The following is a 115,343-nucleotide window of genomic DNA, read 5'->3' as shown; positions in this document are numbered from 1 at the left end:
GGTTTCCTTGACTGGTCGACTGGCGAAAAAGATCACGCCAGCGAACTGAACTGGACCACACAATATAAGTGGAATCTAGGCAAACACATTTCACCAGACACTCGCCTTTATTTAGGTGTTGAGCATTCAGTTTGGAATAACAAATTTGGTATGAAAAACCGTGACGAAAACAACGTCAGCGCTTTGATTAAATACCATTTCTAATCTGATTAGAATGTTAAAAAAACAGCAAGGATTCCCTTGCTGTTTTTGTTTGCATCACCGAATATAAATGCGAGTTGATCTTTTATTCGACCAATGTTGCATCTGTTGTTTTTCCTGATTTGATGACCTTCGCCCATGTCTGTAAATATTGCACTTGCCGCTTCTGCCCTAGCCGCACATTTCCACATTCGTTTTGCCACGATGGATGACCTCGAACAAATCCTCGCGATCTATAATACAGAGATCCTGAATGGCACAGCGAATTGGAATGATCAGGCGGTTTCCTTAACAGATTATCAGCAACGTTTTCACGGCATGCAGCAACAACAATTTCCCATGATCGTGGTTGAAGACCTAAATAGCCATCAAGTGGCAGGCTATGCCTATTACACTGCATTTCGGACCATCAGCGGCTATCGCCAAAGCATTGAACATTCTGTTTTTGTTGACCCAAGCTACGCTCGCCAAGGACTGGGTAAAGCGCTGATGCAACAGCTCATTCATCTGGCCAAACAGCAAAACATGCATATCATGGTAGCTGCGATTGATAGTGAAAATAAGGGCTCGATTGTGTTACATGAACAGCTTGGCTTTATTCAAACTGGTTATATGCCACAAGTGGGTCAAAAGTTTGGCACATGGCGGGATTTGGTCTGGATGCAACTGCAACTCACAGAATCTCAATAAAAACCTTACTGTTACCCTACTGTCCTACGACTAAATTGTGGCTTAGAATGAAAGCAATACTTGATTTCAAAAATAGCCAAAATGATTAAAACATCTCAACTCGGTCTGTGTATTTCCGTTGCAATCGCTTCAAGCGCGAGCTTTGCCGAAGTTTCTTTTGAACAAGAATTGCAACAAGGTTGTGCCAAAGTAAAGCAATATGCGCAGGCAGGTAAAAAGTTTTACGATCAAAAACAATATCTCAAAGCTGCCAAGCAATTTGAAAACCAAGCCGCATGGGCACATTTCTGTCAGGCCAATGCAGATGAAAGCGGGATTCAGGTCAGTGACAGAGACATCGAAATTGCCAACAATAATGTCGGCTTGAGTTATGCCAAATTGGGCAAACCACAATGGGCCAGAGTCTGGTTTCTCAGAGATAAAGACTCGAAAACCAGTCAATACAACTTAAAACAGCTCCCTAAACCCAAATTATCTTCGGATCTACAAGGGACTTATGTCCGCGCCAATGGTTTTGGGCAATGGGATTATCTCAAAGTCAGTAAAAAACAGAATAAATATGCGATTGCATTTGATGGCTATTACTTCGGGCTGCGCGGCTTGATCTATGGCCCGAATATGGGGCAATTCGAAACGACCATGCCACTCAAGTCAAAGCAAGCCAGCTATCGCTATGAGGACTGTCAAATCAAACTTCAATTCGCCAATGATGCAAAGCTTGGACAAAAAATTGAAGTTGAACAAAACAGTGGTGAGTCCTCATGTGGCTTTGGACACAATGTCTATGCTGGCGGCACGTTTTATAAGGTTGAAGGTTAACAAACCATCAAAAGTCAGCCTCAAATATGATACTCGGAAATGTCATCTACAACCTGCGTGGTATTCGCAAGAGACTGTTTTTGCAATATCATTTGATGTATTGAAAGAAGCGAACAGGTTTTGTAGATGACAATGCCTTTGCCTACTTTGGGCGAAACCAAAGTAGGGCGAACCGCAGGTTTATCCTAAGATTAGATATAAAACAATAAGATTCCACAATGATCACTGTTTAATCAGGCCGTAGGTGGAAAATCTCTTTCGAGTGTTTTAAATCGCCACCAACTCTCGAATTCCCTTCTCAGGCATCTCCTCCCCACGCCCTTGTGCAATCACCTGCCCACGCGCCATCACGGTATACGCATCCGCCAACTCTTCGGCAAAATCATAAAACTGCTCCACCAAAATAATCGCCATTTCACCTTGATCAGCCAACTTACGGATCACCCGCCCAATATCTTTAATAATTGAAGGCTGAATCCCTTCGGTCGGTTCATCCAGAATTAATACGCTTGGCTCTGAGGCCAACGCTCGAGCAATCGCAAGCTGCTGTTGCTGACCACCGGATAAATCTCCGCCACGGCGATGTTTCATTTCATCCAGTACAGGAAAAATTTCGTAAAGATGACTCGGTACTTTCCGTGTTTTCGCACCCGAAAATTTTGCCATACCAATTAAAATATTTTCTTCTACCGTTAAAGTCGAAAAGATATCGCGACCTTGCGGCACATAGGCCAAACCTGCTCGCACCCGTTGCTCAGGGGACATTTTGGCGATGTCTTTGCCATCTAACAGGATTTGTCCAGACTTAATCGGCAGAATGCCCATCAGGCATTTCAGCAAGGTGGTTTTGCCCACGCCATTGCGCCCCAAGACCACACTACATTCACCCACAGGTGCGTTAAAAGACACATCACGCAGAATATGACTGCCACCATAGAATTGATTGATTTGTTTCACTTCTAGCATGTGTCTCTCCTAGCGTCCTAAATATTTTTCAATCACATCTTCATTGGCCTGAACTTCTGCCAATGTGCCCTCGGCCAAGATTGCCCCTTGTGCCAGTACCGTGACTTTTTCACTAATGGTGTCAATAAAGCTCATGTCATGTTCAACCACCACAAGGGTGTGATTTTTTTTCAGTTCCAGACACAGTTCAGCGGTGCGTTCAGTTTCAGCATCGGTCATCCCTGCAACAGGCTCATCCAGTAAAATTAATTTTGGTCGTTGCATCAGTAACATACCAATTTCCAACCACTGTTTTTGCCCATGTGACAGCAGACCCGCGGGCTTGTGTACGAACTCCTTTAAACGAATCTGTTCCAAACTTTCATCCAAAGCCAGTTGCGCTTCTGGGTCTAAACGAGAAAAGAAGCTTTTCTTCACCCGTTTATCTCGAGGTGCTGCCAACAGTAGATTTTCCATGACAGTAAAATTTTCAAATACTGTTGGTTTTTGGAATTTTCGACCGATGCCTGCTTCGGCAATTTGCTCGGTACTCATTTTGGCAAGATCATAGTTTTGCCCAAAAAATGCCGTGCCTGTGGTTGGACGGGTTTTACCAGTAATCACATCCATCAGTGTGGTTTTTCCTGCCCCATTCGGTCCAATAATGCAACGCAACTCACCCTCGGCAATGTACAGCGACAGATCATTGAGCGCCCGAAATGAATCAAACCAGACACTGACTTTTTCCAGATACAAGGCAATGCCATGGCTAAAATCCGCACCTTGTGGCTTGGCACGACCATAGCCCTCGCCCAGTTGACCGCCATGTTGAGCTGAGTCTATTAATACATCACTCATTTAATCACGCTCCTTTTTAAAACGATCAAATAAACCAATCACACCCTTAGGTAAGAACAAGGTCACCACAATGAACAGCGCCCCCAAGATCAATAACCACGCTTCTGGCGCAGCCACAGTGAAGTAGGTTTTTACTGCATTGATTAAACCTGCCCCTAAAATCGGGCCAATCAAAGTGCCACGTCCACCCGCAGCCACCCACACCGCCATTTCGATTGAGTTGACGGGGTTCATTTCACTTGGATTGATGATGCCCGCCTGTGGTACATATAACGCCCCAGCGATACCGGCGATCACCGCCGATAATACCCATGCTGACAGCTTGTACCACAACGTGCGATAACCGAGATATTGCAAGCGATTTTCACTGTCACGAATTGCGCCCAAGACCCGTCCATAAGGACGATTCATCAGTTGGCGTAGACCAAGGAAGCACAACATCAACATCAACGCAGTCACAAAGCATAGCGTTGCGCGCATTGGTGCAGAGGTAATATCAAAACCCAAAATTGTTTTAAAGCCTGTAAAACCATTATTGCCCCCAAAGCCTGTTTCATTGCGAAAGAACAGCAGCGCTGCGGCAAAGGTCATGGCTTGGGTAATAATCGAGAAATACACGCCTTTGATTTTGGAGCGAAAGGCAAAAAAGCCAAAGATAAATGCGATCAAACCTGGTACAAGAATGACTAGAGCCAAGGCCCAAGCGATATGCTCAGTCCCGATCCAATACCAAGGCAACTCGGTCCAACTGAGGAAGCGCATAAAATCAGGCAGACCGTCACCTGCGGATTGACGCATCAAGTACATGCCAAAGGCATAACCGCCCAAAGCAAAATACAAACCATGTCCTAAGCTCAGAATGCCGGCATAACCCCAGACCAAATCCAATGCCAAAGCCACCAAGGCCAAACACATGATTTTGCCAATCAAGGTAATCCAGTAAGCAGACAGATAAAAGGCCGAATCAGGCGACAACAGATGCAACCACGGCAACAGCAACAGCACACCGAAACAAACTGCAATCGCCACGGCGCTATACGGTTTGTCGGCAAATAAAGAAGTGATTTTCATTGGCTTACTCCACAAAACGGCCTTTGATGGCAAACAAACCTTGTGGACGCTTTTGGATAAACAAAATCACAAGAACCAAGAGAATAATTTTTGCGAGCACTGCCCCTAAGCCAATCTCTAAAACTGTACCGCTAATCCCCAGTCCGAGTGCTGCCAATACCGCACCCCACACTTGACCGACACCACCAACAACAACCACAAGGAAGGCATCAATAATGTAGTTTTGACCGAGATCTGGGCCAACATTACCCACCTGCGCCAAAGCACAACCTGCCAAACCTGCCAAGCCTGAACCCAGTCCAAAGGCCATCATGTCAATCCTTGCAGAACGGATGCCCACAGCACGTGCCATTTGACGGTTTTGCGTCACGGCTCGAACGAATAAACCAAAACGGGTTTTATTGAGTAAAAACAGCAACAGTAATAGCACTGCAACAGTAAAGCCAATAATGGCGATACGGTTATACGGCAGCATCAGGCTCGGTGTGAGCGCAATTCCGCCACTCAGCCATGCCACGTTAGAAACTTCGACATTTTGCGCACCGAACACCATACGCACCAATTGCATCAGGATCAGACTCACCCCAAAGGTCGCAAGTAAAGTCTCCAATTGACGGCCATACAGCGGACGGATCACGGTGCGTTCAATCAACATGCCCATCAAGGCACTGACCAGAAAAGCCGCAGGAATTGCCGCCAATAGATACCAGTCCACCAGCCCAGCAAAATGGGTTTTAAAAAAGCTTTGAATCACATAGGTGGTATAGGCACCGATCATGATCAGCTCACCATGTGCCATGTTAATCACCCCAAGCAGACCATAGGTAATGGCTAAGCCGAGTGCCGCAAGCAGCAAAATGCTGGCCGTACTCAGACCTGAAAAGACATGGCCTGACCACTCACTGATTTGTAATCGGGTTTTAATTTTATTGTGTGCATCCTGCAACGCTGCCTTCAATGCAGGATTGCTTTGCGGTTGTTCTAAAGTTTGATTGATTAAGGCGAATACGTCAGGACGATTTGAATCAGCCAAGACCTTTACTGCTTCAAGCTTGGTAAACGCATCAGCACTGTTAAAATCCAAACGGGCTTTGAGCTGTGCTAAACGTGCTTTGACCTGATCATTTTTTTCATTCAGATAAAGCTGCTTCACCATCGTTACATCGAGTTCAGCCAAATTATTTTCTAAAATATCCACCGCAGCTAAACGTTGTGAAGCATCTGTAGAATTCAGTTTGGCCTTGGCTTGACCAAAATTCAGCGCCTTGCGTAAGGTATTCACCAAAGTCACTTGGGATAAATCCGCAGGCCATTGTTCCAGCGCCTGCTGCTCAGGATAACTGAACAGCTTGTCATCATTTTTTAACAGATAAGTATTGCCTGCGCTATCGGTATACAGCTCATTTTGATCAATATAGGCGACCAGTTGATCCAGTTGTTCAATACTGGCAGGCCATTGATTGAGCATGGCACGACGCGTCGCAAAATCGGACTTCACAAAGGTCTGAATGGCATCTTGAGAAGCTGTAGACGTCACGGTTGTTGCGGATGTGGCTTCTGCCCATGCTGGACTAAAAATCATCTGTGCCATGATGCAGAGCAGTGCCAAAACATAGTGTTTCGCCATAGAACTCCCCTTATGATTAACGGTTTTAAATAGATCAAAAAAATCAGAATAAAAATACCTGCTGCCAATACAGCACAGCAGGCGGAAAAACTTTATTTCGGGATATACGGACTCCAAGGCTCCGCCTTGATGGTTTGCGGTGTTTTATAGACCACATCGAATTGACCATCGCCACGAATCTGTCCAATCATTACGGGTTTATGTAGATGGTGATTGGTTTCATCCATTTTTAAGGTATAGCCCGATGGTGCGGCAAAGGTCTGACCTGCCATTGCATCACGGACTTTGTCGACCTCTGTCGTGCCTGCTTTTTCAACCGCTTGCTTCCACATATTGATACCGACATAGGTCGCTTCCATCGGATCGTTGGTCACCACTTTGTCTGCATTTGGAAGTTTGTATTCCACTGCATATTGTTTGAATTTATTCACAAACTCAGTGTTCTTCGGATTTTTCACCGACATGAAATAATTCCATGACGCTAAATGACCCACCAATGGTTTGGTATCGATCCCACGTAATTCTTCCTCACCCACCGAGAAGGCCATCACAGGAATATCCGATGCTTTAATGCCTTGATTGCCTAGTTCACGATAGAACGGCACATTGGAGTCGCCATTAATAGTCGAAATTACCGCAGTCTTTTTACCCGCAGAGAACTTCTTAATATTGGAAACAATAGTTTGATAATTGCTGTGACCAAATGGGGTGTACTCTTCCATGATGTCGGCATCCGCCACACCCTTGGACTTCAAGAAGGCACGTAAGATTTTATTGGTGGTTCGTGGATAGACATAATCGGTACCGAGTAATACAAAACGTTCTGCTTTACCGCCTTCATCCCCCATCAAGTATTCTACCGCTGGAATCGCTTGTTGATTTGGCGCTGCACCGGTGTAGAAGATATTTTTAGATTGTTCTTGGCCTTCATATTGCACTGGATAGAACAACAAGCCATTCAGTTCTTCGACCACAGGTAGAACTGATTTACGCGAAACGGATGTCCAACAACCAAAAATGACTGCGACCTTATCTTGAGTAATCAACTGACGGGCTTTTTCTGCAAACAATGGCCAATCCGATGCAGGGTCAACAATCACAGGTTCTAATTTTTTACCCAGTACCCCACCATTGGCATTGATCTCATTAATGGCCATCAAGGCAGTGTCTTTCAGCGACGTTTCTGAAATCGCCATGGTGCCCGAAAGTGAATGTAGAATCCCGACCTTAATGGTATCGCCGCTGGCTGCGGGCGCAGTTTTGGCTTCTGTTTGGGTTTGTTCTGTTTTTTCTGCTGGTTTTGAACAGCCAACCAGACCGACCCCCATCATGGCTGTCATCAGGATTGACATCGACATCAATTTGTTTTGCATCTTTCTCTCCACCCATCAATATTGTGATTTTTACTGGGTGGAGTTATTCAATTTCTGTGCCAACACAGCAAGCCATTGTTTTTAATTAACTTAAATAAAAATGAAGCCTTAATTCTTTCATCTTGTATACAACATTGCATACAAAAAATACGCAGCGACCTAAAATGATGCAAATTTGTTCAGCTCGGACATTAAAAGTTCAGCTAAAGAAAAAGCCAAGCTGATGCTTGGCTTTAATCCAACAATGAGACAAAGGGCTTAAACAGTAATATCCGCTAAATTACCCTTTTGTTCTAACCAGTGCTTACGGTCAGCTGAACGCTTTTTCGCCAGCAATTTATCCAATAAACCTGCGGTTAAATGTGCATCATCCAAATCCAACTGCACCAATCGACGCGTATTCGGATCCATGGTGGTTTCACGCAATTGACTGGCATTCATCTCACCCAACCCTTTAAATCGAGTGATCTGCGGATTCTTGTTGCCTTTGACTTTTTTCAGGATGCTTTCAAGCTCATCATCATCCAAGGCGTAGTACACCTCTTTACCAATATCGATACGATAGAGTGGTGGCATTGCTACGAACAGATGACCTTCCTCAACCAAAGTCGGGAAATGTTTGACGAATAAAGCGCATAATAAAGTGGCGATATGCAGACCATCTGAGTCCGCATCGGCAAGGATACAGATCTTGCCATAACGTAATTCAGACAGATCATCACTGCCCGGATCAACGCCAATGGCGATAGCAATATCATGCACTTCTTGAGAGGCTAAGACCTCGTCCGAAGAGACTTCCCACGTATTCAGGATTTTTCCGCGAATCGGCATAATCGCTTGGAAATTCTTGTCGCGTGCCTGTTTGGCACTGCCGCCTGCAGAATCCCCTTCGACAATAAACAACTCACTGTCTTCACGGGTTAAACCAACACAATCGGCCAATTTACCTGGTAAGGCTGGGCCCGCTACAATCTTTTTACGTTCAACTTTTTTCGCAGCTTTGAGACGACGCCCTGCTTTGGCAATCGCCATTTCAGCCAGTTGTGTCGCAATCTCCGCATGTTGATTCAGCCATAAAGCAAACGCATCTTTGGCAATATTCAGCACAATATTAGAGGCTTCGCGACTGGATAAACGTTCTTTGGTTTGGCCTGAAAATTGTGGCTCTTGGAATTTCAGCGATAGAATAAAATTTACCCCATCCCAAACATCTTCCGCAGAGAGCTTCATATTACGCGGCAACAAATTGCGTAATTCACAAAACTCACGCAAAGCCTCCGTCACACCTGAGCGTAGACCATTGACATGGGTTCCGCCTTGCGCGGTGGGAATCAAGTTGACATAGCTTTCCTGAATCTGCTCGCCGCCTTCCACATTCCAACAAATCGCAAATTCACAGGCTGCGCGGTCTGCTTGTCCACTACTGACAAAAGCGGGATCTGGCAAGATGTCCCGATCTTGCAGTTCATCCATTAAATAGTCGACCAGACCATTTTCAAACTGCCATTCGATCTTTTCGTTATTGATTTTATCGTCATAAATGATTTTTAAGCCCGCAGCTAAAACCGCCTTGGCTTTTAAATTATGCTTCAATGCCTTCAAGGCAAATTTGGGACTATCAAAATATTTAGTTTCTGGCCAGAACCGTACTGTTGTGCCTGTCGCACGCTTAGCGACCTTACCTTCTAAAACCGACAAAGGGGCAACGGGTTCACCTTGTTCAAAGGCCATTTGATACAAATTACCTTGACGCTGTACCGCAACTTCAACACGGGTCGATAAAGCATTGACCACCGAAATCCCGACCCCATGCAAACCACCAGAGAACTGATAATTATCGGTGCTGAATTTACCGCCAGCATGCAGTTTGGTCAGAATAATCTCGATACCACTTTGCCCATATTCAGGATGGATATCGACTGGCATACCACGACCATTATCTTCAACCGACAATGAGCCATCTTCATAGACCGTGACACAAATCTGGTTGGCATGACCCGCAAGTGCTTCATCGACTGCATTATCAATCACCTCTTGCGCCAAATGGTTTGGACGTGAGGTATCGGTATACATGCCTGGTCGACGACGAACAGGATCTAAACCAGAAAGAACTTCAAGGGATTGGGCCGTGTATTGTGTCACTTGGTCTGACTTCCTTATTGGATCGCTGCCGATAAAAATTCGAGAATTAAAGGTAATTTTTCTTCAAAATCATCCATTGCATGATTACCATTAGCGTCGGTTAAAATCAATGATGATGGATGAACTGCACTATAATAACGTTGAGCTTGCTGATAATCCAAGACTTCATCGCCTTGTTGCAATAGCACCAGAATTTTATCAGCATGCGCCAGTTTCGTGTCATCAATCGATTGTAATTGCTGCAATTGATCGGCATCAAGTGTCCATGATGCAGTGACTTTGAGCGGGATTTGCTCAATCCCGAATAAATCTTCGAATAACTGCCATGGTTGCATAGCTGGATTAATCAGTACAGCAGGATAACCATATTTTGCGACAAGGTATGTCGCATAAAAGCCGCCCAGACTGCTTCCAACTAAAACCACTTTATCGTTTGGTAAATTTTCGATAAGCTGTGACAGCTGTTGCAGCACTCGATTGGGTGATTGATTTAAATCAGGTAAATGCACCTGTATCGTCTCGTACTGTGCACAATATTGTTGCAGTTGTTGCCCTTTTATCGACATCGGACTACTGCGAAAACCATGTAGATAGATAATTTGCATACGCACCAAAATAGGCAATGGCTTGACATAAAGTGAAATAAATCACATTATTTTGATTAATTGTTAATCAAATAACAATATAAATTACATTTAAGCTCGATATTGTCTGACACAAAAAACGATACTGTACTCCGTTCATCAGTATTCTAAAAAAATTACGTATGAAAGACATAAGATGTAAGAGTTTGTTGTAGTTTATCTAAATAATATTCAGAAAAATCACTTCAAACCTTCGGTATATATCAAGGATGGGGAAATTAATATGCCAAGTTTAACGCCTCTGCATGAAACCTATTGTAAGTGGGATCGTACCCCCCCAAGTCAGGCAGATGTTTTGGAGGGTTTGGCACAGCTGGTCAGTACCAGTCTCAGTGGCGTACACGAACTGATTCAAGTGGTACAAACCGAAGTGTTAAGGACAACGCTCGGTTTAAGTGCACAAAAAGCCAAACAATTACAAAAACACCCACAACTGCAAAAATTTTATCAGTTCTCTTATGTGGCACTGCAAAAATATGGCAGTCATTTTCTAGCGCCTAATTTACGTCGCATTATTGAAAAATTTCCAGTCTTGCATGACAAGCCCTTAACCCCAACCCTGCATTTTTTAGTAGGTGCACTGAATGGAATTTTTGGTGATTTCTTTTTAAAGCAACACAATCCAATGGCTTTGCCGATGGTGCTTTATGATCACTATGGTTCTTTACAGCAAGGCGAGTTAACTGGACGTGTGGTGATTCTTGCACATGGTTTGTGTATGAACCATTTGACTTGGTCTAATCATCGTTATGGCGGGATTGGTGAACGCTTACTTGCACAACGTGATAACAACACCATGTTGTATCTCAACTACAATACTGGACGTCGAATTTCCGCCAATGGCCGTAGTTTTGCCAATACCCTAGAGGATTTGGTGCAGCGTAATCCACGTATCACCAGTATTGACCTGATTGGCCACAGTATGGGCGGCTTGGTTTCACGTAGTGCCCTGTTTTATGGCAAACAGAATCTGTATCAATGGGTGCATATGGTCGAGAATTTGGTCTGTATCGGTTCGCCTCACCATGGTGCAGTGCTCGAACGCTTTGGTTTTGTCTTGCAGGACAAACTCGGTGGCTTCCCGTTTATCAACTTGCTTGGTCAGTTGGTAAATGTGCGTAGTAACGGCATACTCGATCTGCGCTATGGCAGTGTTCGTGATGATGACTGGGAACACAATGACGCCCGCATTGGCTTTGCCGATGACAATCGTAAACCCGCTCCGCTACCATCCCATATCAATACTTTCTTGATTGCAGGAACATTAGAGTTTGAGAAGTTACGGAATAAAGCGCTGTCTGTGATTGGGGATTATCTGGTCAGTGTGAAAAGTGCTTTGGGTGAACACCAAAATCCACGTTTCCAACTGAAATTACCTGATACGCATAAAGCGGTTTTCTATGGACTGAATCACTTTGAAATTCAATATCACTCCAGTGTCGCAGAGCAAATTACGCGTTGGTTATATCCTGATGCGGGTGAAAAAGTTGAGGCAGGTGTGCAAACCCATATGATCAATGTCCCTCAGAACTATACCTTTGATGATTTAGAAGGCATTGTTGAGACCTAAACCATAAAAGCTCAGTTAGATTTTAGCTGAGCTTTTTCGGTCAAAAGCTGTAATAGGCTCAATCTGGTTAGGATTAGCTTTACTTTACAAATTCACCTTGGTCATTTAATTTTAGTTTTAGATCTTTTCCATCTTCTTTATATAAAATTTCATACTTCTGATTAATAAAAATATTTTTTGATGCATCTAAGGTAATGCTTTTAACCAAGCCAAACTTGTTCACTGTTGTCAGATTTATTTCTGGATTTCCAGCTTCACTTGAAGAAGGAGATGCAATTAATAAAATACCCGTGCTTGTTTCAGGGAAAACAACGGAATCTCCATAGCTTGGGTTGATAAAGTTATAAACGTTAATCAGACGACTGCTATCAATCAAATTGATTGAGCCACAGTTCATTCTTTGTGCCGATAAAATACAGTTAAGATGTGCATTTGAGTTATAAGGAAGTGAAGTGATCAGGAAACCATCATCATTTTTTAACTTTTTTGGAATTGAAGAGACTTTTTTTGTTTGGCTTTGATCGAAAATTTCATGTTTTATTTCTGGAGCATTTCTACAGGAACAAGCCAAGAGACTTAGGCTGACCAAGCCTAGAATGTAGGTATATTTTCTGTAGGATGAAGTCATAATAAATTCCTTTAAAATTAACCACAACGACCATAATATTCACTGAATTTAATCTTTTTCTTGGTTAAGCAATTTACCTGCTTCGGTATGTAATCATCAGGTGTTTCAGCTTTAGGGTAAATTAAATAGTTATAATAATTTATTCATCATACACATTTCAAAAAATTGACTTTAAAAAAATACGATAGATACATAGTTTCATCCTTACAATTTCTATTGCCCCACTAGATGCCCTAAATCAACTCCTGCACTGTTGCTCCAGATATCGAACAAACTGCACTCTAATTTTAACAAGAATGAAGAAGGTCTTTATGACATTCTTTATCATTTTATATTTATAAATTATATTTTCTTAAAATAAACTTTACTTTCATCTGAACATTCATTATAAAAAATTCCAGAAAATTGTTTTTTTACCATTTCATTTTTCATATAAGCCTTACAATCTAAAAGTATCGTACCATCCTTTTTTTTCGTAAATTTAATTTCTTGTTTTTGATAGTATGGATTTTTGTCATAATTATCATTCAAAAAATAAATACCTTTCTTATGGTTTCTGGATTGTACTTGGTTTGAATTATCACCCATTAATAAAAAATCGACTCCTCCCATAGTCAAAAACACTTTATTTATACCTAAAATTAAACTCTCATCATTCTCAGACAAAATATGAGAATTTGCCCACCCCATTAAAACATCTTCATTATAAATATTTTTATAATAGAGAACATACCCATCCTTATTCTTTTTTAAATAAAATTCATCATTCGGAGGATCAAAACTTTCAAAAAAAAATTGATCCTTATTACTTCTCGCCTTATTAAATTGACATTTACCAGTTATATTACAAATTTTGAATGAATAAAAATTATCATTAAAATTCATAAATGAATTCAAAGATGCTGAAGATTTAACCACTTTAACATTTTCTTCTATTTTATTAATTTCCTTAGAAAAAACACAATTAGATACTAATAGACCAATAAAAAACATCATTACTGTTTTCAAAAAATTCATTTCAAATTTCCTATCATTCTAAATCAATCACTTTTAATTTATTTTAGAAAACACCCCAGCTCAGCTAGGATGCATCGACTCAACATTAAGTTATTCTTACTTTAAACTTCTCTTCAATAGCTTTCCATTTTCATCTTTATACTTAATCACTCCTAAGCTATCAATTGAGTAATAATCACCTATTTTTTCAACTTTCAAATTTGGCTTAATTTTTATCAAATAAAATTCTGATTTAGCCTCTTCATCTGTATCTACATACTTTTCAGCTATAGAGTAAACTATATCATTACCCTTAGATATAAATCTAAAATTATCGACATTAAGATCTTTTATTCTACTGTCTGACAAAAAACTCACTTCAACTGGGAGTTCTTTTAAAATTTTCGTTGATTGATAAGAATAATCTTTTATATCAATTATCTTCCTGCATTCTTTTTCAGATTTATTTTCTCTACATTCTGAATAAAAATTTGATGATATAGGATATTTAATTACTCTAACATTTCCCTCTGTTTTATTAATTTCCTTAGAAAAACCATAAATTGACACCACTAAACCAATAGAAAACATCATTACTTTTTTCAAAAAACTCATTTCAAATTCCCTATTAATGATTTTAAAATTTATTAAAAAATATAAACAAAACACCCCAAAACTATTAAGTTATACCAATACAAAATAAAATTACTCTTGTTTTAAATTTCTCTTTAATAATTTTCCATTTTTATCCTTATAACTTATTACTCCTGAGCTATCAATTGAGTAATAATCACCCATTTTCTCTACATTTAGTATAGGTTTTATTTTTATTAAATAAAATTCAGAGCTGGACTCTTCCTCTGTATCTATATATTTTTCAGCAATAGAGTAGAAGCTGTCTTTAAATTCTGGTAGAAATCTAAATGTATCTGCATTTAATGAATTTACTCTTGAGTCATTTAACAAGTCTACTAAGCTTGGTGATATTTTTTGTAATTCAGATAAGGCATATGCACGATTATTAGTCTTTTCAAGTTGTTCACATTTTTTAATTGAATTTTTCTCAGCACATTTAGAAAAATAATCCGAAGAAATTGGAAGCTTTATTTTATTTACCAAAAATTTAGAACTAAGATTTTCCTGTTTTTGCACCTGCCTCCCCAAATCAACTCTGGATTTAAAATCAAAACTCCCATTATTATATATATAGCAAGTTCTCACAGCGGCATATGAGTTTCGATACTGATTAAAATTTCCATTTAGGCAAAATAAATTTTTATCCGATGAAAATTCTATAGGTTTAATATTTGACACCACACTCAATGATGCTGGAAATGTATAAACTTTTTTACTTTCCAAATCTATGACTGCCAAATATAAATCATTTCTTTCTTTAAAATTTATTAAAAATTTATTTTTATCAAAATTTGATTTTTTACTTTTTAAAATATTACTATAGTTTCTTAATCTCTCACTGGTACAAAAATCAACCTCATCATAATCAATCGAACAGCCTTTCACATCAATTTCACTAATATCCTTTGCTGCAAATGTGTTAGTTGAATACCCTAGAATTGATAAAATTACAAATATATTTAAGCTAATAGAAGTTTTTTTCATTATTACTATGTCCACTACAGTTCATTTTGACTCATCAATTCAAGGCTTAGTTATTAAAACCATTATTTTTTAAAGATTAAATAGAATCACCTAAAAATTTATAACTATACAAGAATAAAGTTATCGTTTCATATAATTTACCTTGTCAACCACACAAATTAAATTGGTATAATGAAACATAGAATCAGCTGAATACAGACCTTTACACGTTATTTGTGCGGGCTTGTGATATTCAATATTATATTTCACATCTAAATAATTCAACTGAATTTCTTTTATCTTTTTATAATCTTCACCCTCTTCTTTCAAATAAAAATCTTTAGCAGTTGCCAATAAAACAACATCATAGGAATGTGCTTTATTTTCTTCATCTATGATTTTTTTATTTAGTATATGACCTGTTAAGATTATAAAATTATCACTCGCATATGTCTGTGATAAAAATATGATGTTCGCTACTATGGCAAAAAACAAAGCGTTTATTTTTAGGTTAATCATCACAGCACTCTACTTTTACTAATTTACCGCCCTCATCCCACTCTATCCAATTTAACACCCTTTTTATAAGTACTATCATAGATAAAAATTTGAGAAATGGGTCACATCGTTTTTTAAGGTCAGCTTTATAGGGTTAATGCACCATCGATGCCCATAGCTGGCCTCAGTCACAATGCCCGTGGTGCGAAACAGCTGCTCTGAATCGGTGACCTGATCAACCGTAACCTGAACCCCAATAAACTGTTTGAGGGGAATCTGGGCATTGGCCGACAGGCAGATGAGTTCATCAGCGTCCAAACCCACATTGAGTTGATGCTGACCTTGTATGCGTTGTAAAAAACTTGATTATTCAGCAGTTTATTAGAAAATTGTACGTGGATGGCACGTTTCTGTGCATTTAGCCCTATTTTTTCTAATACATTAAATATATTAAAAAGCATTTTTTATAATCGGATTGTGCTGGGATTTGGCTGAACTTTACAAAAAACAGAACGATCTGTCCATAAAAATAGTCTTTAAACAACAAAATGGCACATCGGGTTTAGTTATTCCCAATAACTAAACCCGAAACATGCATTCATATTTCGGGTTTTAAAATCATTTATAACAATGGTTTACTTATTTTTGTGTAACGCTATAGTTTCTAAATAGCTGCCATAAGCAGATCAATAAAATCAAACTAAAATAGACCAGAGACCAAACGGGTAGCGATTGACCGAGGAAGGTCCAATCTATCGCGGCGCATTCACCTGAACCCGAAAGTACTTCTTGCAGTACGGTTTTCATTGGCAAGGCATCCACCAGATAGTTTAAGCCGGGTCCACAGCTCGGGACCTGATCTGGCGGTAAACTTTGCAACCAAACATGACGCGCCGCAACACCAACCGACCAACCAATCGATAAAGTGGCCAAGAAGGCATAAAAACGTTTAAATCCGCTTGAAACTGGATTATGAATAAATGCCACAAGCGCAATTATACCCATTCCAATTAAGCCAAGGCGTTGGAAAATACAGAGTGGACAAGGATCCAAACCTTGCACATGTTCTAAATACAACGCAAATGAGATACCAATGATGCTGGTCAGTACCAAAACAGCGCTGACTAGGCGGTAATTCCAACGCATGGGAAATCCTCTAAAATATTAGCGATATTGTGCAAGATATTGTTCAAAACTCATGTCGTTATCTTGTTCAAGTTGCGCCTGTTTTTGCAACGATGTTTGCGCCAATTGTTCAAAATAGTGTTTGCGTTCTTCACTGAGTGGATGCTGGTCATAATGATCAACATGTTGCTGTGCCATGACACTCCCAAAATTCCATGTACCGCCATGCTGCAAGGTGTCTGCAATCACGTGCGCCGAAGGGGTATTTTCGACATGGTCTAGGCGTTGCTGCATCACTTGGATCGCATCTTGATACAGCTGGGTGCCATCCATTTGATCTAGTAGCTTGGCACAGGCTTGAATCGCATTTAAATGGCTTTGCGCCCACTCTTTTAACGAGATCGAACGATCTCCCTCTTCGATCTTGGCATCTGCTGCACGACCACGATTCACCACTTCCGTTTGGTTACGATCAATCTGTTCTTGTTCTTCAGCAAATAGATCTGGACTATCTTTGAGTAAGCAGTACAAAGCTAAACTTTCAAGGAAGCCTGCCGAAATTTCATCAATCCCAATCGCGCTATACGGATTCACATCCACTGCACGTAATTCGACATAGCCGACACCACGATTTTTTAAGGCTTGTGAAGGCGTTTCACCCGCTTGTGGTACCTGTTTAGGGCGCACCAGACTGTAGTATTCATTTTCAATCTGTAATACATGATCATTGATCTGAATCGGCTCACCCTGCTCATCGTTGAGGCCCAGTGCCGTAAACTCTGGATAGGGGGTATGCACGGCTTTTTGTAAGCCATCCAGATAATCATGCAAGTCGTTATAATGAATGCCAAGCTCTTTTTGTGCTGAGTTTTGATAGCCCAAACGCCCCATTCGTAAAGCGGTTGCTTCAGGTAAATAGAGCGTACCCTTCACTAAGGGTTGTAAATGGTGCTGACGACCGGTCAGGAAGCAACGACACACTGATGGACTTGCGCCCAACATATACATCACCAAAGGAATCAGACGAATAAAATTACGGATCAAACCAAAATAACGATGGCTACGATAATCTTGCAGACTGAGCTGTTTTAATTGTGGGTTGCTTTCATGCTGCTGCAAAACCGCAAACAGTTGTTCTGGAAAGGATAAATTATAGTGTACCCCTGAAATGGTCTGCATACGGCGACCATAACGCACCCCTAAACCGCGGCGATACAGGGTTTTAAAGCGGCCAATATTGGAACTGCCATATTGCGCCAGTTTAATATTTTCTTCGTTATCATCCAGCATGCAAGGCATCGACAAAGGCCAAAGTTTTTCACCCTCTTCGAGCTGCTGGTGCACCACACTATGGATATCACTTAACTCAGTTAAGGCTGCCGCAATGGTACTTTGTGGCGTGGTGATAAACTCCATCAACGCTTCTGAATAATCAGTGGTGATATGTGGATGTGTCAGTGCCGAACCTAACGCAATGGGGTGATTTTGTTGTGATAAAAATCCATTGCTTTGCATGCGTAGGCTTTCACGCTCAATCCCACGTAACATCCCCTTTAATAGCGAGGCATCTACCCAAGTTGGTATCACAGAGGAAGTAAGGCTGGGTTGATTCATATTCTATGCTCGCTTATTCAAGATCAGCCGACCACATACATGGTAACGACGTCGTCGATGCTACAGACATGTTCAACATGCCAATCCCTTCGACTCAGCCAATTATAACGACAATTACAATCTAGTCATCTGATTTAGTTTGGCAATTTTTATCACAATCTTGTTACATAAGACACGCAAAAATTGTGATTTTATTGAAAAATAAATCTTCCAATGGATACTCGACCATGCAAGCGCAAGACATTCTTAATTTTTGGTTTGACCCCGAGCATCGTTCACTTTGGTTTGCCAAAAGTGATGATTTTGATGCAAAAATTCGTACGTCCTTTGCAGAGATTCATCATCAGGCCGCTCAAGCGGAGCTGTGGTCTTGGCGTCAAACGCCTGAAGGCCGTTTGGCTGAGATTATTGTCCTCGATCAGTTCTCACGAAATTTATATCGAGATCAGGCACAGGCCTTTGCCTACGACAGCTTGGCACTGACCCTGTCTCAAGAAGCAATTAGCTTGCAGCTGGATGCACAACTCAGTCCTGAGCAACGTTCCTTTCTTTATATGCCGTTTATGCATAGCGAATCCAAGCTCATACATGAATTTGCCCTAAAATTGTTTCAACGCTTAGGCAATGAAATTAATTTAAACTTTGAGAAAAAGCATAAAGTGATCATTGATCGTTTTGGACGTTATCCGCATCGCAATGCAATTTTAGGGCGTAGCTCAAGCCCTGAAGAACTGGAATTTTTAACTCAACCGAATAGTAGTTTTTAAGTCGATCTCCCCCGACACTGTACATAGGAATGGCATATGAAAAGCTTATTAATATGCACCCCGCTCCTTGTCGCACTGACATTTGCAGGATGTGCAACGGTTCCCTCCAAACCCAGAACCTTTGATCAACTGGGTCAATTCACCGCTTATCCGTTAAATAACAAAACTTACCGCGTTGGTTTCCAAGCGGATAATAATTTGAGTTATGGTACGGCTGAGGAAATTACCTTGCTCAAAGCAGCGCAAACCACGGTCAAAAATGGTTTCCGTTATTTTAGTGTGGTGGATGATCCAAGTAATGCCCGTCATAAAACACCGCGCCAAGCCGTGATTTATCCGACACCGTCCTATTACCCTTATGGTTATTATCGTCGCCATCCTGCCTTTTGGCCGGATCCCTTCTACGATACCCCACAAGTGGTCAATATTGATCCGATTCAAGTGTCGTATACTATCGAGTGCTTTAAGACACAGCAGCAATCACCAGATGCCTTTGATGCACAGCTGATTTTGCAATCCTTGGGGCCTAAATATGGCTTGAGTCCAACAGGAGAGGTGTTGCAGCCCCCTGCACCACCTCAAAACAAGAAATGAAATTAAAAGGGTGACTCAATGAGTTCAGTCGAAGAAATCCACGTCCCAAGCTTACAACGAAGTAAATACTTCGCCACCATGGCCCTGATTATTGCAGTGGTGTCATGGGTCGCTTTAATGGTCGCGGCGCATTTTCTGCCTGAATATAAATGGCTCATCCATATTTTCATGCTTGGTGCAGAAGCCGGTGTGGTCGGTGGCTTAGCCGATTGGTATGCAGTGACGGTGTTATTCCGTAATCCTTTCGGCAGAATGCCCTTACCCAAACTGTTGCGAGATCATACCGAGATTATCCCGCGCAATAAGGCCCGTATTGCCGAGTCAATGGGGCGCTTTGTACAGGAAAATTTCCTTTCTCCACAGATCGTCGAACGTAGCCTACAAAATGCCGATATCAGTTTGGCTGTGGGTCAATGGCTGGCTAATCCAAAGAACAACCAGCACGTGGTGCAAATGATTCAGCACACGGTGCCGAGAATCTTTGAGTTTGTCAGCCAAGATCAAATTGCACATTTTGTTCAAAATAATAGTGTGCAATGGGTCAGAAGTACCAAGGTCAATAAATTGGCCAGTGAAATGCTGCGTGCCGTACTGGAAAATGATTTTCATCAAGATGTGTTGCAGCGCGGTCTCGATCTGGCGCATGAATGGATGGTGTCTCATCCTGAAGAAGCACGTGATTTATCACGTAAATTATTCCAAGAATTAGGCGTTTGGAAGTTAGCCAAAGGTGCAAGCTGGATCGGTATTGATGTACAGCAACGCACCATTGACTCACTCATTGAAAAAGTTGAATCGATGCTGGCCAATCCTGATCATCCTTGGCGTCAAGATATTGAAGCCACCACGCATAACTTGATGCTGGAACTGGCAGAACCCGACAGTGAAGCCAGCCAACGTTTAAATCGTGGTAAAGATGCCCTGCTTGATAGTCCACAAGTATTGAACTTTATCAGTGGTGCTGTGGCGATTTTATGTGATGCGATTAAAACTGATTTAATGCAGCAAGATTCAGGCATTGCCACCAATTTACAAGCCGCTATTCAACAGTTGGGAGAGAGCCTGATTCAAAATGAAAAAGTGCGTCAGGTACTGAATGAAAAGATGATCGGCTTGGCCACCAATTTCAGTGAGCAATATAGCGACAAGATCATTCGTTACATCAGTGAGCGTATACATGAATGGGATTCTCGTGAAATGATCGCCAAAATTGAAAGTGAAGTTGGCGGTGATTTGCATATGATCCGCGTCAATGGTGTGATTGTCGGTGCCTTTATTGGTTTAGCACTCGGCGTGATTCGTGCCATTGTTGAAAATGTTTTGTAAATAAATCAAATCCTAAAATCCTCTAGCTAAATTTAAATCAGGATTAGCTATCGTGACGGCGGCATGGATGCCGCCCGTAGTGCTGCGGCCTCAAGGATGGGCCGTCAGCACTACAAAGGATTTTTGTTACTTTTCATCCTTGAAAAGTAAAACATGCCTATGCAAATTACATATAATTTCTCACAGCATACGAGGCTGTGCAGAGTCATCGTAAAAAAGAAATTAGAGATTAAAAAGGACATCCGATGTTGCAACTTCAGTCAAAACTCCCAAGCCAAGGCGTTACCATCTTTAGTGTCATGACTGAACTCGCACAACGACTCAATGCCCTGAACCTGTCCCAAGGCTTCCCCGATTTCCCTGCGCCACCAGCTCTGCTCGAAGCACTGAGCCAAGCAACACTTTCAGGCTATAACCAATATCCTGCGGGTGACGGGGTACTGGCCTTAAGACAACATCTGGCGACACAATTCTTAGCACGTGATCAGTTGCAACTTGATCCAGTCACTGAAATCACCATCACCCCAGGTGCAACCATTGCGATTTTCTGTGCCATTCAAGCCTGTATCCATGCAGGTGATGAAGTGATTATTTTCGACCCAAGCTATGACAGCTATGCCCCTGCGGTTCAGTTGGCAGGTGGAAAATCAATACATATCCATTTAGATGCACCCAGCTTTCAGGTGAATTGGCAAAAGGTCAAAGACAGTATTAATGCCAACACCCGTATGATCATTGTCAACACCCCACATAATCCAACAGGGGCAATCTGGTCCGAACAGGATTGGCGACAGTTAATTGAGCTGATTCAAGATAAAAATATCGTGGTGCTCTCCGATGAAGTCTATGAACATCTGATTTTTGATGGGCAAAAACACCATAGCGCTCTGCAATTCCCTGAATTACGTGAACGCAGTTTTGTGATTGGTTCTTTCGGCAAAACTTACCATGTCACAGGCTGGAAAACTGGCTATTGTGTTGCTGCGCCACAACTTATGCGTCTGTTTCGCCAGATTTATCAATTTGCCAATTTCTGTGGCACCACCCCATGCCAGATTGCACTGGCCAACTACATGCAGCAGCATCCTGAACATATTCAGGAGCTACCTGACTTTTATCAGGCAAAACGTGATTTATTCAATGTCCAAATTCAAGATTCACGTTTCGACTTCATCCCATCTCAAGGCACCTATTTCCAAAATCTGGATTACAGCAACATTCGCCCTGATCTTAATGATATCGAAATGTGCCAATTCCTTGCGGAGCAACATAAAATTGTGGCCATTCCAATTTCGGTATTTTATCAGCAGGCACCTGAATCATTACGCTTGATTCGCTTCTGCTTTGCCAAAACCGATCAAACACTGCAACGCGCAGGTGAAATCCTCGTACAATGTTGATCAACAAAAAGAAACTGAACCCTCATCTTCAACACAATTGATCATGTTATGTTGACAAAAATACCATCGTTTCAGGATGAAGCGTGAAGGAAATTGAATGACACCACGCCAACCCTTGGTGATGCAACCGAACCTCTGGAAAACCTTTTTTGTGTTTCTGGTGCCGCTGATTGCCACCAATATTTTACAAAACCTATCAGGAACCATTAATACCATCTTTGTCGGTCAAATGATGGGCGTGAATGCGATTGCTGCAGTCTCGGTATTCTTCCCGATCCTGTTCTTTTTACTGGCCTTTGTGATTGGAATTTCTGCAGGCTCCACGGTGCTGATTGGGCAGGCATGGGGTGCGCAGAATCTAGAAAAAGTTCGTGCCGTGATTGGCTCCACGGTCTATATGACCTTGATTGGCGGTAGCATTATTGCGGTTTTAGGTCTGATCTTCGCCAAACATATTTTGGAGTTACTGGGTACCGATCCCAAAGTGATGCACCTGTCCTTGCCTTATGTGCAATGGATGTTGGTGGGCAGCCCCTTACTGTTCGTCTATATTATTTATACCTCGATCTTGCGGGGTGTCGGTGATAGTGTGACGCCACTGATTGCCCTGAGCCTGACCAGCTTGATTGGTTTGGGGGTGACCCCCGTTTTACTGAAAGGTTATTTTGGTTTCCCTGCTTTGGGGATTGTTGCCCCTGCGATTGCCACCATTATCGGTTATGCCGCTGTGCTAATTTTCTTAGCAATTTATCTGAACTATAAAAATCATCCGCTGAAAATTGATGGTCTATTGCTGCAACATATTCGTCATGATGCAGAGCTGAGTAAATTAATTTTAAAACTCGGCATACCGACTGGGATTCAGATGGTCACCACCTCCTTAGCGGGTCTGGTGATTATTGGCTTGATTAACCATTATGGTGCACATGCCACCGCAGCTTATGGCGCAGTCAATCAGGTACTGAACTACATCCAATTTCCGGCCTTGTCGATTTCAATTGCCGCTTCGATTTTTGCCGCACAAGCAATTGGTGCAGGTAAGCCTGATTTATTGGCCAAGGTCACCCGTACCGCTTTAGGCATGAATTTCTTATTCACGGGTAGTTTGATTGCCTTGGCTTATTTGTTCTCAAAATACTTGATGGCGCTGTTTATTACCGATCACAGTGTGATTGAGCTGGGTCAACAACTGCTATTCATTGTGCTGTGGTCAATTTTATTCTTCGGTGCCAGTGCCATTTTTGCCTCAATCATGCGGGCCAGTGGTGCAGTCAACATTCCGATGATGATTAATATTTTGACCATTGTTCTGATCGAAGTCCCGTGTGCCTATTGGTTTAGCTCACTTTGGGGCTTAACCGGGATTTGGATTGCTTACGCGCTGTCTTTTGTCTGCCTATGCCTGTTCCAAGCGTTCTATTATCAATTCTTTTGGAAAAAGACCAAGATTAAAGTACTGATCTAAAGCATCTTTCTTACTGATATAAAAAAGCCATTCACAAGAATGGCCTTTTTCATGCTAACAACTTACATCATCTTAGTTGCAAACGCTGCAATACGTTGATAACCCGTTGGGAATAAACGTTGGAACGAATCTACAATACGCGCATCGGTACCAATCAATAAACGGCGTTTATCTTTCAATACTGCATTTAGAATCTGACGTGCTGCTTCTTCTGGTGGAGTACGCAAGAACTTGTCGAATTGCTTGATCGATTTGTTCGGGTCCATGCCCAAGCTCTTCAAACTGTCATTCATTTTCGCTGCTTTGGCGATATTGGTACGAATCCCGCCTGGATGTACGCAGAGAGAGCTGACACCGCCCTTCTCAATATCCAACTCCTGACGTAATGATTCAGTGAAGCCACGTACCGCAAATTTGGTAGCGTTATACGCTGATTGCGTTGGTTGCGAGGTTAAACCAAAGATACTGGAGATGTTGATGATATGACCATCTTTGCTTTGTTTGATGAATGGCAGGAATTCTTTGGTGCCATAAACCACACCCCAGAAATTAATGCCGACAATCCATTCTAAATCTTCATAGCTCGCACCTTCGACGGTTGAACCGAGTGCTACGCCTGCGTTGTTGAAGATCATGTTGACCGAACCATGATCTTGCACGGTTTCTTGTGCCCACTGTTTCACCGCATCGCGATTTGAAACATCGAGTACTTTGGTGGTCACTGTTACTGGATACTGCTTCACTAATTCTACAGTCTGTGCCAAGCCCTTTTCATTGATATCACTCAATGACAAATGACAGCCTTGTTTCGCCAACAAAACGGCCAATTGTTGTCCAATCCCAGAACCTGCACCGGTGATCGCTGCGACTTTATTTTTAAAATTTTTCATTGCCTATCCTTTGTACTGCGAATGATACGCACATATTCGCTTAGCTCATGTGCTGTTTAACCTATAACCAATATAATTTTGACAATACGTGTTGTCAATATAGTACACTCTGGCTTTAAGACAAATGGCAATAACCAACACCCGACATGTCATAATAGGCCTATTTACATTTATGACCGAAGATGTTTAAAAGAGACAAGGCATATTTTCAAAATTTGGTTATGCTAGTCAGCACAACAGGGTTGAAATGCAACTATTAGACACACGATTTAAAGACTTTTTAGGAAACGGTTTTCTCAATGGCAACTCAAGATCAAGCGACACGCAAGAAAAATAATACCGAAGTGAAAGAACGACAATTCAAAGGTCTCTCTTTAACTGAGCGCAAAGAAGCACGTCGTGAAAAATTGATTGAAGCAGGTATTGCAACCTACGGCACACAAGGCTTTTTTTCGGTCACAGTCAAAGATGTCTGTAATGAAGCCAAGCTCACTGAACGCTATTTTTATGAATCTTTTAAAAAAAGCGAAGAACTGTTTCAAACCGTGTTCTTAAAAATGATTGAGAAAATGCAAACCTGTTTAACTCAGGCTGTCCTGATGGCGGCACCTGAACCCAAGAATATGGTGACCGCAGGTTTGTCGGCGTTATTGAGTGCGATTAAAGACGATCCACGTATGGCACGGATTATTTATATTGATGCCATGCTAGTGCAAGACCTGCATAATCAAGCCACCATTCAAGAAACGCTAACTCAGTTCGATCGCATCATTCAAGGCTTTGTGATGATTACCATGCCGAATGCACCGCAAAGCACTGAAGAAGTTTCGCTCATGGCGACGGGCTTAAATGGCTATGTGACTCATATTATTATTCGTTGGGTCTCTGAAGGCTTTAAACAGCCTTTGGAAGATGTTCTGTCAGCATGCTGTGCTGTCTTTTTGTCTTTTATCGAAACCACCTCGCAAAAAAATTAAAATCGTTTTACAGTTTTGTGACACACAAAGCTGTTAAACTACAGTCTAGTTAAGCAAATGAATTCATTTGCTTTCTTGCTAGGCAAATTGTCATCAATCCGTCACGACTCTGCCCCATGCTTGTCACAATTTATTGCTAAATTCGACTTTATTAATTCTTTTGCAATGATATTGTCATAATTAATCTTTGTAATAAGCCTGTCATAACAACAAAACGGTTAAACCGTTACAGATTTTAAGGGTATTGCGCTGTGAAAGATGACTATATTTTAATTGTCGATGATGAGCTACCGATCCGCGAAATGATCCATACCTCATTGGATATGGCAGGCTTCCAATGTTTACAAGCTGAGGATGCTAAACAAGCGCATCAGATCATCGTTGATCAGCGTCCTGCGCTTATTTTGCTGGATTGGATGCTACCGGGTGGTGTGAGTGGTGTAGATTTATGTCGCCGCCTCAAACGTGATGAAAACTTGGCCGAGATTCCAGTGATCATGCTGACTGCCCGTGGCGAAGAAGACCATAAAGTACAAGGTCTAGATGCGGGTGCTGATGATTACATGACCAAACCGTTCTCGACGCGTGAACTGGTATCTCGTATCAAAGCAGTACTGCGTCGTGCCAATGCACTGAGCGGTGAAAAAGTCATTGACGCCAATGGTTTGTTACTTGATCCTGTCAGCCAGCGTGTCAGCTTTGGCAATAGTATTTTAGATATGGGGCCAACCGAATATCGTTTATTGGCCTTCTTCATGACCCATCCTGAGCGTGCCTATACCCGTGCTCAACTCTTAGATCAAGTCTGGGGTGGCAATGTCTATATTGAAGACCGTACCATTGATGTGCATATCCGTCGTTTACGCAAAGTGTTAGAGCCTTTTGGTGTCGACCGTTTTGTACAAACCGTTCGTGGCACAGGTTACCGTTTTTCGACACGAGCAGATTTAGCAGTAGGTTAAAAATCCTTTATGTATGAGCCTTACCCCGTCCCTGAACTGGCACGTGAACACCAACGTTTTCGCTACAGCAGTTTATGGACCTTTGCAAAACAAGATTTAAGACTGTTACTTTTTTTCTTATTGATTGCAAGCTTAGTCGGATTCGGGGTGGGTTACTTCTGGAGCTGTATTTTTATTGCCTTCGTGCTATTTTTTTTCCTACAGCTACGCTCGCTTTATCTGGTCAATGAATGGATTTCCAATCGCCCTTATGATGTCCCTCCCAATCTCAACGGGATTTGGGGCGCTTTGCTGTTCAATGTTTACCGTGCACAACGTCAAGAACGGATTGTTCAAGCGGAGATGGTCGGTTTAATTGATCGGGCACAATCCTCTTTGGTGGCATTGGCCGAAGCAGTGGTTTTAATTGATGATCAACATCAAATCGAATGGTGGAATCCTGCCGCTGAAAAACTATTGGGTATCAGTCCTCTAGACCGTGGTCGCAATTTATTGTCGATTCTGCGCCAACCCAATTTTATTGAATATTTCAACCATAGCGATCAATCTCCTGATGGTATCCGTTTACAGGCACAGATGGATGAAGAACGTTATGTACAAGTCAAACTGACCCGTTTTGGTGGAGAAAGCCGTCTGTTGGTCGCTTATGACACCACACGAGTACATAATCTGGAACAGATGCGTAAAGACTTTGTCGATAATATTTCACATGAGTTACGCACACCCTTGACGGTGCTTAGTGGCTATATCGAAACCTTTACCGATCAAGATGATATTACTCCGCGCTGGAAGCGGGCTTTTACCCAGATGCAATCTCAGACCAAGCGCATGAATGCTCTGGTGAATGACCTATTGTTGTTATCTAATTTAGAAAATAATAAAAAAGTCGCGAAAAATCAGATTATTGATATGGCCAATCTGATGAACCAGATCTTTGATGATGCACGTGCCTACAATCTCGATTATGGCCATACCTTAAATCTGGATATTGATAGCCATTGCGATCTGATCGGTTCTGATATTGAAATTGCCAGTGCATTCAGTAACTTAATTACCAACGCCATTAAATACACGCCTGCAGGCGGCATCATTACCATTGGTTGGCACGAAGATGGTGACCATGCCTACTTTACTGTACAAGATAATGGGATCGGGATTAATCCCAAACATTTACCCCGTTTAACAGAACGTTTCTACCGTGTCGATAGCGCACGTAGCCGTCAGACAGGCGGAACCGGACTTGGTCTGGCCATCGTGAAACACGTGTTGATGCAACACGGCGCACACTTGGAAATTACCTCTAAAGAAAATGAAGGTTCGACCTTTACTGCGGTGTTCCCGAAAGAACGCTTATACCGCATGATTTAAACATGCTAGGGAACTACCAAGTTCCCTAAAACATGCTGTGATCATCCTACTAAAACAATATAATAAATCGTTGTTTCATTTCATTATTTATATTTTTCGACGTATTCCTCATGCTCAATACCTCTTTTATTCGTGCTTGTATTCTCTTACTTGGGCTCAATACGCCTTTGGCGATTCACGCTGCTCCGACAGATCCATTGATTGGGACGTGGAAAGTCGTGGATGAGCGTACAGGTTCCTATCTCTCTGATATCGTAATTCGTAGACATTCAGCCACTGAACAATACAGTGCCGTGATTGTCAAAATGTATCCTTCTGCCAAGGAAGCAGCACCAACCTTATGTACAGCCTGTACGGGCACGTTAAAAAACCAGCAGATGATCGGCATGGAAGTGCTAACTGGTCTAAAGATGTTGAGTCAAAATGAGGAATTTGGACAAGGCGTTTGGCTCAATCCGTACGATGGACAGAAATACAACCTGTATGCGCGTTTAAGCAAAACAGGCAAAATGCTGAGCATCAATGCCAAAAATCCAGCCAATAACAGTTTCCGTAACATGACTTGGATTCGACTTTAATCACTCAATTTTTATGTTAAAAATTAATTGATAAATCATATAAAAAGAGTGCATTTTATGCACTCTTTTTATGAATTCAGCCATAGAACTGTAGACTAAGAGCTGGCTTTGGCACTCAACGTTTTCGGCTCAAGCAAATGGCTAGGCAAGCCAAAAATATGATCAAAAAAGTAATTATAAACAAAGGTATAACATGGAATCAGCACCATCAAACTGAAATCCAGCAAGAAGGCTTTCACCAAACTGATCTGCATCCACCAGGCAATGAGCGGAATCAAAATCATCACCAAAACAATTTGAAAGCCAATCGCATGCGCCACACGTCTCCACACTGTGCGCTTTTTGGAGATCTGCTTCTTTTCCCACAGCTCAAATACATAGTTATAAAAGAAATTCACCGTCACTGCGATCACGGCAATCAAGATCGACAATGGCCCTGTATGGCTGATGGTGGTACCCGACAGTACGGCCAACACCATTGCACAGATAAAAAAGCTAAAAACTTCATAGAAAAACACATAGGTGACTCTTCTCTTGGTTCCTTGCATGACCACACCTTAAAATCAATAATGGGTGGATTTTACGCTTTAAATTTGATAAAAAAAGTCAATCGTTATCAGGCTGAATGACAAGTGAATCGCCATGAAACTAAATCGTGAACAGCTTGAACTGATCCTTGAAATTATGGATCGTGGTAATTTTTCCGCTGCAGCGCGCGCCCTAAATCGTGTGCCTTCAGCGGTCAGTATGGCGATTGCCAATCTTGAAGCAGAATTGAATTTAAAATTATTTGAACGCAGTAAAAATCACCTCACTGCTACCGAAGTCGCACTTTCAATCGAACCGCATGCCCGATTAATTCTGACTAAATTACGTCAGCTCGACCTGCATCTGACTGAACTTTCAACTGGACTAGAGACCAGTCTCTGCATTGGCATTGCTGCGGATGTGAATCAAAAGTTTTTATTGGCGGGGATTGAACAACTGATTCAACGTTATCCCTTATTAAATATTGATATGGTCAGCGCACCACAACAGGAGCTCAAAACACGACTGCATAATAACGAAATTGATCTGTATATTGCCTATAGTTCATCACAACTCGATAATAATGAACGCTTTCGTTTATTGGGCATGGAACAATTTGTTGCGGCAGTTTCCCCCAAAGATGCACAACAGCTCAAAGCGCAGAATAAAAATGAACTCACCATGCTGTCTGAACTCAGACAAATTATTGTAGCCAGCAAACATTATCCATTACCTGACAGTCGAGTACTGGTCTCAGATTCATGCTGGTATAGCGATAATTTATCTATAGCCATTGATATGGTGGAACAAGGGCTCGGTTGGGGTAATTTTCCGCTTTCCGTAGTGCAAACGCATTTTGCCAAACAACGTCTGGTACGCTTAGCTTTTCTCGATACCACTAATGGACTGGATATGCCAATTCATGCGATTTGGCCAGCTTATAAGCCACTGAGCAAATCCATGCAACTCTTGATTGAACTGTGGGAAAAACAAATCCATCGCGCATAAAAAAAGCCCGACATCCGAGTCGGGCTTTTTCGTATTCCTTTCACTAGATACAACTCCTGTCATATCTCACATCCTGATGCACAAACTTATCATTCTTGTTTTATGTTTTGGAACTTCCTGTTCCTGATGAGTTCATATTAGGTAATTCAGCTGAGGCTGAAAATGGGACATTGCCCTTAATCGGTGTAAGAAAAAGCGTACATGACTTATGTTTAAAAATCTAACAAGAAATATCTAAACCATTCATAAAGAATCTATCTTATTTTAAATCAATGGCTTTTGTCGTTTTCTTAATACGGTCTAAATAAGCATTGAATTTAAATTTTTTAATCAATGTTCCTTCGCATCACAGCGCTTCGCTTAAATAAGCGTATTGCAAAAACTAAATTTATCTATATTTTTAGAATAAATCTAAAGTTTTGGAACAGTATATGAATATTTTCCCTTTTCCATTTCAAGTGACTAACTGGGATAAAATAGAAACAGTAGAATACCGCGGAGAAACTGGAAATGCCTATTGGAAAACACAATACTTTGGTGAAGAAGAAAATAGAATTAGAGTAAGAATTGTAGAATACTCAGCTAATTACTTAGCTGACCATTGGTGCGAAAAAGGACATATTCTATTTTGTTTAGAAGGTGAACTTGAAAGCAGATTAAAAGATGGAAGGACGTTTATTTTAACGCAGGGCATGAGCTATCAGGTTGGTGATCATGCCGAACCGCACCAATCCTTCAGTTTAAATGGAGCGAAATTACTCATTGTTGATTAAATTAACATTATCTGGCGAATCTAAAATACATAAGATTCAATCTTAAACCTCAGGTTTAGTAATACACCTATTCACTGCAATCTGTTGGTTATAAAACAGCAAGCCAACGCACTCAGCCACTTGTTAGATTTGCAATAAAAAAGCCCGACATCCAAGTCGGGCTTTTTCGTATTCCTTTCACTAGATACAACTCCTGTCATATCTCACGTCCTGATGCACAAACTTATCATTCTTGTTTTATGTTTTGGAACTTCCTGTTCCTGATGAGTTGATATTAGGCAATTCCACTAAGGCTGAAAATGGGACATTGCCCCTAATCGCTGTAAGAAAAAGCGTACACTGCCGAGCTTTCTCACCCTTTAAAAAGTCAGTAAATATATGGAACGGAACACGGAGAACGTATCAATCTCCTAATAAATCAATCGACTGCCCTTTCGTCATCACACCCATATACTGATCATAGCTTTGTGCCAGTAGACAAATCACTACAGCAGCAATTAAAGTCAAAATCTTATTTCTCATTGTCATCGTCAGCGACCTGAATCAAGGATCTATAAAAAAGGTATAAGATTTCTTCCATCTAATCTAATATAGAAAAAATAAGCACTGATCTAATTTTGAGATATGTGGACCTTCAAACAATTTAATTATCTAATCACGATTGTTGAAACTGGGGGCTTTATTGCTGCCTCGGAGAAGCTGTTTATTGCTCAATCGGCCCTAAGCAGACAAATTAAAAATTTAGAAGAAGAAATCGGTTTTGAAATTTTTGATCGATCTGAGAAGAAAATTAGACTCACACCTGCAGGTGAAGCCCTGTATAAAAGTTTAAAAACCAATATTGATCATTTAAAAAGTTCCATTGTCAGCGCCCAAAGTATCAGCCGTGGTGAAGGTCGAATCATTAAAATTGCCCATTCCAGTAGTATCGTATTAGATCAAAACAAGCTGGAAATTTTTGAACAGCTCTGTGATACCCATCATATTGATATCGAGATGAATACTTTATCCTCTGAGTTACAACTCGAATATTTATTGAATGGGACGATTGATCTGGGCTTTATTCGGCCCCCGATTTATCATAATTTGAATGATGTCAATTCGATCAGTTTATATACCGCTCCTTTATACGTCGCTGCGCATATTTCAGATCCATTTTTAAGTGAAAAAGAAAGTATCTCGATCCGTGAGTTGGAACCCTTGGATTTTGTTTCTGTGCCACATAAAGCCCGTGGTGGCTTGAGCTATTTGGCCGCCAATTTATGTTTGGTTAATGGTTTTAGTCCAAAAAGAACCAGAATCTACTCAAGGAAAAGGTCTCAATTGGAACTGGTCGCCAATGGTTTTGGCGTGTGTATTGTGCCCGAAGAATTTAAAGTGATTTTGCCAAGCAATGTCAGACTGATTCCGATTCAGGATGAGAACACGCTCAGCGAAGTGAAACTCATCTGGAAAAAGGATGAAGACTCGATCATTGACCGTTGTGCAGCCTCGATTCATGCCTATTACAGTGCCAAGTAAATCAACTAAACAACTGACTGTGTTTCAACTCAAATGAAAAAAGCCCGACATCCGAGTCGGGCTTTTCCGTATTCCTTTCACTAGATACAACTCCTGTCATATCTCACGTCCTGATGCACAAACTTATCATTCTTGTTTTATGTTTTGGAACTTCCTGTTCCTGATGAGTTGATATTAGGCAATTCCACTGAGGCTGAAAATGGGACATTGCCCTGAATTGATGTAAGCAAAAACGTACATGGTTTTTTAGTTCATCAATTAAATGAAAATTTCACCTTCTAGATATAAGCGACATTCGCCTGAAATTTCAATTCGGTCATTTTCAAGTAACTTGCAATACAGTACGCCCCCTCGTTTTGAAGCTTGATAAGCAACAATATTTTCTTTGTTGATGAATGGCTGCCAAAGCGGTATCAGTGACGTATGTAATGAACCCGTAACAGGATCTTCATCAATTCCCATTGAGGGCGTAAAGTAACGGGAGACAAGGTCAAACTGAGCAAAGCCTTCATCTATAGCATCATTTAATGTGGTAATCGCGACACGTCGCCCACCAAGTTTTTTTATCAGATCAAAATTCGGTTGTTCATTTAAAACGGTTTGGGTATTTGGATAGATCACGATATAGGCCTGTGGATTGATATACACTTCAGTGATTTCTTGAGACAGACTGTCTTTTAAGGCTTGGGGAATCACCTCTAATCGATGAGGAATCTGTACAGGAAAATTCATTTTGATTCGGCCCTTTTCACTGCGAGTAATAAAAAACTCGCCCAAGTTCGCCACATGAAAAACTAACGATTCAATTTCAGGTTGATTTTTAAAAATAATAAAACTGGTCGCTAGCGTGCCATAACCACAAAACTGCACTTCTTTGACGGGTGAAAACCACTTAATTTCATAATTTTGATCATCAATTTTTCTGGCAAAACTGGTCTCTGACAAATTGTTTTCTAATGCAATGTTTTGCATTACATGCTGATCTAACCACTGTTCTAATAACACAACCGCAGCAGGGTTTCCTTTAAATACCTGATCACTAAATGCATCGACTTGGTAAATTTTCATGATTTCTAGCAGCAATAATTTTTAGATAAGATACTCAACTCATGCACCCAATAATGTTTGTTTTTGATGAATAAAATGCGTTACTGCTTCACTTTAACCCCTTAAAAAATCAAAATCTAATTTTGATAAAACCAGACTAATCTTATTTAAACCAAACGGTATCATCTCATTTTAAGCTTTAATTAAAAAAGATATCAGTAATGTCTCTTTCTATACTTATCAGTATGTTTGTTTTCTCATTCACCATGTCCGTTTCACCTGGACCAATTAACATTACCATTCTCTCATCCAGCTTAATGCATGGATTTAGAAAAACACTGCCTTTTATTTCAGGTGCAAGCTTTGGCTTTAGCTTACTGCTCATATTTTTAGGTTTTGGGATATCTAAAACCATCATGCATTACCCTACATTTTTTATGATCATTGAGGTTTTAGGTAGCTTATTTATTTTCTATCTCGGTCAAAAAATTATCTTTTCAAAAGCAGAAGTTGAAATATCAAACAATATCGCTACTGCTAAATTTATGGATGGATTTCTCTTACAATGGCTCAATCCCAAAGCATGGATTGCCTGCCTCTCTGGTATCTCATTATTTTCTTCACCAGTGAGTTATCATCCCTTGATTCTATTTATCCTCATCTATTTCTTTACTTGCTATATCTGTTTAATCCTTTGGGGCATTTCGGGGCATCATCTCGCCAAAATATTAACCAACTCACACCAGCTCAAAATCCTGAATATTTTAATGGGCGGGTCTTTAATCATTCTATCCATTTATATGCTGATCAAACTCTTTTGGCATTAAATAATTGATACAACCGCTCAAGCAAGGCATAGGCAATCCCATTCATTGGAATATTAGCAGGCCAAACTGCATAAACACGTAACGGCTCTAGTATCCAAGCGGGTAAAACTTTTACGACTTTCCCCTGTTCAAGATCGGCTTGGATTAAATCATCAGGAGGTGCTGCCAGCCCTGCATTTAATTTTACCAGTTCATATGAGGCTTCAACATTATTCACATAAATATAAGGCTGATATGAAATTTCTATTTCTTCTCCTGTATGTTTATGCCGCAATATTCTCTTATTTTTTCTCATACTCAAACCAATCCATTTCATCTGGATCAGATCTTTAGGATGAGTAATAACGTGCTGCTGATTTAAAAACTCAGGGGTTGCAACGATACTTCGGGCTAAAGGAAATAGATAGCGAGCTTTAAATGAACTATCTGTAAGCTCGCCAATTCGAACAGCAATATCCACATTCTCAGCGATCAAATCTGTCCGGCTATCATCACAAGTAATATGTACAGTTAAGTCCTGATACACCTCACAAAATGTTGTGATACATTGCATTAACTCACTATGGATAAAAACCGCAGGAATCGAAATATGCAATTGTGTCTTTCTCAGAATAGAACGTTGCTTAAAATCTGAAATACCTGATTCATAGGTTGCCAACATAACTTGGGCGGTATCTAAAAGTTTTTGCCCATCGTGAGTTAAGGTCATTTTCCGCGTATTTCGATAAAATAAGGCACACTCTAAATTCTTTTCCAATTTGGCCAAATGCAGACTAACCGTTGCGGTAGATAAGCCTAATGCTTTGGCCCCTTTTGAAATTGAACCAAACTCAGCAATTTTCGCAAAAATAATTAAATATCTGATATCTTCAATCATACGTTTCAATCTACAGCAGATAAATGCATAAACAGGAGCAAAATTAATCAGATATCGTCATGTTTCTTTTATAACGCATATAAAAATTGAAACTGGATAATGCTGCTGAAAAAATACAATACAGCATAAAAACAGTCATATTGATCAGTGGTCGATCCAGAAAGTAGTTACTGAATATGGTTGCGAAAGTTAAAATTCCTAAAAATTCAAAAAATGAAAATTGTGGTATTAAAAATTTCATCATTATTTGCCTTTATTTTAAATTATCTGAGATTATTTCAAGTACTACAAAATATATAAGATTTAAACTATAAATAAAAAGCCCCAATTTTGGAGCTTTTTAAAAATTACATCTAAATTAAACCGAATGACCTAAACGCTCACCCATCACCACCGTCGAATTGGCTTTAAACTGTTCTTCCCAAACCATTTTATCTTTTTCAAATAAAACCACAGCGGTTGAACCTAGGTAGAAACGACCTAACTCTGCACCTTTATCCAATTTCATTTGATGATGTTGCAATTCAACTTTGCCAGAGGGTTTCACTTTGCCTGTGGCAACCGTTTCAATCCCAGCCACAATCATTGCACCAACCAAAACCACCGCCATACGACCCAGCTCGGTATCAAACAAACAGACCATACGTTCATTCCGTGCAAACAAGCCTGGTACATTTTCAGCAGTGGTTTGGTTAACTGAGAACAACTCACCCGGAATATACAAGGTTTCCGTCAATGTGCCCGCCAAAGGCATATGGACGCGGTGATAATCTTTTGGCGATAAATACACGGTCGCAAATTGACCATCCTGAAAAGGTTTTGCCAGTTGTGGATCACCAATCAATTTCTCAACAGAAAAGCTTTGACCTTTGGCTTGAAAAATATCACCCGCTTCAATTTTACCGAGCTGTGAAATCGCACCATCGGCTGGACAAACAATGCTATCCGCTTGTTCATCAATACCACGAACACCCTCTTTTAACGCACGGGTAAAAAATTCATTAAATGACTTATATTGCAGTGCATTGCTTTGCGCCGCAATGCTCATATCAATGCCATATTTTGCTTTGAAGGCCTGAATCACAGCAGTTTTTACCAAGACATTTTCACTTGCGGCAACCTTACCAACCACACGACTCAGTTGATGTTGTGGCACAAGATTCTGTGCTTTGATAAAGAGTTGTTTTTTTAAATCTGCTGTAAAACTCAAGACGGTGACTCCCCTGAAATAATAGGACTATCGAGGCGATTGCCCCATTCACTCCACGCACCATCGTAAGCTCTCACTTGCCAATTGAGCAACCTTGCCAAAATATACGCCAAGCCAGAACGGTGATGAGACTGACAGTACACCACCACAGGTTGTTGTAAATTAAAGCCTAATTGTTCTAAACGTTGTTGTGTGCGTTCAAGCGGGTGTAATTTTAGATGATTTTCACGGTTTAGGGCAGTACTCCATTCAAAATGCAGTGCATTTGGGATGTGACCGCCGCGTCGCGCAGCGAGGCGTAAGCCTGTATATTCCTCGTTAGTACGGCAATCCCAGAGCTGAATATTGTCTTGTTCGACTTGTTGTAACAATTCATGATATTCAATCCGATGCTGCTGTACCGTATCTAAATCAATCTGGAACAGATCAGCAACGGGTTGGACTGGATCAACTTCAGCTGTGGTCGGTAAACCTGCGCCCAACCAGCCGTGAATGCCGCCATTAATCAAACTGGTGCGGTTAAAACCCAAGCAATGTAAATTCCAGATTAAACGTCCAGCCCACGCCCCGCCTTCATCGTCATAAACCACGACATGATGCTGAGGTGAAATATTTAACTTCTCAATTAAGGCCTGTAAACCTGCTAACTCAGGCAATACCCCATTGGCTTGTTCTTGTTGTGCAACCAAGTATTTAGGTTGTAAATGAATTGCATGGGGAATATGCAATTGTTCATATACCGAAGCTCGGCTTAAATCGACAATACGAATCAACTCGCTGCCCAAATACGGCACCAGTTGTTCAGGCTCAATCAGTAAACCCAGTTTAAAATCTACGTCAGTCATGGTTATGCTGTTTTATCATCCGCATTAGGGGTGATATTAACATAGCCGACTTTTTATCTTTGTCTGATTTTTTGCATTCATTTAGCAGAAAAGTAGATATAGTAAAAAGCCCAGCGATTATGGATTAAAAGTATAAAATTTGCTGACAATTGCGAAAGTTAAACCATATAAACCTGTCGAGAAAATTTACTGGTGCGGAGGCGGCATGGACGCCGCCCGTTGAACTGCGGCATCAAGGATGTGCCGTCAGTTCAACAAAAGATTTTTGTTACTTTTGATCTTTCAAAAGTAAAGAGTGCCTATATATCTCATAACGTTGAGCAATTCCACGGCCGTACCAGATTTGAGTGTGAAAGAATAGTTAGGCTTCTTCAATCTCAAACACCTGACGCAAATACGCCAAGAAGGTATCATTATCCGTCATAGTCTTCCCTGGACTATCCGAAATCTTCGCCACCGACTGACGATTACACTCCACCAGTTTCAAAACAATATTCAATGGCTTCTGCCCCATATCATTGGTCAAATTAGTACCAATCCCAAAACTCACTTGGAAACGATCTTTAAAATACTGATGCAATGACCATGCTTTTTCTAAATTTAAACCATCACTAAAGGTCAACATCTTGGTCTTGGTATCAATCTTGAGTTTGCGATAATGTGCATAAGCCTTATCGCCCCATTCATATGGATCACCACTGTCGTGGCGTAAACCATCAAACAGCTTGGCAAAATACAAATCAAAATCACGCAGGAAAGCATCCATTCCCACCACATCGGTCAAGGCAATACCCAAATCACCACGATATTCTTGTACCCATGCTTCCAATGCGGCTTTTTGGAAATTACGTAACCGCACATCAAGCGCCTGAAAAGCCTGCAAGAATTCATGTGCCATGGTACCAATCGGGCTAATCCCCAATTGTTTGGCCAACAATACATTACTGGTACCGCGGAATACTTTGGGTGCCACAGCCTGAAAGGCTTGCACCACATGTTTCTGCCATTCAAAACTATAACGACGGCGTGTGCCAAAATCAGACACTAAGAACGGTGGCTCTTTATCTTGTTGTTCTTGGGCATAATGCTGTAATTGCAGCAATTTCTGTTGCAGGCGGCGTTCACCCTCAAGCAATACCTCATCGCTACGAATACGACGGAAATACAATTCATTGACGATAGCTAAGACAAAAATCTCAAACATCATCGCCTGAACCATAGGCCCTTCAATTCGGATATCTAAACGCCCAGCCTCATCAATACTGGCTTGGATAAAACGACGTTTCAGTTGGAACAGTTCCAGATAATCAACAAAATCACTTTTAATAAAACGCAATGAACGCAGGTACTGTAATTCATCTTCTGCAAAACGCAGTTCACACAGCAAATCCAGCTGCTGATTCAAGTCATCCAAAATATCTACTAAAGGATAAACCGTATCTTCTAAATTGCGGCAACGAAATAAATACACACTATGCGTTTGCGGAAACTGATGCAACACCACCTGTAACATGGTGAATTTATATAAGTCGGTATCCAGTAAAGATTGAATAATTGGTGTAGACATGACTGAATTAGGATCTATTCTATTTCAAGCATTAAAGCATACTTTTATCCAGAAATGAGACTGTCTACGACGATGGATATTTTTCTCAAAATCATCTGATTGAACGTCTTTTAAAATTCAATAGCTTAGGGAAATAGCAAAGCTTAGTTCGAGAGTTCAGCCTGAATCTGTTTTAAGCGTTGCTGTTGTCCGAATTGAATTGCAAACTGTTCAGCGCTGAGTTGACCCATTTTTGCGGCATTAACATCACAATCGACCTGACGCAATTGTTTGGCAATGCTCCATTCCGCTTTGACAATCGCCCCCATTAAGGCCGTATGTCCACGTTTGTCTCGGAGACAACGATTGGCGCCTTGTTTAATCAAAACATCAACCGCTTCTTTTTGCCCATAATAGCTCGCCATCATCAGTGCGCTATAACCAGAGTGATCCTGCACATCGATCGGAAAACCATGCTTTAAAAACTCTTGTAAAACCTCAATATTGCCAACTTTTGCTGCTGAAAAGAACAGCTCAATCACTTCATCTGAACCGTTCACTGCGGTCGAAACTGTGTTCGCATAACTTGAGACGCATAAACTACCGCAGAATAGACCGATTGCACATAATGTAGCTCGTAAATGAATCATCACAATATCCTAAAATTAAATCAGGAATGCCTGTAACACTCGCCCTAGGTGCAGGAAAGGCTATTGAGGTTACAGGACTTTCTGGGGGTAACATTCAGGCACCTGTTACCACATGCTAAAACGACTTATTCGTCTTTCAATTGCGCTGCTTTCGCTTGAGCATTTTTAAGATTGACACCCACAGCCTTGGCAAGACGTGTTCCATAATCAGCATCGGCTTTATAGAAATAAGACACCATGATGGTCTTGGTTTCTACATCTTTGACTTGTCCAAGGTCTGCAGCAAGATTACGAATCAAGTCATTCTTTTCGATTGCAGAATAACTGCGATATAACTCACCTGCCTGTTTAAATGGCTGCTCTTTTTGAATCGCATGCTGCATCACTGTTCCTTGTAAAGGTGTAGCAACTGCACGTGCAATCTCAGTTGAAGGCTTCGGTTCAATCGTACTTGGCTCATAATTGACATGTGACTCAGTTTGTCCCATGTTCATAAAACCTTCTTGGTTGTTGTTATTCACCGCAACCCGAGGACGATTCACTGGAATCTGTTGATGATTGGCACCTAAACGATATAACTGGGTATCTGAATAAGAGAAGATACGACCTTGTAATAAACGGTCTTCTGACGGTTCAATACCTGGAATCAAGTTGCCTGGTGCAAAAGCCGATTGTTCCGTTTCCTGAAAGAAATTCTTCGGCATACGATTCAACGTCAAGGTTCCGACTTTGACTTCAGGCACCGCATCACTTGGCCAAATTTTAGTTGCATCTAATGGATTGAAATCAAATTTATCTAAGTCTTTTGGATCAAGTACCTGAATGTACAAATCCCATTTTGGATAATTACCTGCATTCACATTTTTATACATATCATTGGTTAAATGATTCCAGTCACGACCTTGAACTTCACGTACCTGATCAAGATTCAAGCCTTTCACGCCTTGTTTAGAACGCCAGTTGAACTTAACGTACTTATATTCGCCTTTGTCGTTATAGAGTTTAAAAGCATGCACGCCAAAGCCATCTAGCGTGCGGTAGCTTTCTGGTGTGCCTAAATTTGAATAGACATAGGTCAACATATTGATTGACCAAGGCTGGCTTTTTAAGAAGTCAAAAATACGATTCGGATCTTGGACATTGCTGACTGGATCAGGCTTCATGGCATGGACAAAATCAGGGAACTTGATCGCATCACGAATAAAGAATACCGGCAGATTATTGCCGACCAAATCCCAATTGCCTTGCTGCGTATAGAATTTCACGGCAAAACCATGCGGATCACGTGCGGTTTCAGGCGAACCCTTCGGATGGATGACGGTTGAGAAGCGGACAAAAACAGGGGTGGTTGTACCTGCCTTAAACATCGATGCGACAGTTAAATCAGACAAATCTTTTGTTGCGACAAAATCACCATAGACGCCTGTACCACGTGCATGCACCACACGCTCGGGAATACGTTCACGGCCAAAACGTTGTAATTTTTGAATCAGCTGGACATCTTGCAACAAGGTTGCGCCATTGGCACCCGCGGTCATGGAGTTTTGATTGTCACCTACAGGTGCACCATTGTCTTTGGTTAAAGGGGCTGCATACGCAGTGCTCAGCGTTGCTGCCATTATTGTGAATAAAAATGTTCGCTTAAACATACTGTTAAATCCAAAATCTAAATACCTTTCCTGCACGGGGACTATACAAAGATTTAGACAATAGATAAAAAAGATAATTTTAATAAAATAAATCGAAAAATAAGATCAAAGACAATCTAGTGCCTTGATGAGGTCATGCTGAACAAGCAAATCTGTTAGACTGCTGCCCTGATTCAATACCGATCTTCATTTTTATGCGCGCATTAATTCAACGTGTCCTCGAAGCCAAAGTTGTGGTTGAAGGGCAAACCACAGGCGAGATTCAACACGGCTTATTGGTGTTTTTAGGTCTAGGTAAAGACGATACTTTAGAAAAAGGCCAAAAGCTGATTGATAAAATCTTGAAGTATCGTATTTTTGATGATGAACAAGGTAAAATGGGCTGGAATGTCAGCCAAGCCAATGGTGGACTGCTACTCGTCTCTCAATTTACGCTGATGGCGCAAACACAAAAAGGCTTAAGACCAGATTTTGGCCCTGCCATGCCACCTGCAGCAGCCAAAGACCTATATGAGCAATTGGTCAAGTACGCACAACAACAATTTAACCATGTCCAAACTGGGATTTTTGCCGCAGATATGAAAGTGCATCTGATCAATGACGGTCCAGTGACTTTTAACCTAGAAGTCGAATAAATCGTGGCAATAAAAAACTCCCCAGTGGGGAGTTTTTTATGTCAGCGCATTTATTTGCCTGTTTTTTCTTTAATAAAGGCACGTGCTTGACGAATTTTTTCTTTGACTGGTTTTGGCACTTTTGGTGGAATCAATTTCGCTGCTTGGTTAAACCACACCAATAAGCTAAAGTCACCTTCCATTTTGATGCTACCATCTTGCATACCCGTCATAAATGCGGTTGGGTCACCTTTCAACAAAGTTTTAACGCCTTGCTCGCTTGATGCAAATTGTAAAATAAAGTCTGCTTTTTCTGGGCTACCTGCAACCGTATCAATCTTGCCACGATTCACAAGAATCTGACGAGCAAAGCCTAAATCTGTACCAATCTGAATACGGAATTCACGGTCATGTACCAATTCAATAAACTTTGGGCTGGTACGTGCCAATTGCTTCATACGCAACGCCAAACCTGCCACTAATAAATCCAGCGGATCAGTGCTTACATCAACGATAGGTAACTTAACCACAGGTAAAGAAGAAAGCTTCATGACAATTATGCCTACAGTATTATGATGAAAATTAAGACAACCGTATCCTAGCACAGTTGTAGAGCGGTCTGTAAAAGCTTTGTTGCAAAAAATTAGTACAAAAAAGGCATGCTGAGCATGCCTTTGATGTTGTTCGAATTATTATAATTTATCTGCTAGAACATTGTTGCTGGTCATCCTTATAAACAGGTGTATGTTCAATATACTGGCGATTTGCCAGCTGTTTTTGTGCTTGTTTGTCTTCACGTAAAAGAATAAATGTAACCGTCATCATCGCGAGGCTCAAGGCGGTTAGGTAGCTATAAGCAACGGACATCTCGAACATGGTTTGCACACCAAAGCGCACCACTTCTAATAGTCCCCAGCACAGCATACCTGCCAACATAAAACCTAACCAACGACGATAAGGAGAAAAGAAAACAGCAATAACTGCGACAGCGATTAAGCCAAATCCAACCAACATGGTGAAATTCGCTGCTTCCATAGAAACCTCCGTCTTAAAAAGGGTGATCTGTATCGTGTTCAGACCTCTATCTTGTTCTGTAATCTCTAACAGTACTTCGTGTTGCATTAACGTCTTTATGCATTATGGAGCGTTTTTTTTAGAAAAAAAGAGCCTGAAATTAACCTTACGACACAAGCTGTCGCAATATGCTTTTGTCATTACATTTTTAAAACAGAGAAAAGTCCTGAATGTCCATATAGCATCAATTGCCGCGTGTCATTACAAAAAACTATGCCTCTTTTTTGCTGCAAAAAAACTTTTTTCGGAATTTTTTTATCGTTGTTTTTCTATACATTTAGACATAATTATGACGGATAAATGACGTACAAAAATTGAATAGGGCCGCTGAAAAAGCGACCCTATTTTGAAGCATTTTAGCGTCAGCTTAGGCACGATTTAAATCTTTGTCATGCATACCTAATAAGTACAATACGCCATCCAAACCAACACTCGATATGGCTTGATTGGCATTTTGACGAACCAAAGGTTTAGCACGGAATGCAACCCCTAGACCTGCAATTGAAAGCATCGGTAAGTCATTGGCACCATCACCCACGGCCATCGCCTGCTCTAGCGAGATCCCCATTTTTTCTGCCAGTTGACGTAGCAGTTCAGCTTTACGGGCACCATCCACAATTGCACCTTTGACCTCACCAGTAACCACACCATTTTCGACATCTAAAATGTTGGCATGTACTTCATCAATCCCAAGTTTTGCTTGTAAGTACTCAGCAAAGTACTGGAAACCACCTGATAAAATTGCGGTTTTATAACCCAATGCTTTCAGTGTTGAAATGAGACGCTCCGCCCCTTCAGTTACAGTCAAGCGCTCCGCAATCTTTGGCAACACCGAAGCATCTAAACCTTTTAATAACGCCACACGGGCACGGAAGCTTTGTTGGAAATCAAGCTCTCCCAGCATCGCACGCTCAGTAATTTCAGCCACTTGTGCACCGACGCCTGCTTCTAATGCCAGTTCATCAATGACTTCTTGCTCGATCAAAGTCGAATCCATATCAAAGCACACCAAACGGCGATTACGGCGATAGGCATTGTCTTCTTGCACAGCAACATCAATATTCAGTTCACCAGATAAACTGAGGCAAGCTGCACGCATCGCCTGTGCATCCAGCATCTGTCCACTTAAACCAAACTGGACACAGGCACGGCGTGGAAATGGGCTTTCCGCATCAAGTTCTAGACGCCCTGATAAACGGGTAACTGTTTCAATATTAAAGCCCTGACTCGACACAATTTTTGTCACTGCTTGCAGGTGTGCAGCCGTCAGTTCTGGCGCAAGTGCGGTCACGATATAACGTGTTCGACCGCCTTCACTCACCCATTGATCATATTCTGCGTTGGAGATTGGTTTAAATCGCACAGTTAAGCCAATATCATGTGCTAAAATCAGAATCTCTTTCATTGCTAATGCTGTTGCGGTCTCATTATCCGATGCAACAACGATCCCAAGGGTCAGTTGATTATGGATAACCGCCTGACCGACATCGAGAATTTGCAAAGAATGTACGGATAGTACCTGCATTAATCGAGTAAACTGATTCGGTTGATCTGGTCCTAGAAAGGATATAAGAATGATTTCTCGCATGAATTGACTCGTGGTTGAGCGACAACTATTGTAAGAATCATAACATAACCCATGAATCTATTTGCCTTGGAAGTTTAACTTGAATGCGCCTCGCCAAGGGCTATTTGCTAGCCTACTGATCGTAAGTTTTGCATTGCATACCTTTTTATTGGTGATTGCAACGACACATCAACTCAATGAAAACCGCGCTAGCCAAGGACAACTGATGACCAGTCAGTTAGTGGCAGATAGTCTTGCAGAGTTGGAACCAGCCAATACCGTTTCACTCGCGTTGGTGGCAAATCGTTATGCCACCAATCCAAGTGTTGCCTCTATACGAATCTTGGACGCCAATAAACAAGTGCTTGCAACCAGCGGCATGGCCAAAACTCGCCAAGGCGAAGTTTTTGTTCGAGATGCGCTACAAAACGAAAAGAAAGTGGGTACCGTTGAAATTACCTTAATCCAGCCGAGTATCGGTGAGATTTTACGGACACAATGGTTAGCTATTTTAGTTTCTTTATTTATTCATGGATTAATCTGGCTGGCTTATCGCGCGATTGCGCGTCCAACCCGCAGTGAATACTTGGCACGCATCAATCAAGAAAATCATCTCAAGCATGAGATTCAGCGTTTAACCCAAGCATTGGCCTTGGAAAAGCAAAATACCGTGACCTTGGTCGCTCAAGCACAGCAACAAGCAAAAGCTCAACCAAGCAAAGCACGCGTGGAAAAAAGTCCAATCGAGTCAACGCAATTGGATGATCAAGCTCTGGCACTCAATATTCAGTTTTATGATCCGAAGCAATTGCTCAGCAGTGTGAATCAGTCTGTTTCTGTCCCATATTTCAAGCTGTGCCAATTGTTCTTAGATAAAAGCATTGCACTCTGTGCCAAGCATTACCAAATTGATCCTGCTCAAATTCAAGTGGTTCAGGAATTTAATGCGGAAGGCGCAACTTTGGCAACCAGCTCGGAAAAATCACATGCACTGGAATGCCTGATGATGGTGGGTGCTGTGTTCCAATTATTGGCCGATGTTCTGTATAAACGTTATCGTGAAGATAAACGCTTTGCGCTACAAACCCGTGGTGCGGTGGCAAGTGCAGTTGATGCCATGCAACTGGATGCCGTTGAAGCGGCAAAGCGCTTAGCGCAGCATTTACATGCCAAAGAAGCGGCATTGCATTTAAATCACGAGCAACTTAAAAATGTTCAAAACAGTTATGAATTGGTAGCGATGCCAAATCCAAGTAATATCATGACACGCCACGCCTTTATGATTAATGGCATGAATGAAGAATGTGCAACCTTAGCGCAAACGCTGCGCACCGAAATTCTAATGGGTAAAAAAGCCAAGGCATCAACAGAGTTTGAATAAATCGCGGTTCGCACAGGCGAACCAAGTGAGCTAACAGAAGGCTTTGTCTCAAGATAAAGCCTTCTTTTTTTATTGAGCCTGATCAATCTCAACAAGATAAAGCCTCTCGACTTTCTGATTAAATGGCAAATACGACGCCAAATAAAGTATGGCTTGACCAGTTTTTTAACTGGTCTTGTTATTGATAAAGAAGCACAGGCGAAAATTTTTAAAATGCGGTAAACTATGCCAGATTTATCGAATACTAGTGCCTGAAAAGGCAGCATCAAAGGTGAAAGCGAATGCCGCTGAGTCGTGTTGAAGAGCTTGTCGCAGATATTCGTGCAGGCAAAATGGTTATCCTTATGGATGACGAAGATCGTGAAAATGAAGGTGACTTAGTCATCGCTGCAACGCATGTTCGTCCTGAAGATATTAACTTCATGATTACCCATGCACGTGGCTTGGTCTGCCTGACGCTCAGTCGTGATCGTTGTAAGCAACTCAACCTCCCTTTAATGGTTGATCAAAATGGCGCACAGCACGCAACCAACTTCACGCTTTCGATTGAAGCGGCCGAAGGCATCAGTACGGGTATTTCAGCCGCTGAACGTGCACATACCATTCGTACTGCTGTGGCAGCACACGCTAAACCAAGTGATATCGTCCAACCAGGTCATATCTTCCCATTGATGGCACAACCAGGTGGTGTTTTGCACCGTGCAGGTCATACTGAAGCAGGTTGTGACTTGACCCGTTTAGCTGGTCTAGAGCCGGCTTCTGTGATCTGTGAAATTATCAATGATGACGGTACAATGGCACGTCGTCCTGATTTAGAAGTATTTGCAGAAAAACACGGTTTAAAAATTGGCACCATCGCGGACCTGATCCATTACCGCATGACCAATGAGCAAACGGTTGAACGTTTGTCTCAAGAAAGCATCGAAACCGAATACGGCGCATTTGAACTGTACAAATATCGTGAAATCGGTAATCCAGATATTCATGTGGCATTGGTCAAAGGTGATCCGAAACAGGGTGTGACTACGGTTCGTGTACATGGTTTCAGCCCGATTCGTGATTTATTGAAACTCAATAAAGCCGATGGCTCATCTGCTTGGAATTTAGATCTTGCAATGAAAACCATTGCTGCCAGTGATCGTGGTGTGTTGGTGTGGATTGGTCAGGATCACCTAGAAGATCTAGGCCCTGCACTCAATAGCTTAAACCAACCAAAACCATTGAAATCCAATGCAGCACTTTCTCATCAATATCAAACCATTGGTGTAGGTGCACAGATTTTACGCGATTTAGGTGTTGAGAAAATGAAGCTGTTGAGTTCTCCTCTTCGTTTCAATGCCTTATCTGGTTTTAATTTAGAGGTAGTGGAATACATCACTGCCGATCAAATCACAGCAAAATAATCGAGGTTGCTATGGCAATTCGCCGAATTGAAGGTTTATTACATCTCGCAAGCGAAGGTCGTTATGCGATCTTAGTGGGTCGTTTCAACAGCTTCGTGGTTGAACATTTACTCGAAGGTGCGATCGACACATTGAAACGCCACGGCGTTGCAGAAGAAGCGATCACTGTGATCCATGCACCAGGTGCGTGGGAACTACCGATCGTGGCAAAAAAATTAGCGGCTTCAAATCAATTTGATGCCATCATTGCATTAGGTGCAGTGATCCGTGGTAGCACACCACATTTTGATTTTGTTGCGGGCGAATGTGCAAAAGGTTTAGGTGTAGTTGCACTTGAAAGCACAATGCCTGTGATCAATGGTGTCTTAACCACAGATAGCATTGAACAAGCAATCGAACGTTCTGGTACGAAAGCAGGTAACAAAGGTAGCGAAGCTGCATTGACTGCAATCGAAATGGTTAACTTATTAAAGGCAATTTAAAGCATGTCGCAAACACTTCAGGCCGCTTATGCAGCGAAACGCAAAGCACGTCGTTTTGCTGTACAAGGGATTTATGAATGGCAAATGAGTCATAACCCAGTTCATGAAATTGAAGCACGCACGCGTGTTGAAAATGCCATGCACAAAGTTGACCTTAACTATTACCATGAATTGCTCACTCAAGTGGTTGCTCAACATGAAGCTTTAGATGAGTTACTCATCCCTGTACTTGACCGTGAGTTAAATGCCCTGGATGGCGTAGAACTTGCAACCTTACGACTAGGTGCATATGAACTTCGAGATCATCTCGAAGTTCCGTATCGCGTTGTACTTGATGAAGCGATTGAGCTAGCTAAACACTTTGGTGGTGCCGACAGTCATAAATACATCAATGGTGTATTAGACCGTCTTTCATCAAAGCTACGTGAAGCTGAAAAACAGCAAGCAAAATAATAGGCTTGTGTTAAATGGCTGAGTTTTCAATTATTGAGCATTACTTTAAACGCACATCCAATACCGATGTCAGTTTAGGTATCGGTGATGACTCAGCCATTATTACCCCACCATCTTCACAACAACTGGTGATCTGTGCAGATACATTAGTTGCTGGTCGCCATTTTCCCTTCGACACCGCTGCCCATGCCATTGGCTGGAAAAGCGTCGCAGTCAATTTATCTGACTTGGCGGCAATGGGGGCAAAACCCCACAGCATTTTACTCGCACTGAGCCTTCCCTCAGTTGATCACGACTGGCTGGCTGCATTTAGTCAGGGGCTGTTCGATTGCTGCGATCAGTTTGGCGTGAGCCTGATTGGTGGTGATACCACCCAAAGTACTCAACTCACGATTAGTGTGACTGCGCTAGGCTGGATCGAACATGGTCAGGCCATTACCCGTGCAGGTGCACAAGTCGGTGACTATATCTGTGTCAGCGGCCAAATCGGTGATGCTGCGTTTGGATTACAACATCTTGGTCATGCCTTGCAACAACGTTTGGATTATCCAACCCCACGTTGCCAGCTGGGCCAACAGCTCAAAGGGCTGGCTTCCAGTATGATTGATATCTCGGATGGATTGGCGCAAGACTTAGGCCATATTTTAAAAGCATCCAATGTCGGTGCAAAATTACAGCTTGAGCAACTTCCATTAGATTCATCACTCAAACAACTGGATCTGCAACAGGCTTGGCATTATGCACTTGCAGGGGGCGATGATTACGAATTATGCTTTACAATATCACCGCAAAACTTTAAACAACTATCGCGACAACAATTAGATGTTCCGCTTACAATAATCGGCGAAATTACCCAACAAACTGGATTGTTATTTGAGTATATGGGCAAAACACACCCATTACATGTTCATGGATACCAACACTTTGCATAAGCCTCCCATTCACTTTAACCAAATGACTTGGTTCGACCGTTTCATCGTGTTCTGCGGTGTCGGTTTTGGTTCTGGTTTAGCGCCCAAGGCCCCTGGAACCTTTGGTTCGGCCTTTGCTCTGTTATTTGTTCCACTGTGGCTCTATCTAGGTCTGTCGGCCAGTATTGTCGTGGTTGTTTTGATGTCTTTGATAGGCATCTATATCTGTGGGCATACTGCAAAAGTCATCAATGTGCATGACGATGGTCGCATTGTCTGGGATGAATTTGCAGGACAATCAATTACCCTCCTGCCTTTGCTTTATTTACAACAGATGAATTGGCTGTGGGTCATTGTCGGGTTTATCTTATTCCGTATATTTGATGTCTGGAAACCATTCCCCATTAGCTGGGCTGACCAAAAAGTATCTGGCGGCTTAGGGATTATGTTGGATGACATCATTGCTGGCCTTTGGGCAGCACTCTGTATTCTTATTTTTCATTTTTATCTTTTGACTTAAGCCACTATTAGAGTTAGTTATGTCAACAACTGTTATTATTCTTGCAGCAGGGAAAGGAACGCGGATGCGTTCACAATTACCAAAAGTATTACAACCACTTGCAGGTCGTCCTCTGCTCGGTCATGTCATTCAAACTGCAAAAAAACTCAATGCCCAAAACATTATTACCATATATGGGCATGGCGGTGAACTGGTTAAGCAAAGCTTTGCGGCAGAACAGATTGAATGGGTTGAGCAAGCAGAACAACTCGGCACAGGTCATGCAGTACAAATGACCCTCCCTGTTTTGCCTCAAGAAGGTGTTTCACTGATTTTATCAGGCGATGTACCTTGTATTCATGCAAATACGCTACAAAAATTATTGGATGCATCAACTCAAACAGGCATTGGCTTAGTGACGCTCACTGTCGATGATGCAACAGGTTATGGCCGTATTGTCCGTCAAGATGGTAAAATTCAAGCCATTGTTGAACATAAAGATGCCAGCGAAGAACAACGCCAAATTAAAGAATTTAATACCGGCATTTATTGTGTCAGCAATGCAAAACTTCACCAGTGGTTGCCGCAACTTTCCAATGAAAATGCGCAAGGTGAATATTACCTCACTGATATTGTCGCGATGGCGATTGCGGATGGCTTAGAAGTTGCCTCAGTTGAACCCGAACTTGCGTTTGAGGTTGAAGGGGTCAATAACCGCTTACAACTTGCGACCTTAGAACGTCAGTTCCAACAACAACAAGCCAAAGAATTGATGCTACAAGGTGTTCACTTAATTGACCCAAATCGTTTTGATTTACGTGGTACCTTAAGCTGTGGACAAGACGTACAGATTGATGTCAATGTCATCATCGAAGGCGACTGTGAACTGGGCGATAATGTCCAACTCGGCGCAGGCTGTATTCTAAAGAATACACGCATTGCGGCAGGCACTAAAGTTCAGGCTTATAGCATTTTTGAGAATGCAATTGTTGGTGAAAATACCCAAATTGGTCCTTTCGCGCGTTTACGTCCAGGTGCCAACCTTGCCAATGATGTGCATATCGGTAACTTTGTAGAAGTGAAGAACTCGAATATGGGTCTAGGCTCAAAAGCCAATCACTTTACTTACTTAGGTGATGCCGATATTGGTGCGGATTGTAATATTGGTGCAGGTACCATTACCTGTAATTATGATGGCGCGAATAAACACCGTACTGTGATTGAAGACAATGTATTCATTGGAACCAATAACTCTTTGGTTGCACCAATCAAAATTGGTCGAGGTGCCACAACAGGTGCAGGATCAACCCTCACTCGAGATGTGGCTGAGCATAGTTTGGCTGTCGAACGATCAAAACAGTTTGAAAAAGCAAATTATCAACGTCCCCAAAAACTGAAAAAATAAGAGGATAAAATTATGTGTGGTATTGTTGGTGGCGTTGCTGAACGTTGTGTAACCGATATTCTGATTGAAGGACTGAAACGTCTGGAATATCGTGGTTATGACTCTGCTGGTTTAGCATTACTCAATAATCAGAAAATCTTGCGTGAACGTCGTGTTGGTAAAGTTGCCAACTTGGCCGAAGCCGTGTCAGAACAACATTTAACGGGTAATGTGGGTATTGCACACACCCGTTGGGCAACTCACGGTAAACCGACAGAAAACAATGCCCACCCGCATGTTTCGGGTGATGTTGCAGTGGTTCATAACGGGATCATTGAAAACTACCAAGAACTTAAAGATGAATTGCAAGCTTTAGGCTATGTGTTTACCTCGCAAACCGATACCGAAGTGGTTGCACATCTTGTTAACGATGCGCTAAAGCAAACAGATAGCCTGCTAGAAGCTGTACAAAAGATTACGCCACGCCTTAAAGGTGCTTATGCGCTTGGGATTGTGCATACGGCGCATCCTGACGAGCTGATTACAGTCCGTGAAGGTTCACCATTGGTGATTGGTGTCGGTATAGGCGAGAACTTTATTAGCTCAGACCAACTGGCTTTATTGCCTGTGACCAACCGCTTCGTTTATCTAGAAGAAGGTGATATTGCGCGCTTAACCCGTAGCAGCATTGAAGTTTTTGTTAATGGCGAGCCTGTACAACGTCCAGTCAAAGAGTTAGATGCCACAGTCAGCAATGCATCTAAGGGTGAATATAAGCACTTCATGCTGAAAGAAATCTATGAGCAGCCTGAAGCAATTCAGCAAACCATTTCGCAAGCATTGAATGGCAATAACTTACGCGAAGATTTCCTCAATCATGCCAATGCCGATTTTGACAAGATTCAACAGATTCAAATTATTGCCTGTGGTACCAGCTATCATGCGGGGATGATTGCCAAATATTGGTTTGAACAACTGATTGGTGTGCCTTGCCAAGTTGAGATTGCCAGTGAGTTCCGTTATCGCACCCCAGTGATTGTGGCAAATACACTGTATATCTGTATTTCTCAATCAGGGGAAACTGCGGATACTTTAGCTGCGTTACGTGAAACCCAAAAACGTGCCAAAGCCAATCACATTGACATCACTACCATGACGATTTGTAACGTTGCGACATCATCAATGGTGCGCGAAACTGATCATCATTTACTGACACTTGCAGGTCCAGAAATTGGGGTGGCTTCAACCAAAGCCTTTACCACCCAGCTGGCAGCATTGATGTTATTGATCTTAAAAATTGGTCAAGTTAAACAAAAGCTGTCTGCCGCACAACTGACTGAAATTACTGAAGCATTGTGGCATTGTCCAAAAGTCATTTTAGATACCTTACAGGGTAATACTGAAATTCTGCGTTTATCAGCACTTTTTGTTGAGAAAAATCACTGCTTATTCTTGGGTCGTGGTACACACTTCCCAATCGCACTAGAAGGCGCATTGAAACTGAAAGAAATTTCATATATTCATGCGGAAGGTTATGCTGCAGGTGAATTGAAGCATGGTCCACTGGCTTTAGTCGATAATGAAATGCCCGTGGTCATCTTAGCACCACAGGATGACATGCTCGATAAACTCAAATCGAACATGGAAGAAGTTCAAGCCCGTGGTGGTGAATTATTCGTCTTTGCAGATGAGAACAGTGGTATTCACGGTAAAGATCGTCAACATGTCGTACATGTTCCAGCGGTAAATGAATGGCTAGCACCGATCGTTTATAGCGTGCCTGTACAACTGCTGTCTTATCATGTTGCAGTGTTACGTGGTACTGATGTCGATCAACCACGTAACCTCGCCAAGAGTGTGACGGTCGAATAATTCGACGGCTATCCGCTGTATTTGTATAAGAGTAATAAAGTCTCATACTGAATTGCTCAAAAAATCCACATAAGATATGCTCTAGAAAAGCATGGCTGTGTGGATTTTTTAATGCTTGATTTAAAAGATTCGTATAAAACAAATCTAAAAATGAAAAAAGGAAGGCCGTGGACAAGGTTTCGGGGCTAACTATAAACCATAGATCACCATTAGAGATGCTAGCTCAGAAAATTTGTTTCCTAATAAGTGATAGAAAAATATTAAGGAAATCAGTTCATTTAATGTACACTGTAATCACTTTTAGTTCTCAATACTATAGCCATTAGCGATATGCCTATAATAACAATGATCCTTAGTTTGGAAAAAAATATCGAAACTACAACTCATACTTATATCAATAGAGCTATGTTTAGTGTAAATATCAGCAATAGCTGAACTGTAGTAGCCTATCCAATCTTTAACACAAGTAAAGGATGAACAAGGACGAAGATGTGTGTATAGAGCTTTTAAATTATCTGAAATCTGATGAATATCAGGATTATGTAGCCAAAGAATAAGATCTTTCTCTTTAAAATTAGTAGTGATATATTTTCCAGATTCTTCAGTGTGTTCGACAGCAAAAAGTTTAGGCCCATTGACTGTAAAACTTGAATATAAAAGTTTAGTCATTAGTATTTGTTCATGTTGACCGACTTCCATCTCTCTTATTTGTCTTGAAATATTTAAGCATATCGGTAATTTTTTAATGTCTGAATCAGCATTATTAACAAATAATCGTACCGCTTTATCAATAACATAATGTTCACCTGTTCCAGTGATAATTCCTTTCGACCAAGCATACAATTTTGATCCGTTAAACTCTTGGAAATTAAAATATTTTCCACGTTTTAATTTAACAAACTTATTATCAATCGCAACAATTATGCTGTCTTTTAGTTGAATCGCAATAATAAACGTCATATTTGTAACTTTATTAAGTTGTGCTAATATGAGTTTATCCAAAAAATTAGAAATGGCATAGTTATGGCTGGCGGTTCACAAATTATAATTTCCTCAGATGGTATAACCATAAAAACACCTAATGTATTCAAAGTTCTTGCAGGGCAACATACCTTCAATAGCGGTGCCAAAGCTAGTGCAGCAATACCGATGTTACCTAAAGGGATATGTTTAGATTGTATGAAAAAAGCAGCACTAAATGGTTCTGTTTTTATTAAAAAATAGGTAATTTATGTTTAATTATTTGATTATTAGCAATATAGAATATCAGAATCTAACCGAATACTTTAAGAACTCTGTTCTTCGTTGTGAAAAATTTTATGATAACTTCATGTTATTTAATAAATTAATAGAAGAAGCACCTTTTCTAATTGAGCTTAGCAATAACTACAAGCCTTATAATATATTAAGTAATTCAACTGCTATTTTCTTTAATTCGCTGCATAATTTTGACGATATGAAGTTTCAGTTATCAAAAAATTTATCAATTATGACTCAAGATAATGAGGATCTACACTTTAGATTTTATGATAGTCGCGTACTTCATATTTTAATAGAAACTATCGAACTGGCAGAACTTAAATCAATCTATCATGATATGAAATTTTTGGAGTATTTTGACTATCTAAAATTACAAATTACAAGTATTAATTTTGATATCAATGACCCAGAAATTGAAATTGTATTCACAAACGAGTTGATGGCTAATATAAGCCAAAACATGACTAAAATTCATCTAATCAATTTTATAAAAAATAAATACTTAGATAAAGATCCACTCCTACCAAATAAAATCGATTCAATGAATTTAAACTATAATTCTTTAATTAATTCTGGCTTTGTAAATATTGATCAAGTTTCTGAAATTATGGAAAAAATCTATTCAAACGATATGGATTTAAGTCATTATCCTTATCTGTTAAATTCCGAGATTTCTAGTGAGTATAGATTTTTAAAATTAAAAAGAGAGTTAGACAATGCCTCAATTTAAGAGTTTTTCATTTTCTAATCGACAAAACAATCAAGCTGTTATGCAGTGTTCAGCTTATGGCAAGTTAAGTGCCAATGTCATTTCTAAAGATGATAAACAGCAAAACCTATTCTTTAAAGCTATCGTTTATCAGGGTAATAATATCGTTCATTCGAGTAGTTTTTTTAGTTTAAAATTTGAATTACCACGTTTGGCTATTGGTCACTATCGGTTAGAGATTATCCCCAAAAGAGATGAAACCTTTTTTTGGTACAAACAGGTACAGCTTAAAGATTTTTCGTATAATTTTGAAATAAAAGGAGATACAACTACTGTTGTTGAATGCTCCGTAAATAGAAAGGAATCAATAATCTATAACATTAAGTATCAATTTTTTGTTCTGGATAGAAACAACAAGACTGATGAAGCTCCACTTATAGAATTAGGTGTATTCGAGGAGGTTACAGGCAACAAAGAATCTATTAGTAATTCATCTAAAAAATTTAATCTCGATGAAAATTTACTTAAAGCTGTTGTTTATATGGAAAGTACACATGGCTACTACGATGAACCGCTTAATTGGGTTGGTGTAAATAAGTCTATTAGGCCATCAAATATTAATGTTGCATATTGGCCTGAACTTGTTTCAAGACAAGAAGCAAATGACAAACAGAAAAATTTAGACATCGGTGCCTATATGTTGAAATTAATTGAACTTAGAATTCCTAAAAGATCTGTAAGAGAAATTTCATCTGTATACAATGACATAAATGCAAAATCGGTTACGGACTACGGTATGCGTGTAAATAGAATCTATGTCGAAAAACCATACGAATAATTTATCATAGGTAAAAATATGTCTAATTTTATAAAAGTTGTTGCATTAGTCTCACTTACAATATCAATTATACCTTTAATTATTGCAAAAAATTCATATACATATACAAGTTATTGCCTTACTGAATATTGGTACGCTGATATTCCTACTTGCAAGTTAGATATGAAAATTGCAATTTCAAGCACAATTATATATTTTGCATTAACGTTTTTATTCCTCTATTTATTATCCATTATTGCAATGAAAATCAAAAAAATAATTGATAAACCAAGTCCTTAATGACTTTTAGGTATTACCATGAAATTAAAATGGTTTCTGATTTCAAGTAGTTCATTTCTTTTAGCATTAACACCTATTTATTATGCAAAAAATACTGGTGATTTCTCTGATTACTGTCTATCAGGCTTTGAAATAGAACATACAACGTGCCATTTAGATCTAGCTTATACAGTTATGCTAACCGGATTTTGGTTTTTATTGCTTTTACCTATAGTCGCTGGCTTATACTTCTTGTTTGAAAAGATCATAAAAGAAAATTTTCCAAAAGATTAATTTTTAGATTTTTGATAGATGCATACTGCCAACGCGGTTATCATGATTTCAACAATAAAAGACCAATGCAGTATGAAATTTAGCCACCAGGGCTGATAACGTGGCGTTACCTCAAAGAATACATATGACTTGTCGATAAATGGTGCAAACAACCAAACATCGCCTACAAAAGTATCCAAGCTGATATGTAAGAGTCCACCGCCTGAAAAGAGCATGAGCAGATAGGCTTTTTTAGATGTGTACTTAGACCATTTTGAATACATTAAAGATATAAGAAAAATTGGGATCCAAAATGAAAACCAATGCAAAAAATATTTGTGGTGATGAACAGATCTATCATCAAATAAATAAAAATAGAAAAGATCAATATCTGGAAACACGGCACCAGCAATGACTATAGAAAAAAATGATTTCTTACTGATATGTATATTCTTCAGCTTAGATCGCAAGAATTTTGCCAAAAGATAACCTGATGGTAAATGCGCTATGAACATGTATTGTTTCTCTCCTTGATTCGTACTTTAGCTTACCAGTGAAACTGATAAGGTGTGATGTTAGCCTAACTAACCATATCTCTATGAAATTAATGGTCGCAGGTTTCACTAAACCAATCAGTGAGTAAGGCTCATGTATCTTAGATACTTTGGCTAACTTTACTGGCTAAAACTTTATTACTTTCACACACGCTTGCACTACGCTGATACAGTAAAAAGCGCCATAAAGAGATTCTTTATGGCGTTTTTTTTTGAATTTCATGATCTCAGTCATTTAATGGATTAGATCACATCTAGCGTCTCATGATCGATTGCGTTCTGCGACAGTCAAACCCATCTCAGAGCGTACACTTGCATTAAGCCACATAACGCGTGCTTTTATGATTCAATAACACAATCGAATTAAGAATAATCACGCCCAAAATTGAAATCAGAATTAACTTCCAATCGACAAAGAACAATGATGCTAACAAGATTGCGAGATCAATACCTAACTGTACTTTGCCTGCAGGGATCTGAAAGCGCTCCTGCAAATACAACGCCAGTAGATTGATGCCACCTAAGCTCGAACGATGTCTAAACAGGATCAAAAAGCTCACCCCCATCAATACATTGGCAAAAACTGTAGCGTAGATTGGATTGACATCGGAGAGATGAAAAAATTGTGGAATAATTTCAGTAAATCCGGCCAGCAATGCAACAGCGATAAAGGTTTTCACCACCAGCGCAATACCCATCTTTTTATAGGCAAAATAGTAGAACGGGATATTGATCAGGAAAAATAATACGCCGAACTTCAGATCAGTGATGTAATGAATCAGCAAAGATAAGCCTGCTGTCCCTCCGGTCATAATGCCTGCCTGCTGCAATAAAGTCATTGCGAAAGACAAGATGAATGTTCCGATCAACATCGCTAATGCATCTTCAATTTTAGAGTGCTGCTCAATCACAGGCATGACTGGACTTACCAGAGATACATTTGGCTCGGTATTCATAACGGTACAACTCAAATAGGAGAACAGCTAAAGGGAGAGACATCTTTCAAAGAAAGACATGGCATATTTGATCATTTTTATTAGAATTTCGCAATTTATTCTTATATTTTTGCCATAAATGCAATTTATATTCAAAATAATCCATTTCGAATAGTCTACGCACTTCGATCAGCTTTACTTTGGCTTTGCCTTAGATGATGTGACAACGAATTCCTTTTTTTATTTAATCGCAATCCCGTTTTCTTTTAATTTTTCCAACACAATTGAAGTATTGAGATTACTGACACCAAAGTTCTTAGAGGACAAAATTCCAATCAGTTTGACCATCTCATCGAGATTTTTAACTGCTACTTTAAGGGCAAAATCATAACTGCCCGTTAATTTATGAATATCTTTCACAGCAGGTTCGTGCATCAAGAATTCAACAAAACGATCATGGGTTGCATCACTATAGTTTTGCAATTTCACTTCAATAATGCCCATGATCGGGGCAGGATCAGCACTCAATGCGATTTGGGCATAATAACCCGTGATAATTTTCTTCTGTTCAAGCTGAACCCGACGACGTGAACATTGCGAGGTCGATAAACCAACCAATTCAGCCAATTCCTGATTGGCCAAGCGTCCATTCATTTGTAAATGATGGATAATTTTTTGATCAAAATCATCAAGTTCAATGGTCATAAAACGCTCAGCTTAGGTTTGAGGCATAATTTAACTGATGCTGTTGCATCAGCTTGAGAAGTTTAACGCCTTTAGATCAATCAGCTCAAGCTTATGCCAAAATTGCCGCAGACTGAATCCGCTGAACCCCCTGTTCTAACATACTTTGCCATGCGCTGTGCAATGAACCATTCAAATCAATCGCTTTACACGCATCTTCAATCACAAAGGTTTTAAAACCCATCTGCGCGGCATCCAAGGCTGTCCATGCCACACAAAAATCAGTGGCAATCCCGACAATATAAACCGTATCAATTTGATGCTCTTGAAGATAGCCCTTTAACCCAGTCGGTGTTTTACGGTCCGCCTCCATAAAAGCAGAATAACTATCAATATTAACGTGAAAGCCTTTGCGGATAATCAATTGTGCCGTTGGAATATCTAAATCAGGGTGAAATTCGGCATCCTGCGTCCCCTGTACACAATGCTTTGGCCACAATACCTGCGTGCCATAAGGTAACTCAATGGTTTCAAAAGGCGCTTTATGTGCATGATTATCAGCGAAAGAAATATGTTGATCAGGATGCCAGTCTTGGGTCAGCACCACCGTTTCAAACTGATGTGCCAATTGATTAATCACTGGGATAATCTGATCAGCATCCGTGACTGCCAAGTTTCCACCTGGGGTAAAGCCATTTTGTACATCGACGACAATTAATGCGCTATGTTTCGAATCTATCTGCATCTCAATATTCAATCTAGATCGCTTCTTGCTACACCATACGCTGCCGATCGTCGTCTGACTAGCCATCGCCCAACTTTTCATAAGATGAAAATCATTCAGGACAAAGATGAATGAAAGTTTTCAGCTGTTTGACTAAAGCATATTGTTCTTATGCTGCCGATCAGTCATAATTTGCATAATTGTCATTCAATCGAATTCATTATTGAACGACGAATCAAAATACTGCAACCATCCAACATTTCGTTTCAACTAATTCAATCTCGGATGGGAAAATAGGATAGTTTTTTAAAATGACTCAGCTAGCACAGAATATTCAAGGCTCAATTGTCGCACTCGTCACCCCTATGTTTGAAGATGGTCGCGTAGATTGGAAGAGCCTTGAGAAGCTCGTTGAGTGGCACATCCAACAAGGTACACATAGTATTGTTGCTGTTGGCACAACGGGCGAAGCGTCTACATTAAGCATGGAAGAGCACACACAGGTCATCAAAGAAGTGATTCGTGTAGCCAATAAACGCATTCCAATTATTGCGGGTACAGGTGCAAATTCGACTCACGAAGCAATTGAACTGACCAAAGCAGCCAAAGAACTCGGTGCAGATGCTGCATTGCTCGTTACGCCATATTATAATAAACCCACACAAGAAGGCTTATATCAACACTATAAAGCAATTGCTGAGGCCGTTGATATTCCACAAATTCTTTATAATGTCCCAGGTCGCACTGGCGTTGACATGCAAAATGAAACCGTGATTCGTCTTGCTGATGTTAAAAACATTGTTGGGATTAAAGATGCAACAGGCGATGTACCTCGTGGTCAAGCCCTCATCGAAGGTTTAAAAGGTAAAATTGCAGTTTATTCAGGTGATGATGAAACCGCTTGGGAACTGATTTTACTTGGCGCGAAAGGTAATATTTCGGTTACCGCCAATGTTGCACCAAAACAAATGAGCGAAGTTTGTGAAGCAGCCTTAGCTGGCGATCAAGCCAAAGCACAAAGTTTGAATCAACAAATTGCAAATCTACACAATATTTTGTTTTGCGAATCAAACCCAATTCCTGTGAAATGGGCATTGCATGAGATGGGATACATTAGTACAGGTCTACGCCTGCCTTTAACCGCTCTCGCAGAACAATATCGTGAACCGCTCCGCACAGATTTAAAAACTGCGGGCATTATTTAATACGAGCAATTTATGATGCAATTACGTCTTGGTGTTGTCCTTGTCATTTCAGCTTTAAGTTTGGCTGGTTGTGGTCGTTTTGCCCTCAATAATCATTCTTTAGATTATAAAAAAGCGCAAGCGCTTGAACCACTCAAATTCCCTGAGAATGCAACGGTAAGACCATTCACGCCATTGTATCCAGCACCAACGGTTGATCCGCTTGCGATTCAACATGCGCCAACATTTGAAAACAAAACTGGCAACCGTTATGCATTACCTCGTCCAGAGTCAATGCAAACTGCAAGCACTAGCACTGAAGCGACAGCAACCAGCTTGGGTCGTCCACAATTGGTGATGGATGGGAATAAAAACCCATTACTGAAAGTGGAAGGTCCAACAGCCACTGCTTGGCAATATGCCTTTGCAACTGTGAGCAGCCTCAACTACAAAGTCATCTCTCAAGCAGATCATGGCTATGAAGCAACAATTAAGGTCGGTGAGCAAAACTACCTGTTGAAGCTTTCTGCGGTTGGCTCAAGCAATACTATTGCCCTCTTCAAACTCGACACGACTTTTGCAGAACCAGCGGTTGCAACTGAAGTGTTAGCCCAGATTTACCAAAATTGGCCAGCCTAGTCGTTTACTAGGCATTTTTTTCAAAAGGTTCCCTCATGTTAAAACAAACCTTGCTCTATACTGGTAAAGCTAAATCTGTATACGAGACAGATAACGCTGATCACCTGATTTTAGTCTTTCGTGATGATGCTTCGGCATTCAATGGCGAAAAAATCGAGCAACTCGATCGTAAGGGCAAGGTCAACAACCGTTTTAACGCCTTCATCATGGACAAATTAGCTGCTGCGGGTATCGAAACGCATTTTGAAAAATTGCTTTCTCCAACTGAAGTGCTGGTTAAAAAACTTCAGATGATTCCAGTTGAATGCGTGATTCGTAACTATGCAGCGGGTTCATTATGCCGTCGTTTAGGTGTTGAAGAAGGTAAGGAATTAACTCCGCCAACATTTGAATTGTTCTTTAAAGATGATGCGCTTGGCGATCCTATGGTGAACGAATCTCAAGCAATTGCTTTAGGTTGGGCGACTGCTGAACAACTTGAAAAAATGAAAGAACTCACTTACCAAGTGAATGATGTGCTCAAAGCATTATTCGATGCAGGTAATATGATTCTGGTTGATTTCAAACTTGAATTCGGTGTGTTCCATGACCGTATCGTATTGGGTGATGAATTCTCTCCAGACGGTTGCCGTTTATGGGATAAAGACACCAAGAAAAAACTAGATAAAGACCGTTTCCGCCAAGGTTTAGGTGGTGTGGTTGAAGCATATGAAGAAGTGGCTGCACGTTTAGGCATTAACTTAGACGATATCTAAGCCTAGCTAAGCTGTTAGTTCTAAACAAAAAACCAGTCCAATCGGGCTGGTTTTTTATTCTTTATTCAAAAATAATTAGCTTCGCTTTAAATATCAATATCATATAAATCATTTACTTAAAAAGCATTCCATCAGCTTTGCAACTTTAATTCTAACCTTATGTTTTTATATTGTTTTTGAAAATATTTTGATGCTCCTACCATGTTCACAAATGTTTACAAAACTTGAGTTAGAAGATCAAAATGAATGCTCCCCTTGTAAAAACTTTCCCTTTAAGTCTGAGTAGTAGTCTGATTTTGCTTGCCCTGTATAGCAATGTACATGCCGCTGAGAACACGCCCATAGAGCCCGAACAAGTCAAAACGCTCGCGACCATTGTGGTCACAGGAACGCGGACCAACAATCGTTCACAAACAGAGTCCTTACAGCCAATTGATGTGATTAGTGCCAAAGAACTGACTGAACGCACGGGCTCCAATGAACTCGGGACAGCGCTGTCTCGAATTATTCCTTCAATTAACTTTCCACGCCCAACGGTGGTGGATGGAACCGAGCTGGTCCGTCCTGCCCAATTAAAAGGCCTTGCACCAGATCAGGTGCTGGTTTTAGTCAATGGCAAACGTCGTCACACCGGGGCTTTTATTAATCTCGGCGGTACCATTGGTCGAGGTTCTGCCCCAACTGATTTAAATGCGATTCCCATCTCTGCCATTAGTCGTGTCGAAGTACTCCGCGAAGGTGCATCGGCTCGCTATGGCTCTGATGCGATTGCAGGTGTGATTAATATTATTTTGAAATCCAATCCAAAACATGGCGAAGCTGGGATTAAATACGGGATTTATAACAAAGGAGATGGTGAACAAAAACAATCCTTTGTTTCAGGTGGAACCCAACTGAATCATTATGGCTATGCGATTTTTTCAGGGGAATGGCAGGATAGCCAAGCTACCAATCGCGCCGGTGCTGACCTGCGTGATCCAAAATCAACCACCTATGGACAGCGTACGTTCCGTTTTGGAGATCCGGACTCAGACGAAGTTAAAGCAGCAGTGAATCTGGGTTATGACCTCAGTGATCATGCCGAGCTGTATTCTTTTGCGACCTATAGCCATCGTAATGCCGAGACTGCTGGATTCTATCGTTTAAGTAATGCATCAAATAATATTCCTGCCCTCTATCCAAATGGCTACCTACCCATTATACAAGGACAACTGGATGATTTTGGCGCAGTGGCAGGGATTAAAGGCGATTGGTCAGCATGGCATTATGATGCATCCGTCAATTATGGTTTGAATCGTTATGATGTCGATACCAAAACGATTAATGTCGATCTTTATAAAGATACCGCCACGACACCATTCGGCTTCCAAAATGGCACACTGAAAAATGCTCAAACGGTGGTGAATTTTGATGTTTCTCGTGAGTTTGATGTTTCCACATTGGCTAGCCCGTTGAATGTTGCCTTTGGTACACAGTATTTGAATCAAAAATATCAAATCCAAGCAGGCGATCCAGCCTCCTATTATAAAAGTGGCTCTTCAGGGCTTGCAGGTTTTCGATCAGCCGATGCAGGTGAATGGTCAAGAGACAGTTATGCCGCCTATCTTGATTTAGAAGCCAATTTAACTGAAAAATTGTCTGCATCTACAGCCTATCGCCATGAATATTATAATGATTTTGGTCACACCGATAATGCTTCATTGTCTTTGCGTTATGCCGTCCATCCCGTGCTTGCGCTACGTGGCAGTGCCTCTACAGGTTTCCGTGCACCGAGCTTAGCGCAACAATATTTTGCTCAAACCTCATCACAACTGGTCAATGGTCAATTGGTTGAGGCTGGCACCTTTCCAACTAGCTCACAAGTGGCTCAATTACTTGGTGCTGAACAGCTAAAACCAGAAAAATCAAAAAACTATAGCGTGGGTATAGTACTGACACCTACAGACCAGTTGTATGTGACCTTGGATGCTTATCAAATCGACATTGATAATCGAATTAGTCTGTCTTCCAATATCAATGCGAGCAGTACTGCCGTTCGTCAATATCTAAATTCAAAAGGAATCACCGACACCAACTTCAGCACCATTCGTTATTTCAACAATGCCAGCGATACCCGCACACGCGGTGTTGACTTAGTGGCAACCTATAAATGGAATGCTTTGCCTTATGGAGAACTGAATACCTCACTGGCCTATAACTACAATAAAAATAAAGTCACTCAGGTGGATGGAAATCCCGCTATCTTAGATGCATTGGGAATCAACCTGACCCGCCTAGACCGTCGAGAACAATACGGTTTATTGGCTGGCAGTACCCCTGAACATAAATTCAGTTTAGCGAATGACTATAAGCTTGGAAATTTCAGTGTGAATACCAATCTCACCCGCTATGGCAGTTTTAAAACCTTTAGTAATTCTGGCGAAGCCAAAGACCAAAAATTCTCAGCCAAATGGTTACTCGATTTAGCCTTGTCGTATCAATATCAAAACTGGAACTTCACCGTCGGTGGCGACAATATTACCGATGTTTATCCTGATAAAGATGTCTATGACATCAACCAACCGACAGGGGGCAGCTTACCCTATAGCCAGTTCTCGCCTTTTGGCTTTAATGGTGCGTTTTATTACGGCAAAATCAATTATCGTTGGTAATAATCAAAAACCGAGCCAGATGGCTCGGTTTTTTTAAGTTATGATATTGGCTCAATCAGCTCTAAAACCCATAAATAGGTATTCCAATATTAATGAAGCCGCTAAGCCGATCCTGAATATTTTGTAGAAGCATGGGAATTCGATCTATCTTTAGGCTTAAGTTTATAAAATGATGATGAGATATCTTTCAATTTTGTTCTTCTTGATGTCAGGCATAGCTGGATATACCATCGATAAACTTGGACAGGATCTATGCCTTTCTGACTATATCGCGGTTGGTACGGTCACCTACTTTAAAGAGCTACAGGGCGTTTCTGCAAATGATCCGTCCATGCTCAGTATCTGTGGCATACTCTCTATCATCTTTTCAGTCATTCTCATTTTAATAAAAAACAAATATTTATATTTAACAGTAATCTTTATCTTATTCATCCTAGAATTTATATTCATAAATATGATGGAAACAGCCTCCTATACAGAAATCATCTACGACTCAATTACGAAATGTTCAAATCTTTCTGTACTTGGGTGGGTGGCCGGCCAACTAATCGGTTTAATCGGAAGTATTTGCTATATCTTTAAAAACAACGAATAAGGTTTATTCGCTTTACAGAAAAAGAAAAACGAGCCATCGGGCTCGTTTTGCTTTTTAGTCACTTGCATTCTGATAAATCAGTTTGCCCTCTTTGTAAGTTGCCAGCACTTTAATGTTTTTAATCTCACGACTCGGGACAGTCAACGGGTTCTGATTCAGAATGACCAAGTCAGCCAATTTACCTTGGCTCAAAGTGCCCTTGGTCTGATCCTCAAAATACTGATACGCCGCCCAGTCCGTCATCGACTTTAATGCCAGATAAGGGCTTACTCGCTCTTCTGCCCCTAACACATAATTGCTCCGTGTTACTCGATTCACGGTCGCATCCAGCATCATCATACTGCTCGGGGGTACCACAGGTGCATCATGATGCTCGGTAAAGATCAGATGCTTTTTCAAAGCCGTTGCGGTTGGTGAAATATGGGCAGCTCGGGTTTCGCCTAAGGTTTGCTGACGATGCCAATCACCCCAATAAAAGGTATGCAACGAGAAGAAGGACGGAATAATATCTAAGGCTTTGAGCTGATCTAGCTGATCGTCACGGATGGTTTGCGAATGGATCAATACGCTGCGACGGTCGCCTTTACCTTGCTTCGCAGTCGCATCTTTTACCGCCCCAATAAATTGATCAATGGCGGCATCACCATTGGCATGTGCAAGTACCTGCCAACCTTGCTTAAATGCTAAGTTAATATAGTCCTTGACCTGTTGATCATTACTCATCGCAGGATAGCCCTTGTAGGTCTTATCTTTACCTTCAGGTGGGATTAAATATGGTTGAGTCAGCCAAGCAGTTTTCCCTTGAGGTGAGCCATCTAAGCTGATTTTGACCCCACCAATCCGAAAATGCTGATCATACTGATGACTGCTACCTTGCTTGAGCATATAATCTTGACTGGTGGTGATATCAGGGTAAGACACCACATCAATCGGCAGACGATTCTGCTGAGCCAAAGCATGCCACATTTCAGTGGTGCCCTGATCAGCCCGTCCTTCCTGTACCGTAGTGAAGCCATTCTTCACATAGGCAGCAATGCCTTTTTCTGCAATCTGAAACATCACCGCAGGGGGAACATCTTTAAAAATTGAGCCAATCGCGGTAAATAAAGCGGATTCTTCCAACACACCATTTGGGATATTTGAATTGGTTTCACGGCGAATCACCCCACCCGCTGGATTCGGAGTATGTTGATTGATCTTCAGCAATTCCAGTGCTTTATGATTGACCGAGGCTAAATGCCCCGATTGATGCAAAATCATCACGGGTTGGTCTAGAGATACCCGATCTAAATCGATTGCCGTCGGATGACGCTGCTCATTCAATTGAGCGTCATCATAGCCATTACCCAAAATCCAGCCGCCCATGGTTTTAATTACAGCTGGATTCTGAGCTTTCCATTGGTTCAATACATTTACCAACGAGTTGATATCTGAGACCTGACCATCAGGCATGGGGTAGAGATTAGCCACCATTTGATGAAAACCAACCATATTCACATGACTATGCGCATCAATAAAGCTGGGCAATAAGGTTTTATTGTTTAGATCAATCGACTGAACTTTTTTATCCGCCAAGCGTTCAGCCTGCTGTTTTGAGCCCACAAAACGAATTTTTCCATCCTTCACCAATAGAGCTTCTGCATATTCAGGACTATTGCCCGACATGGTTAGAATCGGGCCACCATAAAACAGTTGTTCTGTTGCAGTAACAGGCACAGCCATCGTTGTACAACCCGCAATAGTCAATGAAATAGAAGTGAATAAGGTACAGTGTTTGAGATAAGTACGGTTCATGCATTAAAACCCATATTTTTATTATGTCTTTTTTGATTAAAACTGATTCTGCCTGCAATAGAAAGCATTCACTGATTATTTTTGTAATGTTTGATCAATTTTTTATGGTGCAGCAGCATTACCGAGGTGCTGCACCGCTCAGTGATTAAAACATTTTTGCTAATTTATTCGAGATCTTAATCGCGGCATCATCGACATAACGGCTATAGGGTTGTGCCAAAATAATGCTCAGCAACACGATCAGTAAACTTGCTACTAATCCCGCATTGAGATAGGAAAAACCGCCTTGTACATGTAAAAGATTAAACAATGGAATGCCCAAAGCGTACAACACTGCCAAGTGGATCAGATAAATTGAAAATGAGATTTTGCCTAAAAACACGAACACACGTTGGTCAAACAACTGTGCCAGCCACCTGCCCTTGAGCACCGCATAAACAATGCAAAAACCACCGACAAAGTTAAGGTAGTCGTAAGTTTGTTCACCTAAAAACTGGGTAAACAACTGATAGCTAGCACTACTGTTGTGTGCACCACACAAATATAAGCCCAATATAAACAGCACAACCGAAACGACAGTACTCAGCTCTACAGCATACAGAAACAGTCCCATGCCCAAAATAAAACTGAGTAGGCCCAACAATACGGTTTGCGAGATCATATAAGCGGTCACAATGCTGATGATAAGAAATAGACCACATAGAATTGGCAGCTTGCCATAAAGATAGCAAGCCAGATAAATCACCAGTGACCCAAGCAACTCAATTTGCATGGTCCACAGTACCCAGTTATAACTGGAATCGCCGAATAAGAATGCACCCATACTGCCTTCATACAAAGCGGTACGCAGTTGCGGATGTGGATTGGCCAGTGCTGCTCCCCACTCGGAAACATGCGAGACGTCCACAGGCACAAAACACACCAGATAAGCGATAATACAAGAGACAAAGGCAGGAATAGCCAAGCGCGGGTAACGTTTAATCAAGGAATTTTTCAATTGTGTTGCGGTATTGTGCTTTTTAAAACTGGATAATGTCAGTACAAAGCCACTTAAAACAAAGAATACAAAAACTGCACCTGTACCTGAATAAAAAAAGGCCAACGGTGAGTGATGTAACTGCGCAAAAAAATCATATTGCGGTACCGCACTGATATCAAAATTATGCAGCTGCGGGAAAAAAGTCAGTGAGATATGTGACAACACAACGGCGAGACATGCCAAGCCTCGGATACTTTCCGCAGCATTAATTTTGTTTGTGGTCATGGTGGAGCTTGATCATCCTTGATAAGCGGGATGATGCGACCTTTTATCTAGAGTGTCTAGAGGTCACTTACAAAAATACAGTGACTGTCCAGCGCATCAGCAAGACCAAACCAAACCAGACAATGTTTTAGTGTTTTTTCTGCGTTGCTACCCAGCATAGAATTGAACCTAAACACACCATAAATGCACCATACCAAAAAGAAAGGCCTAATGGCGTACTGAGGAGAATTGCCGAAAAAAAGGCAGATAGAACTGGAATAAAATAGGATGCACCGGCCAATAGTGTCACATTGCCATGCAAAATTCCTACATTCCAAGCGGCATAACCAAAGCCCATTGCTGCTGCCGCAAAAAACAATGAAATTGAAGAAGACCAATCAAAATCAAATGTACCACCACCCATCAATGCATATTTAATCCAAAGCACCACCGAGACGAGAATAAAGAATAGGGTGATGCCATTGGTTCCCTGCGCAATTCTCGCTGTGAGCGTACAGTAGGCAGCCCAGAGTAATGTTCCAATAAAGGCAAGCCCATAACTGAATGGATTGTGCTGTATGTTTTGCAGCATACCAGCCAAATCAAAACCCTGCTCGCCACCGAGCACCCAACAGATCCCCAATATTGAAAGGATAAAGCCAGGAATAATCAAGAAATTGGCTTTTTGCTGATTAAAAACAATGGCAGCCACCATGGTAAAGGTCGGCCATAAATAATTGACCATTCCCACTTCAATCGCTTGTCGATTATTACTGCTATAGCCAATCGAAAGCGATAAACAAATTTCATAGGCAACAAATAGAATACTGCCCCAGATCAAATAGGTTTTAGGAAAGCTTTTTAGACTGGTCCAACCGACCGAGAAAAACAGAAAAATTGAGGCCAGTGTATAAATCAGTGCTGCACCACCCACTGCGCCAAAATGGCTACTGACATCCTTAATCAAGGCAACGATCAAACTCCACAGTAAGATCGCAACCAATCCAATCAATGTTGCTTTTTTTGCGTTCATTTTTATACAAATAGAATATTGAGGCCAAAGCAGAATCTATCGATGCGATTCGGGTTCTTGCTTTGGACAATTTTAAAATGATCGGTGAATCAACCGAATTTTTGATTACTGCTGCTGTTGTTCCTGTTGCCAACGACGCTGCTGCAAGCGTTCGCCTTCGACTTCACGTTTATTTAAGGCTCGCTCGTACAGCTTGGTACCACGCAACTCGGGTGGCAAATAGTCCTGTAACACAAAATGTTCTGGATAGTTGTGCGGATACAGATAATCCACCCCATAACCTTGCTGCTTCATCAACTTGGTTGGCGCATTGCGTAAGTGCAAAGGCACTGGCAGGTTTGCGGTTTTTTCTGCCAGCTCCAAGGCTTTGTTAATCGCGAGATAGGTGCTATTACTTTTCGGGCTAGTGGCCAAATACACGGCACATTGTCCTAGAATAATGCGCGCTTCAGGCATCCCCACGGCTTGGACTGAACGGAAACACTCTCCCGCCAGCAACAAGGCATTTGGATTGGAATTGCCAATATCTTCCGATGCGGCAATCAGCATACGGCGCGCAATAAAGACTGGATCTTCGCCACCTTTCAGCATACGTGCCATCCAGTACAGCGTCGCATCTGGATCACTACCACGAATCGATTTAATAAAAGCCGAAACCAGATCGTAATGCTGCTCACCTGATTTGTCATAGCGTGCAATATTTTGCTGTGCAACTTTAACGACGATGGCATTGGTTACAATATTCTCAATGTCAGGCTCAAAGGTACTGGCAATCAGATCAATCAGATTAAGCGCCTTGCGTGCATCACCTGCCGCAAATTGAATCAGCGCATCATATTCTTCAATCTGGATAAAACGTTCTTTTAAAAATTTGTCCGTTTGAATGGCTTTATTCAATAGGGTTTGAATCGCCTCAGCACTCAGGTTATTCAGGGTATAGACCTGACAACGCGACAACAAGGCACTATTCACTTCAAAAGAAGGATTCTCTGTGGTTGCCCCAATCAAAGTGATTTTGCCTTTCTCAACCGCATTGAGTAAGGCATCTTGCTGCGATTTATTGAAACGATGAATCTCGTCAATAAATACCACAGGGGTCAACAAGTCCCCGCTTTCCGCAATCACCTCACGCAGTTCTTTCACGCCTGTATTGAGTGCAGACAGACTGATAAAAGGACGATCCACAGCCTGCGCCAATAACAATGCAATCGTGGTTTTTCCTACCCCAGGAGGCCCCCAAAAGATGATCGAAGGCAGGTGTCCTTGATCAATCATCTGACGTAAAGGAGCATTGTCACCCAGCAAATGATCTTGTCCGATAATTTCGGACAAGTCACGAGGACGTAAACGTTCAGGTAAAGGAATATGTGTATCTGACATCATCACTGGCTTTATGATCTTTTACCCTAGTCTATTGTGTCTGGCTCAAATCTACAATTTGAATCTGCACTCACGCGACATTCTATTGCGCGCTGTTGTTCTGAACCAACTGTTGCATCACCCGATAGCTGGCTTTGATCCGCTCTTCATTGGGGAAATTGGTATTGGCCAACATCACAATTCCAATTTTTTGCTGTGGAATAAAGGCCACATAGGCACCAAAACCATTGGTCGCTCCTGTTTTATTAAACAAGGTCGCAGGTGGCGCAAGCTTCGGCTGTTTAATCGGTGTGATTGCATGACTCTCTAAAGCCATTTTGCTGGAGTTACCCTGTAACAGTGTCTCAAGCGATACGGGATAGGCATACTGCTCCCAACCCAGACCTTGGGTCATTGCCCCCACTTTAAAATAACCCACATGGGTATTTTCAATCGCTTTGCGAAGCGGTTGTTTGAACTGCTGAGGATTGATTTGTGCATCGAGGAATTTCAACATATCCGCACTGCTACTTTTCACCCCATACGCTTCTGCATCAAACATACCTGGTGAAACACGCATGGCTTGATCGGCTTTGTATCCCCATGCATATTGCGACATGTGCTGCTCAGGTACTCGAATAAAACTTTGTGTCATTCCCAATTGCGGCAGCAAAGTTTTTTCAATCAGTTCGCTATACGGTTTTTTCATCGCCAAGGCGGTGACATAGCCCATCAAACCAATACTCGGGTTGGAATATTGACGCGCAGCGCCAACTTTGGTTTTTGCTTGCCAAGTCTGAAAATACTTGATCATATCCTGCTGCTGAACCACTTCATCGGGGAACTGCAACGGAAAACCGCCTGCGTTATAGGTCCCCAGATTCAATATCGTGGCACGATTGACCGCAGTATGTTTCAGTTCCGGAAAATATTTTGCAGGATGATCCGACAAAGACAGTTGTCCTTGTGCCTGTGCATAGCCCGTTAAAGTCGCATTAAAAGTCTTACTCACCGAACCAAGTTCAAACAAAGTATTGTTGCTGACCGCTTGTTGATTTTGCTTAGAAGCCAATCCATAATTCACGAAATAATGTTGACCATTCAGGGTCACAGCAACGGCCATACCCGGAATTTTATATTGTGCTAATAAAGGTTTAAATTGTTGATCAACAATCGTTTTAACCTGTTGCTCAGTCAAATTTCCAGCCCAAAGCGCCGAACTGCAGGACAACAATCCTGTAAGTAAACATAGTTTTTTTAAAGTCATAGAACAGGCTTTCGGTTGATTCATTATGTATATCACTTAGAGTTAAAATTTAATTGGCATGCAGTTTCAGTAGTTTGGCTTGAGGACCATCTTCGATCACCCAGATTGAACCATCTGAGGCTTGATGTAGCCCACGAATTCGTTGTTTCATCTCAAGTCGTTGAACTTCTTGCACAGGTCGAGATTGAATGTCCACCACCACAATGGCTTTAGAGGATAAACCACCAATCAAAGCCTTGTGTTGCCATAAAGGAAACTGCTGAGCGGAATAAATGATCATGCTAGACGGTGAGATCACAGGGGTCCAATCGATTTCAGGAGCTTTAAATTCTGGACGGGTATCATGATCAGGAATCGGCAACCCTGAATAATGGTCGCCATTCGAAACCGTTGGATAGCCATAGTTTTCCCCTCTCACAATACGGTTTAATTCATCGCCACCTTTAGGGCCCATTTCAACCACCCACAATTGCCCTTGCTGGTCGAAAGCCATGCCCAATGGATTACGATGACCGAGTGACCAAATTTCAGCCGTTATACCGCCTTTTTGGTGAAACGGATTGTCTTCCGCAGCAGTTCCATTTGCATTTAAACGCAAAACCTTACCTAAATTACTGTTTAAATCTTGGGCGGGATCAAACTTCTGGCGCTCCCCCGAACTGACCCAAAGTTTGCCATCAGGACCAAACTGCATACGATGACCATAATGGCCTTGCCCTGACACTTTCGGCACTTGTTGCCAGATGGTTTTTAAATCCGTGAGCTTGGGTTGCTTGGGATCAGATAAATCCAGTGTTGCATGTGCAATCTCGGCACCATAACCACCCTGACCTTTGCTGGCATAACTCAAATATAATTGGTGATTTTGCTGAAAATCAGGATGCAAAATGACATCACCTAAGCCTCCTTGCCCACCATAACTGACAGTTGGAACGCCACTCACATTGATACTGGATTTGGTTTGGGGATCAAATAATTTTAATTGCCCTTTACGCTCAGTAATCAGCAAACGCTGATCGGGCAAACTCGCAATCGCCCATGGCTCATCAAATTCAGCGACGCTCTCAATCTGATACTTTTGTGCAATGCGCTGGCTTGACGCCTGTTGTGCTGTATTCTGTTCTGGCGTTTTAGAATTGCTGTTATTGGCACCGCAAGCCAGTAAAAATAAAAAGCTACTACACAATACAGGCGTCATTAACCGTTTATTCATTGTATTTCTCCCTCTCTTATTCTCATCTTAGGGAACATCGCCAATAAAAATACTGCAAAAGTGTTGTTTTTATGATCATCATGTCTTATTGATTTGCTAGACGCAATTAACGTATCCAACGCACAACATAATCTTCAATCTGTTCTTCATTGATCTCACTTTCAGAGATACAACGTCCTGCAGCCGACTTTTTTGCCTTGATCACACTTTGCCGTGAACCTGTATTGAGGTAATGCCATGAGGGTAAATTTTTACCTTCATTCAAACGACGGTAGGCGCAACTCGGTGGCAACCACGAAATGGTGCTGAGTCGTTCAGGCGTCAGTTGGATACAATCAGGCACTTGCTGCTGACGGTTGGGATAATCTGAACAACGCGCGGTTTTACAGTCCAGTAATTTGCATGCCACTTTGGTATACGCAACCTCTGCTGTTTCCTCATCTTCCAACTTGATCAAACAACATAAACCACAGCCGTCACACAATGCCTCCCACTCCGCATTGCTGAGCTGATCAAGCGGATAGTGTTTCCAAAAGTTGGGGCGCAGTTCGACGGACATACAGAGCTTTCAATATTTAAAAATGAGCGTCCTATTATAGCATTCATCTTTGCTTTGCTGACTTCAATCTCTTTTAATTGGTTTAACACTTCTTTAAGTATTAAACATTTAAACCACATAAACACCACATTTTGTGCAAAAAACACACGTTATAGTGGATACATAACGAAAAATTAGGAGGACACGACATGTTCCGTTGGGCCATTATTTTTGCAGTCATCGCACTCATTGCCAGTTTATTAGGTTTTGGTGGCGTAGCAGGTTTATCCAAAGATTTCGCGGTCATCTTATTGGTTGTTGCCGTCATCTTAGCAATCGTCGGCTTCTTATCCAGAGGCAAAGTCTAGTTATTTCGACCTACGCAAAACATAAAAAAAGAAGAATCTTAGTATTCTTCTTTTTTTATTTTGATCATCACTAAAACAAGCGTATTTATTATGTTTTTACGATGCCATCCATTTTCCTTTTTATGTTTTAATCAATGCATTCTAAAAATACAGATCAGGATTAAACCATGAGCTTCCCGATTAACACCCGTGAAATTGAATATACCGCGCCAGATGGTCAACGTTTAATTGGTTATTTCGCTGCACCTGCAATTGATATGCCTGTTGCTGGGGTGATTGTTGCACCTGAGTGGTGGGGCCGTAATGAATATACAGAACAACGCGCGCGCGAGTTGGCAGCGCATGGTTTTGCTGCGCTCGCGATTGATATGTATGGCGATAAAAAAGTGACCACAGCCGTGCCTCAAGCATCGGAATGGATGAACCAAACCTTTGAACAGCCAGATACCATTGTTGAGCGTGCCCAAGCGGGTCTCGCAACGTTAGCGGCTCAGTCAGAAGTGAATGCCGACAAGCTGGCAGCGATTGGTTTTTGTTATGGTGGCAAAGTGGTGCTAGATTTGGCGCGTTCAGGTGCAAATATCGAAGCAGTTGCTACGTTCCATGCTGTATTGAGTCCGAAAGCTCCTGCTGAGAAAGGCAAAGTTAAAGCCGAGATTTTGGTCCTGCATGGTGAACTGGACAGCATGGTGACCTTGGACAATGTGGCCAGCTTCCGTCAGGAAATGCATGATGCTGCTGTGGATCATGAGGTGATTATTTTTGAAGATGCCAAGCATGGTTTTAGTAATCCGCTCGCAGATGAACGTGCCAAGGCCAACAATGTTGACTTGGGCTATAACGCTGAAGCAGAACGTCAAAGTCTTGACGCGATGTATGAGCTATTAGATAAGCATTTAAAGTGATTTGAAAAGCGATCTCTAAACACCCAATCCATATGGAATTGAGAGAAGATCTCGGTTGTTTAAATCCCAGATGATTGCTACACGTGCAAGGCGACATGGATGTCGCCTGTTTTGCTACCTTGCTCTGCTTTCAATTGGGCAGTGCAAACTTAACGGAGTCTTGCCAAGTTCTCATCGAATTTCCCACTATGTCTTTGACGACCTACATCTCGTTGATGTTCCAATAGAATTTTAACGCCTAAAAAAACCTATTTCCGCTATACTATGCCTCTGCTTTTTACTGTTCTGATTCATGTCTGATTTCTCATTTTCTGATGCACTACTTACATGGTTCGACCAACACGGTCGTCACGACCTGCCATGGCAAGTGGCCGATGATCCCTACAAAGTTTGGGTTTCAGAAATCATGCTGCAACAGACGCAAGTCAAAACTGTACTGCAATATTTTGATCGTTTTATTGAACGTTTTCCAACGGTCGAAACCTTAGGTCGAGCCAGTTGGGAAGATGTCGCACCTTATTGGGCAGGACTCGGCTATTACGCCCGCGCACGCAACCTGCATAAAGCGGCAGCTATCGTTAGCCAACAAGGAAAATTTCCTGAAACACTCGAACAATGGATTGACCTACCAGGCATTGGCCGCTCCACCGCAGGTGCGCTCATGTCCCTTGGCTTACGTCAGTACGGTGTGATTATGGATGGCAACGTGAAACGAGTATTGGCTCGTTTTCTTGCGATTGAAGATGACCTATCCAAGCCCCAACATGAACGAGCACTCTGGCAAATTGCTGAAAATCTTTGTCCAGCAGAGCGCAATCATGATTACACCCAAGCAATTATGGACTTGGGCGCAACCGTGTGTACCCCAAAAAAACCACTGTGTTTATACTGCCCGATGCAGCAACACTGCCAAGCCTATCAACAAGGCATGGAACAGGAACTTCCTTTCAAAAAAGCCAAAAAACCTGTTCCCGTCAGAACGGCAGATGTCCTGCTGATTCAGTCAGGTGATGAATGGCTATGGCAGCAACGTGAAGCACATGGCCTTTGGGGTGGACTGTATTGCCTACCCATTATTGAGCATGCAACCGAATTACAACAGATTGAGCAGCACTTTAAACTACAAGCTCAAGTATCATCTTTGCAGATTAGCCATAGCTTTACTCACTTTACTTGGTTGCTACATGAACAGCTGTTCCACGTGGAACACGATCAAAAAGAACAACTCAGTATCGAATTAAATGGCATATGGCTCAGTCCAGAAACCGCGATTGCCAAAGGCATTCCAACAGCCATGAAAAAATTGATCACAGCAAAACAAAAGGCCTAATGCTCGAAATGTTGTAGATCAAACGCAAGGAGTTTGTGTGCGTCATTCGATTTCCTATACGGTTCTAGGTGTGTTGATGATTTTATTATCAGCCTGTGCCACCACCCCAAAGAAACCTACCTCCTTACCCAATGCTCAGGTGAATAAGCTCAAGAGCATGCGTTTAGACAGCCGCCTTCCTGTTCCGGTCAAAGGGGTGAGTCGCAATCAATTACGGGATACTTGGGGCGCGGCACGAAGTCAGGGCCGTAGCCATGAGGGAATCGATATCATGGCAGAGCGTGGTACGAAAGTGTATAGTGCTACCGAAGGCTTAGTTGCTGATTTACGTAATAATAATTTAGGTGGCAAGGTGGTCTGGATCATGGGTCCAGCTGGCACTTGGCACTATTATGCGCATCTGGATGGACATAAACGTGGTCTCAATGTGGGAGACTATGTCCGTAAAGGTGATCTGATCGGTTATGTGGGCAATACGGGTAATGCCCGCTATACCGCTCCGCATTTACACTACGGCATTTATTTAAATGGCAAAGGGCGTGGTGCAGTCAACCCATACCCATATTTACGTTAGGAACACACAATGTCAGAAGCATTGATTGAACGTCTGGTTGAATTTGCAGAGTCTGGAAATCAGCAAAAAATCATCCTGAATGGCACCAGCTATCAGGGTTGGATCATGGAAATTACTGAAGAAGCCTTGCTGATCAGTACCGGTTTTGCCGATAAATCAGGTAAAGACTTTTGGCTTAAATTTGCTGATTTAACCGATGCAGAATTGTATTATTGGGATACTCGCCCAAATGAATGGGTGGTATTCCAACTTTAAATCATTCTGTTCTAATAACAACAAGGAGCATCAAATATGACAATTCAACGCTGTGGCTGGTGCTCCGATGATCCGCTCTATATGGCTTACCATGATCAAGAATGGGGCAAGCCACAACACGATGAAACTCACCTATTTGAAATGCTCTGTCTGGAAGGACAGCAAGCAGGTTTATCATGGATCACGGTGCTGAAAAAGCGTGAGCATTATCGCTCACATTTCTTTCAACATTCCATCGCAGACGTCGCAGCACTCAGCGATGATCAACTCGAACTCAAACTCAGTGATGCAGGTTTAATCCGCCATATTGGTAAGCTCAAAGCCATCCGCGACAATGCCATTGCTTGGCTCAAACTCAAAGATGAAGTTGAAGATGTCCCTGCTTGGCTGTGGAGTTTCGTCGACCATCAAACCGAACATAATGATGTCGTGAATTACCGCGAAGCACCCGCACAAACTGAGCTGAGCCAAAAACTATCCAAAACCTTAAAAAAGCGTGGCTTTAAATTTGTGGGCCCAACCACCTGCTATGCTTTTATGCAGGCGGTGGGTATGGTCAATGACCATGAAAATGATTGCCAATTTAAATAACCAATCATCATCGATTTTCCTTGAATGGGAGTTCCAATGAGCAATAATCAAATTCGCGCTTATGCTGCAATGCAAGCAGGTGAGCAAGTGGTGCCTTACCAATTTGATGCGGGAGACTTAAAAGCTCATCAAGTTGAAGTTAAGGTTGAATATTGTGGTCTGTGCCACTCCGATCTTTCCGTCATCAATAATGAATGGCAATCGTCGGTTTATCCTGCAGTGGCTGGGCATGAGATCATTGGTACCATCATTGCACTGGGATCAGAAGCCAAAGGACTCAAAGTCGGTCAACGCGTTGGCATTGGCTGGACTGCGGAAACCTGCCAAGCCTGTGATCCCTGTATTGGCGGCAATCAAGTCTTATGTACAGGTGAAAGAAGCGCCACCATCATCGGACATGCCGGTGGCTTTGCTGATAAAGTTCGTGCTGGTTGGCAATGGGTCATTCCCCTTCCAGACGATTTAGATCCCGAAAGTGCTGGCCCACTGCTGTGTGGTGGCATTACGGTCTTTGATCCTTTACTCAAACATAAAATTCAAGCCACCCATCATGTCGGCGTGATCGGTATTGGTGGTCTCGGTCATATTGCGATTAAATTGCTGAAAGCATGGGGCTGTGAAATTACCGCTTTCAGCTCGAACCCAGATAAAACCGAAGAACTCAAGGCCATGGGCGCTGATCATGTGGTCAATAGCCGAGATGCCCAAGCCATCAAGGCGCAACGTGGCAAGTTTGATTTATTACTCAGCACCGTCAATGTGACCTTGAACTGGCAAGCCTATCTGAATACCCTTGCACCACAAGGTCGTCTACATTTCCTTGGCGTGACTTTAGAACCGATCCCTGTCTCTGTCGGTGCAATCATGGGAGGTGCCAAATCTGTCACTTCTTCACCTACGGGTTCACCTCTGGCACTGCGTCAGCTTTTACAATTCGCTGCACGTAAAAACATTGCACCACAGATTGAGCTATTTCCAATGTCACAGCTGAATGAGGCGATTGAACGACTGCATTCAGGCCAAGCACGTTATCGCATCGTACTCAAAGCCGATTTCGATTAATTTAGGCCTTTGCACACCTCATCCGCCAACGGTTGAATCGCTTGGCGGATCTCATCGTAATCTTTTATTCAACTCCGCCCCAGAGAGATTCTCTGCAAAACAATGAAAACGGCCTGTTTCTGCAATCGAGCTGGCCGCTTGAATAAAACCGTTCCATGCCGTCCGTGCCAAAGCACTTCCAACACTGATTCGTCGAACACCTAAAGATGCCAGCGCTGGCACACTCAGTTCACTGTCCCAAGCGATCAGCACATTCACAGGTTTGGGTGCCACTGCTTGAACCACTGCAACAATCTGATCTGATGTTTTGATACCAGGTGCATAAAGACAATCAGCACCCGCAGCAGAATAGGCTTTCAGTCGAGTTATGGTATCCTCTAAATCTGGAACACCAATAAAGAAGTTTTCAGCACGTCCGATCAACATCACGTCTTCGCCACTTTCATCAATTGCTTTACGTGCCGCAGCGATCCTCATAGCAGCCTCTTTAATCTCTCGTAATGGCTTGTCCGCATTTCCAGTAGAATCTTCTATGGATATCCCTGCAACCCCTGTTGCAATCGCCATGGTTACGCTTTCAAACACGCCCTCAATGGTCTCTGCAAAACCACTTTCTAAATCGGCATTCACAGGGAGATCGGTTGATTGAACCATAGCACGAAGATGCGCGAGTACCTCTGCACGTGACAACTGCCCATCTGTCTTGCCGCAAGACCATGCATAACCTGCACTAGTTGTTGCCAAAGCTTGATAACCGAGTTGTTGCAACATTTTGGCACTACCCGCATCCCATGGATTGGGCAATACAAAACAGCCTGCCTGATGCAGATCACGAAATATTTTTCTTTTTTCAGCAATCGTAGGTTGCATTTTTTCTCCCGTCTTTTTTAATTCTGATTGTCGATCAGTGCTTAACACTCTGATGAGCCCATACTAACCCGCGTCCACTGCGCCAATTGCTGAATCGCTTGGCGGATTTCTGCTGTTAACGCATGACCTGCATTTAATCGGATAAAATGTTGATAACGGCGATCTTCACCAAACACTTCACCAGGCACAATGTTGATCCCCTGCGCTTGCGCCAAATAATAGAGTTCCAAACCTGTGATACTGTCGGGAAGTTGCATCCATAAGGCATACCCTCCCTGAGATTGGCTCAGTGCAATCGGAATACCGTGGAAGCACTCTAAAATATACGCTCGATACTGCTCCACTTGCTGCATCAACTTGGGTCTGAGTCGATCTAAATGCTCCCGATAACCACGGCTATAAATAAAGTCTGCTAAACCCAACTGTAACGGCGTATTCACTCCCACGTTATTGGCCAACAACTGCGGACGTAAATGTTGTAATTGCCGCCCTAAACAAAACCATCCCACTCGATAAGCAGTGGATAATGATTTAGAAACCGAACCACACCAGATCACATAACCTTCCTGATCCCAATAACGAATTGGCAAAGGGCGTTCTTTTTGGAAACTGCATTCACCATAAATATCATCTTCCAAAATAAAGCATTGATATTTTTGTGCCAGTTGAGCAATCTGCTGTTTCTGTTCATTGCTCAGACAATAACCCAAAGGATTTTGAAAATTAGCAGTGAGTAAACACAGTTTGGCACTGCCCTGTTGCATGAAAAACTCTAAACGTTCCAGATCAACACCACGATGATCGGCAGGAATTTCGATAATATTACGCTTCAGGCTCGCCAGCATTTGCAACTGACCATTAAAGGTCGGGGTTGGGATCAAAATACTATCGCCTTCTTGGCTGATCTGTTGAATCAACAGAGATAAAGCAGGCATACAGCCATTACTAATAAAAATATCCTCAGTCGCAACATAGATGCCATCTTCACGCCAATGGTCTGACAACGCTTGGCGCAAATGCTGATGACCCTGCTTATTACAATATAAAAAATCTTCGGGCTGACAATGCTTGAGCGCGCGTTGCAGAGAGCGACGCAGCCCATCCACAGGAATCAAATGGGGTGACAATTGAATCGCCCCCAATGGCGTTAAATGATGTTGAATTGAGGCGGTCTGAATCTGGTTTTGCAGATCTAAATTTGAAACTTGCCTCGCCTTAGATTCAAAATGGGGACTGTCAGGTACAGCACTTTGATATTGTCTTGAATTGACAAAATAGCCCGATTTGGCTTTTACATAAATCAACCCTTTGGCTTCCAGTAGCTCGTAACACTGTTGCGCTGTACTCAGGCTGATACTTTGCTGGCGTGCAAATTCCCTTAAAGAACTTAACTTCTGTTGTGGCTGTAACTCATGCTGGTAGATTTTATGCGCCAGCTGTTCTGCTAAACGTTGATATTGGAAGCTCATCTCTGTACTGCTTTTTTATAAATTTCTGTATCTGTATTGGTTTATACAACACCGTTAAGCTATAAAAATCAACAGCCAAAGGATAAGACCATGAAAAATAATATCTTATTTATATTAAGCGTCATTTTATTGACAGGCTGCGATCTGACTGACCAAGCCACCTATCAGCAACAACAAGTGTGCAAATCACTCTCACAGGGCTATCTGCAAATTCAAAACCAGCCGACCTATGAGTTATGGAAAATGGAAAAAAGTGAAGCCCCCGAGCAGACCCGCATCATCAAAATGACCTATAAGAAGCCCAATGAAAATGGTTTGATACTCTCAAGCAACTTTCTGCCAACAGTCGAACTTGAATGCAAGCTACAGCAGCAACATATTGTGGTGTCAGTGATACAGAAAACAGGCCCATCAATTCCGGTGCTGAATGTACAGCTTCAAAATGAAGCTATAGGCAAACCGAGAAGCCCTGACTTAGTTGCTCAGTCAAAAACTCAATAAATAAACGGACCCGTTTCGGCAAGTGCTCTTGTTGATAATAAACAGCATGGATGCTTTGATAAGAATGTTCGATTTGATCTTCAAACAGCGCCTCAAGACGCCCTTCTCGAATGTCCTGCCAGATTTCAAATTCAGACAGTCGAGCAATCCCCTGCCCACGTAAACAGAGCTGTCGCACGGTTTCACCACTTGACGCCCTCACTTTAGGTTGTGCTTGAAAATACTCACCCTCAATTCTAATCGGCCAAGTATTGATATAGGTTGGACGGGTAAAACCAATCACATCATGTTCAGGCAATGCTTGAGGCTGTAAAGGCGTGCCCTTACGTTTTAGATATTCTGGACTGGCAACAATATAGATACGACTTTTACACACCAATTTAGCGTGTAAGCTGGAATCATGTAATTCACCAAAACGAAACGCCACATCGGTTTTATGTTCCAGTAGATCAATCACCAAATCATTGCTATTCAACTCGATTTCAATATTGGGATAACACTGCCGAAACTTGTGTACCAATGGCGTAATCACATGCAGAATAAACGGTGTGGCTGAGTCAATCCGAATCACCCCCGAAGTATCCTGATCTGATTTTTGTAAGGCTTCTTCGGCGGCATTCAAATCACTGAGGATTTTACGAGCATGTTGCAGAAACTGCTGACCTTCTTGGGTAAGTTTTAATTTTCGCGTGGTCCGTTCCAGCAAAGTGACTTCGAGCTTGGATTCTAAACGGCTGAGTGAACGACTGAGCCCAGATGCGGTCTGCCCCAATCGTTCAGCTGCGGCAATAAATGAACCGGTATCGACAATGGTCATAAAAGCAAGCAGTTCTTCTACCGTAGACTTCATTGCCACCCTCTCAATTATTGATATTTAGTCAACTGTATTTTGCAAATTCCTCTATTTTTTAGCAACAATAATCATCGCAAAATAACAGCCATCCACAAAACAGCTCTTTAGAGCATGAAAAAAGATTAGGTGAAAAATATGCGTATCCCTCAATTCGGTTTAGGTACTTTCCGTCTTAAAGATCAAGCAGTGATTGACTCAGTTAAAACGGCACTTGATGTCGGCTACCGTACCATTGATACTGCACAAATTTACGAAAACGAAGCAGCAGTAGGTCAAGCCATTGCTGAAAGTGGTGTTGCTCGTCAAGATTTATTCTTAACCACAAAAATCTGGGTCGACAATTTTGCTGAAGATAAATTCATTCCCAGCTTAAAAGACAGCTTACAAAAACTACGCACTGATGCCGTTGATCTCACCTTGATCCACTGGCCAGCTCCAGCATTGGGTGTATCCATTCCAAGCGTCATGCAATTGCTTTTAGAAGCGAAACAACAAGGTTTGACCCAGCAAATTGGTGTCTCGAATTTCAATATTGCTTTGACCCAACAAGCAATTGACAGCATTGGTGTAGAACACATTGCCACCAACCAGATTGAACTTAGTCCTTATTTGCAGAACCGCACCTTGGTCAATTTTTTAGGTGAACAAAATATTGACGTGACTTCATACATGACCTTGGCTTATGGCAAAGTACTGCAAGATCCAACTTTAGTTGAGATCGCTGCACAGCATCAGGCAACCAGCGCACAAGTCGCTTTGGCTTGGGCCTTACAAAATGGCTTTGCTGTGATTCCCTCATCAACCAAACGTGAAAACCTGATCAGCAACTTAAAAGCGCAAGACTTAACTTTAAGTGCAGAGGAAATGCAGTTGATCGCCCAACTTGAACGTAATGGTCGAGAAGTGAGTCCTGAACCCTTTGCGCCTGAATGGGACAAATAACATGAGCAGCCGCATCAACCTTCCTTTGCTGGCCTTGGCCATTGGTGCATTTGCCATTGGCACAACAGAGTTCTCTCCAATGGGGCTGTTGCCCAATATTGCCAACGATCTAGGGGTGTCGATCCCAAGTGCGGGCATGCTGATTACGGGTTATGCACTGGGCGTAATGCTCGGTGCGCCGATCATGACTTTATGGTTTGGTGGTTTTGCCCGTCGTAATGCCCTGATTTTACTGATGGCAATCTTCACCCTTGGTAATCTGATTGCAGCCTTTGCACCCAACTATATGAGTTTAATGGGTGCTCGCCTGATTACCAGTCTGAACCACGGTGCCTTCTTCGGGATTGGTTCTGTGGTGGCTGCCAGTGTTGTTCCAGCAAATAAACAGGCCAGTGCGGTTGCCACCATGTTTATGGGTCTCACCATCGCCAATATTGGTGGCGTACCACTGGCAACATGGGTAGGACAAAACATTGGCTGGCGCATGTCTTTCCTTGCGATTTCTGCACTCGGTGTCATCACCATGCTGGCGCTCTGGAAAGCACTGCCTGTCGGATCTGTCGGTCAAAAACCGAATGTCAAAATGGAACTGAAAGTTCTGACTCGCCTGCCTGTGCTGTTGGCACTCTTAACCACAGTATTTGGTGCTTCCGCAATGTTTACCTTATACACCTACATCGCGCCAAGTCTGGTTGAATTTAGCCATGCTTCACCAACTTTTATCACCCTGATGTTGGTCTTGATCGGGATCGGCTTCTCCATCGGCAACCATTTCGGAGGAAAGTTTGCAGACCTGTCCATTGATAAGACCTTAATTGGTTTCTTGCTGTTACTGATTACATTGATGCTGATTTTCCCAATCCTTGCTCAATCACAACTGGGGGCAGCAATCGGTTTGGTGATCTGGGGTGCTGCTGCCTTTGCCATTGTTCCGCCTTTACAAATGCGCGTGATGTCAGTTGCTCATGAGGCGTCTGGTCTCGCCTCTTCAGTCAATATTGGTGCCTTTAATCTCGGTAATGCCATTGGTGCAGCTGCAGGCGGTGCAGTGTTAAGTCTCGGCTTAAACTATGCCGCTGTTTCCATAATTGGCGCTGTGTTGGCGGGTATCGGTCTGATTTTGGTTCTGATTCAAATCAAACTGGCAACCAAATCCAGTTCGCAATTACAACAATGTCCGCAAGCCTAATGTGTAATAAAAAAGCCTGATTTAATCAGGCTTTTTTATTATTTCAAGACATCGGGCAATTTCGGTTGTGCGTATAAAGGATTATTCACTTCCTTTTTCATTTTCATCAGCATCTGATAAGGTTGCTGTTGCACGAACATATTCACAAAGCTCAATGGAATCGAACCCGCAGGATCTGCATAACCATTGGTCGTGACTTTCACTTTATTATTGGCGAGTTTCTGGAAAGTCCAATCACCTGCGTACTTGGTTAAACGCACCACATCAGGTTGTTCAGGGTAATTATTCTGAATGGCGTTATTTTTAATACTAATGCTGCCATCCGCATTTTTGCTCATTTTACCTTTAATCACCACATCACGGTCTTTTAAAGGAAAAGGAAAATCTAGCACCATATACAGGGTAAATTCACCTTTTTTATCATCCCGAGATAACATTTGCACCTTACCCACATAAGGTACCCATTGTGGAGTACGCTCTACATCAAGGACCACTGCTACGGCGCGTTCTAAAGGCACATCAAAGGTGGTTTCCGCTTTATATTGGATAATCGGATTATTTTCTGTTTGATAAGTCCAAACCTTAATATTGTTCCGATGCAAACTGAGTTTGGCGGTTTCTGATGCTGCAGTCACCGCAAAGCTGCTGAGACTGAGCAGTGTAGCAAGGACGATATGTTTTTTATTCATGTCATGCTCGATTGTTGTAATGAAGGCGAGAGCTTGTTTCACTCCTCTCGGAAAGAAAGCTCAACAAGCTCTTTTATAGTACAAAAAAGGAACGTTTTAAACGTCAATCTCGTTAAAGCCTAAAACATCTTTCATATCATATTTACGTGCTTCACGGCCAACCACCCACGCCGCGGCACGGACTGCACCTGAAGCGAAGTTCATACGGTTGGTGGCTTTGTGTGTCACTTCAACACGCTCACCTTCACCAATAAACATCACCGTATGTTCACCGACAATATCGCCACCACGAATGGTTTCAAAACCAATGGTTTGACGATCACGCGGGCCGGTATAACCTTCACGACCATACACTGCCACTTCTTTTAAGTTACGACCCAACGTATCGGCAATCGCCTCGCCCATCATAAATGCGGTACCAGAAGGTGCATCGACTTTATGACGATGGTGCGCTTCAATAATTTCAATATCCACCGTATCGCCAAACACTTTCGCTGCGAGTTCCAATAATTTAATCGACACATTGACGCCGACCGAATAATTAGCAGCATATACAACTGGGGTCTGGGTTGCGGTTTCATCTAAAAATGCCTTTTGTTCATCCGACATTCCCGTGGTTCCAATCACCATAGCCACACCAGCTTCACGGCATAGCTTTAAATGCTGTTCAGTCGCTACAGGTGCAGTAAAATCAATCACCACATCACAGTCTTTTAAAACCTCACCCAAACTTCCCACAATCTTGACACCGAGGTTGCCGATCCCTGCAAGTTCTCCTGCATCCGCCCCCACCAAGCTGCTTTCAGGACGTTCAACAGCTGCTGCCAGTTGGTAGCCTGCTTGTTGTACCGCTTGAATCAGAATACGCCCCATGCGTCCGCCTGCACCCAAGATTCCAATGCGTGGAGAAGTTGACATAATTTTTCCCAGTCTTTTATTTAAACAATCGAGCTACTATAGCAAAACTCTGTGTTTGTAAAAAAGTTAAAATAAGGCATTTAAGAAAATTGAAATTTAAGGCATAAGATGTCAGTCAAACCTTATGATGCATTTGAAATAGATAGACTGGTTAAATATTATCGAAATATTCCCAATTTCCCCAAGACGTCTCAGGAACTCTATCTAGATGATGCGGCAATGATGGCAGGTCTATATATAGACCCGATCTCCAACTTAGAAGATCGGTTTCGTGATATTTTCGTTTTTTCAGAATATAAAAAACCTGTCGATATCAAACAAGCCCAAACGATTGGCGGAGTTGATCAATTTGATATACAGGAAATAGCTTATTTTATCAGCGATATTTTAGTCCATGAAAAATACCATACTGGGCTCTTCGGTTCTATGATTATCAATGGTGTGATTGAAAATATGATCTGTCGTTTAGAAACGCTCTTACAAGATGAAAAAGTACTACATTCCCCACAAAAATCTTGGTGGAAATTTTGGCGTTAATCTGTTGCCGTTTCCCATAAAAAAACCTGCCGCAGCAGGTTTTTTTATGGGTGTCTAATTAGTCAAATAGACGATCAAAGAATGATTTTTTCTTAGGTGATGCAGCATGGCCATCACCATCAAACGAAGCTTGTAATTCTTTCAATAATTCACGTTGGCGGCTGTTTAAATTCACAGGAGTTTCGACCACGATACGACACAATAGATCACCAACCATGCTGCTACGTACAGGACGAACACCTTTACCACGTAAGCGGAATAATTTACCGGTTTGCGTTCCTTCTGGAATTTTTAAGCTGACACGACCATCAAGGGTCGGGATTTCAATTTCTTTACCCAAAGCCGCATCTGCAATGCTAACAGGCACGTCCATATACAGATCTGCACCATCACGTTGGAAGACTTCGTGTTCACGAACCACCACTTCAACGTATAAATCACCCGCCTGACCATCACGAATCGCTTCACCTTTACCAGTTAAGCGTACGCGGTCGCCATTGTCTACACCAGCAGGAATGGTGACTTCCAGAGTTTGCTGACGATCTGCAACACCTGAACCATGACAGCTGCTACATGGATTTTTGATGATTTTGCCTTGACCACGACAAGTACTACAAGTTTGCTGAACTGAGAAGAAGCCTTGTTGCATGCGCACTTGACCCGCACCATGACAGGTACGACAGGTTTCTACATCATTTGGATTTTTAGATCCTTTACCATCACAGGTTTCACATGGTGCTGGTGCTGTGAACGTAATGGTTTTTTTCACGCCTTTGACCGCTTCTTCAAGCGTCAGTTCCATCACATAACGGAGGTCTGAACCACGGCGTTGACGTTGTTGCTGACGGCCACCGCCACCAAACGCTCCACCAAAAATATCGCCAAACTGACTGAAAATATCTTCTGCGCTAAAACCGCCGAAGCCACCACCTGCACCGCCAAAGCCGCCTTCAAAGGCACTATGTCCAGCGCGGTCATACATGCTGCGCTTTTCTTCATCAGAAAGCACTTCATACGCTTCAGCCGCTTCTTTGAACTTTTCTTCAGCTTCAGCGTTGTCCGGGTTACGGTCTGGATGATACTTCATCGCCAACTTACGATAGGCTTTTTTGATCTCATCATCACTTGCGGTTTTCGAAACGCCTAAAACCTCATAATAATCACGTTTAGCCATGGTTGGCGATGCTCCTCACGGAATTTATTTAAATCTAAAAAACAAATAGGCTCTGCTGACTTTGGTAATAAAAAAGTCAACAGAGCCTTAATAGGGGCTGTACGATAAATTTACAAGGGCTATTGCAATAAAAAAGCCATAAATTTAGAAAACGGCTTTATTTTTAAAGTACTTGGCAATTCCTTTCAGCCAAGCATTCAGTAAAAATAACCAAGCAATTGAACTAAACACCACGCCAGCAACCGTCATCGCGGTCACCCAAAGTACGCTGTTCCAGGCAAAAAAGAACAGGGGGATAAACCATAGCGCTGCAAAGAAAGCCATCAATAAAAATAACAGCACATTACGCATAATCCAGAGTGCATGCGCATGTATCCATACTTCGGCATTATCCACAATCGCAACTTTCTTTGCTAATAGGTATGCAAACACCGCAAACACTATTGTAAATAATGCAAGAAACATGAACACGTAAGAAATCGCCACGTAGCGGCGATGCTGCTCAATATTGTCTTGCCCCATGCTCTATATCACCTCGATTCACTGCATCGTACAAATTTGATCATGCAATGAAATTCAATTATTTTTTGGTCTTAAAATATAGGTGCTACTATATTGAAATTTTCAATGTTTCGCACCTTTATTCACAAAATAATTACGATAGTTGTGTTGTTTTTTTAACCTTAAACCATGCTGCATAAAGTGCAGGCAGGAAAAACAAGGTTAATAAAGTGGCGACAATCAAGCCACCCATAATCGCAACCGCCATCGGACCAAAGAAAATACTGCGTGATAAAGGGATCATGGCCAGTACCGCAGCCAATGCTGTCAACACAATTGGACGGAAACGGCGCATGGTTGCACCAATCACCGCCTCCCACGGCTCATGTCCTGCCAAAATGTCCTGCTCAATTTGATCAATCAAGATCAGCGAGTTACGCATGATCATGCCTGATAAGGCAATGGTGCCCAACATCGCGACGAAACCAAAGGGTTTATTGAACAGCAACAGGAACGCCACTACACCAATCAAGCCTAAGGGTGCGGTGAGCAAGACAATGGTTGCCCGCGACATACTGCGCAACTGAATCATCAATAAAGTCATCACCACCGCCAAGAACAAGGGCATACCCGCATTAACCGAATTTTGCCCCTTTGCCGACTCTTCAACTGTCCCCCCCACTTCCAGTAGATAACCACTTGGCAAGTCTGCACGGAGTGTCTGCATCTGATCAGCCAACTGTTGCACTACAGTTGCAGGTTGTAAGTGGGTACGAATATCAGCACGAACGGTAATGGTTGGCAAACGGTTACGATGCCAAATTAAACCTTCTTCAAAACGCGATTCAATCTTGGCAATCTGCGCCAAAGGCACAGTGGTTCCTTTGCTGGTCGGCACCGCCAAGCTTGCCAAAGAAGCCACTTCAACACGTTCCGATTTATCACCACGTAAACGGATTTCGATCAATTCACGTTTTTCGCGATATTGATTCATCACCGACCCCGTCACGGAGGCATTTAAGAAATTGGCTAAATCGACACTGGAAACGCCCATTTGCCGCGCACGGTCTTGGTCAATTTCAATCGCAATGATTTTGCTTGGCTCACCCCAATCCAAATGTACATTGGTGGTATTTGGGTCTTCACTCAGGACTTTGTCCACTTTCTGCGCCCATTGACGTACCGTCCCGAGGTCTTCACCCGAGACACGATACTGCAATGGATAACCCACTGGTGGACCATTTTCCAATAAAGACACCCGAGTACGGACTTGCGGTAATAATTGCTTGATCTGCTTGTCCAAAGAACGGCGGATCTCATCACGATCATCTAGAGACGATGCCAAAACCACAAACTGAGCAAAGCTGGCTTGTGGTAATTGCTGATCGAGCGGCAAATAAAAACGTGGCGAGCCTGTACCCACGTAAGCCACATAGTTATCAATGCCCTGTTGTTTAGACAGGAACTGCTCCACCTTATGCACTGCTTGTTCCGTCGCCGTCAGTGAAGCCCCTTCTTCCAGTTTTAAATCCACCAGAATTTCAGCCCGATTTGATGGCGGGAAGAACTGTTGTGGCACCAGCTTAAACATGGCCACCGACAGGACAAAGATGCCAACAGTCACCGCAATCACGGTTTTACGATAGGTAATACAGATTTCCACCACACGGCGGAAAGATTGATAAAACTTGGATTGATAAGGGTCATGATGCTGACCATGCGCTTCTACCACAGGTGCAGGTTGCTTGCGCAATCTCGCCCAAAGACGGACATACCATGCTGCTTGTTGCTGTTGTTTAGTAAAATCAGGTAATAGTTTTTCACCTAAATACGGTACAAACAACACGGCTGCAATCCATGACACGATCAATGCAATGGTCACCACTTGGAAAATAGAGCGGGTATATTCACCTGTACCCGATTGCGCGGTGGCGATCGGCAAGAATCCTGCTGCGGTAATCAGCGTTCCCGTTAACATCGGAAAAGCAGTGGTTTGCCAGGCAAAACCTGCCGCTTTCAATCGGCTATAGCCCTGTTCCATTTTAATCGCCATCATTTCCACAGCGATAATGGCATCATCGACCAGCAATCCGAGCGCCAGAATTAACGCCCCCAGTGAAATCTTATGCAGACCCACATCAAACAGATTCATCCCCGCAAAAGTCATGGCCAGTACTAAGGGAATAGACAACGCCACCACCAAGCCGGTGCGGAAACCGAGTGAAAAGAAACTGACCAATAACACGATAATCACCGCTTCGGCCAAGACCTTTAAAAACTCTTGAATACTGCGTTGTACCGCCACAGGCTGATCGGAGACTTTTTGCAGTTTCATGCCCAAAGGCAGGGTTTTCTGTAGACGGTTAAATTCGGTTTCCAAATTTTTACCGAGCGCAATGATGTCGCCACCTTTACGCATCGAAACCGCAATCCCGATCCCGTTCTCCCCCATAAAGCGCATGCGGGGTTGTGCCGGTTCACTAAAGCCACGATATACGTCCGCAACATCGCCCAGTTGAATGGTTTTATCACCCACCAACAATGGCATTTTTTTCAGGTCTTCGACACTATGCAAATGTCCACTGACACGAATTTGAATACGGTCAGTGCCTGTTTCAAAGAATCCAGCACCCGCCATGTCATTTTGTTTTTGAATCGCTTCCTGAATGGCGGTAACAGGTACACCTAATTGCACTGCCTTGGTATTGGACAGTTCAATCCAGATTTTCTGATCTTGCAGACCGACCAGATTAACCTTGTTGACATCCTTGACCCGTTGCAATTGTAGTTGCAAACGGTCGGCATATTCCTTCATCACCGCATAGTCAAAGTCCTTGCCTGTCAGCACATAGATATTGCCAAAGGTGTCCCCAAACTCATCATTGAAAAAAGGCCCTTGTACACCACTCGGCAGTTGCGAGCGGATATCATTGACCTTCTTGCGTACGTTATACCAAACGTCAGGAATAGCACTGGACGGCAAACTGTCTTTGGCCACAAAGGTTACCAGCGACTCACCTGGGCGCGAATAGGCCATGATGCGATCATACTGACCTGTGGTCATCAATTCTTTTTCAATTCGATCCGTGACCAGTGTTGAGACTTCTTTGGCTGTTGCGCCCGGCCAATAGGTCTGTACCACCATCACCTTAAAAGTAAACGGCGGATCTTCACTTTGCGAAAGTTTGGAATAAGACATGATGCCGACGATGCCGAGCAACAGCATAAAATAAAGGATAATGCCCTTATTCTTGAGTGCCCATTCTGAAAGGTTAAATTTCATCTCTAACCTCCCGCTTTTATGGTGACTTCACGATTATCACGATCAACTGGATGAATTTTTTGCTGGTCACGCAGTAAATGAACGCCACCAACCACTACCCAGTCTGTGGCTTTTAAACCAGACACCACGGGTACGCTATCTCGACCATAAGTGCCTAAAGTCACAGGCACTTTGCGTATGCTTTGATTGGCATTCACCACCCAGACATAGGCTTGCTGCTCATTGGCTGTAACACTGGATAAAGGCACGCTCAACACGTTATTGTCCTGTGCCACAAAGAACACCCGTGCGCTTTGCCCGAGTTGAATACTCGATTGCCCTTCCAGTAAAGAAACCTTCACCGTAAAAGTGCGCGATTGATCGGCAGCAGGTGAAACTTCACGTACTTTAGCCGCAAAACGTGCATCAGGTTGCGACCATAAAGTGACCCATACAGGTTGTCCAACCTTGATGGTACTGACTGCTTGCTCAGGTACACCGAACACCACTTCGCGCTCACCATCAATCGCCAATTGATAAGCGGCTTGCCCTGCGGCAAGCACTTGGCCAATCTCAATTTGGCGCTGGGTAATCACCCCATTTTTATTGGAGATTAACTGGTTATAACCGGTTTGGTTAGATGACACTTCATAGTTCGAGCGTGCTTGTTGCAAACTGGCTTGCGCAGATTCATACTGATTTTTGACTGCATCAAATTGTGAACGACTCACTGCATTGACAGGCAGTAACTGCTGATAACGCTGATATTCTTCCGCCGCAATTTTTGCTGCAGCCTGTGCACTTTGTAACTGCGCCTTAGCTGCATTCATTTGCAATTGCGCATCTTTGACGTCCAGTTTCGCCAGCACTTGGCCGACTTTGACCCGATCACCGACATCCACATAACGTTCGGTAATCTGTCCCCCGACACGGAAGGCCAAAGCGGTTTGTTGTCTTGCCTGTACATCCCCTGCATAGCTTTTCTGATCGATATGATTACGACTGGGTTGAGTCACCATGACATAGGGAATTTCCTCAGTCTTTGGCAGCTCTTTCTGACAGGCGCTGAGGAGTACACTACTGACAATGAGTAACCCCAATATGATACGATTGATCTGATTCATCTGTTTGCGCTCTTATTCAAATTGATTTTTAAGGCGTGATCTGAGCATTATCATAGATTGTTTATTTTTTAATTAATATACTCATGGGTACATTAATTAAAAAATAAAGCGATTTTTTTGATTTCTACATTGATTAAAAGAGAACGATAACGTGCACATCAGCAGTGGCCGCCCTAAAGATTTAGAAAAAAGAGCCAAAATTTTACAGGCCGCAAAATCTATTTTTTTAAAAATGGGCTATCACGCCACCAATATGAATCAGATTGCCAAAGAGGCTGGCGTCACCAAACTCACGGTGTACAACCACTTTCAGGACAAAAGCAATCTATTTATGTGCGCCATTGAAGAAAGCTGTGAAGAATCGATTCGAACCAAACAGATTGAACTGACCGCCGATGCTGATTTTAAACAGGCACTGGTGCTCATGTGTCAGCGTGCATTAAGTATTATTTATCTGCCTGAAGCACTGAAATTGGATTGTTTACTGTTTGAACTGGCGGCGGAACAAAGCCCCTTAACCCAACAGTTTTTTGATGCCTCACATAGTCGCATGTGTCATGTCTGGTGTGATTTTTTTGAACAGGCCATCGGCTTTAAATTTATTCAGGCAGATGAACCCATTAAGCAAACCGAGCTGATCATTTCACTCATGTTAGGCATCCGTCATCAACAAGTGTTGCTGGGTTTAGCCCCTGTGCCTACGGCAACTGAAATCGATCAGATGATTCAACAGGCCATCGAGATTTTTTTGCTTAAATATCAACCCATAAATTAGAGAATATTCACATTTTTTTACGTTCTGCTCTTGGAATGTCTCCCAATCGCGCTATAGTCGAGTAAGAACAACAGGAGAATTAGAATGATTCAGCAAATCACTGCTCCACTACGTGAAGATGTCCGTTTACTCGGCAATTTACTTGGAGAGACCTTAAAGCAACATGCTGGGCAAGATTTGTTTAATCAGATTGAACAAATTCGCGCATTAGCCAAAGGTGCACGTGACGGCCAGATCGAAGCAGAAAAACAGCTCGAACAATTGTTTCTCGGTTTAAAAGATGAAGAGATTTTGCCGCTGACCCGCGCATTCTCACATTTTCTTAACTTCGCCAATATTGCTGAACAATATCATGTGGTACGTAGCCGCCGTCAGGCCGAGTTCGATGAGCATGCGCCTAGCCCGAACCCATTGCCACATTTATTTGAAAAATTCAAAACCCAACAGATCAATGCACAACAACTATTTCAACAAATCTGTGACCTCAAAATCGAATTAGTGTTGACAGCGCATCCAACCGAGGTCAGCCGCCGTACCCTGATTCAAAAATATGATGATATTACCGACTGTCTCTCCCAGCTGGATCAACAAAAACTGACACCGAGAGAACGCCAACAGACCATTGCGACCCTGAAGCAATTGGTCAGCTCAGCTTGGCAAACCGATGAGATTCGTCAGCATCGTCCAACGCCTGTCGATGAAGCCAAATGGGGCTTTGCCACCATCGAGCAGTCGCTCTGGAATGCAGTACCGAAATTCGTACGTGAACTGAATGAACTCACACAGCAGCATTGTGAGCATGCCTTGCCTTTGAGCATCGCACCAATTCGTTTTGCCTCTTGGATGGGCGGTGACCGTGATGGCAACCCAAATGTGACCCATCAAGTCACCCAAGAAGTGCTGTGGTTATCACGTTGGCAGGCGGCGGATTTATATCTACGTGATATTGAAAATCTGCGTTGGGAATTATCCATTCAAAGCTGTTCTGAAGAACTGACACAAGCTTTAGGTTATGAACACCCTGAACCCTATCGTGAGTATTTGCGTGATACGCGTGAACGTTTAAAAGCCACTCGCTATTGGTTGGGACAACGCTTACAAGGTGCTGAAGCCGATGACAGCAATATCATCAAAAATAAAGATGAACTATTAGCGCCGCTACTGCTTTGCTATCGCTCACTGATTGACAGTAACTTGGCCGAGATCGCCAATGGACAATTGCTAGATTTCATTTATCGGGTCAACTGCTTCGGCATTGAACTGCTCAAACTGGATATTCGTCAAGAATCGGGTCGCCATCGCCAGGCGATTTCAGCGATTACCGAATATCTGGGCCTAGGCAATTTTGAATCATGGACTGAACAAGCCCGTCAAAACTTCCTAATTCAGGAACTGCAAAGCAAACGCCCGTTATTGCCTAAGTTTTTCAATGAACCCGAAGGTAGTCTAATTCAGCATCCCGACGTACTGGAAGTATTTGCCACCATGCGTACCTTGGCGGAACAGCCGACCGAGAGCTTGGGTGCCTATATTATTTCCATGGCAGAATATCCAAGTGATGTACTCGCAGTTTTATTGCTGCAAAAGGAAGCTGGGATTCAACATCCGCTACGCGTCGTGCCTTTATTTGAAACCTTAAAGGATCTGGATGGTGCAGCCAAAACCATGAACACCTTGTTCAATATGCATTGGTATAAGCAACATATTCAAGGCAAACATGAGGTGATGATTGGCTATTCCGACTCTGCCAAAGATGCAGGCTTTATGTCCGCCAACTGGGCGCAATATCGCGCTCAAGAAGAATTGACTGCAATTGCCAAACAACATGGTGTGCAATTGACCTTGTTCCATGGTCGTGGTGGTTCAATCAGCCGCGGTGGTGCACCAACGCAGCAAGCCCTGTTCTCGCAGCCACCAGGTTCAATTTCAGGTGCGATTCGAGTCACTGAACAAGGTGAGATGATTCGCTTCAAATTCGGTCTAGAAGGTATTGCACTGCAAAATCTGGAAATCTATACCGCAGCGACTTTAGAGGCGACCTTATTGCCGCCGCCTGAACCGAAACAACAGTGGCGTGATCTAATGAATCAAATGACGGATTTATCGGTCAAAGTCTATCGTCAGACGGTGCGTGAAAATCCAAACTTTGTCAGCTATCTACGCACGGTTACGCCTGAACTTGAGCTACAAATGCTGCCATTGGGTTCACGACCAGCCAAACGCAAAGTCAGTGGTGGTATTGAGTCACTGCGTGCCATTCCTTGGGTATTTGCATGGACACAAATCCGTTTGATGCTGCCTGCTTGGTTGGGTACAGGCACGGCGATTAATCAGGTGCATGAACAACACCAAAACACCTTGAATGACATGCTGGAACAGTGGCCTTATTTCCAAACCCTGATTGATATGCTGGAAATGGTGTTGTCAAAATCGGATGCTGATATTGCCCTGTATTATGAATCACATCTGACTCAAGATCAGGACTTAAAAGTATTGGGAGTTGAATTACGTCAGCGTCTGCAAAATGCAGTGGATACTCTGTTGCGTCTAAAAGGTGAATCGAAACTGCTCAGTAATAATGAAGTACTGGATCAATCCATGCAGGTACGTAAACCGTATTTATTGCCACTACATTTATTACAAGCAGAGTTGATGAAACGTCGTCGCCTGTATCTGTCTGAACATCAAACCGAACACAGCCCTGTCGATCACGCCTTGATGGTGAGTATTGCAGGGATTGCTGCAGGTCTGCGTAATACTGGTTAAGCCCTAAACTCAGCTTTGCCATCAATAGAAACACTGCCTATTGATGGCAAGACTGGCAAAATATGCCATATCAATTTAAAAATGAGAAAAAAATCAAAAATTATTTTGAAAATAAGAGCGTTAACTTTTCAAAGCATCAGCATGAAAATAAATAATAAAACCGCTAGCTTATTTTGAAACATATTTTACCAAAAGGTAAAAACATGAACTCACGATGCCTATTCTGGCAATATTCTCAATGGCTTATAGGTGAAAGCTCGTTTTAAGACAGGGTATCATACGCGCTGATATCACATAATGAGTCTAATTTATGTCAAGTTGGTTTCCAAAATGGCAACCGTATCAGGGGAAGATTGATCATCGACCTGTTGCGACAAATGAATATTTACCGCCCTTACAAAGTGCGGTGCTCGGGGTTCAACACGCATTTGCAATGTTTGGTGCAACGGTTCTGGCACCCTTATTGATGGGCTTTAGCCCAAACCTTGCCATCTTAATGTCAGGGATTTGTACCATCATTTTCTTCCTGATCACAGGTGGGCGGGTACCAAGCTATTTAGGTTCAAGTTTTGCCTTTATTGGTGTAGTTGCTGCAGCAACTGGCCATATCACTGGCTCTGGGGCCAATCCTAACCTTTCGGTTGCCTTAGGCGGCATCGTGGCCTGTGGTATTTTTTATGCCTTGATCGGTTTTGCCGTGATGCTGACGGGCACGCGCTGGATTGAAAAACTGATGCCACCCGTGGTGACTGGCGCGATCGTGATGATCATTGGTCTCAACCTTGCACCTGTCACCATTAAAGGGGTTGCGGGTCAACCCTTTGAGATGTGGATGGCGCTCATCACAGTACTGAGTATGGGCATCATTGCCGTCTTTACCAAAGGCTTATTACAACGCTTATTACTGCTGGTTGGCCTACTGATCGCCTATGCGATTTATGCCATTGCCACCAATGTTTTAGGCTATGGCAAACCGATTGATTTCTCCCAAATCGCTGCGGCACCATGGTTCGGTATTCCAAGCTTTTCACATCCAACTTTTGATTTAAATGCGATTCTAATTATTGCTCCTGTGGCTCTGATCTTAGTGGCAGAGAATCTGGGACACATCAAAGCAGTGGGTGCAATGACTGGCGAAAACCTGACCCCGCAATTGGGCAAAGCCTTTGTTGCCGACGGTTTAGCCACCACCTTATCCGGCAGTGTCGGTGCACCGGGTATGACCACTTATGGTGAAAATATCGGGGTGATGGCAGTGACCCGCGTGTATTCCACCATTGTGTTCGTGATCGCTGGTGTGTTTGCGATTTTCTTGGGCCTTTCACCTAAATTTGGTGCCGTAATCAGTACCATTCCAACTGCAGTCCTCACAGGTGCTTCGATTGTGGTGTTTGGTTTGATTACCATTGCCGGTGCGAAAATCTGGATCGAAAACAAAGTCGATTTTTCGAATAATAAAAACCTGATTATTGCCTCAGTCACTATTATTTTAGGTGCAGGCAATTTTGAATTGTTATTTGGTAGCTTCAATTTAGGTGGTATCGGCACCGCAACGTTTGCTGCAATTTTCCTGAACCTGTTGTTCAGTTTAAAAGATAAAAACTAGAATGTTCAAAGGCAGCGCAAGCTGCCTTTTTTATCCTGACCAAGACCCAACTACACAATACCCCCATTGGCTCTAATCACTTGAGCATTGATCCAGTTACTGGCATCACTCACGGCAAAATCAAGCACCGCAGCAATATCTTCTACTGTACCTAGACGCTCTAAAGGGGCAGCTTTGGCGAGCTGTGCAATCAATGCCTCACTCTTACCTTCAAAAAACAGTTCGGTTGCGGTCGGACCTGGTGCAATCGCATTGACGGTAATGTTTCTGCCTCTTAATTCTTTGGCAAGGATAACCGTCAAAGCTTCGATGGCTGCTTTAGACGCGGTATAAACGCCATACCCTTCCAGCTTCATACCAATCACACTACTGGACAAATTGATAATTTTTCCACCCTGCTCAAGTCGTTTTGCTGCCTCACGCATGGTATAGAGTGCACCTTTTAAATTAATTGCTAAAACTTTTTCGATCGTTTCATCCTTGAGCGCTTCAATTTTTTCAAGAGACATGATGCCCGCATTGTTAATCAGAATGTCGATACGCCCATAATTTTGGATCACATGATCAAACAGTTGTATAACCTGATCAGATTGACTGATATCTGCTTTAAATGCGCTTGCTGTCCCGCCTGCCGCTTTAATTTTTTCGACCACCTGATCTGCCTCTAAGGCATTATTTGCATAATTGATCACGATTTGATGACCTTGCCGTGCCAATAAAGCTGCAGTAAAAGCACCAATCCCTCTCGATGCACCGGTAATCAAAATTACTTTCTTCGGATTGATCGCATTTGCTGGTGTATTCATGTCTAACCTCAACCAAATCAACTTATCACTAGATACGATCTATGATACTGTTCAGTGATAACAAGATAATCCATCAAATTTCGGCTTCTTTATCCGAATAGAGCGAACAAAAGAATTAAGCCTATGGACAAGTTAAATGCAATGTCAGCATTTGTGCATGTGGTTGAACAGCGTAGTTTTACCAAAGCAGCTCACATTTTGAGTCTGCCACGCTCGACCCTGACCGATGCGATTAAACAATTGGAAGCACAGCTGAATACGCGTTTACTGTTTCGAACCACACGGCAGGTCAATCTGACTGACGAAGGTCAGCTTTACTATCAACGCTGTAAATTTATTCTGGCTTATATCGACGAATCCGACCATGATTTTCTACATGCAAAACCGCAAGGTAGTTTAAAAGTCGAAGTCCACGGCATCTTTGCCGCTCATTTTATTATTCCAAAACTACATGAATTTCTCAGTGAATATCCACAGATTCAAGTGCAATTGACCGAAAGTGACCGCTATGTCGATATCATCAAGGAAGGTATTGATTGTGTGATTCGGATTGGGCATTTAAATAATAGTGAATTGGTGGTCAGACCCTTGGGACACATTCAACAAATCACCCTTGCAAGTCCTGCATATCTGAAAAAATACGGTACACCAAACACACTCAGCGATTTAAAGCAGCATGTGATGGTGGGCTTCTATTCCAGCGCACGACAAAAACCGCTTCCCTTAGAATTCATCATCCACCAGCAAGTGGAACCTTATGATTTAAGTACATTGATTCAGGTCAATGGAGCGCATACCTACTCAGCAGCGGCAGAACAAGGCTTTGGTCTTATCCAAGTCCCGCGTTATGGGCATGTCAAGCAAATCGAAAATGGTCGCCTCTGCCCTGTGTTAAGCCAATACGCAGTACCTTCTTTACCCGTTTCGTTGCTTTATCCCTCAAAAACACGGGTTTCACCCAGACAACGGGTGTTTATTGAATGGATCGTGCAATTGTTTAAAGATCACCCGTTGGATCAGCATGAATAGATCCCGCTCAGTAGCACTTTGCTGCTGCACTTAAGTCCACTATCTTTATTGAAGCGATGTTTAGTATGATGGCTTTTTATATTTCAATACGTTGCCACCATGCGTTTTGATTTTTTTGATTTACAGCTCGTTCTGCACATCGTCAACACAGGCAGTCTGACCAAAGGCGCGGAACGTTCTGCGATTTCCTTGCAAGCGGCCAGTGAGCGCATCAAAAAACTTGAACAATATTTCGATACGCCTTTATTCATTCGACACACTACAGGCGTTCAGCTCACCAGTGCAGGCCATGCCTTCGCCGAACATGCGCGGCGTTTGCTCCGACAAAAAGATCAGCTTGAACAAGAAATGCAACGCTTTCGGCAGCAACAGCCTGAATCCTTAATCCTGTGGTGTAATTCCTCTGCACAAAGCGAATATTTGCCACCGCTATTACCGCAATATCTGATGCGCCATCCTGACATCAATATCGATCTGCATGAAGCTGAGAGTTCTGAGATTATTGCGGCTCTCGGTAAAGGCATTGCCAAATTAGGCTTAGTTTCCAGCTTTTTTGATATTCGTCCTTTACAAACTCAGGAATTTGCCAGTGATCCCTTGGTGCTGATTTGTCCCGCCTCACATGCTCTCGCCCAACACGCACAGTTGAATTTGGTCGAAGCCTTGAACTACGGCTTTATTGGGTTGATGCCGCATCATTCTTTGCAACAATCTATCGAAACCCAAGCCAAGTTACTAGGCTTTAATATTCAGTACCGTTTGCGCTTACCCAATTTTGCTGCGATTGCCGAGGTGGTGGCAAAAGGTGTTGGTATCGCCATTATGCCTGCCCGCGCTGCACAGCGTTTAGCACCAGATTATCATTTCCACACCGTACAACTCATGGGTGCATGGGCCAATCGGAAACTTTTGTTGGCAACACAGGATTTCAGTCAACTGCCCGAAACTTATCAGCAATTTGCAGATTTTTTATTGCAACATCGCCCTTAATTCAGCCCCCAATTAATGCGATAGCATATAAGCACCTAATGCGACCAACCCCATAAAAAATAGGCGGCGGAAGCGTTGCTCATTCAATTGATAGCGGATTTTTTTACCCAACCACATGCCAATTAAAGCTGCGACCAACGCTACAACCGATAGGCGATAATCGAGGGTGATGCCTGCCATTGGATTATGTTGTAAAAATACGGCGAGACAAATGGTGGACACAGTAAAGGTCAAGCCCAAAGCCTGAACCAGCTCATCCCGTTTTAAATGCAAAGACTGTAAATAAGGCACCACGGGAATAATCACCACACCTGTCGCTACGGTCACCGCCCCACCGATATAACCAACTACGGGTGAGAGCCAACGCTCATATTTGCCCAAATGAGGTAGATTCTTAACGCATAGGCCATAAAGCCCGTACAGTATCAGCATCGTCCCCAAGAGAATTTCACTGCTTTGGCCATGGCTTTGGCTTAACGTGGGTAAAAAACTCCAGATCGATCCAACCACTATACCGACCAGTAAGGACCAGAAACGACGCACAAAGGTCCAGACCCGACCCTCAGCAAACAGCTGCCAGATATTGGTGATCATGGACGGAACGATCAGCAGTGAGGCAGCCTGAAACGGACTCATGGCAATCGTCAGCAGTCCCATCGAAACTGCAGGTAAGCCTAAGCCGATCATGCCTTTAATCATGCCCGCAAAGACAAATACCATCACAATAATTGCTAAAAAAGTCACGCCCGAATCTCCGATATTGCATCGGAGTTATGCTACGAAAAAAAGCGCAGCTTGCCCTATTCTTATTTTTGGGAGTAGGCCTCAGGCAGAGCTTGAGGCGGTTCTATATTTATCTTCCAACACATTGCTGATGATGCTTTCAATCATCCAGACTCGATACAAGCTGTTAAAGACATAACTTTGCCCATCAATACGTAATTCTAATACTGGAAAATCAGGCTGATGCTTTTGCTGACACAATTCATCATTCTGCTTCAGTAAAGCTTCGACATCCTGCTCAGTGATGTGCTCGATCTCTAAACGCTTTTGCATACGCTGGAAATGGGCTTTAAATGACAGGTCTTTACCATGTGTCCACACCCCTTCAAAAATTTGGTGGATACAGTCAACTTGTTGTTCTTCAGGCACACTATAAAACAGTCGTGCCATCTCATAGGTCGCTTCTTTGGTCGGACGGCAGAATGGCGTAAATGCCACTTGGGTTCGCTTGGAGACACGAGTAGCCAAGCTCCAGTCAAACCAATCCCGTCCGTGGTAACTGAGCGGATAGACTTTCAGCTGGATATTATAATAATTGGCCAATTCTTCTTTGATATAGGCCAATAATAACCAGCTCATGGGATCTTCAAGTGCGATGTATAAATCTAGCTCGGGATGCATGGCCTGCACTTCATTGAGTGCCTCACCATCATTAATCAAATGCTCACGCCATTCGATATGATTGATCAGAAAAATTGGATTTCCGGTCAGTAATTTTTGCTGTTTCAGACGACGCGTCAGACGCAGTAAATCGTCAACCGCTTGGTATTTCCGCTCACCAAATTCAAAATAGCTGGCGGCAACGGGCACATCTTTAAAAATGCGTTCAGGATAATCTTGAGGACTTTGGTGCTGACTGGCCATTGCGTATAAGGTACGCAATTTTCCATATTGTTGCTGCCACAGCATATGGAACACATCTTCCAGTAAATGCAAGAAGTTCTGTTCACGTAAGGGGGTATTTCGAAGAATGGTTTCAGCTTGTTGTAATGCTTCTGCGCTGGGAATTTCTGGGGTGTCATCAAAGCCAAAACGATGCTGCTTGGCCAGAATCTTGGCATCATTTAAACAGTAACTGAGCCATTCCTGCTTCGACATGCCATTCGGAGGCTCTGCGTCCTGTCTCGAAATAATCACTTTTAACGGTTTCAGCTCATCACTCAGGATTTCATTGAGCTGATCCAGTTGTTGTACCGCAAGATAGCTATAAACATCGTCTAGACGTAGGTAAATGCTTAAACCCTGTTCCGTGGGTAACACCGCCTGACGAGAAGGTTTCTGATAGAACCAACTCGATCGGATGGGATCAAACCAACGACGTAACAAAGACATGTCGATCGCCTCTAATGGTCATAAAGTGAAATATGAATCGATTACTCAAACTTGGGTTGGAACAAGTGAGTCAATAAGTCTGTTCAGTATCTTATAAAATAACAAAAAAGTCCCCCTTAATTGAAAGAGGGACTGAAAGGGATTACAAAACTCGTACTGCGCCTTTGGCTGCGCTGGTCGAATGCATTGCATAAATCTTCAATGACTTAGACACTTTACGTTTACGCTCTTCGGCAGGATGCCAACCTTTGGCTTCCTGCACGGTACGGCGATGCGCCATAGTCGCATCATCCACATTCAAATGAATGGTACGGTTTGGAATATCAATTTCAATGGTATCACCATCTTCAACCAAACCAATCGCACCACCTTCTGCTGCTTCAGGAGATACGTGACCAATCGACAAACCTGATGAACCACCCGAGAAGCGGCCATCGGTAATCAAGGCACAGTCCTTTCCTAGGCCTTTCGACTTCAGGTAACTGGTTGGATACAACATTTCCTGCATACCCGGTCCACCACGTGGGCCTTCATAGCGAATCACCACGATGTCGCCAGCTACGATTTTATGATCCAGAATCGCTTCAACCGCGGCATCTTGGCTTTCAAAAACGCGTGCTGTACCCGTGAATTTAAGAATTGATTCATCCACACCCGCAGTTTTGACGATACAGCCATCTAGAGCGATGTTGCCGTAAAGAACCGCTAAACCACCGTCTTTAGAGAAGGCATGTTCAGCATTACGAATCACGCCTTTCTCACGGTCACCATCCAAAGTTGAATAATAACGGTTTTGCGAGAATGCCACTTGGGTTGGAATACCACCCGGAGATGAGCGATAGAATTCATAAACGTCCGCATCTTCAGTGCGGATAATATCCCACTTGTCTAATGCATCTTTCAGTGTAGGTTCATGCACGGTTGGGCATGAAGTATTCAATAAGTTGGCACGATCGAGTTCACCCAAAATCGCCATGATGCCACCCGCACGGTGCACATCTTCCATGTGCACGTCTTGTTTTGCTGGTGCAACTTTTGACAATACCGGTACTTGACGAGACAGGCGGTCGATATCATCCATAGTGAAATCAACTTCTGCTTCATGTGCAGCAGCAAGCAAATGCAATACGGTATTGGTTGAACCACCCATTGCAATATCCAAAGTCATGGCATTTTCAAATGCGGCTTTGGTGGCAATTGAACGTGGCAAGATGCTGTCATCATTTTGCTCATAATAACGTTTTGCCAGTTCAACCACTAAGCGACCTGCTCTTAAGAACAATTTTTCACGGTTGGCATGGGTTGCCACGATCGAACCATTGCCCGGTAGAGACAAACCTAAAGCTTCGGTTAAACAGTTCATTGAATTGGCCGTGAACATCCCTGAACATGAACCACACGTCGGACATGCTGAGCGTTCAAATGCAGCCACTTCTTCATCGGTATAGCTTTCGTCTGCTGCAACCACCATGGCATCAACCAGGTCAATCGCCTTTTCGTCACCACGGAATTTGACTTTACCCGCTTCCATCGGACCACCAGACACGAACACCACTGGGATGTTCAAGCGCATTGCCGCCATCAGCATTCCCGGAGTGATCTTGTCACAGTTCGAAATACATACCATTGCATCGGCGCAATGGGCATTGACCATGTATTCCACAGAATCGGCAATCAAATCACGTGATGGCAGTGAATACAGCATCCCGTCATGGCCCATGGCAATCCCGTCATCGACAGCAATGGTATTAAATTCTTTTGCCACACCACCAGAAGCTTCAATTTCTCTCGCAACAAGTTGACCTAAATCTTTAAGATGCACGTGACCGGGAACAAACTGGGTAAATGAGTTGACCACCGCAATAATTGGCTTGCCAAAATCTTCATCTTTCATACCGGTCGCACGCCATAAACCGCGCGCGCCCGCCATATTTCTTCCATGTGTTGATGTTTTCGAACGATAATCAGGCATTTTGTATTCCCAACAAGTGTGTGCTCGAGAAAAATAAGACTTTCTCTCTGGCGAAATGATACTGAGCTCTTTGCATCATACTACAAGTTATCGTTTAACAGATGACCAACAGGCCTATCTTTTTTGCACAAAAGCAATTCAAGCAGTGAATTAGGGGCTCGTGGCTTTTTCGCTTATAATTTGGGGTAAGTTTTATTTGGATTCCATTTGTGAAAATCATTTTTGCTGGTACGCCTGAATTTGCGGCAACCGCATTGGCGGCATTATTAAAAACATCCCACCAGATCATTGCGGTTTATACCCAACCTGACCGTAAATCAGGACGTGGGCAAAAATTAACGCCATCGCCTGTTAAACAATTGGCACTTGAACACGGTTTACCTGTTTATCAACCTTTGAACTTTAAAGCGTCTACCGAAGAAGGTTTGGCCGCTCGACAAGAACTTGCTGCACTTGGCGCAGATGTGATGGTGGTTGCGGCCTACGGCTTGATTTTACCGCAAGCGGTTTTAGATACACCGAAATACGGTTGTTTAAATATCCATGGATCACTGTTACCCCGCTGGCGTGGCGCTGCGCCAATTCAACGTGCCATCGCGACAGGGGATACTGAAACGGGCATCACCATCATGCAAATGGCGGCAGGTTTAGATACGGGCGATATGATGTATAAAACCTACTGCCCAATCACCGCTGAAGACACCTCTGCCAGCTTGCATGACAAATTGGCGCTTCAAGGTGCAGAAGCGATTTGTACCGTGCTTGAATCAGAATCAAGCTTGCAGGATTTTATTGAAAAACGTGAAGTGCAAGATGAGGCGCTGACCGTTTATGCGCACAAATTAGTCAAAGCCGAAGCCCGTATTGACTGGTCTCAAACTGCGGTACAAATCGACCGTAATATTCGCGCTTTTAATCCTTGGCCAGTGGCTTTTATCCAACTGGATGAAAACAATGCCTTACGTGTTTGGGCTGCAAAACTTACGATTACTGAATTTAGTAACAAAGTCGCTGGTGAAATTGTTACGGTAGACAATCATGGTGTGATGGTGGTTTGTGGGGATGGACGGACGTTACTATTAACTAGCGTGCAATGGCCAGGTGGTAAGGCACTCAATAGTGTACAAATGTTACAAACCCAAAAATTACAAGTGGGGCAAATACTGCTATGAACCAATCATCTGCAAAAAATTTAAATCTGCGTGCGCAGGTGATCAAAACACTTTTGGCGGTTCAAAACGGGCAATCTTTGTCTTCCGTTTTGAATCAACATATCAATATCATTTCTGAACGTGACCGTGGTTTATATCATGAGCTTACTTTAGGTTGTTTGCGCCAATGGTATTCGTTAAAAGCCATTACTTTACCCTTGCTCACAAAACCATTAGACAATGAAGCACTCGAAAGTTGTTTATATCTGGGTTTATATCAAATTTTATGTACGCGTATTCCAGTGCATGCTGCGATTTCAGAAACTGTAAATGCGGCTAAGCAACTCGGTTTCGAGCCAATGAGTGGTTTGGTCAATGCGATTCTGCGTCGTGTTTCACGTGAAACAGATGAATTTCAAACCGCGTTGAATAATACCCATGGTTTACCGAGTTGGTTATTCAAACGACTCAAAAAAGATTGGCCTGAGCAAGTAGAGTCGCTATGCCAAGCCTTAAAACAAGTCGCACCACTGACGCTGCGTGTCAATGAACGCCAAGTCAGTCGTAACGAATATTTAGAGATTTTGGACGAAGAACAGATTGATGCTCGTCCTTGTATGCTTTCAGATGTGGGTATTGTTTTGGAACAAACGGGCAATATTACCCTTTTACCCGGTTTTGAAGCAGGCGGTTTTTCTGTTCAGGATGAGCATGCACAATTGTGCGCCACGCTTTTACCTAACTTAGATGACCAAGTGGTTGTCGATGCTTGTGCTGCACCAGGGGGTAAAGCTGCACATATCCTTGAGCGCTTTAACCCGAAAAAACTGATTGCACTTGATCATGATGCAAAACGTTTATTACGTGTTTCTGAAAATTTAGAACGTCTTGCTCTAGATCAGAACCTTGTTGAGATTGTGACGGCAGATGCCACCACCTGGCAGGCACAGCAACTGGTCGATTGTATTGTGCTGGATGCCCCTTGTTCCGCGACAGGCGTGATTCGTCGCCATCCCGATATTCGCCTATTAAGGCAATCAACCGATATCGCGCAAACCGTGGCGTTACAGCAACAGATTTTGCAGCAAATGTGGCAACAGCTTAAAGTTGGCGGCACTTTACTGTATATCACCTGCTCGATTCTAAAAGCTGAAAATGAGCAGCAAATGGCTGCATTCTTTGCAGCACATACGGATGCAGAAGAAATCAAAATCGAAGCCGATTGGGGAATTGAACAGACCCATGGTCGTCAGCTGTTCCCTTCTGCCCACGCTGGTGATGGTTTCTATTATTGCCTGATTAAAAAATTGGGATAAATCAAAAATAAAAAAGCAGGCTTTAAAGCCTGCTTTTTTATCTAATATTGTCAATATTTCAGTCTATGTTTAAAATAATATCAACAACTTATTTAATTATCTAAAATGAATTTTAGTTACAAAGAATATAAATTAGCCATTTGGGGAATCACTTTTACTGTAGTTCTAATAGCAGCCTTAATTGCTTATAAACATAAGCTTCAAACGGAGCTTGTTGAATCGATAGCTAAAGACCTTTTGGTAGAACAATCACAAATACCTTTTAATGTTAATTCAACGGTCAAACTTATTAATATTAAACAGGATAAGCTTCATGTTACTTATACTTATCAGACATTTAACCATACTGCAGATGAAGTAGATCTCGACGATGCAAAAAACAACTTAATTCCAGAAAATCAAGCATATAATTGCACGTATTTAAAGAATTATATAAAAAATGGTATTGTGGTTGATTACATTTATATAGATAAGAATGGTAAAAAGCTATTCACAAATACGCTTAATAAAAAGTCCTGCAATATCTAAAATTTACTTATACAGTTTAAAGCCTGCGTTATTATTCAAAAAATAACCCAATCTATGATTGGGTTATTTTTAGCTTTAACATTTAAAGCGTATGCTGATCTTTGACTTCTTCCAGAACGTCATCTAACTCTTCTGGGTTTTTAGTTAAGTGCAGAATAGACAATGCCAATCCGCCCCATAAAAACACCATTGAAATCACCATCATTACGATTGCTGAAGTATTCATATTTGTTCTCCTAGCGATCTTTGATTCGGCTGAGTACAATTGCAACGACAGCACAGAAAATCACGCTGCCCCATCCAAATACGCCTTGTAAGCTCATGCTATAACTATCGTAACCGTTTTTCACCAAGTTAAATACGGTCATGCTTAAGGTCGTTAACAAGATGAGTGATGTGATCACTGTTAAAGTGAAATCCCAACCTTTGCCCAATTGAACAGTCGAAATACGATTCACATGATCACGCAATTCACGCAAGGCAGAACGTTTAAACCAAGCAATACTGATAATCGAGATCAATGCACCACCAATAATACCGATGTTATTGATGAAGTGATCGACGATATCCACCAGTTTAATCGCATTCACACTAGAGAATAAGATCACTGAAACAAGTGCACTACCACCACCAATAATCGTTACAGCTTTGGTACGGCCCCATTTCAACTTATCCTGCATTGCAGCAATCGGCACTTCCAAAATACTTACCATGGAAGATATACCTGCAACAAACAGCGAAGAGAAGAATAAGAAACCAAATAAATCTGCACCCGCACCTAAACTTGAAATAATTTTAGGGAATGCGATGAATGCTAGACCAATACCACCGCTGACAACATCCTGTACTTCTTTCCCTGCAGTGTGCGCCATAAAGCCCAACGCAGCAAAAATACCAATACCGGCTAAAATTTCAGTCGATGCATTGGCAAAGCCAACAATCAAGCCAGAACCCGTTAAGTTGGTCTTTGGTTTGAGATAAGACGCATAAGTCACCATGATCCCGAAACCTACAGACAGTGAGAAGAAAGTATGGCCATATGCAGCTAACCAAACTTTATAGTTCATCATCGCTGACCAGTTCGGAGTAAAGAATGCATTTAAGCCTTCTACCGCACCAGGTAAACGTAATGACTGAATCACAAGAACCGTAAACAAGACAAATAACAACGGCATGAAAATCTTATTGGATAATTCAACGCCCTTCTTAACACCGCCATACAAAATGATTAAGGTCAGTGCCCAAATCCCAACGATTGGCCAGAACAAATGACTCACGAATTGTAAATCGAATCCTGTTGCTTTTGAGGTCTGCAAATAAGTATTGAAGAAGAAGCTTTCTGGGTCACTGCCCCACGCCTGACCAATTGAGAAGTAGACATAACTTCCTGCCCAAGTCAGTACGCTGGCATAGTATAAACCAATGATGATACAGACACAGACTTGCCACCAACCCAGCGTCTCACCGCCTTTAAATAGTGCACGATAGGCTTTGGGTGGTGAGTTACGCGCACGATGACCGGTTGCATAATCTAAGAATAAAAGAGGTAAACCAGCAGTAATCAACGCCAGTAAATAAGGGATAAGAAACGCCCCGCCGCCATTTTCATACGCAACATAAGGAAAACGCCAAATGTTACCTAAACCTACAGCTGAACCAACAGCTGCGATAATAAAACCAGATCGTGATGTCCAGTTTTCACGAGAATCTGCCATAAAACACCTAAATTGTCCTGCTGGCCGTTCCATGCTGCCCTAGGTTTTTATTATCCAACAGACATGAAAAGTGCCATAAAAAATCTTGTTTTGCTTGCATGAAATTTCAACCTTGTGGGTCTCCATTTACATGGACAAACAAAGCAAAAACCAAACCATCTTCCTTAAAGATTGGGCTTTGTTTTTCTGCTTTTAATAGCCGAACAATACCTGTTTTTATTTCTTTTTACTGTAAATTCTGAAAGAAAAAGTCATCTTTTTTAAACAACTGATTATTTTTCAACAGACTGTAATTTTGACCTTGCAGTCAACTTATAAAAATCAAGTACATAAAACAATCAAGCGCAGCTAAAACTCCGCTTGGGCCACAATCTTTTTTATTGTTTGATGGCTAATAATCTTTCCTCTTGCATATCCCGAATTGCAGAATGAATTCCCTCTCGACCAAGGCCAGAATCCTTCACCCCGCCATAAGGCATATTATCGACACGGAACGTTGGAACATCGTTAATAATCACACCTCCAACATCTAAATGATCCCATGCATACAGCATCTTATTCAAATTCTGCGTATATACGCCCGCCTGTAAACCAAAGCGACTTTGGTTAATGGTGGCAATGCCCTGCTCAAACGTCTTAAACTTTTCTAAAATTGCCACAGGACCAAAGGCTTCATCTTTATAGATTTCCAGTTTGGCATCGACATTTTCCAGTAAAGTGGGTTCAAACAACATGCCCTGTAAGTTCCCTCCTATCAATATTTTCGTTCCTTTCTTTTCAGCTTTATCCAGCCATTTTTTCAAACGAATGGCCTCAGCCTCCTTAATCATGGGCCCAACCAATGTGGTTGCTAAAGCGGGGTCATCCACTTTAATTTTTTTCAGTTTGGCGACCAGTTTCTTTTTCACTTCTGCATAAAGATCGGCATGCACTAAAATCCGCTGCACGCTGATACAGACCTGCCCCGCATGCCCATAAGCGGCGCTAAGCAAACGATCTATGAGCGTTTCATCAATCACAGTATCTGCATCGATCAGAACCGCAGCATTACCACCGAGTTCTAAGGTGACTTTCTTACGGCCTGCACGCGCTTTCATATCCCAACCGACCTGATCCGACCCTGTAAAGCTCAAAAGCTTAAAACGATCATCGGTCACCAAAATATCTGCGGCTTGACGCTCACAAGGTAATACCGACCATGAACCTTTAGGCAGATCAGTTTCAGCTAACACCTTGGCAATCATTAAGGCACTAATCGGCGTTAAACTGGCTGGTTTCAGCACAAACGGACAACCTGCTGCAATCGCGGGTGCAATCTTATGTGCAACGAGGTTGAGAGGAAAATTAAACGGGCTGATTAAAGAAATCGCACCAATTGGCACATGCTTGACCATGCCCCGAAAATGGGCAGCAGCAGGTGTCACTGCCAAAGGCAACATGCGTCCATCATCCAGTTGAGTCACTGCATCCGCGGCCAACTGGAAGGTATTAATCAGGCGTTCAACTTCGGCACTCGCTGCCCCGCGTGGCTTGCCGCCTTCAGCAATCAGAATTTCGGTCAGTTCTTCGCGCAGTTCATTAAAACGCTTCACACAATGCAATAAGATCTGTTGTTTTTGAAAAGGTTTTAATGCTGCCATTTCCTGTTCTGCTTTTACCGAAGCAGAAATGGCTTTTTCAAGCACTTTGGCATCAGCCAGAGCAACACGTGCATAGACGGTATTTCGATACTTATCATGTACTTCAAGCCATTGCCCCGTGCTCACCGCTTTTCCCGCGACATACAATGGATAATCCCGCACGTTTGCTGTATCTGTCATTCTTCTTGATCCCGTTATAAAAATTTAAAATTAGACTACTGCATATTTTCCAAGATCACTATATGATTCGCCCATTCGCTGATGAATTCACAACAATTCATTACGGTTTTTGATACTGATTAGGACAATGCAATGAAAATATTAAAAATATCAATGTTTGCTATAGGGACGAGTATTTGTGGTCTGGCACAAGCAGATGTGATTGGCGTAAAAGCAGATGCAAGTTATTGGTTTTATGATGGTAAGGCTCAAGTTCAGCCCAATAATACAACGTCTTTATCCAATCAAACTGGCGTAGATAATCTTCTATTGGATCCTTATGCAGACTCTCGAGAGTATGATTTAGACCGTAAAGGCTCTGCTCAAATATCACTTGCAATTGAACATCCGATTCCATTGATTCCAAATGCAAAAATTCGCTATGTGAATTTAAAATCACAAACAGAGAAAGAACTCGCTGGCCAACCTGTCTATGACCTAAACATCGACCATACTGACTTCATTTTATATTATGAGATTTTGGACACCATCGTAAATGCCGATGTGGGCTTAGGTGCAACCAATCTCAATGGCGATATCAAAACACTGAATGTCAGAAAAACAGATATTGATAAGACTGTTCCTGTGATCTATGGATCAGCAGGGGTCAAGTTGCCATTCACAGGCTTAAGTGCAAAAGCTGAGTTGCTCTATAGCAACATCAATGACACCAAAATCACTGATGCACAAGCCGAATTACAATATAACTTTATTGATAATCTCTTAGTCGATGTTGGCTTAAAAGCAGGCTATCGTATCTTGGATGTCAAATTAGATGATTATGATAAAAATGATGTTAAGTTTAATTTTAAAGGCCCTTATATTGGCTTAGATATGCATTTCTAATGTAATGCGCTCACAAAGAAGCAAGCCCTGAATGATTCAGGGCTTTTTCATTTATAACGTGATCGGAAAAAGTAAAAGCAGCAATAAAATCGTTATTGAACCAATCAAGATATTCATCGGTAAACCCACTTTAATAAAATCACTAAAACGGTAATTACCAGGTCCAAGTACCATCAGATTGGTTTGATAACCTAGTGGGGTCGCAAAACTTGCAGATGCCCCCATCATAATGGCAAAAACAAAAGGGATTGGATTCAAACCAGCTTGCGTCGTGATTTCTAACACAACTGGTAAGGTTAGCAATGCCGCTGCATTATTAGTAATTACTTCGGTCAGTATAGAGACAAAAAAATAGGTCAAAATTAATAATAAAATCGCCTCACCTGCACTGAAATGTACGATCAACTGTGCCAGTATCTCAGCAACCCCCGTTTTCTCTAAGGCGGCCCCTAAAGCAAAAGAAGCGGCAATGGTTAAAATAACCGTCAGATCAAGACTCTTCTCAGCCTGCTTTACTGTTAAACAGCCTGTCAACAACATCATCCCAGCTGCTAATAATGCAGCATTCAACATACTCAGTATGCCAAAGCCTGCTGCAAAAACTGCTGCGAGTAAAATTCCCCATGACAATAATGCCTTCTCATGTTGAGGCGACTCATGGTCGAGTTCATTGACCAAAAGAAAATCTTTATTATATTTTTGACGCGTTACAAAGGCTGGACGTGCTTCTAACAATAAGGTATCGCCAGCCTGTAATTTAATCTGCCCCAAACCACCCTTTAAGCGCTCACCATTACGTGCAACCGCCAATACAACAGCACCGTAGCGATTACGAAACTTAGAGTCACGAATTGCGCTACCAATTGCCTCACAATGCGGAGAAACAACCGCTTCGACTAAACGACGACCCGCATGTGCTTCTTCCAAAGTGGTTTTTTCATCAATACTTGCTGGTGCAACCAAACCATGGATCTTCAAAAGTTCAGTGATCGCTTCAGTATCTCCTGCAAATACTAAGCGATCATTGCCGAATAAAATTTCATCCGAAGACACTGCAGTTAAAATCGTTTGCTGCCGTTCAATTTCAACCAGATAAACGCGTTTTAGATGTCTCAAGCCTGCGGCCGCGACTGATTGCCCAACCAATGGTCCATTTGGACTGACCACGACTTCTAAAGTAAATTCTCGCAGATTTGAAAAAACATTTTGCTCTTGGTAATTGGGCAATAATTTTGGTGCGAACCAATACATGATCAACATGCCAATAATCGCGACAGGTAAACCAATCACCGTAATATCGAAAATACCAAAGCCTGCTTGGCCTGTTAGCGCTTGATATTGCCCATTAACCACCAAGTTCGTACTTGTCCCGATCAAGGTAATCGTCCCACCCAAAATCGCGGTATAGCTCAAAGGAATCATTAATTTTGACGGTGCGACCCCAATTTTTTTCGACCAGCTATTTAAGGCTGGAATCATGGTTGCAACAACAGGTGTATTATTTAAAAATGCGCTGAGCGGAGCGATGGGTAAGAAAATTCGCAATAATGCCATGCGTTCAGATTTTGGGGTACCCAATAACTTATTTACAAATAGATCAATTCCTCCTGAATTAGAAATACCCGCCGCAACGACAAACATCGCTGCCACTGTAATCAATCCAGAATTACTAAAACCTGCCAAAGCTTCCTGAGCGGTTAATACACCAAAAACACTTAATATTGTCAAAATTGCCAGCATGACAATATGCGGGGCAATTTTTGAAAAGATGAGTGTAAGTAGCCCCCCAAGTGTTAATCCCAACGACAACCATCCTTCCCAACCCATAGACAGTTTTCCATAAATATACAATTGACTGGAGTCTATATAATTAAAGTTGATATACAAATGTGATTTACTGCTATCCTTAGCTAAAATTATGATAATGCGGTGTGTTTATCACTAAAATTTCAGAATAGATTTGAAAGCAATGTACGCTAAAACCTACAACAATCGCAGCAATTGGCGAATATCCCAATACAAACTTTTCACCTATCATACAAAACATAGAGAGACAGGAAGTCTCATTGAGAATAAGAACAGACACAGGACTTGGTCGTTAATAGGATATCAACGACATAAACTGAATATGAAGAAGCCCCGTCAGGATGATGGGGCTTCTTTTTATCTATTCTTTTTTATGCAGGATTTAAAGACTTTTAAAATACGCTACCACTTCGCTATGCTCTGCCATTTCTGCAAGCTGTAATGCGCTATATTCACTTTTATAGGTCACATCCGCCCCCTTGCTCACAAGTAGCTTTACCACCGCCAAATGATCGTTCTCAGCAGCGGCCTGTAGTGCACTATAGCCTTCGTCATCGGTCTGGTTTGGATCTATCCCCTCAGCTAATAACTGCTCGACTTGTTCCACATCACCGAGGGATGCCCAATACACCAGCTCAGGCAGATGCAGTTCCTCATCATCTTCAGGGAGTGGAGAGAATGAATTGAGTTTCATCAGAAATACCTAATTTTTTTATTTAAGATAAAGTGTTTTATACTGATCAGCTAGCTCCTTAGCCTTCTTCATTTCTTGGATATTAAAAATTTGAGTAAAATTCTTCAAATTTTTAATTGCCTGATCATTTTCTGTTTCAGCTGAAACACTGATCCATGCGTAAGCTTTATAATAATCTTGTTCAACGCCTAAACCTTGAGCAAATAATAAACCATACTCATTTTGAGAAAAAGAATAGCCAGCTTTTGCTGATTTTTCATACCAAAAAGCAGCTTTAGTATAATCTTGTTTAACAAAGTTCCCTTTGCGAAAAGCATTACCTAAATTAAATTGAGATTGCAAATCTCCTGCATTCGCAGCCTTTTTAGTATATTCAAAACCCTTTTCAGGATTTTTTTGTACTCCAATACCTTCATAATACATAATCGAAAGATTTGCTAAGGAGGGAGCATAACCTTTTTGAGCAGATTGATTAAATAAGTTAAAAGCCTTTTCTACATTCTTTGGGACACCTAAGCCTTGAAAATACAAACTTGCTAAATAGTGTATTGCCTGAACGTTTCCCGTTTTTGCTGATTTTTCAAAACTGTCAAAAGCAACTTTATAATTCTTTTGATAATAAGCTTTTAGACCTGTATCCAAGTCATTGATTGCAAAAGCCATACTTGAAACTAATAAGCTAACAACCAATACCAACAAGCCTTTTTTCATATCTACCCCATGTCCCTAGACAAATATAGAGGGATATTAACACAAGCCAATTTATTTCTTCTTCCCGCAATAAAAAACACCCCCAACCGTTAGGTTGGGGGTGTTTAGATTTAAAAGCTGGCGATGACTTACTCTCACATGGCAAGTGCCACACTACCATCAGCGCTAAGAGGTTTCACTTCTGAGTTCG

Annotated in this window: 112 protein-coding genes and 1 pseudogene (1 of these 113 running past the window's edge); 54 read left to right on the top strand and 59 right to left on the bottom strand. The window is 42.2% G+C overall.

All coding sequences use genetic code 11. From position 1 onward, the window contains the following. The 3 genes from V6E90_RS08740 to V6E90_RS08730 all read left to right on the top strand — a co-directional run. Window positions 1-204, top strand: the final stretch of a protein-coding gene (locus V6E90_RS08740) for an outer membrane protein OmpK (RefSeq protein WP_016542288.1). It extends 522 nt beyond the left edge of the window; only the last 204 of its 726 coding nucleotides appear in the window; its start codon lies off the left edge, out of view; its stop codon occupies window positions 202-204. Between the two features lie 135 nt (window positions 205-339). Then, on the top strand, window positions 340-891 hold the full coding sequence (locus V6E90_RS08735; protein ID WP_016542287.1) for a GNAT family N-acetyltransferase: 552 nt from the start codon (window positions 340-342) through the stop codon (window positions 889-891). A gap of 81 nt (window positions 892-972) precedes the next feature. Then, entirely contained in the window at window positions 973-1,710 is a 738-nt protein-coding gene (locus V6E90_RS08730) for a hypothetical protein (RefSeq protein ID WP_332605127.1), read from the top strand. A 267-nt stretch (window positions 1,711-1,977) separates the two neighbouring features. On the opposite strand, the gene urtE is transcribed toward V6E90_RS08730, so the two are convergent. The 7 genes from urtE to V6E90_RS08695 form a co-directional block, all read right to left on the bottom strand. Continuing rightward, window positions 1,978-2,676 carry an urea ABC transporter ATP-binding subunit UrtE gene (gene urtE / locus V6E90_RS08725; protein ID WP_004776300.1) on the bottom strand — a complete coding sequence of 233 codons (699 nt, stop codon included), beginning with the start codon at window positions 2,674-2,676 and terminating at the stop codon, window positions 1,978-1,980. 9 nt (window positions 2,677-2,685) lie between these two features. Beyond that, window positions 2,686-3,513: an urea ABC transporter ATP-binding protein UrtD gene (urtD, locus tag V6E90_RS08720; RefSeq protein WP_004657105.1), complete on the bottom strand. Its 828-nt coding sequence runs from the start codon at window positions 3,511-3,513 to the stop codon at window positions 2,686-2,688. Further along, window positions 3,514-4,584 (bottom strand): urea ABC transporter permease subunit UrtC, encoded by a 1,071-nt coding sequence (urtC, locus tag V6E90_RS08715; RefSeq protein ID WP_171549868.1) that lies wholly within the window; start codon window positions 4,582-4,584, stop codon window positions 3,514-3,516. It lies immediately after the preceding gene. Between the two features lie 4 nt (window positions 4,585-4,588). Continuing rightward, the gene (gene urtB / locus V6E90_RS08710; protein ID WP_262756206.1) at window positions 4,589-6,211 is read right to left on the bottom strand and encodes an urea ABC transporter permease subunit UrtB; all 1,623 of its coding nucleotides are present in this window, start codon (window positions 6,209-6,211) and stop codon (window positions 4,589-4,591) included. Window positions 6,212-6,303: 92 nt separating this feature from the next. After that, the gene (gene urtA, locus V6E90_RS08705; protein WP_332605125.1) at window positions 6,304-7,584 is read right to left on the bottom strand and encodes an urea ABC transporter substrate-binding protein; all 1,281 of its coding nucleotides are present in this window, start codon (window positions 7,582-7,584) and stop codon (window positions 6,304-6,306) included. A gap of 258 nt (window positions 7,585-7,842) precedes the next feature. Continuing rightward, complete coding sequence (parE, locus tag V6E90_RS08700) at window positions 7,843-9,726, bottom strand: DNA topoisomerase IV subunit B (protein WP_004803540.1); 1,884 nt, start codon at window positions 9,724-9,726, stop codon at window positions 7,843-7,845. 14 nt (window positions 9,727-9,740) lie between these two features. Next, complete coding sequence (locus V6E90_RS08695) at window positions 9,741-10,331, bottom strand: YqiA/YcfP family alpha/beta fold hydrolase (RefSeq protein WP_332605124.1); 591 nt, start codon at window positions 10,329-10,331, stop codon at window positions 9,741-9,743. Window positions 10,332-10,593: 262 nt separating this feature from the next. On the opposite strand from V6E90_RS08695, the gene V6E90_RS08690 reads away from it, so the two are divergent. Continuing rightward, window positions 10,594-11,940, top strand: a complete 1,347-nt coding sequence (locus tag V6E90_RS08690) for a PGAP1-like alpha/beta domain-containing protein (protein ID WP_016542280.1) — start codon at window positions 10,594-10,596, stop codon at window positions 11,938-11,940. 79 nt (window positions 11,941-12,019) lie between these two features. On the opposite strand, the gene V6E90_RS08685 is transcribed toward V6E90_RS08690, so the two are convergent. The 8 genes and pseudogenes from V6E90_RS08685 to gshA form a co-directional block, all read right to left on the bottom strand. Then, the gene (locus V6E90_RS08685; protein WP_016542279.1) at window positions 12,020-12,568 is read right to left on the bottom strand and encodes a hypothetical protein; all 549 of its coding nucleotides are present in this window, start codon (window positions 12,566-12,568) and stop codon (window positions 12,020-12,022) included. 342 nt (window positions 12,569-12,910) lie between these two features. Beyond that, complete coding sequence (locus V6E90_RS08680) at window positions 12,911-13,585, bottom strand: hypothetical protein (RefSeq protein ID WP_332605123.1); 675 nt, start codon at window positions 13,583-13,585, stop codon at window positions 12,911-12,913. 96 nt (window positions 13,586-13,681) lie between these two features. Then, window positions 13,682-14,179, bottom strand: coding sequence for a hypothetical protein (locus V6E90_RS08675; protein ID WP_332605122.1), 498 nt, complete (start codon window positions 14,177-14,179; stop codon window positions 13,682-13,684). 90 nt (window positions 14,180-14,269) lie between these two features. Then, entirely contained in the window at window positions 14,270-15,184 is a 915-nt protein-coding gene (locus V6E90_RS08670; protein ID WP_332605121.1) for a hypothetical protein, read from the bottom strand. A 120-nt stretch (window positions 15,185-15,304) separates the two neighbouring features. Then, entirely contained in the window at window positions 15,305-15,682 is a 378-nt protein-coding gene (locus tag V6E90_RS08665; protein WP_332605120.1) for a hypothetical protein, read from the bottom strand. A 96-nt stretch (window positions 15,683-15,778) separates the two neighbouring features. Beyond that, window positions 15,779-16,122: pseudogene (locus tag V6E90_RS08660) on the bottom strand (type VI secretion system Vgr family protein); the annotation flags it as partial. A gap of 178 nt (window positions 16,123-16,300) precedes the next feature. Further along, window positions 16,301-16,807, bottom strand: coding sequence for a disulfide bond formation protein B (locus tag V6E90_RS08655; RefSeq protein ID WP_332605119.1), 507 nt, complete (start codon window positions 16,805-16,807; stop codon window positions 16,301-16,303). Window positions 16,808-16,825: 18 nt separating this feature from the next. Further along, window positions 16,826-18,400, bottom strand: a complete 1,575-nt coding sequence (gshA, locus tag V6E90_RS08650; RefSeq protein WP_332605118.1) for a glutamate--cysteine ligase — start codon at window positions 18,398-18,400, stop codon at window positions 16,826-16,828. A 227-nt stretch (window positions 18,401-18,627) separates the two neighbouring features. Here gshA and V6E90_RS08645 point away from each other — a divergent pair, with 227 nt between their 5' ends. The 5 genes from V6E90_RS08645 (at window position 18,628) to V6E90_RS08625 (ending at window position 23,952) form a co-directional block, all read left to right on the top strand. Beyond that, window positions 18,628-19,167 carry a DUF924 family protein gene (locus V6E90_RS08645; protein ID WP_332605117.1) on the top strand — a complete coding sequence of 180 codons (540 nt, stop codon included), beginning with the start codon at window positions 18,628-18,630 and terminating at the stop codon, window positions 19,165-19,167. Window positions 19,168-19,203: 36 nt separating this feature from the next. Beyond that, a complete protein-coding gene (locus V6E90_RS08640) occupies window positions 19,204-19,761 on the top strand; it encodes a CC0125/CC1285 family lipoprotein (protein WP_069577647.1) in 558 nt (185 codons plus the stop codon). 18 nt (window positions 19,762-19,779) lie between these two features. Beyond that, window positions 19,780-21,087: a DUF445 domain-containing protein gene (locus V6E90_RS08635; RefSeq protein ID WP_016542267.1), complete on the top strand. Its 1,308-nt coding sequence runs from the start codon at window positions 19,780-19,782 to the stop codon at window positions 21,085-21,087. Window positions 21,088-21,332: 245 nt separating this feature from the next. Next, window positions 21,333-22,487, top strand: coding sequence for a pyridoxal phosphate-dependent aminotransferase (locus tag V6E90_RS08630; RefSeq protein ID WP_332605116.1), 1,155 nt, complete (start codon window positions 21,333-21,335; stop codon window positions 22,485-22,487). A 97-nt stretch (window positions 22,488-22,584) separates the two neighbouring features. Then, window positions 22,585-23,952 carry an MATE family efflux transporter gene (locus V6E90_RS08625; RefSeq protein WP_016542265.1) on the top strand — a complete coding sequence of 456 codons (1,368 nt, stop codon included), beginning with the start codon at window positions 22,585-22,587 and terminating at the stop codon, window positions 23,950-23,952. Window positions 23,953-24,014: 62 nt separating this feature from the next. Here V6E90_RS08625 and V6E90_RS08620 read toward each other — a convergent pair whose 3' ends face one another. Next, a complete protein-coding gene (locus V6E90_RS08620) occupies window positions 24,015-24,842 on the bottom strand; it encodes an SDR family NAD(P)-dependent oxidoreductase (protein ID WP_016542264.1) in 828 nt (275 codons plus the stop codon). 299 nt (window positions 24,843-25,141) lie between these two features. Between V6E90_RS08620 and V6E90_RS08615 the strand changes: the two genes are divergently transcribed. The 4 genes from V6E90_RS08615 (at window position 25,142) to V6E90_RS08600 (ending at window position 28,727) form a co-directional block, all read left to right on the top strand. Continuing rightward, window positions 25,142-25,819 (top strand): TetR/AcrR family transcriptional regulator, encoded by a 678-nt coding sequence (locus V6E90_RS08615; RefSeq protein WP_016542263.1) that lies wholly within the window; start codon window positions 25,142-25,144, stop codon window positions 25,817-25,819. 251 nt (window positions 25,820-26,070) lie between these two features. After that, window positions 26,071-26,781, top strand: a complete 711-nt coding sequence (phoB, locus tag V6E90_RS08610) for a phosphate regulon transcriptional regulator PhoB (RefSeq protein ID WP_004657056.1) — start codon at window positions 26,071-26,073, stop codon at window positions 26,779-26,781. 9 nt (window positions 26,782-26,790) lie between these two features. After that, the gene (gene phoR, locus V6E90_RS08605) at window positions 26,791-28,149 is read left to right on the top strand and encodes a phosphate regulon sensor histidine kinase PhoR (protein ID WP_005317273.1); all 1,359 of its coding nucleotides are present in this window, start codon (window positions 26,791-26,793) and stop codon (window positions 28,147-28,149) included. Between the two features lie 110 nt (window positions 28,150-28,259). Then, window positions 28,260-28,727 carry a DUF2147 domain-containing protein gene (locus V6E90_RS08600; RefSeq protein ID WP_332605115.1) on the top strand — a complete coding sequence of 156 codons (468 nt, stop codon included), beginning with the start codon at window positions 28,260-28,262 and terminating at the stop codon, window positions 28,725-28,727. Window positions 28,728-28,822: 95 nt separating this feature from the next. Here V6E90_RS08600 and V6E90_RS08595 read toward each other — a convergent pair whose 3' ends face one another. Further along, complete coding sequence (locus V6E90_RS08595; RefSeq protein ID WP_065343113.1) at window positions 28,823-29,275, bottom strand: PACE efflux transporter; 453 nt, start codon at window positions 29,273-29,275, stop codon at window positions 28,823-28,825. 94 nt (window positions 29,276-29,369) lie between these two features. Between V6E90_RS08595 and V6E90_RS08590 the strand changes: the two genes are divergently transcribed. Both V6E90_RS08590 and V6E90_RS08585 read left to right on the top strand, forming a co-directional pair. Next, window positions 29,370-30,263 (top strand): LysR family transcriptional regulator, encoded by an 894-nt coding sequence (locus V6E90_RS08590; protein ID WP_332605114.1) that lies wholly within the window; start codon window positions 29,370-29,372, stop codon window positions 30,261-30,263. Between the two features lie 431 nt (window positions 30,264-30,694). Beyond that, complete coding sequence (locus V6E90_RS08585; RefSeq protein WP_016542258.1) at window positions 30,695-31,036, top strand: DHCW motif cupin fold protein; 342 nt, start codon at window positions 30,695-30,697, stop codon at window positions 31,034-31,036. Window positions 31,037-31,438: 402 nt separating this feature from the next. Here V6E90_RS08585 and V6E90_RS08580 read toward each other — a convergent pair whose 3' ends face one another. Continuing rightward, on the bottom strand, window positions 31,439-31,564 hold the full coding sequence (locus V6E90_RS08580) for a hypothetical protein (protein WP_016542257.1): 126 nt from the start codon (window positions 31,562-31,564) through the stop codon (window positions 31,439-31,441). 96 nt (window positions 31,565-31,660) lie between these two features. Here V6E90_RS08580 and V6E90_RS08575 point away from each other — a divergent pair, with 96 nt between their 5' ends. After that, window positions 31,661-32,557: a LysR family transcriptional regulator gene (locus tag V6E90_RS08575; RefSeq protein WP_332605113.1), complete on the top strand. Its 897-nt coding sequence runs from the start codon at window positions 31,661-31,663 to the stop codon at window positions 32,555-32,557. Between the two features lie 258 nt (window positions 32,558-32,815). On the opposite strand, the gene V6E90_RS08570 is transcribed toward V6E90_RS08575, so the two are convergent. Further along, window positions 32,816-33,625: a PhzF family phenazine biosynthesis protein gene (locus V6E90_RS08570; RefSeq protein ID WP_065343110.1), complete on the bottom strand. Its 810-nt coding sequence runs from the start codon at window positions 33,623-33,625 to the stop codon at window positions 32,816-32,818. A 200-nt stretch (window positions 33,626-33,825) separates the two neighbouring features. On the opposite strand from V6E90_RS08570, the gene V6E90_RS08565 reads away from it, so the two are divergent. Then, entirely contained in the window at window positions 33,826-34,431 is a 606-nt protein-coding gene (locus V6E90_RS08565; protein WP_332605112.1) for a LysE family translocator, read from the top strand. On the opposite strand, the gene V6E90_RS08560 is transcribed toward V6E90_RS08565, so the two are convergent. The 6 genes from V6E90_RS08560 to V6E90_RS08535 form a co-directional block, all read right to left on the bottom strand. Continuing rightward, on the bottom strand, window positions 34,412-35,308 hold the full coding sequence (locus tag V6E90_RS08560) for a LysR family transcriptional regulator (protein WP_332605111.1): 897 nt from the start codon (window positions 35,306-35,308) through the stop codon (window positions 34,412-34,414). The genes V6E90_RS08565 and V6E90_RS08560 overlap by 20 nt on opposite strands. A gap of 358 nt (window positions 35,309-35,666) precedes the next feature. Beyond that, a complete protein-coding gene (gene asd, locus V6E90_RS08555) occupies window positions 35,667-36,518 on the bottom strand; it encodes an archaetidylserine decarboxylase (RefSeq protein ID WP_262756186.1) in 852 nt (283 codons plus the stop codon). After that, on the bottom strand, window positions 36,515-37,363 hold the full coding sequence (locus V6E90_RS08550) for a sulfurtransferase (RefSeq protein ID WP_016542251.1): 849 nt from the start codon (window positions 37,361-37,363) through the stop codon (window positions 36,515-36,517). Before V6E90_RS08550 ends, asd begins: the two co-directional genes overlap by 4 nt. Window positions 37,364-37,724: 361 nt before the next feature. Continuing rightward, complete coding sequence (gene pncB, locus V6E90_RS08545; protein ID WP_332605110.1) at window positions 37,725-38,930, bottom strand: nicotinate phosphoribosyltransferase; 1,206 nt, start codon at window positions 38,928-38,930, stop codon at window positions 37,725-37,727. Between the two features lie 143 nt (window positions 38,931-39,073). Next, on the bottom strand, window positions 39,074-39,559 hold the full coding sequence (locus tag V6E90_RS08540; RefSeq protein ID WP_332605109.1) for an ankyrin repeat domain-containing protein: 486 nt from the start codon (window positions 39,557-39,559) through the stop codon (window positions 39,074-39,076). A gap of 125 nt (window positions 39,560-39,684) precedes the next feature. Next, a complete protein-coding gene (locus V6E90_RS08535) occupies window positions 39,685-41,208 on the bottom strand; it encodes a catalase (RefSeq protein WP_332605108.1) in 1,524 nt (507 codons plus the stop codon). 194 nt (window positions 41,209-41,402) lie between these two features. On the opposite strand from V6E90_RS08535, the gene dtd reads away from it, so the two are divergent. Beyond that, window positions 41,403-41,843, top strand: a complete 441-nt coding sequence (dtd, locus tag V6E90_RS08530) for a D-aminoacyl-tRNA deacylase (RefSeq protein WP_065343102.1) — start codon at window positions 41,403-41,405, stop codon at window positions 41,841-41,843. Window positions 41,844-41,893: 50 nt separating this feature from the next. Here the strand turns inward: dtd and V6E90_RS08525 are convergent, their stop codons facing one another. The 3 genes from V6E90_RS08525 to serB form a co-directional block, all read right to left on the bottom strand. Continuing rightward, window positions 41,894-42,373: a hypothetical protein gene (locus V6E90_RS08525; protein ID WP_004657026.1), complete on the bottom strand. Its 480-nt coding sequence runs from the start codon at window positions 42,371-42,373 to the stop codon at window positions 41,894-41,896. A 148-nt stretch (window positions 42,374-42,521) separates the two neighbouring features. After that, on the bottom strand, window positions 42,522-42,857 hold the full coding sequence (gene aciT / locus V6E90_RS08520) for a ciprofloxacin tolerance protein AciT (protein ID WP_004657025.1): 336 nt from the start codon (window positions 42,855-42,857) through the stop codon (window positions 42,522-42,524). Between the two features lie 406 nt (window positions 42,858-43,263). Next, entirely contained in the window at window positions 43,264-44,484 is a 1,221-nt protein-coding gene (gene serB / locus V6E90_RS08515; protein WP_016542246.1) for a phosphoserine phosphatase SerB, read from the bottom strand. A 61-nt stretch (window positions 44,485-44,545) separates the two neighbouring features. Here serB and V6E90_RS08510 point away from each other — a divergent pair, with 61 nt between their 5' ends. The 8 genes from V6E90_RS08510 (at window position 44,546) to glmS (ending at window position 52,848) form a co-directional block, all read left to right on the top strand. Continuing rightward, the gene (locus V6E90_RS08510; protein WP_332605107.1) at window positions 44,546-45,844 is read left to right on the top strand and encodes a hypothetical protein; all 1,299 of its coding nucleotides are present in this window, start codon (window positions 44,546-44,548) and stop codon (window positions 45,842-45,844) included. A 281-nt stretch (window positions 45,845-46,125) separates the two neighbouring features. Beyond that, a complete protein-coding gene (ribBA, locus tag V6E90_RS08505) occupies window positions 46,126-47,247 on the top strand; it encodes a bifunctional 3,4-dihydroxy-2-butanone-4-phosphate synthase/GTP cyclohydrolase II (RefSeq protein ID WP_016542244.1) in 1,122 nt (373 codons plus the stop codon). 11 nt (window positions 47,248-47,258) lie between these two features. After that, entirely contained in the window at window positions 47,259-47,729 is a 471-nt protein-coding gene (gene ribH, locus V6E90_RS08500; RefSeq protein ID WP_004657017.1) for a 6,7-dimethyl-8-ribityllumazine synthase, read from the top strand. 3 nt (window positions 47,730-47,732) lie between these two features. Beyond that, on the top strand, window positions 47,733-48,182 hold the full coding sequence (gene nusB / locus V6E90_RS08495; protein WP_004657014.1) for a transcription antitermination factor NusB: 450 nt from the start codon (window positions 47,733-47,735) through the stop codon (window positions 48,180-48,182). 14 nt (window positions 48,183-48,196) lie between these two features. Then, a complete protein-coding gene (thiL, locus tag V6E90_RS08490; protein WP_065343101.1) occupies window positions 48,197-49,114 on the top strand; it encodes a thiamine-phosphate kinase in 918 nt (305 codons plus the stop codon). Beyond that, window positions 49,092-49,613: a phosphatidylglycerophosphatase A family protein gene (locus V6E90_RS08485; protein ID WP_016660077.1), complete on the top strand. Its 522-nt coding sequence runs from the start codon at window positions 49,092-49,094 to the stop codon at window positions 49,611-49,613. Before thiL ends, V6E90_RS08485 begins: the two co-directional genes overlap by 23 nt. A gap of 19 nt (window positions 49,614-49,632) precedes the next feature. Beyond that, window positions 49,633-50,997, top strand: a complete 1,365-nt coding sequence (gene glmU, locus V6E90_RS08480) for a bifunctional UDP-N-acetylglucosamine diphosphorylase/glucosamine-1-phosphate N-acetyltransferase GlmU (RefSeq protein WP_332605105.1) — start codon at window positions 49,633-49,635, stop codon at window positions 50,995-50,997. Window positions 50,998-51,009: 12 nt separating this feature from the next. Continuing rightward, complete coding sequence (gene glmS / locus V6E90_RS08475; RefSeq protein ID WP_332605104.1) at window positions 51,010-52,848, top strand: glutamine--fructose-6-phosphate transaminase (isomerizing); 1,839 nt, start codon at window positions 51,010-51,012, stop codon at window positions 52,846-52,848. A gap of 300 nt (window positions 52,849-53,148) precedes the next feature. Here glmS and V6E90_RS08470 read toward each other — a convergent pair whose 3' ends face one another. Beyond that, the gene (locus V6E90_RS08470; protein WP_332605103.1) at window positions 53,149-53,808 is read right to left on the bottom strand and encodes a hypothetical protein; all 660 of its coding nucleotides are present in this window, start codon (window positions 53,806-53,808) and stop codon (window positions 53,149-53,151) included. Between the two features lie 63 nt (window positions 53,809-53,871). On the opposite strand from V6E90_RS08470, the gene V6E90_RS08465 reads away from it, so the two are divergent. The 4 genes from V6E90_RS08465 (at window position 53,872) to V6E90_RS08450 (ending at window position 56,207) form a co-directional block, all read left to right on the top strand. Next, window positions 53,872-54,072: a hypothetical protein gene (locus tag V6E90_RS08465; protein ID WP_332605102.1), complete on the top strand. Its 201-nt coding sequence runs from the start codon at window positions 53,872-53,874 to the stop codon at window positions 54,070-54,072. 7 nt (window positions 54,073-54,079) lie between these two features. After that, a complete protein-coding gene (locus V6E90_RS08460; protein ID WP_332605101.1) occupies window positions 54,080-54,838 on the top strand; it encodes a DUF4123 domain-containing protein in 759 nt (252 codons plus the stop codon). Continuing rightward, window positions 54,825-55,655, top strand: a complete 831-nt coding sequence (locus tag V6E90_RS08455) for a hypothetical protein (RefSeq protein WP_242727584.1) — start codon at window positions 54,825-54,827, stop codon at window positions 55,653-55,655. The genes V6E90_RS08460 and V6E90_RS08455 overlap by 14 nt, the downstream gene beginning before the upstream one ends. A gap of 297 nt (window positions 55,656-55,952) precedes the next feature. Then, window positions 55,953-56,207, top strand: a complete 255-nt coding sequence (locus tag V6E90_RS08450) for a hypothetical protein (protein WP_332605100.1) — start codon at window positions 55,953-55,955, stop codon at window positions 56,205-56,207. Here the strand turns inward: V6E90_RS08450 and V6E90_RS08445 are convergent. The 4 genes from V6E90_RS08445 to pncA form a co-directional block, all read right to left on the bottom strand. After that, a complete protein-coding gene (locus V6E90_RS08445; protein ID WP_332605099.1) occupies window positions 56,204-56,701 on the bottom strand; it encodes a metal-dependent hydrolase in 498 nt (165 codons plus the stop codon). The genes V6E90_RS08450 and V6E90_RS08445 overlap by 4 nt on opposite strands. Before the next feature lie 356 nt (window positions 56,702-57,057). Beyond that, the gene (locus V6E90_RS08440) at window positions 57,058-57,696 is read right to left on the bottom strand and encodes a YitT family protein (RefSeq protein ID WP_262756174.1); all 639 of its coding nucleotides are present in this window, start codon (window positions 57,694-57,696) and stop codon (window positions 57,058-57,060) included. A gap of 219 nt (window positions 57,697-57,915) precedes the next feature. Further along, window positions 57,916-58,380 (bottom strand): Lrp/AsnC family transcriptional regulator, encoded by a 465-nt coding sequence (locus V6E90_RS08435; protein ID WP_004656983.1) that lies wholly within the window; start codon window positions 58,378-58,380, stop codon window positions 57,916-57,918. Window positions 58,381-58,471: 91 nt separating this feature from the next. After that, window positions 58,472-59,104, bottom strand: a complete 633-nt coding sequence (gene pncA / locus V6E90_RS08430) for a bifunctional nicotinamidase/pyrazinamidase (protein ID WP_016542238.1) — start codon at window positions 59,102-59,104, stop codon at window positions 58,472-58,474. Window positions 59,105-59,394: 290 nt separating this feature from the next. Between pncA and dapA the strand changes: the two genes are divergently transcribed. The 4 genes from dapA (at window position 59,395) to V6E90_RS08410 (ending at window position 64,312) form a co-directional block, all read left to right on the top strand. After that, a complete protein-coding gene (dapA, locus tag V6E90_RS08425; protein WP_004656980.1) occupies window positions 59,395-60,288 on the top strand; it encodes a 4-hydroxy-tetrahydrodipicolinate synthase in 894 nt (297 codons plus the stop codon). Window positions 60,289-60,303: 15 nt separating this feature from the next. Continuing rightward, window positions 60,304-60,906, top strand: coding sequence for a hypothetical protein (locus V6E90_RS08420; RefSeq protein ID WP_023271095.1), 603 nt, complete (start codon window positions 60,304-60,306; stop codon window positions 60,904-60,906). 35 nt (window positions 60,907-60,941) lie between these two features. Next, a complete protein-coding gene (purC, locus tag V6E90_RS08415) occupies window positions 60,942-61,661 on the top strand; it encodes a phosphoribosylaminoimidazolesuccinocarboxamide synthase (RefSeq protein ID WP_004656976.1) in 720 nt (239 codons plus the stop codon). A gap of 242 nt (window positions 61,662-61,903) precedes the next feature. Then, window positions 61,904-64,312 (top strand): TonB-dependent receptor plug domain-containing protein, encoded by a 2,409-nt coding sequence (locus tag V6E90_RS08410; RefSeq protein WP_332605098.1) that lies wholly within the window; start codon window positions 61,904-61,906, stop codon window positions 64,310-64,312. A 649-nt stretch (window positions 64,313-64,961) separates the two neighbouring features. On the opposite strand, the gene V6E90_RS08405 is transcribed toward V6E90_RS08410, so the two are convergent. From V6E90_RS08405 to V6E90_RS08375, 7 genes are all read right to left on the bottom strand, one after another. Then, complete coding sequence (locus V6E90_RS08405; RefSeq protein WP_332605097.1) at window positions 64,962-66,701, bottom strand: amidohydrolase; 1,740 nt, start codon at window positions 66,699-66,701, stop codon at window positions 64,962-64,964. Between the two features lie 145 nt (window positions 66,702-66,846). Next, window positions 66,847-67,965 carry an acyltransferase family protein gene (locus tag V6E90_RS08400; protein ID WP_065343095.1) on the bottom strand — a complete coding sequence of 373 codons (1,119 nt, stop codon included), beginning with the start codon at window positions 67,963-67,965 and terminating at the stop codon, window positions 66,847-66,849. A gap of 127 nt (window positions 67,966-68,092) precedes the next feature. Beyond that, window positions 68,093-68,977 carry an aromatic amino acid DMT transporter YddG gene (gene yddG, locus V6E90_RS08395; RefSeq protein ID WP_065343094.1) on the bottom strand — a complete coding sequence of 295 codons (885 nt, stop codon included), beginning with the start codon at window positions 68,975-68,977 and terminating at the stop codon, window positions 68,093-68,095. Between the two features lie 105 nt (window positions 68,978-69,082). Further along, the gene (locus tag V6E90_RS08390) at window positions 69,083-70,357 is read right to left on the bottom strand and encodes a replication-associated recombination protein A (protein ID WP_065343093.1); all 1,275 of its coding nucleotides are present in this window, start codon (window positions 70,355-70,357) and stop codon (window positions 69,083-69,085) included. An 82-nt stretch (window positions 70,358-70,439) separates the two neighbouring features. Further along, window positions 70,440-71,627, bottom strand: coding sequence for a class C beta-lactamase (gene ampC, locus V6E90_RS08385; RefSeq protein ID WP_332605096.1), 1,188 nt, complete (start codon window positions 71,625-71,627; stop codon window positions 70,440-70,442). A gap of 25 nt (window positions 71,628-71,652) precedes the next feature. Further along, complete coding sequence (locus V6E90_RS08380; protein ID WP_332605094.1) at window positions 71,653-72,816, bottom strand: PQQ-dependent sugar dehydrogenase; 1,164 nt, start codon at window positions 72,814-72,816, stop codon at window positions 71,653-71,655. Between the two features lie 106 nt (window positions 72,817-72,922). Then, window positions 72,923-73,375, bottom strand: a complete 453-nt coding sequence (locus tag V6E90_RS08375) for a YcgN family cysteine cluster protein (protein ID WP_016542228.1) — start codon at window positions 73,373-73,375, stop codon at window positions 72,923-72,925. A 188-nt stretch (window positions 73,376-73,563) separates the two neighbouring features. On the opposite strand from V6E90_RS08375, the gene V6E90_RS08370 reads away from it, so the two are divergent. The 7 genes from V6E90_RS08370 to ahr all read left to right on the top strand — a co-directional run bounded on the left by V6E90_RS08370 (window position 73,564) and on the right by ahr (window position 78,439). Next, window positions 73,564-73,722, top strand: coding sequence for a DUF1328 domain-containing protein (locus V6E90_RS08370; RefSeq protein WP_004656956.1), 159 nt, complete (start codon window positions 73,564-73,566; stop codon window positions 73,720-73,722). A gap of 167 nt (window positions 73,723-73,889) precedes the next feature. Further along, complete coding sequence (locus V6E90_RS08365; RefSeq protein ID WP_278491373.1) at window positions 73,890-74,627, top strand: dienelactone hydrolase family protein; 738 nt, start codon at window positions 73,890-73,892, stop codon at window positions 74,625-74,627. Between the two features lie 292 nt (window positions 74,628-74,919). After that, a complete protein-coding gene (gene mutY / locus V6E90_RS08360; protein ID WP_016542225.1) occupies window positions 74,920-75,957 on the top strand; it encodes an A/G-specific adenine glycosylase in 1,038 nt (345 codons plus the stop codon). A gap of 76 nt (window positions 75,958-76,033) precedes the next feature. Continuing rightward, window positions 76,034-76,531 carry a M23 family metallopeptidase gene (locus V6E90_RS08355; RefSeq protein WP_442881256.1) on the top strand — a complete coding sequence of 166 codons (498 nt, stop codon included), beginning with the start codon at window positions 76,034-76,036 and terminating at the stop codon, window positions 76,529-76,531. Between the two features lie 9 nt (window positions 76,532-76,540). Then, a complete protein-coding gene (locus V6E90_RS08350; protein ID WP_251115908.1) occupies window positions 76,541-76,786 on the top strand; it encodes a hypothetical protein in 246 nt (81 codons plus the stop codon). Between the two features lie 36 nt (window positions 76,787-76,822). Further along, the gene (locus V6E90_RS08345; protein ID WP_065343088.1) at window positions 76,823-77,377 is read left to right on the top strand and encodes a DNA-3-methyladenine glycosylase I; all 555 of its coding nucleotides are present in this window, start codon (window positions 76,823-76,825) and stop codon (window positions 77,375-77,377) included. Between the two features lie 36 nt (window positions 77,378-77,413). Next, window positions 77,414-78,439: an NADPH-dependent aldehyde reductase Ahr gene (gene ahr, locus V6E90_RS08340; RefSeq protein ID WP_016542221.1), complete on the top strand. Its 1,026-nt coding sequence runs from the start codon at window positions 77,414-77,416 to the stop codon at window positions 78,437-78,439. A gap of 51 nt (window positions 78,440-78,490) precedes the next feature. On the opposite strand, the gene V6E90_RS08335 is transcribed toward ahr, so the two are convergent. Together V6E90_RS08335 and V6E90_RS08330 are read right to left on the bottom strand one after the other, a co-directional pair. Continuing rightward, a complete protein-coding gene (locus V6E90_RS08335) occupies window positions 78,491-79,309 on the bottom strand; it encodes an isocitrate lyase/PEP mutase family protein (protein WP_016542220.1) in 819 nt (272 codons plus the stop codon). A gap of 41 nt (window positions 79,310-79,350) precedes the next feature. Then, on the bottom strand, window positions 79,351-80,778 hold the full coding sequence (locus V6E90_RS08330; RefSeq protein WP_016542219.1) for an aminotransferase-like domain-containing protein: 1,428 nt from the start codon (window positions 80,776-80,778) through the stop codon (window positions 79,351-79,353). Between the two features lie 90 nt (window positions 80,779-80,868). Here V6E90_RS08330 and V6E90_RS08325 point away from each other — a divergent pair, with 90 nt between their 5' ends. Continuing rightward, window positions 80,869-81,279 carry a hypothetical protein gene (locus V6E90_RS08325; RefSeq protein WP_016660074.1) on the top strand — a complete coding sequence of 137 codons (411 nt, stop codon included), beginning with the start codon at window positions 80,869-80,871 and terminating at the stop codon, window positions 81,277-81,279. Here the strand turns inward: V6E90_RS08325 and V6E90_RS08320 are convergent. Further along, window positions 81,227-82,129 carry a LysR family transcriptional regulator gene (locus V6E90_RS08320; protein WP_016542218.1) on the bottom strand — a complete coding sequence of 301 codons (903 nt, stop codon included), beginning with the start codon at window positions 82,127-82,129 and terminating at the stop codon, window positions 81,227-81,229. The genes V6E90_RS08325 and V6E90_RS08320 overlap by 53 nt on opposite strands. A 138-nt stretch (window positions 82,130-82,267) precedes the next feature. Here V6E90_RS08320 and dkgB point away from each other — a divergent pair, with 138 nt between their 5' ends. Together dkgB and V6E90_RS08310 are read left to right on the top strand one after the other, a co-directional pair. Next, the gene (dkgB, locus tag V6E90_RS08315; RefSeq protein ID WP_332605092.1) at window positions 82,268-83,074 is read left to right on the top strand and encodes a 2,5-didehydrogluconate reductase DkgB; all 807 of its coding nucleotides are present in this window, start codon (window positions 82,268-82,270) and stop codon (window positions 83,072-83,074) included. A gap of 1 nt (window position 83,075) precedes the next feature. Further along, window positions 83,076-84,263: an MFS transporter gene (locus tag V6E90_RS08310; protein ID WP_016542216.1), complete on the top strand. Its 1,188-nt coding sequence runs from the start codon at window positions 83,076-83,078 to the stop codon at window positions 84,261-84,263. Between the two features lie 38 nt (window positions 84,264-84,301). Here the strand turns inward: V6E90_RS08310 and V6E90_RS08305 are convergent, their stop codons facing one another. Next, complete coding sequence (locus V6E90_RS08305) at window positions 84,302-84,952, bottom strand: START domain-containing protein (RefSeq protein WP_016542215.1); 651 nt, start codon at window positions 84,950-84,952, stop codon at window positions 84,302-84,304. Window positions 84,953-85,048: 96 nt separating this feature from the next. Beyond that, window positions 85,049-85,870, bottom strand: coding sequence for a 4-hydroxy-tetrahydrodipicolinate reductase (gene dapB, locus V6E90_RS08300; protein ID WP_016542214.1), 822 nt, complete (start codon window positions 85,868-85,870; stop codon window positions 85,049-85,051). Window positions 85,871-85,978: 108 nt separating this feature from the next. On the opposite strand from dapB, the gene V6E90_RS08295 reads away from it, so the two are divergent. After that, window positions 85,979-86,407, top strand: coding sequence for a hypothetical protein (locus V6E90_RS08295; protein ID WP_016542213.1), 429 nt, complete (start codon window positions 85,979-85,981; stop codon window positions 86,405-86,407). A gap of 58 nt (window positions 86,408-86,465) precedes the next feature. Here V6E90_RS08295 and dnaJ read toward each other — a convergent pair whose 3' ends face one another. The 4 genes from dnaJ to V6E90_RS08275 all read right to left on the bottom strand — a co-directional run bounded on the left by dnaJ (window position 86,466) and on the right by V6E90_RS08275 (window position 92,468). Next, complete coding sequence (gene dnaJ / locus V6E90_RS08290; RefSeq protein ID WP_004656932.1) at window positions 86,466-87,581, bottom strand: molecular chaperone DnaJ; 1,116 nt, start codon at window positions 87,579-87,581, stop codon at window positions 86,466-86,468. Between the two features lie 144 nt (window positions 87,582-87,725). Further along, the gene (locus V6E90_RS08285) at window positions 87,726-88,103 is read right to left on the bottom strand and encodes a hypothetical protein (protein ID WP_004656931.1); all 378 of its coding nucleotides are present in this window, start codon (window positions 88,101-88,103) and stop codon (window positions 87,726-87,728) included. Between the two features lie 133 nt (window positions 88,104-88,236). Next, a complete protein-coding gene (locus V6E90_RS08280) occupies window positions 88,237-91,365 on the bottom strand; it encodes an efflux RND transporter permease subunit (protein WP_332605091.1) in 3,129 nt (1,042 codons plus the stop codon). 2 nt (window positions 91,366-91,367) lie between these two features. After that, window positions 91,368-92,468, bottom strand: a complete 1,101-nt coding sequence (locus V6E90_RS08275; protein ID WP_016542211.1) for an efflux RND transporter periplasmic adaptor subunit — start codon at window positions 92,466-92,468, stop codon at window positions 91,368-91,370. A 151-nt stretch (window positions 92,469-92,619) separates the two neighbouring features. Between V6E90_RS08275 and V6E90_RS08270 the strand changes: the two genes are divergently transcribed. From V6E90_RS08270 to V6E90_RS08260, 3 genes are all read left to right on the top strand, one after another. Next, entirely contained in the window at window positions 92,620-93,243 is a 624-nt protein-coding gene (locus tag V6E90_RS08270) for a TetR/AcrR family transcriptional regulator (protein WP_016542210.1), read from the top strand. Window positions 93,244-93,327: 84 nt separating this feature from the next. Beyond that, window positions 93,328-96,009 carry a phosphoenolpyruvate carboxylase gene (ppc, locus tag V6E90_RS08265; RefSeq protein ID WP_065343082.1) on the top strand — a complete coding sequence of 894 codons (2,682 nt, stop codon included), beginning with the start codon at window positions 93,328-93,330 and terminating at the stop codon, window positions 96,007-96,009. A 310-nt stretch (window positions 96,010-96,319) separates the two neighbouring features. After that, window positions 96,320-97,615, top strand: coding sequence for a solute carrier family 23 protein (locus V6E90_RS08260; RefSeq protein ID WP_004656921.1), 1,296 nt, complete (start codon window positions 96,320-96,322; stop codon window positions 97,613-97,615). 50 nt (window positions 97,616-97,665) lie between these two features. Here V6E90_RS08260 and V6E90_RS08255 read toward each other — a convergent pair whose 3' ends face one another. Continuing rightward, window positions 97,666-98,421, bottom strand: a complete 756-nt coding sequence (locus tag V6E90_RS08255) for an SDR family oxidoreductase (protein WP_023271090.1) — start codon at window positions 98,419-98,421, stop codon at window positions 97,666-97,668. Between the two features lie 123 nt (window positions 98,422-98,544). On the opposite strand from V6E90_RS08255, the gene V6E90_RS08250 reads away from it, so the two are divergent. After that, the gene (locus tag V6E90_RS08250; RefSeq protein WP_332605090.1) at window positions 98,545-99,450 is read left to right on the top strand and encodes a LysR family transcriptional regulator; all 906 of its coding nucleotides are present in this window, start codon (window positions 98,545-98,547) and stop codon (window positions 99,448-99,450) included. A 99-nt stretch (window positions 99,451-99,549) separates the two neighbouring features. After that, window positions 99,550-100,440 (top strand): LysR family transcriptional regulator, encoded by an 891-nt coding sequence (locus tag V6E90_RS08245; protein WP_332605089.1) that lies wholly within the window; start codon window positions 99,550-99,552, stop codon window positions 100,438-100,440. Window positions 100,441-100,452: 12 nt separating this feature from the next. Here V6E90_RS08245 and V6E90_RS08240 read toward each other — a convergent pair whose 3' ends face one another. The 3 genes from V6E90_RS08240 to ilvD form a co-directional block, all read right to left on the bottom strand. Next, window positions 100,453-101,184 (bottom strand): sulfite exporter TauE/SafE family protein, encoded by a 732-nt coding sequence (locus V6E90_RS08240; RefSeq protein WP_016542205.1) that lies wholly within the window; start codon window positions 101,182-101,184, stop codon window positions 100,453-100,455. Between the two features lie 81 nt (window positions 101,185-101,265). After that, window positions 101,266-102,555, bottom strand: a complete 1,290-nt coding sequence (locus V6E90_RS08235; protein WP_016542204.1) for a hypothetical protein — start codon at window positions 102,553-102,555, stop codon at window positions 101,266-101,268. Between the two features lie 142 nt (window positions 102,556-102,697). Continuing rightward, window positions 102,698-104,527, bottom strand: a complete 1,830-nt coding sequence (ilvD, locus tag V6E90_RS08230; protein WP_032864358.1) for a dihydroxy-acid dehydratase — start codon at window positions 104,525-104,527, stop codon at window positions 102,698-102,700. A 209-nt stretch (window positions 104,528-104,736) separates the two neighbouring features. Between ilvD and fmt the strand changes: the two genes are divergently transcribed. From fmt to V6E90_RS08215, 3 genes are all read left to right on the top strand, one after another. Beyond that, a complete protein-coding gene (gene fmt / locus V6E90_RS08225; RefSeq protein ID WP_332605088.1) occupies window positions 104,737-105,699 on the top strand; it encodes a methionyl-tRNA formyltransferase in 963 nt (320 codons plus the stop codon). Further along, complete coding sequence (rsmB, locus tag V6E90_RS08220; RefSeq protein WP_332605087.1) at window positions 105,696-106,994, top strand: 16S rRNA (cytosine(967)-C(5))-methyltransferase RsmB; 1,299 nt, start codon at window positions 105,696-105,698, stop codon at window positions 106,992-106,994. Before fmt ends, rsmB begins: the two co-directional genes overlap by 4 nt. A gap of 105 nt (window positions 106,995-107,099) precedes the next feature. Next, window positions 107,100-107,522, top strand: a complete 423-nt coding sequence (locus V6E90_RS08215; protein WP_251115929.1) for a hypothetical protein — start codon at window positions 107,100-107,102, stop codon at window positions 107,520-107,522. A gap of 82 nt (window positions 107,523-107,604) precedes the next feature. On the opposite strand, the gene V6E90_RS08210 is transcribed toward V6E90_RS08215, so the two are convergent. The 3 genes from V6E90_RS08210 to V6E90_RS08200 form a co-directional block, all read right to left on the bottom strand. Next, a complete protein-coding gene (locus tag V6E90_RS08210) occupies window positions 107,605-107,748 on the bottom strand; it encodes a methionine/alanine import family NSS transporter small subunit (protein WP_023271084.1) in 144 nt (47 codons plus the stop codon). 10 nt (window positions 107,749-107,758) lie between these two features. Continuing rightward, the gene (locus tag V6E90_RS08205; RefSeq protein ID WP_251115930.1) at window positions 107,759-109,237 is read right to left on the bottom strand and encodes a sodium-dependent transporter; all 1,479 of its coding nucleotides are present in this window, start codon (window positions 109,235-109,237) and stop codon (window positions 107,759-107,761) included. A 377-nt stretch (window positions 109,238-109,614) separates the two neighbouring features. After that, a complete protein-coding gene (locus V6E90_RS08200; RefSeq protein WP_023271082.1) occupies window positions 109,615-111,057 on the bottom strand; it encodes an aldehyde dehydrogenase family protein in 1,443 nt (480 codons plus the stop codon). Window positions 111,058-111,189: 132 nt separating this feature from the next. On the opposite strand from V6E90_RS08200, the gene V6E90_RS08195 reads away from it, so the two are divergent. After that, the gene (locus tag V6E90_RS08195) at window positions 111,190-111,942 is read left to right on the top strand and encodes a TIGR04219 family outer membrane beta-barrel protein (protein ID WP_016542197.1); all 753 of its coding nucleotides are present in this window, start codon (window positions 111,190-111,192) and stop codon (window positions 111,940-111,942) included. 51 nt (window positions 111,943-111,993) lie between these two features. On the opposite strand, the gene V6E90_RS08190 is transcribed toward V6E90_RS08195, so the two are convergent. The 3 genes from V6E90_RS08190 to V6E90_RS08180 all read right to left on the bottom strand — a co-directional run bounded on the left by V6E90_RS08190 (window position 111,994) and on the right by V6E90_RS08180 (window position 115,153). Further along, window positions 111,994-113,769: an SLC13 family permease gene (locus V6E90_RS08190; RefSeq protein WP_065343074.1), complete on the bottom strand. Its 1,776-nt coding sequence runs from the start codon at window positions 113,767-113,769 to the stop codon at window positions 111,994-111,996. Window positions 113,770-114,130: 361 nt separating this feature from the next. Further along, on the bottom strand, window positions 114,131-114,442 hold the full coding sequence (locus V6E90_RS08185; RefSeq protein WP_332605086.1) for an ankyrin repeat domain-containing protein: 312 nt from the start codon (window positions 114,440-114,442) through the stop codon (window positions 114,131-114,133). Between the two features lie 18 nt (window positions 114,443-114,460). Then, window positions 114,461-115,153 carry a tetratricopeptide repeat protein gene (locus V6E90_RS08180; protein WP_241307893.1) on the bottom strand — a complete coding sequence of 231 codons (693 nt, stop codon included), beginning with the start codon at window positions 115,151-115,153 and terminating at the stop codon, window positions 114,461-114,463. Window positions 115,154-115,343 lie beyond the last annotated feature (190 nt).

Source organism: Acinetobacter sp. ESBL14 (assembly GCF_036668815.1).
GTDB classification, from domain to species: Bacteria; Pseudomonadota; Gammaproteobacteria; order Pseudomonadales; family Moraxellaceae; genus Acinetobacter; species Acinetobacter gyllenbergii.
This window is presented reverse-complemented; position numbering and strand designations above follow the sequence as displayed.

Coding starts and splice junctions, on each gene's coding strand:
- V6E90_RS08735 (WP_016542287.1), top strand. CDS start 340: ATGTCTGTAAATATTGCACTTGCCGCTTCTGCCCTAGCCGCACATTTC.
- V6E90_RS08730 (WP_332605127.1), top strand. CDS start 973: ATGATTAAAACATCTCAACTCGGTCTGTGTATTTCCGTTGCAATCGCT.
- urtE (WP_004776300.1), bottom strand. CDS start 2,676: ATGCTAGAAGTGAAACAAATCAATCAATTCTATGGTGGCAGTCATATT.
- urtD (WP_004657105.1), bottom strand. CDS start 3,513: ATGAGTGATGTATTAATAGACTCAGCTCAACATGGCGGTCAACTGGGC.
- urtC (WP_171549868.1), bottom strand. CDS start 4,584: ATGAAAATCACTTCTTTATTTGCCGACAAACCGTATAGCGCCGTGGCG.
- urtB (WP_262756206.1), bottom strand. CDS start 6,211: ATGGCGAAACACTATGTTTTGGCACTGCTCTGCATCATGGCACAGATG.
- urtA (WP_332605125.1), bottom strand. CDS start 7,584: ATGCAAAACAAATTGATGTCGATGTCAATCCTGATGACAGCCATGATG.
- V6E90_RS08695 (WP_332605124.1), bottom strand. CDS start 10,331: ATGCAAATTATCTATCTACATGGTTTTCGCAGTAGTCCGATGTCGATA.
- V6E90_RS08690 (WP_016542280.1), top strand. CDS start 10,594: ATGCCAAGTTTAACGCCTCTGCATGAAACCTATTGTAAGTGGGATCGT.
- V6E90_RS08685 (WP_016542279.1), bottom strand. CDS start 12,568: ATGACTTCATCCTACAGAAAATATACCTACATTCTAGGCTTGGTCAGC.
- V6E90_RS08680 (WP_332605123.1), bottom strand. CDS start 13,585: ATGAATTTTTTGAAAACAGTAATGATGTTTTTTATTGGTCTATTAGTA.
- V6E90_RS08675 (WP_332605122.1), bottom strand. CDS start 14,179: ATGAGTTTTTTGAAAAAAGTAATGATGTTTTCTATTGGTTTAGTGGTG.
- V6E90_RS08670 (WP_332605121.1), bottom strand. CDS start 15,184: ATGAAAAAAACTTCTATTAGCTTAAATATATTTGTAATTTTATCAATT.
- V6E90_RS08665 (WP_332605120.1), bottom strand. CDS start 15,682: ATGATTAACCTAAAAATAAACGCTTTGTTTTTTGCCATAGTAGCGAAC.
- V6E90_RS08655 (WP_332605119.1), bottom strand. CDS start 16,807: ATGCGTTGGAATTACCGCCTAGTCAGCGCTGTTTTGGTACTGACCAGC.
- gshA (WP_332605118.1), bottom strand. CDS start 18,400: ATGAATCAACCCAGCCTTACTTCCTCTGTGATACCAACTTGGGTAGAT.
- V6E90_RS08645 (WP_332605117.1), top strand. CDS start 18,628: ATGCAAGCGCAAGACATTCTTAATTTTTGGTTTGACCCCGAGCATCGT.
- V6E90_RS08640 (WP_069577647.1), top strand. CDS start 19,204: ATGAAAAGCTTATTAATATGCACCCCGCTCCTTGTCGCACTGACATTT.
- V6E90_RS08635 (WP_016542267.1), top strand. CDS start 19,780: ATGAGTTCAGTCGAAGAAATCCACGTCCCAAGCTTACAACGAAGTAAA.
- V6E90_RS08630 (WP_332605116.1), top strand. CDS start 21,333: ATGTTGCAACTTCAGTCAAAACTCCCAAGCCAAGGCGTTACCATCTTT.
- V6E90_RS08625 (WP_016542265.1), top strand. CDS start 22,585: ATGACACCACGCCAACCCTTGGTGATGCAACCGAACCTCTGGAAAACC.
- V6E90_RS08620 (WP_016542264.1), bottom strand. CDS start 24,842: ATGAAAAATTTTAAAAATAAAGTCGCAGCGATCACCGGTGCAGGTTCT.
- V6E90_RS08615 (WP_016542263.1), top strand. CDS start 25,142: ATGGCAACTCAAGATCAAGCGACACGCAAGAAAAATAATACCGAAGTG.
- phoR (WP_005317273.1), top strand. CDS start 26,791: ATGTATGAGCCTTACCCCGTCCCTGAACTGGCACGTGAACACCAACGT.
- V6E90_RS08600 (WP_332605115.1), top strand. CDS start 28,260: ATGCTCAATACCTCTTTTATTCGTGCTTGTATTCTCTTACTTGGGCTC.
- V6E90_RS08595 (WP_065343113.1), bottom strand. CDS start 29,275: ATGCAAGGAACCAAGAGAAGAGTCACCTATGTGTTTTTCTATGAAGTT.
- V6E90_RS08590 (WP_332605114.1), top strand. CDS start 29,370: ATGAAACTAAATCGTGAACAGCTTGAACTGATCCTTGAAATTATGGAT.
- V6E90_RS08585 (WP_016542258.1), top strand. CDS start 30,695: ATGAATATTTTCCCTTTTCCATTTCAAGTGACTAACTGGGATAAAATA.
- V6E90_RS08580 (WP_016542257.1), bottom strand. CDS start 31,564: ATGACAATGAGAAATAAGATTTTGACTTTAATTGCTGCTGTAGTGATT.
- V6E90_RS08575 (WP_332605113.1), top strand. CDS start 31,661: ATGTGGACCTTCAAACAATTTAATTATCTAATCACGATTGTTGAAACT.
- V6E90_RS08570 (WP_065343110.1), bottom strand. CDS start 33,625: ATGAAAATTTACCAAGTCGATGCATTTAGTGATCAGGTATTTAAAGGA.
- V6E90_RS08565 (WP_332605112.1), top strand. CDS start 33,826: ATGTCTCTTTCTATACTTATCAGTATGTTTGTTTTCTCATTCACCATG.
- V6E90_RS08560 (WP_332605111.1), bottom strand. CDS start 35,308: ATGATTGAAGATATCAGATATTTAATTATTTTTGCGAAAATTGCTGAG.
- V6E90_RS08550 (WP_016542251.1), bottom strand. CDS start 37,363: ATGACTGACGTAGATTTTAAACTGGGTTTACTGATTGAGCCTGAACAA.
- pncB (WP_332605110.1), bottom strand. CDS start 38,930: ATGTCTACACCAATTATTCAATCTTTACTGGATACCGACTTATATAAA.
- V6E90_RS08540 (WP_332605109.1), bottom strand. CDS start 39,559: ATGATTCATTTACGAGCTACATTATGTGCAATCGGTCTATTCTGCGGT.
- V6E90_RS08535 (WP_332605108.1), bottom strand. CDS start 41,208: ATGTTTAAGCGAACATTTTTATTCACAATAATGGCAGCAACGCTGAGC.
- dtd (WP_065343102.1), top strand. CDS start 41,403: ATGCGCGCATTAATTCAACGTGTCCTCGAAGCCAAAGTTGTGGTTGAA.
- V6E90_RS08525 (WP_004657026.1), bottom strand. CDS start 42,373: ATGAAGCTTTCTTCTTTACCTGTGGTTAAGTTACCTATCGTTGATGTA.
- aciT (WP_004657025.1), bottom strand. CDS start 42,857: ATGGAAGCAGCGAATTTCACCATGTTGGTTGGATTTGGCTTAATCGCT.
- serB (WP_016542246.1), bottom strand. CDS start 44,484: ATGCGAGAAATCATTCTTATATCCTTTCTAGGACCAGATCAACCGAAT.
- ribBA (WP_016542244.1), top strand. CDS start 46,126: ATGCCGCTGAGTCGTGTTGAAGAGCTTGTCGCAGATATTCGTGCAGGC.
- ribH (WP_004657017.1), top strand. CDS start 47,259: ATGGCAATTCGCCGAATTGAAGGTTTATTACATCTCGCAAGCGAAGGT.
- nusB (WP_004657014.1), top strand. CDS start 47,733: ATGTCGCAAACACTTCAGGCCGCTTATGCAGCGAAACGCAAAGCACGT.
- thiL (WP_065343101.1), top strand. CDS start 48,197: ATGGCTGAGTTTTCAATTATTGAGCATTACTTTAAACGCACATCCAAT.
- V6E90_RS08485 (WP_016660077.1), top strand. CDS start 49,092: ATGGATACCAACACTTTGCATAAGCCTCCCATTCACTTTAACCAAATG.
- glmU (WP_332605105.1), top strand. CDS start 49,633: ATGTCAACAACTGTTATTATTCTTGCAGCAGGGAAAGGAACGCGGATG.
- glmS (WP_332605104.1), top strand. CDS start 51,010: ATGTGTGGTATTGTTGGTGGCGTTGCTGAACGTTGTGTAACCGATATT.
- V6E90_RS08470 (WP_332605103.1), bottom strand. CDS start 53,808: ATGACGTTTATTATTGCGATTCAACTAAAAGACAGCATAATTGTTGCG.
- V6E90_RS08465 (WP_332605102.1), top strand. CDS start 53,872: ATGGCTGGCGGTTCACAAATTATAATTTCCTCAGATGGTATAACCATA.
- V6E90_RS08460 (WP_332605101.1), top strand. CDS start 54,080: ATGTTTAATTATTTGATTATTAGCAATATAGAATATCAGAATCTAACC.
- V6E90_RS08455 (WP_242727584.1), top strand. CDS start 54,825: ATGCCTCAATTTAAGAGTTTTTCATTTTCTAATCGACAAAACAATCAA.
- V6E90_RS08450 (WP_332605100.1), top strand. CDS start 55,953: ATGAAATTAAAATGGTTTCTGATTTCAAGTAGTTCATTTCTTTTAGCA.
- V6E90_RS08445 (WP_332605099.1), bottom strand. CDS start 56,701: ATGTTCATAGCGCATTTACCATCAGGTTATCTTTTGGCAAAATTCTTG.
- V6E90_RS08440 (WP_262756174.1), bottom strand. CDS start 57,696: ATGAATACCGAGCCAAATGTATCTCTGGTAAGTCCAGTCATGCCTGTG.
- V6E90_RS08435 (WP_004656983.1), bottom strand. CDS start 58,380: ATGACCATTGAACTTGATGATTTTGATCAAAAAATTATCCATCATTTA.
- pncA (WP_016542238.1), bottom strand. CDS start 59,104: ATGCAGATAGATTCGAAACATAGCGCATTAATTGTCGTCGATGTACAA.
- dapA (WP_004656980.1), top strand. CDS start 59,395: ATGACTCAGCTAGCACAGAATATTCAAGGCTCAATTGTCGCACTCGTC.
- V6E90_RS08420 (WP_023271095.1), top strand. CDS start 60,304: ATGCAATTACGTCTTGGTGTTGTCCTTGTCATTTCAGCTTTAAGTTTG.
- purC (WP_004656976.1), top strand. CDS start 60,942: ATGTTAAAACAAACCTTGCTCTATACTGGTAAAGCTAAATCTGTATAC.
- V6E90_RS08410 (WP_332605098.1), top strand. CDS start 61,904: ATGAATGCTCCCCTTGTAAAAACTTTCCCTTTAAGTCTGAGTAGTAGT.
- V6E90_RS08405 (WP_332605097.1), bottom strand. CDS start 66,701: ATGAACCGTACTTATCTCAAACACTGTACCTTATTCACTTCTATTTCA.
- V6E90_RS08400 (WP_065343095.1), bottom strand. CDS start 67,965: ATGACCACAAACAAAATTAATGCTGCGGAAAGTATCCGAGGCTTGGCA.
- yddG (WP_065343094.1), bottom strand. CDS start 68,977: ATGAACGCAAAAAAAGCAACATTGATTGGATTGGTTGCGATCTTACTG.
- V6E90_RS08390 (WP_065343093.1), bottom strand. CDS start 70,357: ATGTCAGATACACATATTCCTTTACCTGAACGTTTACGTCCTCGTGAC.
- ampC (WP_332605096.1), bottom strand. CDS start 71,627: ATGAATCAACCGAAAGCCTGTTCTATGACTTTAAAAAAACTATGTTTA.
- V6E90_RS08380 (WP_332605094.1), bottom strand. CDS start 72,816: ATGAATAAACGGTTAATGACGCCTGTATTGTGTAGTAGCTTTTTATTT.
- V6E90_RS08375 (WP_016542228.1), bottom strand. CDS start 73,375: ATGTCCGTCGAACTGCGCCCCAACTTTTGGAAACACTATCCGCTTGAT.
- V6E90_RS08370 (WP_004656956.1), top strand. CDS start 73,564: ATGTTCCGTTGGGCCATTATTTTTGCAGTCATCGCACTCATTGCCAGT.
- V6E90_RS08365 (WP_278491373.1), top strand. CDS start 73,890: ATGAGCTTCCCGATTAACACCCGTGAAATTGAATATACCGCGCCAGAT.
- mutY (WP_016542225.1), top strand. CDS start 74,920: ATGTCTGATTTCTCATTTTCTGATGCACTACTTACATGGTTCGACCAA.
- V6E90_RS08355 (WP_442881256.1), top strand. CDS start 76,034: ATGATTTTATTATCAGCCTGTGCCACCACCCCAAAGAAACCTACCTCC.
- V6E90_RS08350 (WP_251115908.1), top strand. CDS start 76,541: ATGTCAGAAGCATTGATTGAACGTCTGGTTGAATTTGCAGAGTCTGGA.
- V6E90_RS08345 (WP_065343088.1), top strand. CDS start 76,823: ATGACAATTCAACGCTGTGGCTGGTGCTCCGATGATCCGCTCTATATG.
- ahr (WP_016542221.1), top strand. CDS start 77,414: ATGAGCAATAATCAAATTCGCGCTTATGCTGCAATGCAAGCAGGTGAG.
- V6E90_RS08335 (WP_016542220.1), bottom strand. CDS start 79,309: ATGCAACCTACGATTGCTGAAAAAAGAAAAATATTTCGTGATCTGCAT.
- V6E90_RS08330 (WP_016542219.1), bottom strand. CDS start 80,778: ATGAGCTTCCAATATCAACGTTTAGCAGAACAGCTGGCGCATAAAATC.
- V6E90_RS08325 (WP_016660074.1), top strand. CDS start 80,869: ATGAAAAATAATATCTTATTTATATTAAGCGTCATTTTATTGACAGGC.
- V6E90_RS08320 (WP_016542218.1), bottom strand. CDS start 82,129: ATGAAGTCTACGGTAGAAGAACTGCTTGCTTTTATGACCATTGTCGAT.
- dkgB (WP_332605092.1), top strand. CDS start 82,268: ATGCGTATCCCTCAATTCGGTTTAGGTACTTTCCGTCTTAAAGATCAA.
- V6E90_RS08310 (WP_016542216.1), top strand. CDS start 83,076: ATGAGCAGCCGCATCAACCTTCCTTTGCTGGCCTTGGCCATTGGTGCA.
- V6E90_RS08305 (WP_016542215.1), bottom strand. CDS start 84,952: ATGAATAAAAAACATATCGTCCTTGCTACACTGCTCAGTCTCAGCAGC.
- dapB (WP_016542214.1), bottom strand. CDS start 85,870: ATGTCAACTTCTCCACGCATTGGAATCTTGGGTGCAGGCGGACGCATG.
- V6E90_RS08295 (WP_016542213.1), top strand. CDS start 85,979: ATGTCAGTCAAACCTTATGATGCATTTGAAATAGATAGACTGGTTAAA.
- dnaJ (WP_004656932.1), bottom strand. CDS start 87,581: ATGGCTAAACGTGATTATTATGAGGTTTTAGGCGTTTCGAAAACCGCA.
- V6E90_RS08285 (WP_004656931.1), bottom strand. CDS start 88,103: ATGGGGCAAGACAATATTGAGCAGCATCGCCGCTACGTGGCGATTTCT.
- V6E90_RS08280 (WP_332605091.1), bottom strand. CDS start 91,365: ATGAAATTTAACCTTTCAGAATGGGCACTCAAGAATAAGGGCATTATC.
- V6E90_RS08275 (WP_016542211.1), bottom strand. CDS start 92,468: ATGAATCAGATCAATCGTATCATATTGGGGTTACTCATTGTCAGTAGT.
- ppc (WP_065343082.1), top strand. CDS start 93,328: ATGATTCAGCAAATCACTGCTCCACTACGTGAAGATGTCCGTTTACTC.
- V6E90_RS08260 (WP_004656921.1), top strand. CDS start 96,320: ATGTCAAGTTGGTTTCCAAAATGGCAACCGTATCAGGGGAAGATTGAT.
- V6E90_RS08255 (WP_023271090.1), bottom strand. CDS start 98,421: ATGAATACACCAGCAAATGCGATCAATCCGAAGAAAGTAATTTTGATT.
- V6E90_RS08250 (WP_332605090.1), top strand. CDS start 98,545: ATGGACAAGTTAAATGCAATGTCAGCATTTGTGCATGTGGTTGAACAG.
- V6E90_RS08245 (WP_332605089.1), top strand. CDS start 99,550: ATGCGTTTTGATTTTTTTGATTTACAGCTCGTTCTGCACATCGTCAAC.
- V6E90_RS08235 (WP_016542204.1), bottom strand. CDS start 102,555: ATGTCTTTGTTACGTCGTTGGTTTGATCCCATCCGATCGAGTTGGTTC.
- ilvD (WP_032864358.1), bottom strand. CDS start 104,527: ATGCCTGATTATCGTTCGAAAACATCAACACATGGAAGAAATATGGCG.
- rsmB (WP_332605087.1), top strand. CDS start 105,696: ATGAACCAATCATCTGCAAAAAATTTAAATCTGCGTGCGCAGGTGATC.
- V6E90_RS08215 (WP_251115929.1), top strand. CDS start 107,100: ATGAATTTTAGTTACAAAGAATATAAATTAGCCATTTGGGGAATCACT.
- V6E90_RS08210 (WP_023271084.1), bottom strand. CDS start 107,748: ATGAATACTTCAGCAATCGTAATGATGGTGATTTCAATGGTGTTTTTA.
- V6E90_RS08205 (WP_251115930.1), bottom strand. CDS start 109,237: ATGGCAGATTCTCGTGAAAACTGGACATCACGATCTGGTTTTATTATC.
- V6E90_RS08200 (WP_023271082.1), bottom strand. CDS start 111,057: ATGACAGATACAGCAAACGTGCGGGATTATCCATTGTATGTCGCGGGA.
- V6E90_RS08195 (WP_016542197.1), top strand. CDS start 111,190: ATGAAAATATTAAAAATATCAATGTTTGCTATAGGGACGAGTATTTGT.
- V6E90_RS08190 (WP_065343074.1), bottom strand. CDS start 113,769: ATGGGTTGGGAAGGATGGTTGTCGTTGGGATTAACACTTGGGGGGCTA.
- V6E90_RS08185 (WP_332605086.1), bottom strand. CDS start 114,442: ATGAAACTCAATTCATTCTCTCCACTCCCTGAAGATGATGAGGAACTG.
- V6E90_RS08180 (WP_241307893.1), bottom strand. CDS start 115,153: ATGAAAAAAGGCTTGTTGGTATTGGTTGTTAGCTTATTAGTTTCAAGT.